Source organism: Streptomyces rubellomurinus, assembly GCF_000961885.1.
GTDB classification, from domain to species: domain Bacteria; phylum Actinomycetota; class Actinomycetes; order Streptomycetales; family Streptomycetaceae; genus Kitasatospora; species Kitasatospora rubellomurina.
In genome coordinates, this window is the sequence record NZ_JZKH01000030.1 from 1 (window position 1) to 86,572 (window position 86,572).

Sequence of the window (86,572 nt, forward strand, 5' to 3'; positions counted from 1 at the left end):
GAACCACACGACCCGGAGCACCGCACCCGAGAGGAGCCGCCCCGAAACCAAACTCTTGACGAACTCCCGACAAAACTGGTGGGCGGCCCTCCGCTGCAGGGGGCTCGCCGGTCGAGAAATGGGTCATTTAGGCTGGTGGGGTGCTCATCCTTGTTCGTCGCCGCCACGTGGACCTGCTCCGCGTGACGAGCATGTCCTGTCGACGCTCCAGCTGAACCTCGCGCCACACCCTCAACGGCGGCCCCCACCCGGCCGCCACCACCACCCGGCTCCCGGGGCACCCGCCGCACCAGGCGCCGCCCCGGCCGCCCCCGGTCGACCACCGGGACCAGCCGGGACGAGACCCAGCGGATGTCACCAATGACGCAGCAGCACACGCCCATACCCTCGACCGGCACCGACCCGGCCCCGGCCCCCACACCCGCGCCCGCCGCCAGCGCCACGCCCACGGCCGGGGAGCACCCCGAGGCCCTTCCGGTGATCGACCTCTCGCTCGCCGACGGCAGCCCGGAGGACCGGCTCCGCCTCCACGACGAGCTCCGCACCGCGGCCACCGGGGTCGGGTTCTTCCAGCTCGTCGGCCACGGCGTCACCCCGGCCGAGACGGCCGCGCTCACCGGCGCCATGCGGGCCTTCTTCGACCTGCCCGAGGCCGAGCGGCTGTCCGTGAGCAACCTCAACTCCCCGCACTACCGCGGCTACACCCGCACCGGCGACGAACGCACCGGCGGCAGCCAGGACTGGCGCGACCAGCTGGACATCGGGGCCGAGCTGCCCGCGCACGTCCCCGGCGCCGGCGAGCCGCCGTACTGGTGGCTGGAGGGCCCCAACCAGTGGCCGTCGACGCTGCCCGAGCTGCGCACCGCCGCGCTCGGCTGGATCGACCGCCTGGGCGAGGTCGCCGGCCGCCTCCTCCACGAGCTGCTCGCCTCGATCGGCGCCCGCCCCGACTTCTACGACGCGGCCTTCGCGGGCCACCCCCACCTGCGCCTGAAGCTGGTCCGCTACCCCGGCACGGCCCCGGACGGCGCCGGGCAGGGCGTCGGCGCCCACAAGGACTACGGCTTCATCACGCTGCTGCTGCAGGACACCGTCGGCGGGCTCCAGGTGGAGCGGCCGGACGGCAGCTTCCTGGAGGTCCCGCCGATGGAGGGCGCCTTCGTCGTCAACCTCGGCGAACTGCTGGAGGTCGCCACGGACGGCTACCTCAAGGCCACCAGCCACCGCGTGGTGAGCCCGCCCGGCGCCCGCGAGCGCTTCTCCGTCCCGTTCTTCTACAACCCCCGGCTCGACGCGCACATCGAACCGCTGGACTTCCCGCTCGCCCACCACGCCCCCGGCGCCACCGCCGACCCGGAGAACCCGCTCTTCGCCGACTTCGGCCTGAACGAGTGGAAGGGCTACACCCGCGCCCACCCCGAGGTCACCCGCCGCCACCACGCCGACCTCATCGGCCCCGCCGCCCGCTGACCCCGCACTGACCACGCCCTGACCCCGCCCGCGGCCGAGCCGAGTTCGGCCTGAACGAGCGGAGGGGCTACCCCGGGGCCCACCCGGACGGACCCGCGTCCCCGTCCCGCGCCCCTGTCCCGCCCGCCGACTCCGGCCGCAGGACAGGGGCGTCGGCCGTCCGGAGCGCCGCCCCCGCCCGTCGCGGCGGCGCCCGATCCCGGTGGACCGCGAGGGCGGGCACTGTCACACTGCTGCTGTCACAGCGGGAATGTGCCACAGCGGAATGGGCCAGCGCGGGAGGCAGCAGATGGGGGAGCACGGCGCCGGGGCGGGCGAGGTGCGGCTGACGGTGGACGAGTTGGCGGCGCGGGCCGGGATGACGGTGCGGACGGTGCGGTTCTACGGAACGAAGGGGCTGCTGCCGCCGCCCGAGCTGGGGCCGCGCCGGGTGGGCCTGTACGGGGCGGCGCACCTGGACCGGCTGGAGCTGATCGAGGAGTTGCAGCGCCAGGGCCTGACGCTGGCCGCGATCGAGCGGTACCTGGCCCGGCTGCCGGAGGACAGTTCGCCGCTGGACCTGGCGATCCACCGGGCCCTGGTGGCGTCCTGGACGCCCGGGACGGCCGAGGAGGTGAGCCGCGCCCAGTTGGAACGGCGGGCCGGGCGCGGGCTGTCGGAGGAACAGGTCGAACGGCTGGCGGCGATGGGGGCGCTGGAGCGGACGGACGACCCGGAGCTGTTCCGGGTGGACCCCGGGCTGCTGCCGCTGGGCGTGCGCGTGTTGGACGTGCCGATCCCGCTGGAGACCCTGCTGGCCGCCCGCGCGGTGGTGGTGGAGCACAGCCGGGCGACGGCACGGGAGTTGCAGCGGCTGTTCCGGGAGACGGTGTGGAAGCCGTACCGGGAGAGCGAGCCCGCGCCGGAGGAGCTGGCCCGGATGAAGGCGCTGACCGACCACATCCAGCCGATGGTGGCGCAGGCGCTGGTCACCGCGTTCCAGCGCTCGCTCCGGGAGGAACTCGGCGAGGAACTGACGGGCGAGCCCCGCTGACGAACCGGGTGGGGCCGTGCCGAACACGACCCCACCCACCACCGCGGCAACCCGCCGAGCTCGCTGAGCCCGCTTAGCCCGCCGGATCAGTCGGTGAACGTCCGCCCCTCCGCCGCGATCCGCTCCAGCAGCGCCGGCGGCGCGAACCGCTCGCCGTACGTGGCCGCGAGCTCGCGGGCCCGGGCCGCGAAGCCGGCCGGGCCGCCCTCGTACCCGTTGATGTACTGGAACACGCCGCCGGTCCAGGCCGGGAAGCCGATCCCGAGGATCGAGCCGACGTTGGCGTCGGCGACCGAGGTCAGCACGCCCTCCTCCAGGCAGCGCACCGAGTCCAGCGCCTCGCTGAAGAGCATCCGCTCCTTCAGGTCCTCGAAGGGCACCTCGGCCCTGGCCGCGCCCGTGTCCGCGCCCGCGTCCGTGCCCGCGCCCGCGTCCGGACCGGAGAAGTGCTCGACCAGCCCCGGCCAGAGCCGGCCGCGCCGGCCGTCCTCGCCGTACTCGTAGAAGCCCGCGCCGCCGCTGCGCCCGGGCCGGCCGAACTCGTCGACCATCCGGTCGACGACGGCGTCCGCCGGGTGCGGCGTCCAGGTGCCGCCGGCGGCCTCGACCGAGCGCCGGTGCTCGTCGCGGATCTTGCGCGGCAGGGTGAGGGTGAGCTCGTCCATCAGCGAGAGCACCTTGGCGGGGTAGCCGGCCTGGCCGGCGGCCTGCTCGACGGAGGCCGGGTGGACGCCCTCGCCGACCATGGCGACGCCCTCGTTGATGAACTGGCCGATGACCCGGGAGGTGAAGAAGCCGCGCGAGTCGTTGACCACGATCGGGGTCCGGTCGATCTGCCGGACCAGGTCGAAGGCGCGGGCGAGCGCCTCGTCACCGGTCTGCGGGCCGCGGATGATCTCGACCAGGCGCATCTTGTCGACCGGCGAGAAGAAGTGCAGCCCGATGAAGTCGGCCGTGCGCCGGACGCCTTCGGCGAGCAGGCCGATCGGCAGGGTGGAGGTGTTGGAGCAGAGCAGCGCGTCGGGGGCGACGACGCCCTCGATCTCCTGGAACACCTTGTGCTTGAGCTCGGTGTTCTCGAAGACGGCCTCGATCACCGCGTCGCAGTCGGCCAGGTCGGCGGCCTCGGCGGTGGGGGTGATCCGGGCGAGCAGGGCGTCGCGCTTGGCCTCGGTGGAGCGGCCCCGGGCGACGGCCTTGTCCAGGAGCCCCGCGCTGTAGGCCTTTCCGCGCTCGGCGGCCTCGACGGTGACGTCCTTGAGGACGACGTCGATGCCGGCCTTGGCGCAGGCGTAGGCGATGCCGGCGCCCATCATCCCGGCGCCGAGCACGGCGACCTTGCGGACGAGCCGCTTCTCGACGTCCTTGGGGCGCCCGGCGCCGGAGTTGACGGCCTGCATGTCGAAGAGCAGCGCCTGGATCATGTTCTTGCTGGTCTGCCCGCAGGCCAGCTCGGTGAAGTAGCGGGCCTCGATCACCATCGCGGTGTCGACGTCGACCTGGGAGCCCTCGACCGCCGCGGCCAGGATGTTGCGCGGGGCCGGGTAGGGCGCGCCGTTCAGCTGCTTGCGCAGGTTGGCCGGGAAGGCCGGCAGGTTGGCGGCGAAGGCGGGGGTGGCCGGGGTGCCGCCGGGGATCCGGTGGCCCTTGACGTCGTACGGCTGGACGGCGGTCGGGTTGGCCTCGATCCAGGCCTTCGCCCGGGCGGTCGACTCCTCGGCGGTGTCCACGAGTTCGTGCACCAGCCCGTGCTCCAGCGCCTGCGCCGGGCGGTACTGCTGCCCCTGCAGCAGGAACTTCAGCAGGGCGTCGGTGATGCCGAACAGCCGCACGGTGCGGACCACTCCGCCGCCGCCCGGCAGCAGGCCGAGGGTGACCTCGGGGAAGCCGATCCGGCTGGCGGGGGTGTCCACGGCGATCCGGTGGTGGCAGGCGAGGGCCAGCTCCAGGCCGCCGCCGAGCGCGCTGCCGTTGAGCGCGGCGACGACGGGCTTGCCGAGGGTCTCCAGGGTGCGCAGCGCGCGCTTGATCCGCATGGACTTCTCGAAGACGGCCGCGGCGTCCCCGGGGCCGGCGGCGGAGAGCATCCGCAGGTCTCCCCCGGCGAAGAAGGTCTTCTTGGCGGAGGTGATCACCACGCCGCGCAGCTCGTCGGCGGCGGCGAGCGCGGCCAGCCGGCCGACGACGGCCTCGAAGTCGGCGGTGAACGCCTCGTTCATGGTGTTGACGGACTGGGTGGGGTCGTCGAGGACGAGGGTGACCACGCCGTCCTGGTCCTGCTCCCAGCGGATGGTGGTGGTGTCGCTCATCAGGTAACTCCAGGTCTGGGAGGGGAGGTCAGACGCGCTCGACGACGGTGGCGATGCCCATGCCGCCGCCCACGCAGAGGGTGATCAGGCCGTACCGCAGGTCGCGCCGCTCCAGCTCGTCGACGACGGTGCCGACCAGCATCGCGCCGGTGGCGCCGAGCGGGTGGCCGAGGGCGATCGCGCCGCCGTTGACGTTCACCTGGTCGTGGCGGAAGCCCATCTCGCGGATGAAGCGGAGCGCGACCGCCGCGAAGGCCTCGTTGATCTCGACCAGGTCGATGTCGGCGGCGGTGAGGCCGGCCTTGGCGAGCGCCTTGCGGGTGGCCGGGGCGGGGCCGGTGAGCATGATGGTCGGCTCGGAGCCGGAGACGGCGGCGGAGACGATCCGAGCGCGCGGGCGCAGCCCGTACCGCTCGCCGACCTCGCGGCTGCCGATGGCGACCAGGGCGGCGCCGTCCACGATGCCGGAGGAGTTGCCGGCGTGGTGGACGTGGTCGATGGCCTCCACCCAGTGGTACTTCTGCAGGGCGACGGCGTCGAAGCCGCCGGCCTCGCCGATCGCGGCGAAGGAGGGCTTGAGGCCGGCCAGGGTCTCGACGGTGGTGCCGGGGCGGATGAACTCGTCGCGCTCCAGCACGACCAGGCCGTTGCGGTCGCGGACCGGGACGACCGAGCGGTCGAACAGGCCGTCCGCCTGGGCCTTGGCGGCGCGGGCCTGGGACTCGGCTGCGAAGGCGTCCACGTCGGTGCGGGAGAAGCCCTCGATGGTGGCGATGAGGTCGGCGCCGATGCCCTGCGGCGCGAAGTTGGTCTCGTACGCCGTCATCGGGTCGGCGAACCAGGCGCCGCCGTCCGAGGCCATCTTGACCCGGGACATGGACTCCACGCCGCCGGCCAGGATCAGGTCCTCCCAGCCCGAACGGACCTTGGCGGCGGCCAGGTTGACGGCTTCCAGGCCGGAGGCGCAGAAGCGGTTCTCCTGGACGCCGGCGACGGTGTCGGGCAGGCCGGCCGCGATGGCGGCGATCCGGGCGATGTCGGAGCCCTGGTCGCCGATCGGGCTGACCACGCCGAGCACGATGTCGTCGATCGCGGCCGGGTCCAACTCGGGGTAGCGGTGGCGCAGTTCGTGGATCAGTCCGACGACCAGGTCGATCGGCTTGGTGCCGTGGAGCGAGCCGTTGGCCTTGCCCCGGCCGCGCGGGGTGCGGATCGCGTCGTAGACGTACGCTTCGGTGGTCACGATGGAAGTGCCTTTCGGGGGGCGGGGGCTGGGCGAAGGGGGGCGTTCAGCCGAGGATGGAGCGGCCGACGATCTCCTTCATGATCTCGGTGGTGCCGCCGTAGATCGTCTGGATGCGCCCGTCGACGAACGCCCGGGCGACCGGGAACTCGCTCATGTAGCCGTAGCCGCCGTGCAGTTGGAGGCAGCGGTCGGCGGTGCGCTTCTGCAGTTCGGTGGCCCACCACTTCGCCATCGAGGCGTCGGCCGGGGTGAGCGCGTAGCGGTTGTGCTCGGTGATGCAGCGGTCGACGAAGGCCCGGGTGACGGCGCACTCGGTGGCCAGTTCGGCGATCTCGAAGCGGACGTGCTGGAGCTTGGCCAGCGGGCGGCCGAAGGCCTGGCGCTGCTTGACGTAGTCGGTGGTGATCTCGACCAGGTGCTCGGCGCCGGCGATCGCGGCGACCGCGATGGCGAGCCGTTCCTGGGCGAGGTTCTGCATCAGGTGGATGAAGCCGCCGTTCAGCTCGCCGAGCAGGTTCTCCTTCGGCACCCGGACGTCCTGGAAGAACAACTCGGCGGTGTCCTGGGCCTTCTGGCCGATCTTGTCGAGGTTGCGGCCGCGCTCGAAGCCGGGCATGCCGCGCTCCACGACCAGCAGGCTGAGCCCGTGCGAGCCGCCGTCGGGGGTGGTGCGGGCGGCCACGACGACGAGGTCGGCGAGGATGCCGTTGGAGATGAAGGTCTTGGCGCCGTTGAGCAGGAAGTGGTCGCCCTGGTCGACCGCCTGGGTGCGGATGCCCTGCAGGTCGGAGCCGGTGCCGGGCTCGGTCATCGCGATCGCGGCGATCAGCTCGCCGGAGCAGAAGCCGGGCAGCCAGCGGCGCTTCTGCTCCTCGGTGGAGAGCGAGATGAGGTAGGGGCCGATGATGTCGTTGTGCAGGCCGATCGCCAGCCCGGGGGCGCCGGCCCGGGCGAACTCCTCGGCCAGCACGGCGGCGTAGCGGAAGTCGGAGGTCCCGCCGCCGCCGTACTCCTCGGGGACGGCGAGGCCCAGCAGGCCCTGTCGGCCGGCCGCGAGCCAGACCTCGCGGTCGACGGCGCCCTCCCGCTCCCAGCGGTCGTAGTGCGGCAGCACCTCCTTGGCCAGGAAGGCCCGGACGGTGGCCCGGAAGTCCTCGTGCTGCTCGGTCATGATGTCCCGCTGCAACGCTACTCTCCTTGTTCCGGAGCGGAGTTGGGGTGAAGGCCCGGGACGCCCCAGTCCCGGGCCACCTCGGCGGTGTCCGCGCCGGGCCGGGCCGGCGGGCGGCGCAGGGTTCCGGGGGTGGCGGAGAAGCGCGGGGCGGGGGCGGGCTGGGTGACGCCGCCCGCCTCGACGTAGGTGCCGCGTGCCGACAGGTGTCCGTCCGCCGCGGCCTGGCGCATCGTCAGCACCGGTTCCACGCAGGCGTCGGAGCCCGCGAAGACGGCCTCCCACTCGGCCCTGGTCCGGGTGGCGAAGCGGGCGGCGATCAGGGCGCGCAGCTCGGGCCAGCGGGCGAGCTCGTACTGGCCGGGCGCGTCCGGGCCGAGGTCCAGCAGGCGGGCGAACTCGGCGTAGAAGCGCGGCTCCAGCGCGCCCACGGCCAGGTGCCCGCCGTCCGCCGTCCGGTAGATCGCGTAGAACGGCGCGCCGCCGTCCAGCAGGTTGGCGCCCCGGCGGTCCTGCCAGTGGCCGGCCGCGAGCAGGCCCCACAGGATGCTGCCGAGGTGGGCGGCGCCGTCGACGATCGCGGCGTCGACCACCTGGCCGGCGCCGGTGGCGCGGGAGTGGTGCAGGGCGGCGAGCAGCCCGACGACCAGGTAGAGCGAGCCGCCGGCGTAGTCGCCGAGCAGGTTGGCGGGGATGCCGGGCGGCTCGTCCGCGCCGCCGGCGCCGGCGACCAGCCCGAGCACCCCGGCGACCGCCGTGTACCCGAGGTCGTGCCCGGCGGTGGCGGCCCGCGGGCCGCTCTGGCCCCAGCCGGTCATCCGCCCGTACACCAGGGCCGGGTTGCGGGCCAGGCAGTCCTGCGGGCCGACGCCCAGCCGCTCGGCGACGCCGGGCCGGTAGCCCTCGATCAGCAGGTCGGCGCGCTCGACCAGGTCGAGCACCAGCCCCGGGCCGTCCGGCGCCTTCAGGTCGATCAGCACCGAGCGCTTGTTGCGGTTGGTGAGGTCGTACGCCGGGTCCGGCCCGACCGCCGGCGGTTCCGGCCGGTCGACCCGCACCACGTCGGCGCCGAGGTCGCCCAGCAGCATCGCCGCGAACGGGCCCGGCCCGATCCCGGCGAGCTCCACCACCCGCACCCCGGCCAGCGGGCCCGGGGCCGCCGTTCCCGGCCGCCCGCCCGGCTCCGGTGCACTGCTCGTGTCACGCACTGGCTGCTGAACCCTTCCGATGGGTTTGACAGTAAAGCTGTAACACTCGTGATGATAGGGAAGCGACCGGCCGGTAACAAGCCCTCGCGCCGCGCCCGTTCGGGGCGCCGGGCCTCCCTTGACGAACCCTTGACGAAGACCGCCGATCATGGCGCAACCGGTCACATGGAGGGGGCGTCAGTACACCGACAGAGGCGGCCTGTACGGTCGTCGTGCCACGGGGGGATCGACCCCTCTTCATGAATGAGGAGGACTGCACACGCATGGTTAATGCCCAGTTCACCACGGGACCGGTCGCCCCGGCCCCGGCGTCGGGACCGGTGGCGGGACCGGCGTCGGGACCGGTGGCGGCCCCGGTGCCGGCCGCCGCCGCGGCGGAGCCGCCCGCCCGGCTCGTCCTGGCGAGCGCCGGAAGCCCGTCCGGGCCCTCCGCCGGCGCCACCACCCAGCTCGACACCCCGCACGAGCTCGCCGCCTCGGCCGGGATAGCCCGGCAGATCGGCACCGACCTCAACAGCGCCAACGGCAAGGCCGGCCCCGGCGCGCACAGCCTCACCGAGTACGCGAGCACCGCGTCCACCAAGATCCGCGGCTTCTCCTTCGGCGGCGCGCTCACCGGCAGCACCGAGCGGTGGATGCAGCAGTGCCAGGCGCTGCACGACCGGCTCGACGCCGCCGCCGGCAGCCTCGACACGACCCAGCAGAACTACCAGAACAACGAAACCCGCACCGCCGCCGATCTCCGCGCGCGCCAGTAACAGGGGGAACAGACGGATGGTGTCCTTCAAGGACCTGCACGAGGCCGACTTCGCCGCCATCAACGACGCCGCCGAGGCGTGGTCCGGCGTCGCCAAGGCCCTCACCTCGCTGGACGGCCGGGTCACCAAGGACCTCACCAGCACCGCACAGCGGGCCGGCTGGAAGGGCAAGGCCGCCGACGAGGCGACCAAGGCCCTGCAGGGCATCGACAGCGACTTCAAGCAGGCCTCGACCGTCGCCACGTCGCTGGCCTCGATCATGAAGGCCGCCGCCGAGGACTTCGCCGCGGCACGCCGCGATCTGGACAAGGCGCTGCTCGACGCCACCGGCGACATCACCGTCGCCGCGGACGGCACCGTCAAATGGACCGTGCCGAAGGAGTCGAGGAACGACCCCGACGCCGAACCCACGATCCGGGCCAAGGCCCAGACGATCGCGGACAGCATCAAGAAGGCCGTCGAGAAGGCCACGGCTGCCGACCAGAAGGCCACGACGGCCCTCCAGGCCGACATCGGCACCAGCACCACGTCCTTCAACCCCAACCCGCACGGCGGCGGCGCCGTCGCGGCCGCCAACCAGGCCAAGGACCTGATGTCCAAGGGCGGCAGCCTCAGCGATCCCGAGCTGAAGCAGCTGCAGGACCTCATGGCCGCCAACGCGGGCAACAAGGACTTCGCGACCACCCTCCTCAACGGCCTGAACTTCGGTGGCAAGACCGGTCCGGACGCCCTGCTGGAGTACTCCAAGGTCTACGGCGACCTCGCCCACGGCAACCACAACGCCAAGGGCTACCAGGACGTCTACGGCAACCTGTCGACGGTCTTCGCCACGGCCACCCGCGACGGCGGCATGGGCAAGGACTGGGAGGACGGCCTCCTGAAGGCCGCCCGCCGCCCCGGAGGCTCGGCGGCGGGCTGGAACGACAACTACCCGGCGCTCACCTCGCTGATGGGTGCGGGCGGGAAGTTCGACAAGGCGTTCCTGGTGAAGGTCGGCGACGACCTGGTCGACTTCGAGCGCACCAGCAAGACCAAGGGCGAGGACCTGTGGGGTCCGAACTGGTCCCTCAACGCCGGGGCGGGGGATCCGTTGGGCCCTCTGATGAAGCAGATGAGGAGCGACCCGGCGGCGGCCGCGGAGTTCCTCGACCCGAGCCGCAACGGCAACCTCGGCTACCTGCTCAAGGACCGTGCTTGGCCCAACGCGGACCTGGAGGGCACGTGGTCCCCGGACGAACTGCGCGACAGCTCCCACGGACTGTTCAGCCAGGTGCTGGAAGCCGGCGCGACCGGCCGCGACCCCAACGGCTCGCAGCCGCCCGTACGACCGCACGACGCCACGATGAACCGGATCATGGACAGCGCGCTCTCGACGCTCGGCGGCGACACCGCGGGCAACGAGAACAGCCTGGCCGCCCCCCTCCGCCGCCCGCTGGCCAACATGATCGCCGAGTACGCCGCGGACACCCATGACCTCCTCGGCAAGGACCTGCCCGGTCCCTCCCACCCGGGCGGACTGAACGCCACCCGCGAGCAGCTGCTCCGGGTGATCCGCGGCACCGCGGAGGACCCCGAGGCCTACGCCCTGATCCACATGGCCGAGAGCCAGGAGGTGGCCCGGCGGACGGCCGAGTTCGGGCCGGAGGCCTTCCGGGCGCAGTACGGACGCCCCGACCCGAAGCTCGAGGGCTTCGCCCTGGAGGCCAGCAAGGCGCTCGGGGCACTCGACGCGGTCCAGGCGGACACGATCATGGACCACAAGGCGGACCAGCAGTTCAGGAACAACTGGAAAGCCAAGATGGACTACCACTACTGGGGCACCGCCGCGAACATGCTCAAGGTGCCCGGGGCGGACTGGATCCCGCTGGGGGACGTCGCCCAGCGCATCGTCGACGTCGCCACCTCGGACTGGGCGAACAAGGCCAACTCCGCGCTCGACACCCAGGCTCAGGTCAACATCAGCAAGCTCTACAGCATGGGTGAGCCGCAGGTGGCCGTCATGCTCCAGGAGCGGGCCAAGCAACTGGGCATCCCCGATGCCGAGATCACGGCGGACGGCAGTGTCGTCAAGCAGCTCGCCTCCAGGACGACCGACCACTACCAGACGTCGATCGCCAGCGCGTACCACGCAGCCCTCGGAAACGGGTGACCGGCATGACGAAGCCACAGCACGACCCGACCGACAGCGCGGCCGGGCGCATCGACGCCGCACCGGACCGGCGCGGGTTCACCAGCCGGCCGTTGCGGGTGCGGGCGGCGGTGGGGGTGGTGGCTACGGCAGCCCTCGTGGCCGGGGTGGGGGCGTTCCTCGTCGACAACCTGACCAACGCCTTCGGGCCGGACAGCGTGTGCGACGGCGCGGTCAGCGCGGCCGCGCTGACCGACGCGCTCGGTCCGGGCCAGGTCAGCAGCAGCGAGAACGGCGCCTGGCAGTCGCCCAGTGGCGGAGCGCTCTGCACGGCGAAGGTGACGTACGGCATCTTCGGCGACAGCCGGTCCGTCTTCGTCCGCGTCGCTCAGGCCGACGACCTCGGCCCCTACCCGGCCGGCTCGGACAGTCAGCTGTTCGCCGCCTCGGCGAACGGCGGCGCGAGCGGCGCGGCTCGCAGCAAGGGGGCGTGGGCGCTGCTTCCCGGGGAGTGCGGGACCGGGCTGCGCGTGGAGGTCGAGTCGGACGGCGACGGCCCCGGCGCCGGGAAGCTCGCGCGCCTCGCCGTCTCGGCGGCGAACGGCGTCGCGGCGGACAAGGGGTGCGGGAAGTCGCCGCTCCCCGCACCGCACGAGCTGTCGGCGGTGGGCCAGGAGCACGACCTGAACAGCGGCTCGGTCTGCGGTCTGCCGGGGTTCACCGCGGCCGACGCAGGAAGCAAGGGCTACCGGGAGCGTGTGACCACCGCGTTCGACCCGGTGTGGGTGTGTCGGATCGCCACGGGCCAGAACCCCTTCGCCTGGTCGTTCAGCATCGGAACCGAGCCCCGTGTTCGGGGTCCGCTGGCCGAGAAGGACGCCACTCCCGCGTTCGGCCGGTCCCGTTGGGCGGGCTCCCCCCTCCGGGAGCGGGAGGTGGTGGCGACCTGTCAGGGCAAGCCCACCTACTTCCGGATGGACACCGACATCCTCCAGGGCCTGTTCCCCAGCACCGACGAGGCCTGGAAGCAGTTCCTCATCGCCGGTGGCAAGGCGATCGGCTGCGAGCCGATCCTGTAGGAAAACCCACGTGCGCGGGTCGTGCGTAATGGTCTACCGTACACCGGGACCATTACGCACGACATGGGGGAAGCACCATGACCGCCACCGAGCAGCAGAGCCGCCGCACCGTCGTCACCGTCTCCGAGCGGCTGGTGCTGACCCGGCCCCAGGAGGACGATCTGGAGGCCGTGTTCGCGATCCACGGGGATCCGGAGACCAACCGGTACAACCCGCACGGCCCGCACCGGGACCGGGCGCAGAGCCGGGAGATGCTGGCCGGCTTCGTCGCCGACTGGGAGCGGGACGGCGTCGGGTACTGCGCCGTCTCCACCCGGGCGGAACCGGCGGAGATCATCGGGTTCACCGGCCTGTACCTGCACACCCTGGACGGCGAGCGGGTGTTCAACCTCTACTACCGCTACCGCCCGTCCGCCTGGGGCCTGGGGTACGCGGCGGAGGCGTCCCGGGCGGCGATGGCCGAGGCGCTGCCGCGCTTCCCGGACGTGCCGGTGACGGCCCTGATCCACGCCGACAACCTGCCCTCCCGGCGGCTCGCCGAACGGCTCGGCCTGGTGCCCGATCCGGACGGCCGGACCGACCCGCAGGAAGGACGGCTGATCCACCGCAAGGCCTAGTCCGGGACGGCCGGATCCCCCGCCGGGGGGAGGGCGATCGCGCCGCCGGGGCGAGACAACTGCGGTGCGCGGACGGGACGATGGCGGTATGAGAATCAACGAGCGCACGGTCCGGACCGGCGCTGCCTGGACGGCGGTGGCCGCGACCCTGCCGTACCTGATGCTCAAACTGCTCTGGCTGGTCGGGTTCTCGGTGGGGGCGGACAACGCCGAGGCACTGGACAAGCTCTGGGTGCCGAACCTGCTGAGCTTCGGGATGGACGCGATCGCCTTCGCCCTGGCGCTCGTCTTCGTCCGGCCGTGGGGACGGCGGGTCCCGGCCGGGCTGCTGGCGTTCCCGATGTGGGCGGCGACCGGACTGCTCGGGACCATCCTGATCGGGGTGCCGGTCTCCCTGATCGCCGACCTGGTGCTCGGCCCGCAGCACATCGCCGCGCACCAGCCGGACCCGGGCTTCTCCGGGCTCGCCGGCTGGGTCACGCCGCTGGTGTACGGGGGGTTCAGCGTCCAGGGGCTCGCGCTGATCACCGCCTTCCTGCTGTACGCCCGGCGGCGCTGGGGCGCGCTGGTGCGCGAGCGGATCGGCGACCTGCCCGACTCGCCGAGCATCCCGGTGCAGCGCTGCCTGGCCTGCGCCGCCGCCCTGCTCGCCGTGGGCGTGGCGGCGGCCCGCTGCTACTGGGCGGCGGGCGGCGACGCCGGACTGCCGCCGTCCCTGCGCGACAACGGCACCCGGGGCCCGGCCGTGCTGGACGCCGTGACCGCGATGATGGCGATCGCCGCACCGCTGGCCCTGCTGGTGCTGGTCTTCCGGTTCCGCCCGCAGCGGCGGCTGATCTGGCCGGCGCTGGTGGCCTGGACCGCCTCCGGCTCGCTGGTCGGCTGGGGCGCCTGGCTGATGATCATGTACGGCACGACCGGGACCAAGGTCCAGGACCTGCACCACGCGGTGCCCGGACTGCTGCCGCTGGTGCAGTGCGCCCAGGTGGTGACCGGGCTGCTGGTCCTCGTCGCGGGCGCGCTGGCCCTGACCGAACGCGGAGCCCTGGCCTCCGGAAGGACCGCGCCGGCGACCGCCGTTGACGTAGAGTCACCCGAGTGACCACGGGGGAGAGCAGCCGGCTTCGGCGCGCGACAGCGGCACTGGTCGGGCACAAGGCACTGCTGCGCTGGGTGCACCTGGTGCTGGGCGGCGCCCTGCTGATGCCGTACTGGATGCTCTCCGTGGTGCTCCTCGGCGGGTTCGGCCAGGGCGACGGGCTGCTGTACCAAGTGGTCGTCCTGCTGGGCTCGCTGTTCACCTCGCTGCCGATGGCCGGGATCACCGCGCTGGTACCGATCGTCCGGGGCCTGGAAGGAGCGGCCGCCCGGGCGCTGTGCGCGGTCGAGCGGCCCGAGGAACTGGCCGGCGGGCCTTCGCAGTCCTGGGCCGCGCGCCGGCGCACCGCGCTCTGGTACATGCTGCACGTGTTCCTCGGCGGGGTGGTCGCCGGACTGACGCTGGGCGGCGGGACCGGGGCGATCGCACTGATCATCTCCGAGGCGGACGACACCACGCCCTGGGCGGGCAGCTCCACCGGCCGGCTGCTCGCCGGCCCGGCGGTCGGGCTCGGCCTCATCCTGCTGATCGTCCTCATCAGCGCCGGGTCCGGCGCCCTGCTGGCCCGCTGCGCTCCCGTCCTGCTCGGGCCGACCCCGGAGGAGCGGCTGGCCGCCGCCGAACGCCGGGCCACCGTGCTCGCCCAGCGCAACCGGCTGGCCCGCGAACTGCACGACTCGGTCGGGCACGCGCTCAGCGCGGTCGGCATCCAGGCCTCGGCCGCCGCCCGGGTGCTGCGCAGCGACCCGGACTTCGCCGCCGAGGCGCTGCACGCGATCGAGGAGACCGCCCGGGCCGCCGTCGCCGAACTGGACACCGTGCTCGGGCTGTTGCGCGAGGAGAGCCCGGAGACCGCCGAACCGGCCGGGCCCACCCTCGCCGGGCTGGACGACCTGCTGCGCCAACTCGCCCGCACCGGGGTGACGGTGGACGCCGACCTCTCCCCCGGCCTCAGGGCCCTGCCCGCCGAAGTCTCCCGCGAGGCCTACCGGATCGTGCAGGAGGGCCTCACCAACGTGCTGCGGCACGCCGGCCCGGCACCGGCCGGGCTGCGGGTCGCGGTCACCGGGAGCCGGCTGGAGATCGAACTGACCAACCCGCTGGGCCCGACCCGCCCCAGCCGCCCCGGCGGCGGGCGGGGGCTGCGCGGGATCGATGAACGCGCGACGGCCCTGCGCGGCGGCAGCGCCGCCGGGCCGGACGACGACGGTACGACGTGGCGGCTGGCCGTCTGGCTGCCGGTGGGAGGAACCGCATGAACGACCAGAGCCAGGCAGTCGACCGGATCCGCGTGGTGATCGCGGACGACGAGCGACTGGTCCGGATGGGCCTGCGCGTGGTGATCGACGCCGAACCCGACCTCACCGTGGTCGGCGAGGCCGCGGACGGCGCCGAAGTGGTGCCCCTGGTGCGCGAACTGCGGCCCGACGTGGTGCTGATGGACGTCCGGATGCCCGGGATCGACGGCATCCGGGCCACCGAGCAGCTGATCGGCGGGATGGCCGAGCCGCCGCGCATCCTGGTGGTCACCACCTTCGAGCACGACGACCACGTGTACGACGCGCTGCGCGCGGGCGCGGCCGGGTTCCTGCTGAAGCGGGCGCGGGCCGAGGAGATGGTCCAAGCGGTGCGGCTGGTCGCGCGCGGGGACTCGCTGCTGTTCCCGGCCGCGGTGCGCGAGCTCGCGCTGCGGCACGGCGCGGCGGACGGCGGACGGGAGGCGCCGGCGGCCGCGGCCGCGGACCGGGGGCCGATCGGGCGGCTGACCGAGCGGGAGGGGCAGGTCCTGCGGCTGATGGCCTCCGGGCTCAACAACGGCGAGATCGCCAAGGAGCTGGTGGTCAGCCAGGAGACGGTCAAGACGCACGTCGGCAGCGTGCTGGCCAAGCTCGGCGCGCGCGACCGCACCCAGGCGGTGATCGCGGCGTACGAGTCGGGCTTCGTCCTGCCGGGGTGAACACCCCCGGGCGACGCGAGTGACCAGGGGGTGAACGCGGGATGACGCCGGGTCGGCCACCCCGAGGTTCCGCCCGGCCGGAGCCGCGGGTAGAGTGCGACGCTCCCCCGTGAACCGCCCGATACCTCCCGTATCGCCTGGAACGAACTGGTGGCCGCATGAGTGTCCGGACCCGCCCCGCGCTGTGGTGGCGCGCGGCCATCGTGCTGTCGGCGGGCCTCGGCCTGACGCTCGGCACCGCGCCGCTGGTGTACTTCACCGTGCAGAGCAACGTGATCGTGCTCGGCTACTTCATCGGCGCGGTGTACTGGATGCTCAAGCGCGACACCGTGGACGCGCCCGCGCCCCGGCTGCGCGGCGCGGCCACGCTGTACATCCTGATCACCGGGCTGGTCTCGCACATCCTGCTGCAGCACGGCGCCAACCCGCTGCCCGGGCTGGTCAGCGGGCCGGACCGGCTCGCGCACTGGTCCTCCTTCTTCCTGCACTACGTCACGCCGGTGCTGGTGATCGCCGACTGGCTGGTGCTGAAGCCGCGCAACGCGGCCGCCTGGAAGGACATCCCGCTCTGGCTGGCCTTCCCGCTCGGCTACGCCGCGATCGTGCTCACCCGCAACGCGCTGTTCGACGACTACCCGACGCCCTACCCGTACTTCTTCTTCGACCCGACCACCAAGGGCTACGGCTACGTGTGGGGCCAGATCGCCCTGCTGACCGTCGAATTCACCGTGCTCGCCGCCGCCGTGGTCGGGCTGGACCGGCTCGGCACGCTGGTCGCCGGCCGGCTGCGGCCCGCCCGGACGTAGGGCCGCCCGGACGTAGGGCCGCCCGGGCGGGCCGACCGCGGGCGCTACATCGGATCCACCCCCCGCAGCTCGCCGTCCAGCTCCAGCCACCTGGTCAGGCCCAGCCCACGCAGGAAGGGCAGGTCGTGGCTAGCCACGACCAGCGCCCCCTGGTAGGCGGCGAGCGCCTGGGTGAGCTGGCGGACGCTGGCCAGGTCGAGGTTGTTGGTCGGCTCGTCGAGCAGCAGCAGCTGGGGCGGCGGGTCGGCCAGCAGCAGCGCGGCCAGGGTGGCCCGGAACCGCTCGCCGCCGGACAGCGTGCCGGCCTCCTGCTCGGCCCGCGCGCCGCGGAACAGGAAGCGGGCGAGCCGGGCCCGGATGGCGTTGTCCCCGGCGGCGGGGGCGAACTGCTTGACGTTCTGCACGACGCTGAGCCCGTCGTCCAGCAGGTCGAGCCGCTGCGGCAGGTGGCGCAGCGGCACCGGGGTGGTCACCTCGCCCTCCAGTGGGGAGAGTTCGCCCGCGATGGTGCGCAGCAGGGTGGTCTTCCCCGCGCCGTTGCCGCCGACCAGGGCGATCCGCTCGGGGCCGCGCAGGTCGAGGTCGGCGGTGGCGCCGTTCGGCAGCCGGACCTTCTGAAGGGTGAGCACGGTGCGCCCGGCCGGCACCGCGGTGCGCGGCAGGTCGATCCGGATCTCCGCGTCGTCGCGCACCGCCTCCTCGGCGGCGGCGAGGCGCTGCTTGGCCTCCTCCAGCCGTTCGGTGTGCATGCCCTGGAGCCGCCCGGCGGTCTCCTGGCCCTTGCGTTTGAGCATGCCGGCGAAGATGTGCGGGTCGTTGCGGGTGACCGAGCGCTTCTTGCCGTACGACGCGCTGCGCTCCAGCCGGCTGCGGGCCTCGACCAAGTCCCGCTTCTGGCGCTGGACGTCGGCCTCGGCGTTGCGCAGCAGGCGCTCGGCCGTCTCCTGCTGGGCCGCGAGGGTGTGCTCGTAGGCGTCGAAGTTGCCGCCGTACCAGGTGACGTCGCCGTCCCGCAGATCGGCGATCTGGTCCACGTGCGCGAGCAGTTCGCGGTCGTGGCTGACGATCAGCAGGACGCCGTGCCAGCCGGCCACCGTCTCGTACAGCCGCTCGCGGGCGGCGCGGTCGAGGTTGTTAGTCGGCTCGTCCAGCAGCAGGACGTCGGGGCGGCGCAGCAGCAGGGCGGCCAGGCGCAGCAGCACGGCCTCGCCGCCGGAGAGTTCGCCGGTGGTGCGGTCCAGGCCGAGGCGGCGCAGGCCGAGCCGGTCGAGGGTGGCGCGGGCGCGCTCCTCGACGTCCCAGTCGTCGCCGACCGCGTCGAAGTGGCGCTGGTCGGTGTCGCCGGACTCGATGGCGTGCAGGGCCTCGCGGGCGGCCCGGATGCCGAGCGCCTCGTCGACCCGCAGGCCGGTGTCGAGCGTCAACCCCTGGGGCAGGTAGCCGAGTTCACCGGCCACCCGGATGGCGCCGCGGGTGGGGGCGAGGTCTCCGGCGATGAGCCGCAGCAGGGTGGACTTGCCGGCGCCGTTGAGCCCGATCAGGCCGGTGCGGCCGGGGCCGACCGCGAGGTTGAAGCCGTCGAGGACGGGCTTGCCGTCCGGCCATTCGAAGGCCAGGTCGGTGCAGAGGACGGCGGTGGTGGGTTGTGCCATGGGGGCCTCCCGGGTGGTTGCCGATGGGGTGATGAGCAACACGGGAAGACACCGCGGGTGCGGAACCGGGACGGCCGGGGGGGGGAAGGGGTGGCGCGGATCAGGGGCGCCACGGGCCGTGACTGAGGTCGCACACTTCGCGCACCGCGCGGCGGCAGGGGCCTGCGCGGCGGGGCGGTGTCTCAGGACCTCAGTAGAGCAACGGCCTTCTCCTTGTCTGGCGGATGACGTCGGCAACGCTAGGCGGCCCGGCGGACACGGGCAACCGATTTTCCGCGCGCCCCGGTTCCGGCCGGCGGGGGGAGGTCCCGCGCGCCCCGGTTCCGGCCGGCCGGCGGAGGTCCCGCGCGCCCGTGGCGGAGGCACCGTGCCGATCCGGTGCCGATCCGGTGACAGCCCGGCACCGGACGGGGGTGGCCGCCGGTGGCCGCCCGTCCGCATGGCAGACTCCTGACCTGCCATGCCTGCGGCTCCCACGGGGCCGTACCCGCGGAAGGGGACGCATGGCGGTAGTCAACAGGGGGATTTGAAACCATGTCACCGATAACCCGGTCGAGCCGTGCCGTCCTGGGTGCCTCCGTCGCCGCGCTGACCGTGCTGGCCGCCACCGCCTGCGGCCCCGACAACAGCGACCCGGCCGTCGCCCAGACCACGGCGCCGACCGTCGCGGGCAGCGCCACCGGCAAGCCGGCGCCGTTCAAGCTGCCGACCGCCGAAGAGCTGAAGACCTGGAAGTTCGAGGACTGGGACAAGTGGGCCCAGGCGAACGTCATCACTCCGGCCGTCAAGGGCTACTGGAACCTGCAGAAGCTGCTGAACGCGAAGCCGAAGCCGATGCCGCAGCCGCCGGCGGACCCGACCCAGCCGCCCGCGCAGCCCACCAGCGCCGCGCCGGCCCAGCCGACCGCCACCCAGCCGCCGGCCGTCCCCGGGCAGGCGCCGAGCGTCGTCCCGGCGAAGCCCGTGGCGCACCCGTTCGCGAAGAACCTGCACGTCAACGGCAAGATCTTCTTCAAGGACGGCAACGAGGACTACGTGTGCTCCGGCACCGTCGTCTCCGACCCGGCCAACCCCGGCAAGAGCAACCTGGTGTGGACCGCCAGCCACTGCCTGCACGGCGGCAAGGGCGGCAAGTACTACACCAACATCACCTTCGCCCCGGCCTACAACAGCAACGGCCTGCTGAGCGGCGGCAAGCAGGGCGACGAGGCCGCCGCCGAGCCGTACGGGGAGTGGGACGCCACCGCCGGCATGGTCTCGCCGCAGTGGACGGCCGAGGCCGACCCGGAGAAGGGCGGCCCGTGGAGCCAGTACGACTTCGGCATCATCAAGGTGGCCAACCCCACCGGCGGCAAGTCGCTGGAGGAGACCGTCGGCGGCTCGGTGCCGCTGTGGTTCAACGCCCCGCGTGAGCAGCTGTCCGTGACCAGCTACGGCTACCCGGCCGGCAAGCCCTTCGACGGCGTGGAGCTGGAGCACTGCGACGGCGGCAAGCCGGCCGCGAAGCCCGGCGAGCCGAGCCGCCCGGCGATGCTGGCGATCGGCTGCAACATGACCGGCGGCAGCAGCGGCGGCGGCTGGTACGCCACCAAGGACGGCAAGCCGGCCCTGGTCAGCGACACCTCCATCGGCAACAACGCCAACACCTACGAGGCGGGCCCGTACCTGGAGGACGTGGCGGCGCACATGTTCGACTACTTCACGAAGAAGTCGAAGTGAGCCGCCGGGCCGACCGAGCCCGCTGAGTGACCGGCCCGGGGGCCGTGGCGAGCACCGCCGCGGCCCCCGGGCTTTTCCGTCGCCCGGCCCGCTCCTCCTACAATCGGGCTCATCATGAGCGCCACACTCGTAGTCAAGGACCTCAGCGCCGGCCACGGCGAACGCACCCTCTTCTCCGGCCTGGACCTGGTGGTCGCCCCCGGTGACGTGATCGGCCTGGTCGGGGTGAACGGCGCCGGCAAGTCGACCCTGCTGCGGCTGCTGGCCGGCCTGGACACGCCCGAGGGCGGCTCGCTGCGGCTCAGCCCGGCGAGCGCCAACGTCGGCCACCTCCCGCAGGAGCCGGAGCGGCGCGAGGGCGAGTCGGTGCGCGCCTTCCTGGCCCGGCGCACCGGCGTGGCGGCCGCCCAGGCCGCGCTGGACGAGGCCACCGAGGGCCTGGTCGAGGGCCGCCCGGGCGCCGACGACGCCTACGCGGCGAGCCTGGACCGCTGGCTCGACCTCGGCGGCGCCGACCTGGACGAGCGGGCCGAGGAGGTCGCCGACTCGCTCGGCCTGAAGGTCTCCCTCGACCTGCCGATGACGGCGCTGTCCGGCGGCCAGGCCGCCCGGGCCGGCCTGGCCTCGCTGCTGCTGTCCCGCTACGACGTCTTCCTGCTCGACGAGCCCACCAACGACCTCGACCTGGACGGCCTGGACCGGCTGGAGGCCTTCGTCAAGGGCCTGCGCGCCGGCACCGTGGTGATCAGCCACGACCGCGAGTTCCTGGCCCGCACCGTGACCAAGGTGCTGGAGCTCGACCTGCACCAGCAGCAGGTCAACCTCTACGGCGGCGGCTACGAGTCGTACCTGGAGGAGCGCGCGGTGGCCCGCCGGCACGCCCGCGAGGCGTACGAGGACTACGCGGACACCAAGTCCTCGCTGGAGGCCCGGGCGCAGATGCAGCGCAACTGGATGGAGCACGGCGTCCGCAACGCCCGCCGCAAGGGCGGCGACAACGACAAGAACGCCAAGGCCAAGCGCACCGAGTCCACCGAGAAGCAGGCCTCCAAGGCCCGGCAGACCCAGCGCATGATCGAGCGGCTGGACGTGGTCGAGGAGCCGCGCAAGGAGTGGGAGCTGCGGATGGAGATCGCGGCGGCGCCGCGCTCCGGCGCGGTGGTCGCCACCCTGCGCGCGGCGGTCGCCCGGCGCGGCGACTTCACCCTCGGCCCGGTGGACCTGCAGCTCGACTGGGCGGACCGGGTCGCCATCACCGGCGCCAACGGCGCGGGCAAGTCCACGCTGCTGGCCGCCCTGCTGGGCCGGCTCGAACTCGACGGCGGCAGCGCCGCGTTGGGCTCGGGCGTGGTGGTCGGCGAGGTCGACCAGGCGCGCGGGCTGTTCCTCGGCGAGGAGAAGCTGATCGACGCCTTCGCCGCCGCCGTCCCGGAGTCCAGCCCGGAGGACGTGCGCACCCTGCTGGCCAAGTTTGGCCTGAAGGCGGTGCACGTGCTGCGCCCGGCCGACACCCTCTCCCCCGGTGAGCGCACCCGGGCCGCGCTCGCGCTGCTGCAGGCCCGCGGGGTGAACCTGCTGGTGCTGGACGAGCCCACCAACCACCTGGACCTGCCGGCGATCGAGCAGCTGGAGTCCGCCCTGGCCACGTACACCGGCACCCTGCTGCTGGTCACCCACGACCGGCGGATGCTGGACGCCGTCTCGGTGAACCGGCGGATCGAGGTCCGGGACGGGCTGGTGCACGAGCTCTGACGGCCCCGCCGCCCGGCGCCCGGGAATTGGTCTCTACCTCTTCCCGGGCGGGCCGCCATGTGCTGTGCTGTCGCCCATGGTTGAGAACGTTGAGAGCGTTGAGAGCCCGGCGGCGGCGTCGTACCCGACCGTCCCGCTCACCCCGATGACGGTGCCCGCCCACGAGGCCGAGGCCCGCGGCAGGGCGTTCCACGACGTGATGGCGCAGCGCCGGACCGTCCGCGACTACTCCACCCGCCCGATCCCCGAGGGGGCGGTCGAGTGGGCGGTGCGCACCGCGAACACCGCGCCCAGCGGCGCGCACGTCCAGCCCTGGCGGTTCGTGGTGATCACCGACCCGGACCGCAAGCGGCGGCTGCGCGAGGCCGCCGAGGCCGAGGAGCGCGAGTTCTACGCCCACCGGGCCTCGGAGGAGTGGCTGACCGCGCTGGCGCCGATCGGCACCGACTGGCACAAGCCGTTCCTGGAGGACGCGCCCGCGGTGATCGTGGTGTTCGAGGTGCACAAGGGCCCGCGGTCGCCGCGCCCGTACTACACCAAGGAGTCGGTGGGGATCGCGGTCGGGCTGCTGCTGGCCTCGCTGCACCAGGCCGGGCTGGCCACGCTGACCCACACGCCGAGCCCGATGAGGTTCCTGAACGAGGTGTGCGACCGCCCGGCGGAGGAGCGCGCCGCGTACGTGATCCCGGTCGGCTACCCGGCCGAGGGGGCGCGGGTGCCGGACCTGAGGCGCAAGGAGCTCGACGAGGTGCTGGTCCGGCTCTGACCGGCCGGGCGCGCCCCGTACCCGGGGGCCGCGCCCTGCACCCGGGGGCCGCGCGTGGCGGCCGGTTCCGGCCGGGACCATAATCCCGGCCATGAGCCACGCACAGCCACGCTCCTGCGACCCCGCCCCGGCCCGGGCGCGCGAGGCGACCCCCGGGCGGCCGCCCGAGCTGCTGCGGCTGCCCGGCGGGCTCCGGCTGCGCCGGCGCCGCAGCTGCCACGCGGCGGCGCTGCACCGGGCGCTGCGGGCGAACCTGGAGCACCTGCGGCCGTGGCTGGAGTGGGCGGCCGAGGCGCCGAGCCCGGCCCGCACGGTCGAGCTGACCCGGGCCGGCGCGGCCGCCTGGGAGGCCGGCACCGACTTCCTGTACCTGGCCTGGCTGGACGCCGAGCCGGGCGGCGTGGTCGGCGCGTTCGGCCTGCACGGGCGGGTCGGCCCGGGGGCGCTGGAGATCGGCTACTGGGTGGCCGAGCGGCACGTCGGCCGCGGCATCGCGACCACCGCGGCCGGGGCGCTGACCGAGGCCGCGCTGGCGCTGCCCGGGATCGCGCGGGTGGAGATCCGCTGCGACCGGGCGAACGCGGCCAGCGCGGCCGTCCCGCGCAAGCTCGGCTACCGGCTGGACCGGGTGGCCGAGGCCGCCGTCCGGGCCCCGGCGGAGACCGGACGGCAGCTGGTCTGGATCAGGGAGCGGTAGGCAGCGGCCTCAGTAGCGCTCGCCGGTGGGCACCGGCAGCGCGTCCAGCTCGGCGAGGTCGGCCGCGGACAGCTCGATGTCGGCCGCGCCCACGTTGTCCGCCAGGTAGCGCGGCGTCTTGGTGCCCGGGATCGGGAAGACGTACCGGCCCTGCGCGAGCACCCAGGCCAGCGCGACCCGCGCGGGGGTGGTGCCGATCCGCTCGGCGATCTCCCGGACCCGCCCGACCAGCGCCAGGTTCGCCTTCAGCGCGTCCTGCTGGAAGCGCGGCAGCCGGCGGCGGAAGTCGTCGGCGGGCAGCTCGTCGAAGGAGGAGATGCTGCCGGTCAGGAAGCCCCGGCCGAGCGGGGAGAACGGCAGGAAGGCGATGCCCTGCGCCTCGGTGTACGGCAGCACCTCGGCCAGCGCGTCCCGGGTCCACAGCGACAGCTCGGACTGCACGGAGGCGACGGGGTGCACCGCCTGCGCCCGCCTGATCTCCTCGACGCCCACCTCGGAGAGCCCGATCCGCAGGGCCTTGCCCGCCCGGACGGCCTCGGCGAACGCGCCCCAGGTCTCCTCGATCGGGACGTCCGGGTCGACCCGGTGCAGCTGGTAGAGGTCGACGTGGTCGGTCCCGAGCCGGCGCAGGCTCTCGTCGATCGAGCGCCGCACGTGCTCGGGCCGGCCGTTGCGCTCCAGCTGGCCCGCGCCGCCGGGGACGATGCCCACCTTGGTGGCCAGGAACGCGCGCTCCCGGTACGGGCCGGCCAGCGCGGCGCCGACCACCTCCTCGTTGGTGTACGGGCCGTACATGTCGGCGGTGTCGAACAGGGTGACGCCGAGGTCCAGGGCCTGCCGGATCACCGCGACGGAGGTGTCGTCGTCGCGGTTGCCGACGTCGTAGGCCCAGGTCATCCCCATGCAGCCGAGGCCGAGGACGCCGACCTCGGGTCCGTTGCTGCCGAACGCGGCCTTGCGCATGACGGGTGCTCCGATCTGGTGGTGACGGGTGGTGCGGTGGATCGACGCGGCCAGCTTGCCGGTTGGAGTGCACTCGAGGTCAAGTGCGCTCGAACTCGAACTCGAACTCGAACCCGGCACCGCATCGCATCACCTGGCGTTCGTATGGTCATCGACCCACCACGGGGTGCGAGCGGGGCGCGCGCCCGGAGCTTCACCACCGGCTGCGGCACTCCGGACGTCCGGCACGGGAGTTCGCCCCCGGACGACCCCGCCCGGCTCCCCCGCTCCCCCACGGGCGAACACCCGGCAAACCGGCGCGTACGGGCATATGCCACGGCCGGTCGCACCACCGGGCGCCGCCGCCCCGATCTTGGCAGGGCCGTCCGGGGCGGTCGACCCTCTGTGTGCGGCCGACCAGGCCCCTCGCGTCCGAGTTGGGGAGGAAACCCATGTCCGTCTCGCGCCTGCGCATCACCGCCGTCGCCCTGCTGGTGGCCGGCGCCACCGTGCTCGCCACCCCGGCCCAGGCCGCCGGCGGGCACCGCGCCGCCAGCCGCTTCGACGACGGCAGCTTCGAGTCGCCCAAGGCCCCCGCGAACAACTTCACCGAGTTCGCCGCCGGCCAGAGCATCGGCCCGTGGCGGATCACCGCCGGCAGCGTCGACCTGATCGGCGCCGGCTTCTGGCAGGCCGCCGAGGGCGACCAGTCGCTCGACCTCAACGGCGCCGGCGCCGGCACCATCGCCCAGACCTTCGCCACCACCCCCGGCGCCACCTACTCGGTGACGTACGCACTGGCCGGCAACCCCGCGGGCGGGCCCGCCCTGCGCACCGGCCGGGCCGAGATCGACGGCCAGGACTTCCAGGACTTCACCTTCGACATCACCGGCAAGACCAGGGCCGACATGGGATACGTGGGGCGGCAGTTCAGCTTCGTCGCGCGCAACTCCTCCACCACGCTGACCTTCGCCAGCACCGTGGCGGGCCCGTACGGGCCGGTGCTCGACGACATCCAGGTGAAGGAGTGCAAGGCCTGCTGCGGCAACTGAGCAGCCGTCGGCTCGCATCGCCCGGCCTCACCCCGGCGCCTTAACCCAGCCTGAAGAACGCCTCCGGTGGACCTCCGGGAGCGGGGAGATGCTTGACGTGCACACCTGGTCTAGTCCAGTTTGATGCTCAGCACCGCGCTCCTCCCCGCACCGGACCAGCCCCCGTGCTGCCGCCCGCCCCGTGTCCCCCCTCACGGCGCGGGCGGCCCACCGTTCCCGAGAGGCACCCCCATGCCCAGCGCGCCCCACACCGCCCCCGCCCACCGCCGCCCCGCCGGCCGCACCAAGCTGCTCAGCCTCGCCGCCGCCACCGCGCTCGCCGCGGGCGGCCTCGCCGCCCTCGCCGGGAACGCCGGCGCCGCGGACGGCAACCTGCTCGCCAACGGCGGCCTGGAGAGCGGCACGCTCAGCCCGTGGAGCTGTTCCGCCGGCACCGGCGGCATCGTCAACTCCGGTGCCCACAGCGGGACGTACGCCCTGAAGGGGGCCGCGAGCGCGAGCGACACCGCACAGTGCGGCCAGACCGTCGCCGTCCGGCCCAACACCACGTACACCCTCAGCGCCTGGGTGCGCGGGCAGTACGTCTACCTCGGCGCCACCGGCAGCGGCGTCACCGACCCGGCGGTGTGGACCCCGGGCGGCGCCGACTGGCAGCAGCTGTCCACCAGCCTCACCACCGGGCCGACGACCACCAGCGTCACCGTGTACCTGCACGGCTGGTACGGGCAGGGCGCCTACCTCGCCGACGACATCGCGCTCACCGGCCCCGGCGGCACCCCGTCCACGCCGCCCTCCACCCCGCCGACCGGCCCGGGCACCCCCACCGGCACGCCCACCGGCGGCCCCTCCACCCCGCCGCCGAACGTCGCCCTCCCGGTCGCGCCCTACATCGACATGGGCGCCTGGCCCACCCCGTCGATGCCGGACATGGCCAAGGCCGGCAACCTCAAGGGCTACACCATGGGCTTCGTCACCGGCGTCGGCTGCAAGGCCAGCTGGTTCAACGCCTACGACCCGCGCACCGGCTGGGCCAAGGAGCAGATCGACGCGCTGCGCGCCGCCGGCGGCGACGTCAAGCTCTCCTTCGGCGGCGCCAGCGGCACCGAACTCGCCGCCGCCTGCGGCACGGTGGACTCGCTGTTCAACGAGTACGACGCCGTGGTCAACGCCTACGGCCTGCGCTACGTCGACTTCGACATCGAGGGCGCGGCGATCGCCGACACCGCCGCCAACGACCGCCGCTCGGCCGCGCTCGCCAAGCTGCAGCAGGCCCACCCCGGGCTGAAGGTCTCGTTCACCCTGCCCGTGCTGCCCGAGGGGCTGACCGCCGAGGGCGTCGCCATCGTCAAGTCCGCCCGGGACGCGGGCGTGAACACCGACCTGGTGAACATCATGGCGATGGACTACTACCGGGCGGGCACCGACTACGGCAACGCCGCCGTCCAGGCCGCGCAGTCGCTGTTCGGCCAGCTCAAGGCGCTGTACCCGGCGAAGGGCGACGCCCAGCTGTGGGCCATGGTCGGCGTCACCCCGATGCTCGGCGAGAACGACGACCACCAGGTCTACGACCAGGCCGCCGCCCAGCAGCTGGTGACCTTCGCCACGCAGAACCACCTGGGCCTGCTGGCCTTCTGGGACGCCACCCGCGACGCCAACGCCTGCACCGGCGGCTCGCTGGCCAAGTGCACCAACATCCCGCAGCAGCCGTACGAGTTCGCCAGGATCTTCGCCCGGTACGCGGGCTGACCGGACCGAGCCGGGCACCGGGCCCGATTAATTGGCATTTCATCGTCCCGGACCGTTGACTACAGTCCGTTCCACCTGAACCACACCGAGGGGGCGGACATGACGGTCCGGGACGACCACCAGCAGCTCGACACGCCATTCCCGACCAGCGACGCCGCCTGCGCGGCGGGCCTCACCCCCGAGGAACTCGCAGCGTTCAGCCACACCCTCGGCCGCCTGCGCGCCCTGCCGTTCCACGACCGCACCCGCCTGCACGCCGAGCAGCAGCTCACCGCCTTCGTCCGCGCCAGCCGCAAGTACCGCCGGCAGGAGGCCAAGGACACCGCCCGGCGGACCGACGCCGGGCTGCTCGCCGCCACCGCGACCGGCGACCGGCAGCGCCGGGAGGACGCCCCGCTCGCCGCCGTCGCCACCGGGCCGGTCGGCGACCTGCTGACCCCGCGCCGGTGCTACGTCTGCAAGCACAAGTACCGCCAGGTCGACGGCTTCTACCACATGCTCTGCCCGGACTGCGCGGCCGACAACACCGCCCGCCGCGGCCTCGGCACCGACCTGCGCGGACGCCGGGCGCTGCTCACCGGCGGCCGGGTGAAGATCGGCTTCCAGCTCGCCCTGATGCTGCTGCGCGACGGCGCCGAGCTCACCGTCACCAGCCGCTTCCCGCACGACACCGTGCGCCGCTTCCGGGCCGTCGAGGGCAGCGCGCAGTGGTGGGAGCGGCTCACCGTGGTCGGCATCGACCTCCGCGACCCGCGCCAGGTCCTCGGCCTCACCGAGCAGTTGCGCGCCGAGGGCCGGCCGCTCGACATCCTGGTCAACAACGCCGCGCAGACGCTGCGCCGCCCGCCGGAGTCGTACGCGCTGCTGACGGCCGGCGAGCAGGGGGCGCTGTCCGCCGCCGACCGCCGGGCGATCACCCACGCACCGGGGTTCCGGCCGGCGACCGGAACCGCCCAACTCGCCGCGGGAGCGGGCTCCTTGCTCGACCTCGCCGACGAGGCGGGCCTGCTGCCCGACCTCGCCCCCGCCAACTCGTGGTCCGCCACGCTCGGTTCGCTCGACCCGGCCGAGGTGCTGGAGGTCCAGCTGGTCAACGCCCTCGCCCCGGCGCTGCTCTGCGACCGGCTGCTGCCGCTGCTGCTCGCCTCCCCGCACCCGGCCCGCTACATCGTCAACGTCACCGCCGTCGAGGGCCGGTTCGCCGTCCGCAACAAGACCGCGCGCCACCCGCACACCAACATGGCCAAGGCCGCGCTCAACATGCTCACCCGCACCAGCGCCGCCGAGCTCGCCGCCCGCGGCGTGCACATGTGCGCCGTCGACACCGGGTGGATCACCGACGAGAACCCGGCCCCCAAGAAGGCCCACCTCGCCGACCAGGGCTTCCGCACCCCGCTCGACATCGTCGACGGCGCGGCCCGGGTCTACGACCCGATCGTCCGCGGCGAGGCCGGGCACCCGGTGTCGGGGGTGTTCCTCAAGGACTACCTGGTCGCCGAGTGGTGACGGCGCGGGCGCAGCGCTGACGGCGGCCCGCCCCGGGCGCGTTCCGGGGCGGGCCGCGGCCGTCTCAGCGGCCGGTGGCGAGGTTCGTCCCGCCGTTGACGTCGAGCACCACGCCGGTGACGAAGGTGTTGGCGGCGAGCAGGTGGATCGCCCGGGCGACGTCCTCCGGCCGGCCGACCCGGCCGACCGGCGTGGTGGCGGCCAGCCCGTCGAACAGCGCGGTGCGCTGCTCGGCCGGGACGCGGTCCCACCACGGGGTGTCGATGACGCCCGGCGAGACGGCGTTGACCCGCAGCGGGGCGAGCTCGACGGCCAGCGGCGGGACCATCGCGTCCAGCGCGCCGTTGATGGCGGCCAGTCCGGCGGTACCCGGGAAGGCGGCGCGGGAGGAGCCGGCGGTGATCAGGGTGACCGAGCCGTCCTTGCGCAGGTGCGGCAGCGCCGCCTGCAGGACGCGCACCTGCGGCCAGAACTTGGCGTCGAAGCCGCGGGCCAGCTCGGCGAGGTCGAGCTGGGCGAAGGGGCCGCCGCCGGCCGAGCCGCTGACCGAGACGACCAGGTGGTCGACGGTCCCGGCCCCGGCGAAGAAGGCGGCGAGTGCGGCCGGGTCGGCGGCGTCCACCTGCTGCCCGGTGGTCTTTCCGCCGATCCTGGCGACGGCGGCGTCCAGCCGGTCGCGGTCGCGGCCGGTGACGACGACCTCGGCACCGTCCGCCGCGAAGGCGGTGGCGGCGGCCTCGCCGATGCCGGAGCTGCCGCCCATGACGACGACGCGCTGTCCGGCGAACAGAGTTGACGCAGTGCTCATGACGGTGGGTCCTTCCGGCGGGGCGATAGCTTGTCGAGACCGTTCGTTCCGGCAATGATGTTTGTCGAGACTGCTAGTCTTGTCAAGTGAGGGCAGTACGGGAAGGAACCCAGATGAGCGAGACCGCCGAGAGCGCCGGAACCACGGACGCCGCCGCGCCCCAGCCCGCGCGCCCGCACACCGGACGGCGCCGCAACGAGGCCGCCCACCGCGCGATCCTGGACGCCGCCCTGACCCTGCTCGCCACCGCCGACGGCACCCCCGTCACCATCGACGCCATCGCCCGCACCGCCGGCGTCGGCAAGCAGACCGTCTACCGCTGGTGGCCGTCCAAGGGCGCCGTCCTGCTCGACGCCCTGACCGACCGCGCCGACCAGGACGTGACCGGCCCCGACACCGGCGACCTCCGCGCCGACCTGCGCACCTTCGTCGCCACCACCTTCGACGCCGCCCAGCGGGACACCACCGCCTCTGCCCTGCGCGCCGTCGCCCGCGAGGCCGCCCGCGACCCCCACCTCGCCGAGCTCATGCGCAGCTTCACCGCCGCCCGCCGCGACGCCCTGCGCGAACTCCTCGCCCGCGGCCGCGCACGCGGCGAACTCGGGCCGGACGCCGACCTCGACCTGATCGCGGACCAGGTCTACGGCGTCTTCTGGTACCGCTTCCTGCTCGGCCACGCCCCCCTGGACGCCGCCACCGCGGACCGCCTCGCCACCACCCTGCTGACCGGCAACGCCTGACGGCTACCCGGCCCGCCCGCGCCGCCGCACCAGCGGCAGGTACACCTCGTCGACGATCTCCACCAGCACGTCGTCCGGCGCGGTCGGCACCCCGCGCGCCACGAACTCGTTGCGCAGCAGCACCACCGCCACGGTCGCGACCCTCGGGTGCAGCGCCTCGGGCGCCACCTCGCCGCGGGCGACCGCGCGGCCGAGGACGGTGAGCCAGGGCGCGGCCGCCGCGTCCCCGGACTGGTCCTGCAGCTGCGCCAGGAACTCCGCCGCGCCGCCGGCCGCGGCCAGCAGTTCGCGCAGCACCGCCCCGGCCGGAGAGCTCCAGTTGCGGTTCACCAGGCGCAGCAACTCCAGCACGTCGCCGCGCAGTTCGCCGGTGTCGGGGAGCGGCGCGGCCTTGCCGAGCTGCTTGTACGCGGCGATGCCGAGGGCCAGCCGGTTGGGCCAGCGCCGGTAGATGGCGTTCTTGTTGGTGCCCGCCCGCGCGGCCACCTTGTCCATGGTCAGCCCGGCGTACCCGGACTCGGTCAGCTCCGCCACCGCCGCCCGCAGGATGGCCTCCTCCAGCGCCGCTCCGCGCCGCCGCGTCTGCCCGGCCATGCTCCCGCTCCGCCCTCGATGCCGCCCGTACCGCCTGCCCTTGCCCGCCCCATCCTTACTTGCCCTCCCGGGAGGACGGCAACTACGGTACTCGCCGTACCGTAAGTTTCCGATCCTCCAGAAGGCAGGAGACCATGCGCGCCAAGGGCATCAGCTACGACACCGGCTTCGTCAAGAACGGCGAGTACTCCCGCAAGCTGTTCGACCCCGAGACCGTCGCCGAGGAGCTGCGGATCATCCGGGACGACCTGCACTGCAGCGCGGTCCGGATCATGGGCGGCGACCCCGACCGGATCGACCTCGCCGCCGGGTACGCCGCCGACCTCGGACTGGAGGTCTGGTACTCGCCGTACCCACTGGAGCGGACCGGCGAGGAGATGCTGCGGCTGTTCACCGACTGCGCCGAGCGCGCCGAACGGCTGCGGCGGCGCGGGGCCGAGGTGGTGTTCGTCACCGGCGCCGAACTCAGCCTCATGAACCCGGGGTTCCTGCCCGGCGACAGCACGGAGGAGCGCGTCGCGCTGCTCGCCCGGCCCGAAGCGCTGCGCGCCCACCTCGGCGCGGTGAGCGCCCGGGTCAACGCCTTCCTCGCCGAGGCGGTCACCGCCGTCCGGGCCCGCTTCGGCGGGCGGGTCACCTACGCCGCCGTGCCGTTGGAGCAGGTCGACTGGGCGCCCTTCGACGTGATCTCGCTCGACCTCTACCGCTCCGCCGAGATCGCCGACCGCTTCGCCGCCGGCGTCCACGAGCTGACCTCCCGGGGCAAGCCCGTCGCCATCACCGAGTTCGGCTCCGCCACCTACCGGGGCGCGGGCGACCGGGGCGCGCGCGGCCTGGAGATCGTCGAGTACGGCCCGGCCGGCCCGGTCCGGCTGAACGGCGCGTACGAGCGCGACGAGGAGGGCCAGGCCGGGTACCTGCGCGAACTGCTGGAGGCCTTCGACGCGGGCGGTGTCGACGCCGCCTTCGTCTTCACCTTCGCCCTCCCCGACCACGTCCACCGCCCGGACGGCGACCCGCGCGACGACCTCGACCTCGCCAGCTACGGCCTGGTCAAGGTCTACGAGGACCGCCTGGGCGCCGTCTACCCCGGGCTGCCCTGGGACCCGAAGGCCGCCTTCGGGGCGGTCGGCGCGTACTACCGGGCGCACTGAACCGGGACGGGCGGGCGCAGGAAGTCGGCCGGTCCGACTTCCTGCGCACGGGACGCCTGCGGGCTCACGCGGCGAGGGCGAGCGGGCGGGTGCGGCGGCGGTGGTAGGCGACGGCGAGGGCGAGGGTGATCGGGCCCCAGAGCATGGCGGGGGTGATGCAGATCCGGGCCAGCACCATCCACCACACGCTGCCCCATCGCTCGGGGGCGAAGATGTCGACCCCCTGGATGAACCCCAGGAGGTCGAACAGGAAGGTGACGACCGCGCCCCCCAGCAGCGCCGGGACGGTCGCCACCAGCGGCGGCACCCGGCGGCCCCGCAGGAACGGCACCCAGCGCGGGAACACCTCGCCCCAGCCGCTGACCAGCCCGAGGGTCAGCAGCGTCACCGACTCGGTGACCAGGCTCAGGCCGAACACGTACGGGACGGCCCACCACTCCCAGGGCCCGCGCTTCTCGTCGATCAGGCCCATGCAGAAGTCGAACGCGAACGGCAGCCGCCACAGGCACTGCGGCAGCACGATGAACGGGAGGGCCTTCGCCAGGCGCAACGCCCAGCCGGGGACGGGGCGTTCGGTGTCGCCCACCGGGATGTTCTTCAGCATGCGTCCACCCTCGCCGAGCACCCCGGCCCGCCGCCTCACCCGCGCGAGGGGGCCCGCTCCCCCGGCCGGGCCAGCTCGGCGGCCGGCCGGCGGACCGGCACATCCCCCGCCGGGGTGACCCGCGCGGGCGCGGCCACCGGCCCGGCCAGGACACCGGCCCGATCAGGACGCCGGCCCGGCCAGGACACCGGCCCCGTCAGGACGCCGGCGCGTCCAGTCGGCGGCAGCGGCAGGAGAGGTCGCAACCGGCCACCGTTCCGGTCCGGTCCAGCCGCCCGGCCGCCTCGGCGCGCTGCGCGAACACCCGCTCCCGGCGCTCCTCGACCTGCCGCAGCACGTCCTTGCGGTCGCGCCGGCCGAGCCGGTCCACGTACAGCCGCCCCTCCAGGTGGTCGGCCTCGTGCTGGAGGCAGCGGGCGAAGTAGCCGGTGCCCTCGACCGTGACCGGGGTGCCGTGCTGGTCGAAGCCGCGCGCCACCACCCGTGCCGGGCGGGCGAGTTCGGCGTTCGCGCCGGGCACGGAGAGGCAGCCCTCGACCTCCTCGATGAGCCGCCGCCCGGGGGTCAGCGGCTCGATCACCGGGTTGAGCAGGTGGCCGGTGTGGCGCACGCCGTCGTCGTCGGGGCAGTCGTAGACGAACAGCCGCAGGTCGACGTCCACCTGGTTGGCGGCGAGCCCGGCGCCGTCCGCGACGTACATGGTGGCGAACATCGCGTCGATCAGCCGGGCCAACTCCGGGCTGCCGAAGTCCTGTTCGGTGGCCGGGCGGCAGGGGCCGTGCAGGATCGGCTCACCGATCTCGGTGACACGCAGCACGGACGGACGGTCGGTCATCGACGGACTCCTCGCAAGGGTTCACAGCATGACGGCTTGTCATCGACTTTGCAAAGTAGCAGACTTTGCAAAGTGACCGAAGACCTCACCACCGCGGCGGAAGCCGCCGGCGCGCTCCCCGAACACGCCGTCCGCACCGCGCTGCTGGCCCTGCTCGCCGAACGCGGCACCCTCACCTCCACCGAGGCCGCCGCCGCGCTCGGCCACAGCTCCGGGCTGTGCTCCTTCCACCTGCGGCAACTCGCCCGGCACGGACTGATCGAGGAGGCCCCGCCGGTCGACGGCCGGGCCCGCCCCTGGCGCCTCCCCCAGCAGGCCCCCGCCGGACACCCCGAACCGGCCGAACACCCCGAGCCGGCCGGCGCCTTCGACGAACTGGCACGCGGCCTGGAGGACGAGAGCTACCGGCGCTGGCTCGCCCACCGCGCCGACGCCCCCGCCGAATGGCAGCACGACGAGGCGTTCAGCGCCGTCGTCCACCTGACGCCCGCCGAACTGGCCGCCGTGGCCGACGCCGTCCGCCACCTGCTCGCCCGCTACCGCGACCGCGACACCGACCCGGCCGCCCGCCCCGCCGGCGCCCGCCCGGTCGCCGCCGTCACCCGCCTCTTCCCGCTGCTCCCGGACGGCCGCTGAGCGCCGCCGGCCCCCTCACACCGAGTGCGACCGGGCCCGCGCCCGCCCCGCCACCGCCCGCAGGACCGGCCCGGCCAGCAGCCCGAGCACGGCGCCCAGCACGACCCCCTGCACACCGTCCCACGCGTCCTGCACGTCGCACGGCCGCCCGATCGCGGGCACCGCGTACCGCACCGCCGCGACCGCGAACGGCACCGCCGCCGCGCCCAGCAGGGCCAGCCCGGCCCGCCACCGGCTGCCCGCCAGCGCGGCGGCCACGCCCAGCGAGGCGTAGGCCGCCAGCTTGAACCCGAGGTGCGGCACGGTCAGCAGCTCGTGCGGACGGCGCGGCCGCACGCCCGCCACCGCGCAGTGCCGCACCGCGCTCTCCGACCACCGGAACGCGTCCGGCAGCAGGGTCGCGGTGAGCACGCCGCCGAGCCCGAGCAGCAGCAGGAAGCCGACCGCCCAGTGCGCCCGCAGCAGCCGCCCCACCGGCCGGTTCAGCAGAGCCGCCGGCACCAGCGAGAGCAACAGCCCGGGCCAGAACATCGGCATCCCGCCGAGTAGCCCAGTGATCACGCCTCAACGGACGCCCCGAACACCCGGCCGGTTCTCCGCCCGGGCCACCGGTTCGGATCGGCGCACGGAACCGTCCCCCGCTACCGCGCGATCAGGTACCGCTGCTCGCTCGGCGCGCTCAGGCAGGAGGTCTTCCCGCAGTCACCGGTCCCCTGGGCGTACACCACCCACTGGTACACGCCCGCGATCGGCGGCGTGAAGGTGTACGACCGGTCGCGCTTCCACGGCATCCGCTGCCAGTCCCGGGCGTCCGGGAGCAGGATGTTCACGCTGGACGTCGGCCCGGGGGTGGTCCAGCTCAGCTCGACCGGCTGCCCGACCCGGACCTCCTTCCGGTCGTCCGGCGCCACCTGCTCCGGGGCGGCCGGCGTGCCCTTGATCGGATTGCCGTAGATCGAGCTGCCCGACGCCACCACGTTCAGGTAGCGGACGGTGCTCCAGCCGCTGCTGACCGTGCTCGCGGACGCGATGTTCGCACTCGCCACGGCCCACTGGTACACGCCCGTGCCGGTGGGCCGGAAGGTGCAGTCGGCGGTCGTCAGCCAGCCGGAGGCCTGCCACCGCGTGTCGCCGAACCTGCTGGTGAAGACCTTGGTCACCGCGCCGGTCTTGGACCAGCGGAGCACCAGCGAACCGCCCGTCGTCAGGATGTCCTGGTCGGCCGGGCTGCTGAGCGCGGGCGGGTGCGGCGTGTCGGCGGGGACGGCCGGGGGCGGGCCCAGCGTGGAGTCCACGCTGCCGCTGGTGCCGGCCGGCCCGCCGGTGACGCAGTCGGGCGGGCCGCCGCTGGTGGCGGTGACGAAGCCGTCGTTGCTCAGCCCGGACGAGTCCTGGTCGCCGTGCCGCAGGTACCCGGGCACCAGCACGGCCGCGGCGACCAGCGCGAGCACACTCGGCACCAGCACCCACAGCCACCGCGACCGCCGCCGGCCGCCGCCGGCCTCGACGGGACGGATCGGCCCCGAGGGTGTGGCCGGAACGGGCCCCAGCAGCGGCGGCGGTACGGGCAGGAGCGCCGTCTGCCGCGGCGTCTCCGGCACCGCCGGCGGCTGGGCGTCCGGTACCGCCGGCCCGCCCCGCAGTCCCGCCGGCAGCCACGAGCCGGTCGGCCCGTCGTACGCGGGCGCCCCGAGCCGGGCGATCACCTCCGCCGGAGTGGGCCGGTCCTGCGGGCGGCGAGCCAGGCAGGCCGCGACGACCGGCCGCAGCGCGTCCGGCACTCCGCCGAGGTCCGGCTCGGTGTGCAGCATCCGGTAGAGCAGCACCTGCGCGTTGCCGCCGCTCCCCTCACCGCTGCCGCCGAACGGGTCGGACCCGGCCGCGTGGCAGAGCACCCGGCCGAGGCTGAACAGGTCGCAGGCCGGGCTGATCGGCTCGCCGGCGATCTGTTCGGGGGCCATGTAGGCGGGGGTGCCGATGACGGTCTGGGTGCGGGTGATCGAGGCGCCGTCGAGGGCACGGGCGATGCCGAAGTCGATGACCCGGGGCCCGTCGTCGCCGAGCAGGACGTTGGACGGCTTCAGGTCGCGGTGGACCAGCCCGGCCGCGTGGATCGCCTCCAGCGCCTCGGCGAGCCCGGCACCCAGCACCCGCAGCACCGGCTCGGGCAGCGGGCCGTGGGTGCTCACGGCCTGGTCCAGCGACGGGCCCGGGATGTACGCGGTGACCAGCCAGGGCGGGTCACCGTCCGGATCGGCGTCGACCACCTGGGCGGTGTGGAAGCCGCCGACCCGCCGGACGGCCTCCAGCTCCTGGGTGAAACGCCGCCGGAACAGCGGGTCGGTGGCGAGGTCCCAGTGCACGCACTTGACCGCCACCAGCCGCCCGCCCGGCGAGCGGCCGAGGTACACGACGCCCATCCCGCCGCGGCCGAGCCGAGCCAGCAGCCGGTAGCGGCCGCCGATCGTCGTCGGATCGGTCGGCCTCAACGGATCCACGTCAAACCCCCCGGTGCGCCCGTTCCCTCGTCCCCGATGCCACGTCAGCCGTCCTGCCGCGCAACCGGAATCATGTCAGCAGCGGGCACGACGGAACAGCTCGGGCGGGCGGAACCGGGCCGGGCCTCAGTGCGGGATGGCCGAGATCAGCTCCTGCGCGCCCTGCCGCTTGAGCGCCAGGGCCACCGAGGTGCCGAGGTCCTCCGGGTCGAGGGCGCCGGCCCACTCGTGGGCGTCCAGCACCCGCTTGCCGTCCGGGCTGAAGACCCGGCCGCGCAGCGAGAGCCGGCCGTCCGCCTCGGCCTTGGCGTAGCCGGCGATCGGGCTGTTGCAGTGGCCCTGCAGGGCGTGCAGGAACATCCGCTCGGCCGCCGCCTCGCGCCAGGTGTCGTGGTGGCCGAGGCCGGTGACGGCCCCGATGGTGGCGGTGTCGTCCTCGCGGCACTGCAGGACGAGGATGCCGGCGCCGATCGGCGGGCACATCGCGTCGACGCCGAGGACCTGGGTGATCCGGTCCTGCTCGCCGATCCGCTCCAGCCCGGAGACGGCGAGCAGCAGCGCGTCGGCGTCCCCGGCCGCCAGCTTGGCGAGCCGGCTGTTGGCGTTGCCGCGGATCGGCACGCACTCCAGGTGCGGGTGGGTGGCGGCGAGTTGGGCGACCCGGCGGACGGAGGAGGTGCCGATCCGGGTGCCGGCCGGCAGTTCGTCGAGGGTGAGCCCGCCGGGGTGGACGAGGGCGTCGCGGATGTCGTCGCGGCGCAGGTACGCGGCGAAGACGGTGCCGGCCGGCAGCGGGCGGTCGGCGGGCACGTCCTTGAGGCAGTGCACGGCGACGTCGGCCTCGCCGGCGAGCAGCGCCGCGTCGACCTCCTTGGTGAACGCGCCCTTGCCGCCGAGCTGGGCGAGGTCCCCCGTCCACCGGTCGCCGGAGGTGGTCACCGGCACCACCTCGGTGCGCAGGGCCGGGTACAGCGCGGCGAGTTCGGCTCGGACCCGGTCGACCTGGGCGAGCGCCATGGGCGAGGAACGGGAGACGATGCGAATCAGCTCAGCGGTGGTCATGGCGAGATGATAGGCCTCCGAACACCGCGACCTGACGCACCCTCGGACAACTGACGCACCGGCGCGGCCGTGCCCTCCGCCGCGCGTCCTCCCCCGCCCGCCCGGCCGCCCCGGTCGCGACCAGCGGACTCGGGCCGCCGCGCGGGGCACCGGTCACCGCCGCCGGACGCACCGGACGGCCGGGCGCTCCCCCGCCCGGCCGTCCGCACTTGCACGGCGGCCGGGCGGCCGCCCCGCGCTCACTCGTTGCGCAGCACCTCGGCGATGGTCAACCGGGAGGCCGACCGGGCCGGGACGAGCGCGCCGAGGACGGCGATCGCGACGCCCGCGCAGGCGAGCCCGGCGAGCAGTGGCGCGCCCCAGACGTCGATCATCGACTCCGGGAAGGCCATGATCCGGACGTTCTCGGTGATCAGCCGGTGCGCCAGGATGCCGGCCGGGATGCCGATGATCCCGCTGAGCACGCCCAGCCAGGCCACCGAGGTGACGGTCATCGCGACGACCTGCCGGGGCGTCATCCCGATCGACTTCAGCATGCCGAGGTCGCGGCGGCGTTCGCGGATGTTGAGCAGCACGGTGTTGAAGACGCCGAGCGCGGCGACGATCGACAGCAGGATGGTGAAGACGGTGCTGAAGGCGATGATCGACACGACCGGCGCGGTCATGTCGACCGTGGCCACGTCGGCGACGAGGCTCGGGTCGGCGTCCTTGACCGCCTTGATGTACGCGTCCGCGTCCGCGCCCGCCGCGAGCCGGACGTAGTACTCGACGACGTGCCGGTCCTGGGTGAACAGCGCCCGGGTGGCGTCGCTGGTGGTGATCGCCCGGACGTTGCCCTCGAGTTCCTCACCGACGATGGTGAGGCTCTGCTGCCTGCCCTCCAGGTCGACGGTGATCCGGTCGCCGAGCTTGAGCCCGTGCTGGTCGAGGAAGGCCGGACCGACCTGGGCCTCGCCCGGCCCGGTGGCACCCCGGCCCTGGACGACGTGGAGCTTCTGCGTCGCCTCGTCGCCGCCGTAGAAGTCGATGTACACCGGCTGGTTGAAGCCGGCCACGTTGGCCTCGGCGAGCCCGCGGGTGCTGACCCGCTCGGCACCGGGGGTGGCGTGCAGCATCGCCTCGGTCTGCTCCGGGGTCAGTTTGGGAGCGGCGACCTTGTTGCCCGCGAAGTGGCCGGTCTGGACATGGACGTAAGTCGCGCTGCCGGTGCCGCCGTTCGGACCGACGGCCCGGACCAGGGTGCTGCTCAGCCCGGTGGTGACGGTGACGGTGACCACGCCGAGGACGATCGCCGACATGGTGAGCGCGCTGCGGGCCGGGCGGGCGAAGGGCTGGCCGAGACCGAGGCTGACGGCGCGCGGCAGCCGGGTGCCGCTGAGCCAGCGCTGGACCTTGAGCCCGCGCCCGGCACGCGGCGCGCTCCCGGCGGAGATCGCCTCGGTGGCGGAGAGCCGGTGGGCGCGCGAGGCCGGGACGAACGCGGCGAGGGCGACCAGCAGCGGCACGGCGAGCAGGGTGGCGGCGGGCAGCCAGCCGGCCGGCTCGATCACGGCGGTGCCGGTCATGATGCCGCTGAACGCCATCTTGAGGATCGGGCCGGCCAGCGCCCAGCCGGCCGCCGTACCGAGGACGGTGCCGATCACGGCGGGCACCGAGACCATGGTCAGGTAGACCACGACGACCTGGCGCGGGGTGAAGCCGATCGACTTGAGCACGCCGATGTGCCGGTAGCCGGAGACCACCGCGCCGCTGACCACGTTGCCGACGATCAGCACGGCGACGAGCAGGCCGAGCGTGCCGAAGACCGTCATGATCGGCAGGAAGGCGTCGGCGCCGGCCGAGAAGGCCTGCTTGAGCTTGAGGTACGACTGCCCGCTGGTGAGCGCGTCCTTGGGCAGGCCCTCGGTGGCGGCGTCGAGGCCGGCGGTGAGCCGCTGCTCGCTGTCGGCGTCGGTGAAGCGGTAGAGCATCTGCAGGCCGCCGGGGTGCAGGGCCCGGGCCTCGTCGGGCGTGACCCAGCCGCCGGCCGATTCGCTCATGGTGCTGGCGAAGCCGACGACGGTGAGTCCGGGCACGCCGGGGAGCGGCTTGCCGAGGGCGTTGTCCGGGTAGCCCTTGAACGGCTGGTTGATCACGACCTCGCCGGGCCCGGTGGCCCAGTGTCCGGCGAGCAGTTCGGGCCGGTCGACCGGACCGCCGGCCAGGTCGGTGCGGCCGACCAGGGTGAGCGGGCCGGGCGGGCGGCCCAGCCAGTCGACCGGCATCCGGACGACGGCCTGGGGGAACGGCCCGTCCGCCGCCTCGACGCCCGGCCGGTGGGCGGTGGCGGCGAGTTGCTCCGCCGTGGCCTTGGCCGGGTCGAACGCGGCGACCACATGGGCGCCGCGCTGGGCGTCGAAGGCCTGGTCGAAGGGCGCCCGGGCGGCGCTGATCACCGCGAGGGCGAGCAGCACGGTGGTGGTGGAGCAGAGCACCACCAGCCCGATCACGAAGGTCTGCAGCTTGCGCCGCTTCACAGCGGCCCGCGACGCGCGCCACACTGCCCCACCGCTCATGACCGCGGCTCCAGCGCCCGCTCGCGCGCGACCTTGCCGTCCGCCATCTCGACCAGCCTGCTGGCGCAGCGGGTGGCCAGGTCGGGGTCGTGGGTGACGATCAGCAGGGTCTGCCCGATCTGGTTGAGGTCGATGAGCAGGTCCATCACCTGCTCGCCGGAGCGGCTGTCCAGCGCGCCGGTGGGTTCGTCGGCGAGCAGCAGGGCCGGGCGGTTCATCAGGGCGCGCGCCACCGCGACGCGTTGGCGCTCGCCGCCGCTGAGCGCGGCCGGGTAGACGTCCTTGCGGTGGGCGACGCCGAGTTCGTCGAGCAGTTCGAGGGCTCGGCGGCGGGCCTGACGGGCGGTGGTGCCGGTGAGCTGGGCGGCGAGGGCGACGTTGTCGAGCGCCGGGAGGTCGTCGATCAGGTTGAAGAACTGGAAGATCATGCCGACGCTGCGGCGGCGGAACAGGGCCAGCCCGGTCTCGTTCAGGCCCCCGAGGTCCTGTCCCTGGACCCGGACGGTGCCGGCGGTGGGGCGGTCCAGCCCGGCCACCATGTTCAGCAGGGTGGACTTGCCGCAGCCGGAGGGGCCCATCACGGCGACCGCCTCGCCGGCGTGGATGCGCAGGTCGATGCCGTCGAGCGCCTTGGCGTCGCCGAACTCCTTGTGGACACCGGTCAGCTCGACGACGGCCTGCGCGCCGTCCGGCCGGGTGGTCCCGTCGTGGTCGTTGCTCATGGTCGACGACGGTAGGCGCGGCGCTCCCGGTGGGTCGTCCCACCCCGGGTGTAACCCCGGGCGGCCGTAGTACCCGGGATGTACCCGGGCGGCACCCCCGGATGATGTGGATCATGCCGTGCCCTGCGAAGCTGTCGCCGTGCGGGGAACGGACGTGGACTGGGCCACGATGACGGCAGCGGTGGTGGCGGGGGCGGCGAGCGCGGTCGCGCTCTGGCTGGCGGTGACGCTGGCGCGCACCCGGCGGCGCCACCGGGCGGCGGTCGGCGAGCGCGGCTGGCTGCTGGAACGGGAGCGGGAGAGCGCCGCCAGTGCCGCGGTGGACGCCGAACGGGCGCGCATCGCCGCCGAGTTGCACGACATCGTCAGCCACAACGTGAGCCTGATGGTGGTCCAGGCCGGGGCCGCGCGCGAGGTGCTGGCGACGATGCCGCAGGAGGCGGCGGCCGCGATGGCCGCGGTCGAGGCGGCCGGGCGGGACGCGATGACGGAGCTGCGGCACCTGCTGGGCCTGCTCGCCCCGGCCGCGGACGGCTCCGAGGAGGCCGGGGGCGGGGGCGACTTCGCACCGCAGCCGTCGCTGAGCCGGCTGAGCCCGCTGATCGACCGCTTCGCCTTCGCCGGGCTGCCGGTGGAGGTGCGGATCTCCGGCGAGCCGCGACCGCTGCCGGGCGGCATCGACGTGACGGCGTACCGGATCGTCCAGGAGGCGCTGACCAACGCGCTCAAGCACGGCGACGGCGTGACGGCGGAGGTGACGGTGCGCTACGCCGACCACTACCTGCGGGTCGAGGTGCTCAACAGCGGCCCGAGCGTGCTCGCCGGCGAGTCGGCCCGCCCGGACCGGGACCGGCCGAAGCCGGACGGCGCCGGGCGCGGCCTGCTCGGCCTGCGCGAGCGCGTCGCCGTGTACGGCGGGGACCTCGACGCCCGGCGCCGGCTCGGCGGCGGCTACCGGGTCCGCGCCCGCATCCCGCTGGACCGGCCGTGACCGAGGGAACCCGGGAGGGAACCATGGAGAACACCGAGAACGAGGAACAGCGCCGCCCGAGGGTGGTGATCGCCGACGACCAGGAGCTGGTCCGCACCGGCTTCCGGATGATCCTCACCGCGCGCGGCATCGACGTGGTCGCCGAGGCCGGGGACGGCGCCGAGGCGGTGTCGGCGGTGCTCGCGCACCGGCCGGACGTCGCCCTGCTGGACATCCGGATGCCCGTCATGGACGGCCTGGAGGCGGCCCGCCGCATCCTGGCCCGGGCGCCGGAGTGCCGGGTGATCATGCTGACCACCTTCGACCTCGACCAGTACGTCTACGCCGCGCTGTCCGCCGGGGCCAGCGGCTTCCTGCTGAAGGACGTCACCTCGGCGCACCTGGCGGCCGCCGTCCGCCTGGTCGACACCGGCGACGCGCTGCTCGCGCCCTCGATCACCCGGCGGCTGGTCGAGCGCTTCGCCGCGGGTGTCCCCGATCCGGCGGCGGGCGCGGGGAACCCGCCGCTGCACCGGGACCTGGCGGCGCTCACCCCGCGCGAGGCGGAGGTGCTGGCGCTGCTCGGGCGCGGCCTGTCGAACGCCGAGCTGGCGGCCGAACTCACCCTCAGCGAGTCGACGGTGAAGACCCACGTGGCCCGGATCTTCGCCAAGCTCGACCTGCGCGACCGGGCGCAGGCCGTCGTCCTCGCGTACGAGACCGGGCTGGTCGCTCCCGGCTCCCCGGCCTGAACGCCAACACCCCTACGCGCTGCGGTAATTCGCATGACAATCATCCATCTCACTCATTAGGGGGAACAGTTCGCCGCATCCACTTTTTTGCCGGTCCTTAGGAGAACATCGACACGTCCTCCGCGCCCGGACCGTGACGAACCGTTCGGGCGGCATCACCTCCGGCCCTTGGATCGACCGTGACTACCTCCGCCCCCGTGTGGGACTGCCCCTTCCACCACACCGACGGCCTGGAGTTCGACCCCCTCCTCAAGCGACTGCTCACCGAGGCGCCGATCGCCCGCATCCGGCTGCCGCACGGCGAGGGCGAGGCCTGGCTGGCCACCCGCTACGAGGACGTCAAACTGGTCACCACCGACCGCCGGTTCAGCCGGGCCGCCGGCATCGGGCGCGACCTGCCCCGGATGACGCCCGCCCCGATCGCCCAGGCCGAGGCGATCAACCTGATGGACCCGCCCGAGCACAACCGGCTGCGCCGCCTCGTCGCCCAGGGCTTCACCAACCGCCAGGTCGAGCGGCTGCGGCCCACGACGCAGGAGACCGTCGACGGCTACCTCGACGAGATGGCGGAGCACGGCTCCCCCGCCGACCTCGCCCACTTCCTCTCCGCCCGGCTCCCGCTCACCACCATCTGCGAGCTGCTGGAGATCCCGCCGGCGGACCGCGCCCGGCTCCGGCACTGGGCCGTCGCGATGATGCGGATGGGCCCGGGCAGCCGGGAGGGCCAGGAGGAGGCCAAGGCCGCCCTGCGCGCCTACTTCACCGCGCTCACGGCCGAGCGCCGCGCCGACCCCGGCGAGGACCTGATCAGCGCACTCGCCACCGCCCGGATCGGCGAGGACCTGCTCGACCCGGACGAGCTGGCCGTCATGGCGATGGTCCTGCTGGTCACCGGCCACGACACCACCACCTACGACCTCAGCAACATCGCCTACACCCTGCTCACCCACCCCGAGCAGCTCGCCCTGCTCCGCGCCCGGCCCGAGCTGCTGCCGCGCGCCCTGGAGGAGCTGCTGCGCTTCATCCCGTTCCGCCAGGGCCCCGGCATCGCCCGGGTCGCCACCGAGGACGTCGAGCTGGGCGGGGTGCTGATCCGGGCCGGCGAGGCCGTGCACGTCTCGTACCTGACCGCCAACCGGGACCCTGCGGTGTACGAGCGCCCCGACGAGCTGGACCTCGAACGCGACGCCGGGCCCGTCAACATGGCCTTCGGCCACGGCCAGCACCGCTGCCTCGGCTCGCACCTGGCGCTGATGGAGCTGGAGGTCGCCATCGGCACCCTGCTGCGGCGCTTCCCCGACCTGCGCCTCGCCGTCGACCCGGCCGAACTCGACTGGGACTCCGGCTCGATCTGGCGCTTCCCGCGCACCCTGCCGGTCGCCTGGTAGCACCCCTCTCCCCCCCACCACACCGTTCCTGCCCCGGGGAGACCCGCACCATGGCCACACTGTGCCGACCCGCCATCGCCGTGCCCGAGCACGTCATCACCCTCGACCAGACCCTCGACCTGGCCCGCACCCTGCACGCCGGCCACCCCCAACTCCCGCTCGCCCTGCGGCTGATCGAGAACACCGGGGTCCGGACCAGGCACCTGGTCCAGCCGATCGAGCGGACCCTCACCCACCCGGGCTTCACCGCCCGCAACGAGGTGTACGAGCGGGAGGCCAAGCTCCGCGTCCCCGAGGTGGTCGAACGCGCCCTCGGGTACGCCGAGTTGACCGCCCGGGACATCGACCTGATCGTCTACGTGTCGTGCACCGGCTTCATGATGCCCTCGATGACCGCCTGGCTGATCAACCGCATGGGCTTCCGCTCCGACACCCGCCAGGTGCCGATCGCCCAGCTCGGCTGCGCGGCCGGCGGCGCCGCCGTCAACCGGGCGCACGACTTCTGCCGCGCCTACCCGGGCGCCAACGTCCTCATCGTCGCCTGCGAGTTCTGCTCGCTCTGCTACCAGCCGACCGACCTGGAGGTCGGCTCGCTGCTCTCCAACGGCCTGTTCGGGGACGCGGTCGCCGCCGTGGTGATGCGCGGCCACGGCGGGCACGGCGTGCACGTCGAGCGCAACGGCTCGCACCTGGTGCCGGACACCGAGGGCTGGATCTCGTACGGCGTGCGGGACACCGGCTTCCACTTCCAGCTGGACAAACGGGTGCCCGGCACGATGGCGATGCTCGCCCCCGCGCTGCGCGGCCTTGCCGACCAACACGGCTGGGACGTCTCCGGGTTGGGCTTCTACATCGTGCACGCCGGCGGCCCGCGCATCCTGGACGACCTGTGCCGCTTCCTCGGCCTGGAGCCGGCCGCCTTCCGGCACAGCCGGGCCACCCTCACCGAGCGCGGCAACATCGCCAGCGCCGTCGTCTTCGACGCGCTCGCCCGGCTGTTCGCGGAGGGCGCGGTGCCGGACGGCGCCCCCGGGCTGATCGCCGGCTTCGGCCCCGGCATCACCGCCGAGATCTCGCTGGGCAGTTGGACCACCGTGCCGAGCGAGCCCGCCCGCCGGCGGCCGCGCGCCATCTCCGCCGCAGAGGTGACTCTCGTCCATCCGGCCGCCCCCCGCCGTTTCCCGGCCGGCACTACGATCACCGAATGACCGACACCACACACCGGACGGGTGCCGCCACCGACACCGACACCGAATCCGACGGCTCCGCCAGAGCGGCCGAACTCGCGGGGTTGTTCCCCGCGTTGCACGCGCCGCAGTACTGGGCCTGGGGCCGCTACGACGCCCAGTTCTCCACCGCGCTGCCGCCGGACGAGCTGGTGACCAACATCCACCTGGTCGGCTTCCAGGGCGACGCGGTGGTGCTCTGCCGGGACGACCGCGACCACTGGTTCCTGCCCGGCGGCACCCGGGAGCAGGACGAGAGCATCGCCTCCTGCCTGACCCGCGAGCTGCGCGAGGAGGCGGGCGCCCGGCTGCTCGGCGAGCCGGGCTGGCTGGGCGCGCACCGCTGCCGCACCGACGACCCGGTGCCGTACCGGCCGTGGCAGCCGCACCCGGAGAAGGCCTGGCTGTGGGGCTGGGCGGAGGTCGCGGTGGACTCCGAGCCGACCAACCCGGCGGACGGCGAGCAGGTGGTGGAGGTCCGCGCGGTGCCGGCGGCGGAGGCGCAGCGGCTGCTGCTGACCGGGCACGAGGAGTGGTGGGCCGAGCTGATCGGGCTGGCCGTGGAACTGCGGCGGCGGTCCGGCCGCGACTGAGGATCACCCGAACGGCCGAGCAGTGCGGAGCGACGTCCGTTTTGGGGTGATATCTCTCGGCCATGGGCACCTATCACCTGGCCGCGGACTACCCGCTGCTGAACGTCTTCTGGACGATGCTGGAGCTGTTCCTCTGGATTCTCTGGATCTTCCTGCTGTTCAAGATCATCACGGACATCTTCCGCAGCCACGACCTGAGCGGCTGGGGCAAGGCGGGCTGGCTGGTCCTGGTGATCCTCCTGCCGCTGATCGGCGTGCTCGCCTACCTGATCGCCCGCGGTGACTCGATGCACCGGCGGGACCTCTCCCAGGCCCAGCAGACCGAGGCCGCCGTCCAGGCGTACATCCGGGAGGCGGCCGGGACGTCGCCCGCCGGGGCCTCGGCCTCCGGGACGTCGACCTCCGGGCCCTCGGCGAACGGCGGCGGACGCAGCCACGTGGAGGACCTGGCGACGCTGGCGGACCTGCACACCAGGGGCCTGATCTCGACCGAGGAGTACCAGCGCGCCAAGGACAAGCTGCTGGTGTGACCCGGGACGGCGGAACGGCCGGGGCCGGCGGGCGCGCTGCCCGCCGGCCCCGGCCGTTCCGCGGTGCGCTCAGCGCCGCCCGGAGCGGCGGTCCTTGGCGCCCTCGCCGCCGCCGGTCAGACCGGCCCGGCGCAGCGCGTCCGCCATGGCGCTGTTCGCCGGGGCACCGCCGGCTGCACCGGCACCGCCGCGGTCGCGGTCACGACCGCCCTGGCCGCCGCCGCGGCGCTCCTGGCGCGGCGGGCGGGCCTGCCGGTCGCCGCCCCGGTCGCCACCGCGCTCGCGGCCGACCTCGTCGTCCAGCCGCAGGGTGAGCCCGATCCGCTTGCGCGGCACGTCCACCGACAGCACCCGGACCTTGACGATGTCGCCGGGCTTGACCACCTCGCGCGGGTCCTTGACGAAGGTCCGCGACAGCGCCGAGACGTGCACCAGCCCGTCCTGGTGGACGCCCACGTCGACGAAGGCGCCGAACGCCGCGACGTTGGTGACCACGCCCTCCAGCACCATGCCGACCTCCAGGTCGCCGATCTTGTCGACGCCCTCCTTGAAGGTCGCGGTGCGGAAGGCCGGGCGCGGGTCGCGGCCCGGCTTGTCCAGCTCGCCGAGGATGTCGGTGACGGTCGGGACGCCGAAGGTGTCGTCGGCGAAGTCGGCCGGGCGCAGCGCGCGCAGCCGCTCGCTGTTGCCGATCAGCTCGCGCAGCTCGCCGCCGGTGGAGGCGAGGATGCGGCGCACCACCGGGTAGGCCTCGGGGTGCACGCCGGAGCCGTCCAGCGGGTCCTCGCCACCGGGGATGCGCAGGAAGCCGGCGCACTGCTCGAAGGCCTTGGGGCCGAGCCGGGCGACGTCCTTGAGCTGGCGGCGGGTGCGGAACGGGCCGTTGGCGTCGCGGTGCGCGACGATGTTGTCGGCGAGCGTGCCGGTGATCCCGGAGACCCGGGTGAGCAGCGGCGCCGAGGCGGTGTTGACGTCCACGCCGACCGCGTTGACGCAGTCCTCGACCACGGCGTCCAGCGAGCGGGAGAGCTTCACCTCGCTGAGGTCGTGCTGGTACTGGCCGACGCCGATCGACTTGGGGTCGATCTTGACCAGTTCGGCCAGCGGGTCCTGCAGGCGGCGGGCGATCGAGACCGCGCCGCGGATCGACACGTCCAGGTCGGGCAGCTCCTGCGAGGCGAACGCGGAGGCCGAGTAGACCGAGGCGCCGGCCTCGCTGACCATCGCCTTGGTGAGCTTCAGCTCCGGGTGGCGCTTGAGCAGGTCCTCGGCGAGCTTGTCGGTCTCCCGGGAGGCGGTGCCGTTGCCGATCGCCACCAGGTCGACGTCGTGCTTCTTCGCCAGCGCGGCCAGCGTCGCGATCGAGGCGTCCCACTTGTTGGCGGGCTGGTGCGGGTAGATCGTCTCGAACGCGACGACCTTGCCGGTGGCGTCCACCACGGCGACCTTCACACCGGTGCGGAAGCCCGGGTCCAGGCCCATGGTGGCGCGGGTGCCGGCCGGGGCGGCGAGCAGCAGGTCGCGCAGGTTGGCGGCGAACACCCGCACCGCCTCGTCCTCGGCCTCGGCGCGCAGCCGGGCACGCAGGTCGATGCCCAGGCGCACGAGGATGCGGGTGCGCCAGGCCCAACGGACCGTGTCGCCGAGCCACTTGTCGGCCGGGCGGCCGCGGTCGGCGATGCCGAAGCGGGCCGCGATGCGCTGCTCGTAGTCGTTCCCGCCGGGCAGGTCGCCCTCGGACTCGCCGTCGTAGGGGGAGAGTTCGAGGTCCAGCACCTCCTCCTTCTCGCCGCGCAGCATCGCCAGGATGCGGTGCGAGGGGAGCTTGGTGTACGGCTCGGCGAAGTCGAAGTAGTCGGCGAACTTGGCGCCGTCGCCCTCCTTGCCGTCACGGACCTTCGCGACGATCCGGCCGCGGGTCCACATCCGCTCGCGCAGCGAGCCGACCAGGTCGGCGTCCTCGCCGAAGCGCTCGACCAGGATCGCCCGGGCGCCCTCCAGGGCGGCGGGGCCGTCCGCCACCGACGCATCGACGCTGCCGCTCCCGACGAGGGCGGCGGCGAGCGCAGCCGGGTCCTGCGTCGGGTCGGCGAGCAGGGTGTCGGCCAGCGGCTCCAGCCCGGCCTCGCGGGCGATCTGCGCCTTGGTGCGCCGCTTGGGCTTGAACGGCAGGTAGATGTCCTCCAGCCGGGCCTTGGAGTCGGCGGCGAGCACCTGGGCGCGCAGCGCGTCGTCCAGCTTGCCCTGGGCCTCGATCGACTCCAGCACCGCCGCCCGGCGGTCCTCCAGCTCGCGCAGGTAGCGCAGCCGCTCCTCCAGGGTGCGCAGCTGGGTGTCGTCCAGCGAGCCAGTGGCCTCCTTGCGGTAGCGGGCCACGAAGGGGACGGTCGCGCCGCCGTCGAGCAGGTCGACGGCCGCCTTCACCTGCCCCTCGCGGACGGCCAGTTCCTCCGCGATCTTCCGCTCGATCGCCTGCTGGGCCTGCCGGGCCGCCTGTTCGACTGGCGTGGTCACGAAGCCGGTCACCTTCTCCTGAAGTGCTGTCGCCGTACGCCCTGCATTCTGGCAGGTGCCGGTGACGGCTCCCGGCCGCGCCGGGGGCGGCCGGGCGTGGCGCACGCCGTTCGCGGCGCCAAGCGGGCCCGGGCGGCGCGCAGTTGGGGGGCACGGATCAGCGGACGGTGAGCGACCCGCTGGGGCGGCCGTCCGCAGTGAGGTCGATCACCTCCGTCCGGCCGCCGCGGCTCGGTGAAGAGCACCACGAGCGTCGACCTATCACCATCTCTTCACCTTGTACGGCACGGCAGTTCCGCATTCCGGCTGAACGGCGGCGACCGGCGCTGTACGCTGCCGGGCATGTGCGCTGCCGCCCGGATGCACCTCGACGAACCGGTCATCGACGCGGCCCTGGTGCGGCGGTTGATCTCCGCCCAGTTCCCGCAGTGGGTCGGCCTCCCGGTCACCCCGGCGGGCCCCACGGGCGCGGACAACGCGATGTTCCGGCTCGGGCCCGAACTCGCCGTCCGGCTGCCCCGGGTGGAGTGGGCCGCCGGGGACGTCCGCAGGGAGCACCAGTGGCTGCCCCGGCTGGCACCGCACCTGCCACTGCCCGTACCCGTCCCGCTCGCCCTCGGCCGGCCCGCCGCCGGCTACCCGTGGGAGTGGTCGGTGCTGCACTGGATCGACGGGATCAACCCGGCCGCCGCCGTCCCCGCAGCGCCCGAGGACCTGGCCCGCGACCTGGCCGGCTTCGTCAACGCGCTGCGCGCCGTCGACCCCGCCGGCGCCCCGGCCGGGCCCCGCAGCGTCCCGCTCGCCTCCCGCGACGGCGCCACCCGTGCGGCCATCGCCCAACTGGCCGGCTCCATCGACACGGCGGCCGCGACGGCCCTGTGGGACAAGGCACTTCGGCTGCCCGAGCACGCCGGCCCGCCGGTCTGGATGCACGGCGACCTCACCCCGGGCAACCTGCTGGTCGCCACCACCGGCCGGCTGACCGCCGTCCTCGACTTCGCGCTGATGGGCGTCGGCGACCCGACCGCCGACCTGATCGTCGCCTGGAACCTGCTGCCCGCCGCCGCCCGTCCGGCCTTCCGCGCCGCGCTCGCCGCCGACGACGACGCCTGGGCGCGCGGCCGCGCCTGGGCCTTCTCCATCGCGGCGGTGAGCGTCCCCTACTACCGGCACACCGACCAGGCCCGCACCTCCGCCGCCCGCCGGGTGCTGCGCGAAGTCCTCGCCGACCGCAGCGTGTAGACGATCCATCGGCTCCCGTCTCGCCGTCCGCCGGCGTTGCTATGGTTCTCCCCGCTACTACGGGCATGGGGGACGGACTTGGCACGGAGCGTCGTCGATATCAGCGTGAGCCGGCGGGTGCTGTGGGTGGGCGGCGACGCCTACCAGCTCACCCACATCGCCCGGGCGCGGCAGCTGGCGTGGTACCCGCCCAAGCGCACCAGGGTGGTGATCAGGTTCGTCCGGCAGGTGTTCGGGCTCGCGGCCGCCGCCACGATCCTCGGCGCCGTCACCGCGAACTCCTCGAACCAGGGCGCGGCGGCCGCCGTCCCGGGCGTGCTGCTGGTCGCGGGCCTCGCGTACTTCGTCTACCGGCTGGTCACCCAGCTGCGGCAACGCCCGCTCTACCGGCTGGTCCTGGAGATGTCCAACGCCTCCACCACCGCCGTGGTGAGCCACGACGCCCGGCAGATCGGCGCCCTGATCCGGATGATCATGGAGGCGATCGACAACCCGGCGGCCGAGTTCGCGGTCCAGATCGAGAACGTGCACGTCGGCGACACCATCAACCAGTACGGCGACCACAACATCGGAAAGCAGGTCGGCGCATGAGCAGCGGCGGTATCCACTTCGGCGACTCCGTCACCCAGCACGGGGACCACAACATCGGCATCATCAAGCAGCAGGGCCCGGCCGATCCGCAGGCCGCGATGCGCGAACTGATCGCCGCCGTACGGCAGTTGCGCGAACACGTGCCGGCCGAGGACCGCGAGGTGCTGGACGAGTCGCTGGAGGCCATCGGCGACGGCCGCAGCGCCTCGCCGTCCGTCCTGCGGCGCGCCCTGCGCAACATCTCCGGCGTCGCCGCCCTGGTCACGGCGGGCGCGCCGGTGGTGGAGTCGATCCGGCGGATCCTGGACTCGGCCGGCTCCTGAGGCCCGGGCCGCCGACACCCACCGCGTGACCGGGTCAGAAACCTGTCCCGGTCAAAGGCTGCTGCTAACGTGGGCGCATGAGTGGTCTGCGGGAGAGGAAGAAGGAGCGGACGCGGCGGGCGATCTCCGAGGCCGCGATCGCGCTCTTCCTGGAGCACGGCTTCGACCAGGTGTCGGTGGCCGACGTCGCCGCGGCGGCCGAGGTGTCGAAACCGACCCTGTTCAGCTACTTCCCCACCAAGGAGGACCTGGTCGTCCACCGCTTCGCCGACCACCAGGACCAGGCGGCGGACGTGGTCCGCCACCGGCCCGCCGGCGAGTCCGTGCTCGACGCCCTGCACCGGGACTTCCTCGACGGGCTCGCCCGGCACGACCCGATCACCGGCCTCAACGACCACCCGGCCGTCCTCGCCTTCGGCGAGCTGGCCCGCAGCACCCCGAGCCTGACCGCCCGGGCCGCCGAGTACCTGGCCCGCGCCGAACGCTCGCTCGCCGACGCCCTGTTCGAGGCCCCCGACCTCGCCCCGCCGCGCGCCCTCACCGCGCCGCTGCTCGCCGCCCAGCTCACCGCCACCCAGCGGGTCCTGGCCGAGCACAACTGGCACCGCATCCGGGACGACGGGCAGACCGCCGACGAGCTCCACTTCGAGGCGGTCACCAACGCCGACCACGCCTTCGAGCTGCTGGCACGGGGCTACGCGGCCGACGTCTCCGGGGCGCCCTGGCCGTCCTGAGCCGCCGGGCAGTTCCCCAGGAGCTCGTCGAAGGCCTCCTGGCCCGCGTCGTACGGGAAGATCCGCAGCGCCCTCCGCTCGCCCGCCGGAGCGATCACGTAGTACTCGGCGAGGTAGGAGAGGTCGTCCCAGTCCTCCCAGCGGTGGGCGCGCAGCAGGCCCCGGCCGCAGCGGGTGCAGCCGATCCACGGCACCAGCACCAGCCCGGCGAGCTCGGGCTCGCTCCAGCCGGTCTGCACCTCGGCCTCCTCGCCCTCCCCGTCGCCGTCCAGCAGCTGCACCGGCTCCGGCCCGCCGTCGCCCAGGCAGCGCACGAGGCCGGGCGTGAGGGCGTGGCGCATGCCCCAGCCGTCCAGGAGCACCGAGATCTGCGCCCGGTCCGCCGCGCCGATCGGCACCTGGCGGGCGAGCAGGCCCTCGACCAGCACGGTGAGCCCGCCCTCCTGCTCGCCGATCTGCCAGGCGTCCTTGACCTCCTGCGCGGCGGGCTCCGGCAGGAGATCGGCGATGCGGTCCCAGCGGGCGGTGTCCACGTCCTTCACGTCCATGGGTCGGACTCTAACCTCCCGGGCGGACACTCATGACAGGGGCCTCGGACGCAGGTGAACCCGGTCAAAAGTTTTCTCTGGCCAAGAACATGCCCCGGTCATGGAAAGCCCCCGGCGCCCGCTACAGTTCGCCCCATGACAACGCGTCACCACGCCTTCGAGAAGCTGCACAACTTCCGCGACCTGGGCGGGTATTCGGCCGCCGAGGGCCGGTCCGTCCGGTGGGGCCTGCTCTACCGGACGGACTCCCTCGGCAAGCTCGCCGGCTCCCCCGCCGACCTCGACCGGTTCCACGCCCTCGGCGTCCGCACCGTGATCGACCTCCGCTACCCCTGGGAGATCGCCGCCAAGGGCCGGATACCGGACTTCGACGGCCTCGACTACCACAACCTCTCCATCGAGCACCGCCCCTACGACCAGGCCGAGATCTCCCCGGACGTCGACCCCTGGCGCTACCTCGCGGACCGCTTCGGCGAGGTAGCCGAGGACGGCGTGCAGGAGATCCGCCAGGCCCTCGACGTGATCACCTTCGCCGAGGGGCCGGTGGCCTTCCACTGCGCGGCCGGCAAGGACCGCACCGGCCTGATCGCCGCCCTGCTGCTCACCCTGCTCGGCGTCCGCGAGGACGACATCGCCGCCGACTTCGCCCTCACCGAGCGCGCCACCGAGCGCTTCGTCGCCGACTGGCACGCCGCCCACCCCGGCCGCACCCTCACCTGGCCCGGCTACGGCCGCGCCCCCGAGGCGGTCATCCGCCTCACCCTCGCCGACCTCGCCGCCCGCCACGGCTCCGTCGAGGCCTACCTCACCGGCCCCCTCGGCATCACCCGCCCCCAGATCGACGCCCTGCGCGCCCGCCTCCTGACCGACTGAGGCGCCCTCTCCCCGCAGGAAGTCGGACCGGCCGACTTCCTGCGCCGGCGCCGACGGGTACGACAGAATCACCCCGTGGGAACAACCATTCGGGGATCCGTGGAGTGCCGCACCTGGGGTCCGGGCCTGGCCGTCGAGGAGTCGGCGTGGTACCGGGCCGTCGACCTGTCCATGCTCGGCATGACCAGGGACTACGCGGCCTTCGCCTGCCTCTTCGGCGTCCGCGACCTCAGCGGCCACTGGCAGCCCGTCGCCGCCGACCGCGGCCTGCCCCCGGACACCTCGGAGCACGTCCGGGCCGCGCACGCCTCCTGGGGCGAGGTGGCGTTCGGCGCCACCTGGCTCGACTGGACCGAGATCCTCGCCATCGACTGGGACGAGCCGGCGATCCCCCGCGCCACCGGCATCACCCGGTACCGCCGGCTGCCGGACGGCACGCTGCAGTTGAGGCACCGGGGGGACTGGAGCCGGGGGTTCGCGCGGGCCAGCGGCGTCGACACCAGGAGCGCCGACCCCACCCGGATCGGTGAACTGTGGGCCGAGGGCACCGAATGGGACGTCGGCACCACCGTCTTCCGCGCCGAACGCGACCGGCGCCGCGACGCCGTCCCCGCGGACGGCTCGTGGCAGCCGGTGTGGACCGTCATGCGGGCCCTCGCCGGCGTCCACGGCGACCAGAACGTCCGGCTGGTCGCCTGGTTCGAGGAGTAGCCGGGTCAGCCGAGCACGGGCCGGACGGAGAACTCCCCGTACAGGTCCTCGCCCTCCTCCCCGTACACGAACGCGGCGTACTCGGGGTGGCCCCGGTGGGCGGTGGCCAGCGGCAGCCAGCCCAGCAGCGCACCGTAGCCGCCGCAGGCGGACTCACCGCCGTCGCCGCCGTGGACGGCGGTCCGGTCGCCGCTCAGCTCGCTGCGGTAGGTGTCGTAGGCGATGCGCAGGCCCAGGGCGTTCAACTCCCGCTGCGGACCGGCGGGGTGGTCGTAGGGGATGCGGTCGAGGGGGCACTCGTCGCCCCAGCGGAACAGGGTGTCCGCGCCGGCCCCGCAGGCGTGCTCCCACTCGTCGGGGCCGGGCATCCGCAGGCCGCGCGCGGCGAGCAGGGCGGGCACGGCGGCGGGCGGTTCGGTCAGCCGCTCGTCCTCGACCGCCATGAGCACCGCCCCCAGGGTGACGGTCCGGCGCGGGCTGAGCAGGAGCGCCAGGTGCGAGCGCAGGTCGGGGCCGTGGCCGAAGCCCTGCTCCAGGCTCTCCCGGTAGTCGGCCTCCTGCTCGGGCGCCGGCCGCCACCGCTCGGGGTCGAACCCGAGCGTCACCGTACCGCCGGGCACCAGGGCGAACTCCTGCCCACCCCGCTCGACCCGGGCGCGGTGCAGCGGGGCGCCGAGGTGCTCGACGGTCTCCACCGCGACCAACCGGCCGCCGGTCGACTCGGCCACCCGCCGGGCGAACCGCCGGGCGGCGGGCAGGTCGAAGGACCGCCACTGATCGAAGGTCAGGTCGGCAAGGGACATGCGCCGCAGTCTTCCACGGGCACCCGACAGCCGAGGAGCCGTCGCCGCACAGGAAGTCGACCGGCCCGACTTCCTGCGCAAGAGGCGCCACCGGCGAGGGGCTTTCAGGGCGGCCGGGAGGCGAGCGGCGGCGTAGCCGCGCAGGAAGTCGGCCGGCCCGACTTCCTGCGCGCGAGTCGCTACCGGCGAGGGGCTTCCAGGGCGGGCGGCGGCGTAGCCGCGCAGGGCGTCGACCAGTCCGACTTCCCACGCACAAGACGCTACCGGCGGGCGATTTCCAGGGCGGCCCGGAGCAGGGCAGCGGCGTAGCCGCGCGGGAAGTCGGCCGGCCCGACTTCCTGCGCGCGGGACGCTATCGGCGGCGGGGCTTGCCCGGGCGGCGGCCGCCGCTCCGCGGCTTGTTGCCGGGGCCTGTGGCCGGGGTGGCCGTGGTGGGCCAGTGGGTGGGGCGGGTCAGGGTGGCGGGGAGGCGGGTGGTGGCGTCGCCGCGGGCGGCGTTGAGCTGGGCCTGGGTGAGGAAGAGGGCGGTGGTGAGGTCGGCGCCGGAGACGTCGGCGTCGCGCAGGTCGGCGCCGATGAGGTCGGCGAGGCGCAGGTCGGCGCCGGAGAGGTCGGCGGCGACGAGCAGGGCGCCGCGCAGGTTGGCTCCGCGCAGGTCGGCGCCGCGCAGGCGGGCGCCGAAGAGGTCGGCGCCGCGGTGCTCGCGGCGGCGGGGGACGGCGGCGCGGACGAGTTCGCTCGCGCGCAGCAGCAGGTCGGCGACCTGCTGGCGGTGCGCGGGGACGTCGACGGCGAGGACCTGTTCGGGGGTGCCGCCGGCGAGCCGGTCGGTCTCGTCCAGGGCGGCCCGCAGTTCGGTGTGGAGCGCGCGGGCGGGCTCGAAGGTGAGCGCTTCGGTGAGGTACCAGAGGAGTTCGTGCAGCTGGCGCACGATCGGGAACACGTCGAACATCGGTGCCGCGGTGGCCGGTTCGGCCCGCCAGCTGGTGCCGCCGAAGGTCTCCTGGGAGACCCGCTGCCCGGCGCCGAAGCAGTCGTAGACGGTGCAGCCCTGGAAGCCTTCGCCGCGCAGCCGGGCGTGGATGCCGCAGCTGAAGTCGGTCTGCAGGTTGCGGCAGGGGGTGCCGGCGGACTTGTTCATCGCGAAGTCGGTGCCGGCCGCGAACGGCAGGGCGACGCAGCAGAGCCCGAAGCAGCTGCCGCAGTCCGACTGCAGCACGGTCAGCGGGTGCTCGGTGTCGCTCACGTTCCGGGGTCCTTCCACCAGCTGGGCGCCGGTGCGGCGCCAGGGGACCCGGAAATCCTACTGGGCACGCCCACCCCCTCGCGAGTAATGTGCCCACCGCAAGTGTGACCATTACCACGGGGGTATCGCCATGCAGCAGCAGCCGGCCGTCGCCGAGCTGGTCCGGATGTGGGTCAGCGGCTGGGCCGTGTCCCGGATCGCCGCCGATCCGGTGGAGCGGCCCTGGGGCTGGAGCATCGACGTCGCCGACTCGCGCGGGGAGCTGGCCCGGCACGTGCTGCCGGAGCCGACCGAGCACGAGGTGCGCCGGCTCGCCGGCACCGTCACCGCGCCGAACACCTGGCTGAAGCTGTTCGCCGAGGACGACACCGTCCGCCCGTGGCTGGGCCCGCAGTGGCGGCTGGACGTGCCGGGCTTCCTGATGTCCGCCCCGCTGGCGCCCGCCGGGGCCGCGGCGCTCCCGCCCGGCTACACCCTGACCACCTGGAGCCGCGGCGGCATCCTCCGCGCCCTGGTGCGCACCCGGGACGGGCACCTGGCCGCGCGCGGCCAGGCGGGCCTGGCCGGCCCGGTGGCCGTCCCCGACAAGATCGTCACCGCCCCCGAGCACCGCCGCCGAGGGCTGGGCGCCGTGGTGATGCGGACGCTGCAGTCCGCCGCGTACGAGGCCGGGGCCCGTACCGGCGTGCTGGTCGCCACCATGGAGGGCCAGGCGCTCTACCGCACGCTCGGCTGGACGACGTACGCCCCGATGGCGAGCCTGGTGCTCGAAGCGGCGGCCGAGGAACTGCCCCGGTGACGGGCTACATCGTGACGGTCGGCGACAGCTCCTCCTGCGTGGCCCCGGACGGGCCCGAGGCCCGCTGACCCGGTGCGGGGGCGGCGCCGGGCCGGGGCCACGGCCCCGGGCGGTCGGCGGTGTTCAGGAGCACCGAGACGGTGTCGTCCTGGGCGTTGGTCACCGCCAGGTCGAGCCCGCCGCCGACGGTGAACCGGCCGGCCGCGACGCGGTCCGGGGTCGAGTGGTCGCCGGACCCGGTGGGGTAGGACTGCGGCGCCCGGAAGGTGCCGTCGCGGTTGCCGAGCAGCAGCGTCGCGGAGTTCCCGCCGGTGGCGAGGGCCAGGTCGGCCGCGCCGCTGCGGGTGAAGTCGCCCACGACGACCGAGACGGGCGCGCTGCCGGCCGGGTAGGACCGTACGGGCCGGAAGGTGCGGTCGCCGTTGCCGAGCAGGACGCGGGCGGAGTTCTCCGAGTCGGCGAGCACGAGGTCGAGCCGGCCGTCGCCGCGCAGGTCGCCGACGGCCAGCGAGACGGGGATGCCGCCGACCCGGTAGCCGGTCGGGGCGCCGAGGGTGCCGTCGCCGTTGCCCGGGAAGACCGCGACCTCGCCGACGCCGTCGAGGGCGACGGCCAGGTCGAGGTTGCCGCTGCCGCCGAGGTCGGCGAGGGCGATCGAGGCGGGGTTGGAGTTGTCGCCGGTCGGGTAGCTGCGCGCCGGCTGGAAGGTGCCGTCGCCGTTGCCCAGCAGCAGCGAGACGCTGCCGTCGCCGAAGTCGCCCAGGTTGGCGACGGCCAGGTCCAGCGTCCCGGTGCCGCGGAAGTCGCCGAGGGCGACGGCGTCCGGGTGCGGGCCGGTGGCGAGCCGGCGGGGCGGTCGGAAGGTGCCGTCGCCGTTGCCGAGCAGCACCGAGACTCCGTCGCCGTCCTGGTCGGCGACCACCAGGTCCGACACCCCGATGCCCCGGAGGTCGCCCACGGCGACGGAGCTGGGGCCGGGCCCGGCGGGGTAGGTGCGGCGCGGGGCGAAGGTGCCGTCGCCGTTGTTCAGCAGGATCGACACGGTGCCGTCCGCGGCGTCGGCCACCACGAGGTCGGTGCGGCCGCTGCCGGTGAGGTCGCCCGTCGCGACCGCGCGCGGGTTGTGCCCCACCGGGTAGTCGGTCTTCGGGGCGAACACCCCGGAGGCCCTGGGCACCTCGGACGCCCCGGCGGCCGAGGCGCCGCCAGGCAGCACTGCCAACAGCCCTGCTGCCAGGGCGGCTTGGGCCGACCTCAGTCTGCGCATGGTCCCGTCACTCCCGTCCGGGCGCCGCCCGGCGCCCCTCTCGGGGCCGATGGTCGCCCGGCGGGCGCGGCGGTGGACGCAGCGACACCCCGAAGGGGCCGCGGCAATCCCGGCGGCGTCAGCGGTACGGCAGCAGCTCGGCCCGCTTCGGCGGCCGGCCGTCGCCGGAGGAGCGCCCGGTGAGGCGGCGGCCGATCCAGGGGCCGAGGTGGGTGCGCAGCCAGCGGGCGTCGGCGCGCAGCCGTTCGGCGCGCCCGGGCGGGGCGGCGGCGGGCAGCGGGGCGCGCCAGTCGAAGTCGACGGGGCGGCCGAGGGCTTCCAGCACGCCGGCGGCGACCCGGCGGTGGCCTTCGGGCGACAGGTGCAGGCGGTCCTCGGCCCACAGCCGGCGGTCGTCGAAGCAGGGCGCGGAGAAGAGGTCGACGACGGCGAAGCCGTCCTGCTGGCCGAGCTCCTGCACGAAGGCCTTCATCCGCAGGATGGCGGGCAGTATCCGGGTGCTGCCGGCCATCCGCCGGGTGGGGTCGGTGCTGGTGAACAGGACGACGGTGGCGCCGGTGGCGCGCAGTTCGGCGGCGCAGTGGCCGAGCAGCCGCTCGACGCGGTCGATGTCGCAGCCGGGGCGGAGCACGTCGTTGAGGCCGCCGGCGAGGGTGACGAGGTCGGCGCCCATCCCCACCGCGGTGGCGAGCTGCTCGTCGTGGATCTGGCCGATGAGCTTGCCCCGGACGGCGAGGTTGGCGTACCGGAAGCCGTCGCCCTCGCGCTCGCCGGCGCCCGCACGCCCCTCGGCGCCCGCACGCTCCTCGGCGAGCGCGGCGGCGACCCGGTCCGCCCAGCCGCGGTAGTTGCCGTCCGGCAGCAGGTCGTCGCACATGCCTTCGGTGAACGAGTCACCGAGGGCGACGTAACGTGCGTAGCTGCGCTGGGTGGTGGGCACGGGGGGCCTCCGCTCTCCTGGGACGGCTCTGCGGTCCGACGATCGTACGTGCACGGCGACGGGCGGAACCGCCGGGGGCCCGGCCGCTCGTTCCGCTCCTTCCGCTCATTCCGCGCCGACTGTTCGTTTATCGGTCCGCGCCATCCTGAGGACACGGGGCGTCGGCCGGCGACGGGGGCCTTGCCGCCGCCCCGGCCAGGCCGGCCGGAGCGCTGCCGTCAGCCGATGACGGCGGCGCTCCGGGCCGTGTACCAGTGCTCGCGCACCGCGTCGGTGGGCCGCTGCTCGCCCAGGGCACCCAGCCCCCACGCGCCCAACGCCTCGATCACCGGCCGCAGTTCGGCCCCGCGCTCGGTCAGCTCGTACACCGTGGCACTGGCCGGCCGCTCCAGCTTGCGCCGGACGGCGAGCCCCTCGCCCTCCAGCTGCTTGAGCCGGGCGGCGAGGATGTCGGTGGAGACACCGGGCAGGTCGGCGTGCAGGTCGGTGTAGCGGCGCGGGCCGCCGAGGAGTTCACGGACGATCAGGAGGCTCCAGCGTTCCCCCACCGCGTCCAGGGCGCGGGCGACGGCGCAGTACTGGTCGTAGCTTCGGCGTGACATGTGGATCAGCATAGCCAAGAAGTTGGACTTTCCAAGTGCCGACTTGGTAGAACAAAGCAGAAGCAACGGAGCGGTGGTGACGGTCGGGAGGCCGCAGATGGAGTTTCGGCAGTCCAGCAAGCTGAACGGCGTGTGCTACGAGATCCGCGGCCCGGTGGTCGACCAGGCCAACGCCCTGGAGGAGGCCGGGCACAGCGTGCTGCGGCTGAACACCGGCAACCCGGCGCCGTTCGGCTTCGAGGCGCCGGAGGAGATCATCCAGGACATCATCCGCAACCTGCCCTCGGCGCACGGCTACAGCGACTCGCGCGGCATCCTGCCGGCCCGCCGCGCGGTGGTGCAGTACTACCAGCAGCGCGGCGTCCAGGGCGTCACCGTCAACGACGTCTACCTCGGCAACGGCGTCTCCGAGCTGATCCAGATGGCCGTCACCGCGCTGGTCGACGACGGCGACGAGGTGCTCGTGCCGGCCCCGGACTACCCGCTGTGGACGGCGTCCGTCCGGCTGGCCGGCGGCAAGGCGGTGCACTACCTGTGCGACGAGGAGGCCGACTGGTACCCGGACCTCGACGACATCGCCGCCAAGATCACCGCCCGCACCAAGGCCATCGTCGTCATCAACCCCAACAACCCCACCGGCGCGGTCTACCCGAAGGAGCTGCTGGAGGGCATCCTCGACCTGGCCCGCCGCCACCAGCTGATGGTGCTGGCCGACGAGATCTACGACAAGATCCTCTACGACGACACCGTGCACCACTGCCTGGGCGCGCTCGCCGACGACGTGCTCACCCTCACCTTCAACGGCCTGTCCAAGGCCTACCGGGTGGCCGGCTTCCGCAGCGGCTGGCTGGTCGTCTCCGGGCCCAAGCAGCACGCCGCCGACTACCTGGAGGGCCTGACCATGCTCTCCGGCATGCGGCTGTGTCCCAACGTGCCCGCCCAGTACGCCGTGCAGGCCGCGCTCGGCGGCCACCAGTCCATCAACGACCTGGTGCTGCCCGGCGGGCGGCTGACCGAGCAGCGCGACATCGCGGTCAAGGCGCTGAACGAGATCCCCGGCGTCAGCTGCGTCAAGCCCAAGGGCGCGCTGTACGCCTTCGCCCGGCTCGACCCGGCGGTGCACCGGATCGTCGACGACGAGCGGTTCGTGCTGGACCTGCTGCTGCGCGAGAAGATCCACGTCGTCCAGGGCACCGGCTTCAACTGGCCCCGCCCGGACCACTTCCGCTTCGTCACCCTCCCCCGGGCCGACGACCTGGAGACGGCGATCAACCGGATCGGCCGCTTCCTCGCGACGTACCGGCAGGTCTGAGCCGTACGCTCGGACACCATGACCGTCCTGCGCTCCATCGCCCTGTTCGTGCTCGCCGCGCTCGCCGAGATCGGCGGCTGCTGGCTGGTCTGGCAGAGCGTGCGCGAGCAACGGCCGTGGTGGCTGGCCGGGTTGGGCGTGGTGGCGCTCGGCGCGTACGGCTTCGTCGCGGCGCTGCAGCCGGACGCGGACTTCGGCCGGGTGCTGGCCGCGTACGGCGGGGTGTTCGTGGCCGGCTCGCTGCTGTGGGGCATGGCGGTGGACGGCTTCCGGCCGACCCGGTACGACGTGCTGGGCGCGCTGGTCTGCCTGGCCGGGGTCGCCGTGATCATGTACGGGCCCCGGCGCTGAGGTCGTCCCTCAGCACCGGGGCCCGCATCATCGGACGTGACGGGAGGGCTTACCAGCCCCAGCCGCCGCCCTCGCCGTCGTCGTCGCGGCCGGAGTCCCAGCCCTCGCCGACCTTGCGCTGGATCGTGTAGTTGTCGATCTGCTTGCCGTCCTCGGTCAGCGCGGTGACCTTCATCGAGGACTTCTGGCCCAGGTGCGCCGGGGTGACGTCGACCTTGATGAACGAGTAGCCGGTGTAGCGCACCCGCGACCACTGGATGGTCTCGGGGGTCTTCACCCGGCCCTTGCTCCAGTAGTAGGTCTTGACCTCGTCCTGGTGGTTCTCGTGGCCCTCGTAGGTGTCGGGCACGTCGAACTTGTACAGGCTGCGGCCGGCGGCGCCCGCGGTCACGTAGACCACGCCGTCCTTCTCGGGCTCGATGGTGGCGCCGCTCGGCACCTGCTTCGAGACCTTGTTGCCGAGGATGGCGTCGGTGCGCTCGTAGATGTGGTTGTGGCCGTTGATGACCAGGTCCACGCGGTACTTCTCGAACAGCGGCACCCACGCCTCGCGGACGCCGCCCTCGGAGGCGTGCGCCACCGTGGTCGAGAAGGCGCAGTGGTGGAAGAAGACCACGATGAAGTCGATGGTCTCGTCGCTGCGCAGGTCCTTGAGGGTGCGGTCCAGCCACTTGGTCTGCTTGCCCGCCGAGATGCCCAGGTTGGCCGGGATCTCGTAGGAGATGTCGTTGGCGTCGAGGGAGATGACGCCGACGTTCTTGTAGCGGAAGGTGTAGACGCCGGGGACGGTGCGCGGGTCCGGGCCGTTGTCCGGCAGGTAGAAGCGGGTGTTCTCGCCGCCGTAGCCGTTGGGCGAGTACCAGGCTTCGATGTCGTGGTTGCCGTAGGCGACCATCCACGGGATCTCGGCGGCGACCGTCTCGGTCTGGACCAGGAAGTCGTCCCAGGTCTTCGCGTTGAAGACGGACTTGTCCGGGTCGGTGCCGGAACCGGCCGGGTCGGCGTAGCAGATGTCGCCGGCGTGCAGGTGGAAGGCCGGCTTCTGGGCCTTGATGATGTGGTCGTTGCCGGCCGCGTGGGAGCTGACGCCCTGGTCGCCGAAGGCCGTGAAGGTGAACGGCTCGTACACCTTGCCCCAGCGGTGGTCGCGGGAGGGCGCGGTGCGGAAGGTGTGCAGGGTGGAGATCTGCTGCTGGGAGGCCGGGTCGAAGCCCTCGTGGCCGACGCCGTAGTAGTAGGTGGTGTCGGGGTGCAGGTCCTCGAGCGCGACGTGCAGGTAGTACTGGTCCACCGGCTGGCTGTTCGGGGCCAGCGCCGGGGTGTGCAGGGCGCGGACCTCGGCCTCGACCTTGTGGCTCAGGTCCCACGGGTGCTTGCCGAAGCGCAGGAACGGCTTCTTGACCGGCGCCGGGACCTGCCAGGAGACGCGGAACTGGGTGTCCGGCTCGGGGCCGAACTGGAGGTGACGGCCGATCGGCGCGACCAGCGAGCCGTCGATCCCGTCCGCCGTGCCGCCGGTCAGCAGCTGCGGGCTCGCCGGGGCGGCGAACGCCGGGGCGCTGCCCAGCGCACCGCCGACGGCGATGGCGCCCACGGTCACGGCGCCGGCGCGCAGCATCCGGCGGCGGGAGAAGCGGGCCCGCAGGTACTCGTGCTGCTCGGCCATGCTCATGCGGTCGGCGAGCCGCGCCGGCACGCCCATGTTGGGGATATCCATGCGCGGGACTCTGTCAGCGGCGCGTTGACCGCACGCGGACGTCCGGTGAACGGGTGTCAGCGCGTCGCCCACTCGAACGTCAATGTTCGACCATGAATAGGTAAAGAGCATGTTCGTACCGGACCGACGCCGGATCATGGCCTCCGCGCGATCGGTGCCCTGATGCGGTGTCGGGCACCGGGGAGGACTCAGCCCGCGGGTTCGTCCCAGTGCCCGGCGGCCCGGTTGCCGGTGCCGTCGCAGGTGCGGCAGACCTCGTCCCGGTAGGCGTGCTTGGCGCCCGTCGCGTCCACCCGGTAGCGGACGTACACGCCGGTGCCGTCGCAGAGGAAGCAGTTGCCGCCCCCGCCGCCCATCTCGGTGGTGCCGGTGCCCTGGCAGGTCCGGCAGCTGAGGCCGGCGGTCCGCCCGGTGCCCGCGCAGATGCGGCAGACCAGCGTCATCCTCGTCCTCCCTGCCCCGGAACCGTTCGCTGCCACCGGTCATGGTAGTGGCGCCGCTCCCGCACCCGCCCCGGGACGTTGATATGACCGGCCGTCAGTCCGCCAGGGACTCGCGGACCCGGCGGGAGACCGAGATCAGCTGGAGGTCGAGCAGGCCGGGCGGGTCGGCGAGGCCGGGGCCGCCCGCGTGCACCCACGCGGCGATGTCGTCGATCATCTCGTCCATCAGCACGAAGCCGAGCCAGACCGGGCGCCCGCCCGCCGCCCGGCCCTCGCTGGAGGGGCCGACCACCACCACGTTGGACTGGGTGCAGACGTCCAGGCAGTTCACCGCGCGGACCCGGCCCGCCGAGCCGACCGCCGTGCGCAGCCGCTCGTACTGGCCGGCGTGGTCCACGCCCGGGTGCTTCGCCTGGGTGCCGCAGCAGCAGCCCCGGCAGACGGTGACGGTCACCGGGGACGCGGCGGCGGAGCCGGCACCCGTCCGGCGGTCTCGGCGGCTCATCGGTTCCCCGGTCCCCTCGTGGTCAGTGTGCGTCCGGCACCGGCACTGTACCCGCCGCCCCCCGCCCGCCCCACGGCGGGACCGCCCCACCCGACCGCGCGGGCCGCCGCCCGGGCCGACCGCGCGGGCCGACCGCCTTATCCGACCGCGCGGGCCGCCGCCCGGCCCGCCGTGCGGCCGGAGAACAGGCAGCCGCCGAGGAACGTCCCCTCCAGCGAGCGGTAGCCGTGCACGCCCCCGCCGCCGAAGCCGGCCGCCTCGCCGGCCGCGTAGACGCCGGGCAGCGGCTCGCCGTCCGGGCGCAGCACGCGGGAGGAGAGGTCGGTCTCCAGGCCGCCGAGCGACTTGCGGGTGAGGATGTTCAGCCGGACGGCGATCAGCGGGGCCGCGGCCGGGTCGAGGATGCGGTGCGGGGCGGCGGTGCGGATCAGCTTGTCGCCGAGGTAGCGGCGGGCGCCGTGGATGGCGGTGATCTGGAGGTCCTTGGCGAAGGGGTTGGCGACCTGCCGGTCGCGGTCCTCGACGGTGCGGCGCAGTTCGCCGGGGTCGATCAGCGCCTCGCGGGTCTTGGCGTTCATGCCCCGGGCGAGGTCGCCGAGGTTGCTCGCGACGACGAAGTCGGGCCCGTGCCGCAGGTGCCCCTCGACGGGGCCGGGGGCGCCGGGCAAGGCGCGGCCGAGCACGCCGCGCAGCGACCGTCCGGTCAGGTCGGGGTTCTGTTCGGAGCCGGAGAGGGTGAACTCCTTCTCGATGATGCGCTGGTTGAGCACGAACCAGGTGTGCTCGTGCCCGGTGGCCATGATGTGTTCGAGGGTGCCGAGGGTGTCGAAGCCGGGGAAGAGCGGGACGGGCAGCCGCCTGCCGCGGGCGTCGAGCCAGAGCGAGGACGGGCCGGGCAGGATGCGGATGCCGTGCCGGGCCCAGATCGGGTCCCAGTTCTCGATGCCCTCGGTGTAGTGCCACATCCGGTCGCCGTTGATCAGGCTGGCGCCGGCCCGGCCGGCGACCTCCAGCATCAGGCCGTCGACGTGCGCGGGGACGCCGGAGAGCAGCCTGGCGGGCGGGGTGCCGAGCCGGGCGGGCCAGGCCTTGCGGACCAGGTCGTGGTTGCCGCCGATGCCGCCGGAGGTCACGATCACGGCCTGGGCGCGCAGTTCGAAGCCGCCGACGCTCTCCCGCGAGCTGGCCTCGCCGCGGGCGGCGGGGCTGGGCACCAGCACCTCACCGGTGACGGTGTCGACGGCGCCGGCGGTGGCGGCGAGGCCGGTGACCCGGTGCCGGAAGCGCAGGTCGACGAGCCCGCGCGCGGCGGCGGCGCGGACCCGGCGGACGAAGGGTTCGAGCAGTCCGGGCCCGGTGCCCCAGGTGATGTGGAAGCGCGGCACGGAATTGCCGGGCCCGTCCGCGAGGAATCCGCCGCGCTCGGCCCAGCCGACGACGGGGAAGAACCGCACGCCCTGGCCGTGCAGCCAGGCGCGCTTCTCGCCGGCGGCGAAGTCGACGTAGGCCTCGGCCCAGCGGCGCGGCCAGGCGTCCTCGGGCCGGTCGAAGCCGGCGGTGCCGAGCCAGTCCTGCCAGGCGAGGGCGTGCGAGTCGCGGATGCGCATCCGGCGCTGCTCGGGCGAGTCGACCAGGAAGAGGCCGCCGAAGGACCAGTGCGCCTGGCCGCCGAAGGAGGCCGCGGGCTCCTGGTCGAGCAGGATCACCTTCCGTCCGGCGTCGGCGAGTTCGGCGGTGGCGGCGAGGCCGGCGAGTCCCGCTCCGATGACGATGACGTCGGCGTCCAGGGCCATGCGCAGTCCTCCGTCGCGGCTCGCGGGGCGGGCGCTCCGGGGTGGGCGCCGTCGCCGGTACGGCGGCGCCGGGTGCGGCCGCCGTCGCCGTGCGCCCGATACTGCGGCCTGCGGTGACGTCCGGTCAACCGGCCGGTAACAAGCAGTCGCACGAATTCCGCTCCACGGCGTTTCGGAAATACCTTCGATACGCGGTGGAGCGGAATTCGAAATGTTACCCGGTAACATCTGACGCGTTTTTCGGAATTCCGCCGAAAACATGGACGCACGCGAAACCTGGCGGTAACTTACCTGCCAGTAGCTGAGGCCCGGCACCGCACGACCCCCACCCGTCGTTTCTCTCCCCCAGGAGGAACCGTGCTCCGTCCTGCCCGGAAACCCCGGCGACTCCGCAATTCCACCGCGCTCGCCGCGATCGCCCTCGGCGCCGCGCTCGCGCTCACCTCCACCAGCGCGCAGGCCGCCGCGCCCGCCCCGAAGCACTACGTGGCGCTCGGCGACTCCTACGCCGCCGGCGCGGGCGTGCCCGGCCAGTCGGCCGGCCTGTGCCTGCGCTCGGACCGCAACTACGGCCACCTCGTCGCCGCCGCGCTCGGCGCGAACGCGTACACCGACGTCACCTGCGCCGCCGCCAAGGTCAGCGCGATGACCCAGCCGCAGTACGACGCCTTCCTCAAGGTCAACGACCCGCAGCTGAACGCGGTGACCGCCGACACCGACCTGGTCACCCTCGGGATCGGCGGCAACAACCTGGGCACCAGCGACCTGGGCGTCGGCGACGTGATCGCCACCTGCGTCGCCGGCGCCGTCGTCAACCCGCTCGGCACGCCCTGCCAGGACGTCTACAACAACGGCCACTGGGACTGGAGCAGTTGGTCCTGGCAGTACGGCGAGGACAAGCTCGCCGACCGGATCGAGGCCGCCCGCCCGCAGGTCGCCGACACGCTGCAGCGCATCCACGCCAAGGCGCCGAACGCCAAGGTGCTGCTGGTCGGCTACCCCTCGGTGCTCCCGGCGGACGGCTCCTCGTGCGTGCTGCGCCAGCCGCTGGCGCCGCGCGACGTCCCGTACCTGCACCGCACGCTGGAGGCGCTCAACTCGATGCTCGCCGACACCGCGGCGGCCAACGGCGCGGTCTACGTGGACACCCAGACCCCGACCGCCGGGCACGACGCCTGCTCGGACGACCGCTGGGTCGAGGGCGCGCTGCCCGGCTCGCCCGCCGTGCCGTTCCACCCGAACGCCACCGGCGAGAAGGTGATGGCGGACGCGGTGCTCGCCGCGCTGCGGTAGCCGTACGAACCCGAGGGGCCGGTGACCGGGGTCCGGTCACCGGCCCCTCGGCCCGTTCGTCGCGCGCTACTCGGAGCGCAGCGGCGCGGCGGCCAGGCCCGCCGACCACTTCTCCTCGACCCGGCCGAACTTCCAGAAGGCGAGCGCCCCGGCCCAGGTGAGCACGAACAGGCCGACGACCGCGTAGCCGACGAAGTTGAGGTCCAGGGCGCCGATCCAGGCGATCGGGCCGCTGGTGACGTCCAGCTTCTCGCCGAGCAGGCCGATCAGCTCGACCAGGCCGATCACCAGGGCGACCAGCACCGACAGGCCGGTGACGGTCAGGTTGTAGTAGATCTTGCGGACCGGCCGGGAGAACGCCCACTCGTAGGCGAAGTTCATGAACGAGCCGTCGATGGTGTCCAGCAGGCTCATCCCGGCCGCGAACAGGATCGGCAGCGTCAGCAGCGCGTACCAGGGCAGCGAGAAGGCCGCCGCGCCGCCGGCCAGCACCAGCAGGGACACCTCGGTGGCGGTGTCGAAACCGAGGCCGAACAGCAGGCCCACCGGGTACATGTGCCAGGGCTTGGTGACCGCCCGGGTGACCCGGCCGAGGATCCGGTTCATCAGCCCGCGCTTCTCCAACTGCCGCTCCAGCTCGGCCTCGTCGTACTCACCGTGACGCATCCGGCGGAACACCTTGAGGATGCCGTTGAAGGCGCCCAGGTTGATCAGGCCGAGCAGCAGCAGGAAGGTGCCGGAGACGGTGGTGCCGATCAGGCCGGTCCACCGGTGCAGGGTCGAGTCGTCCGCCTCGACCTCGTCCGCGAGCGAGCGGATGCCGAAGGCGAGCAGCGCGCAGAGGCCGAAGACCACCGAGGAGTGCCCGAGCGAGAACCAGAAGCCGACCGACAGCGGCCGCTTGCCCTGGCCCATCAGCTTGCGGGTGGTGTTGTCGATCGCGGCGATGTGGTCGGCGTCGAAGGCGTGCCGCATGCCGAGGGTGTAGGCGGTCATGCCCATCCCGGCCCCGAAGACCTGGCCGCCGACGTCGTAGTGCTCGGGCGCGACCAGCGCGAGCAGGGTGAACCAGCCGACGACGTGCAGCGCGAGGATGAAGCCGCCCATCCCGGCCAGGCGCATCCACTCCTCCCGGGTGAGCCGGTCGCGCCAACGGGGGGCGGTGGTCATCGTGGTCCTTTCGGCGGAGCGGTCGAAGCCGGGCCATCTTTCCGCCTTGAGCAGCGCAGTTGCAAGTCATGCGCAATTACAGCTCGGTCTCCGACCGTCCACCGGTGAACCTGGTCAGGAATCTGACCAGGTTCACATACTGCCCCGCCTCGGGTGACTCGTCAGGAAATCGGACGGTTCCTCCCCTAGGGTCGAGATGCCGACGCCGCTCCGGCACGCCACCGTGCGGGCCGCGGGCCGCCCGGCACACACCGGCCCGGGACCCGATGGGAGCGGCCACATGCCGTCCTACCCCTTCCACACCACCCGCGAGGACGTCCGCGTCCCGCTGCCCGACGGCACCGTCCTCGCCGCCCGGGTGTGGCGCCCGGTCACCGACGAGCCCGTCCCCGCCGTCCTGGAGTACTCCGGGGCCCGCCTCAGCGACCGCACCGCGGCCGAGGACTCCCGCCGCCACCCCTGGTACGCCGGCCACGGCTACGCCGCCGTCCGGGTCGACACCCGCGGCCACGGCAACTCCGGCGGCCGCCCGGGCGAACCCGGCGACGAACAGGAGCTCGCGGACGGCGCCGCCGCGATCGACTGGCTCGCCCGCCGCCCGTGGTGCGGCGGCCGCCTCGGCCTGCTCGGCGTCGGCGCCGCCGGCACCACCGCACTGCGGCTCGCCGCCCTCACCCCCGACACCGTGGCCGCCGTGGTCACCGCCTGCCCCGAGGGCGGCCACCGCCTCGGCGGCGCCGTGCTCGCCGCCGACCTGCACACCCGGCTCACCGCCCTGATCGCCGACGCCGCGCTCCCGCCCGACCCCCGGCACGCCGGCGACGCCTGGCGCGCCCAGTGGCTGGCCCGCCTGGAGGCACTGGAACCGCCGGTCGACAGCTGGCTCGCCGAGGGCGACACCACCGTCCCGGTGCCCGCGCCCGTCCTCGCCGTCGCCGGCTGGGGCGACCCGTCCTGCTCCTTCGTGCTGCGCCTGCTCGCCGGCTCCCCCACCGCCCGCGCCCTGATCGGCAGTTGGCCGCACGGCCTGCCCGAGGCCGCCCTGCCCGAGACCCTGCGGTGGTGGGACCACTGGCTGCGCGGCACCGACACCGGCGTCCTGCGGGAACCCGCCCTGCGCAGCGTGCTCGGCGACCGCTGGCGCGGCGAGGAGACCTGGCCGTCCCCCGACGTCCGGGAGGTCCACTACGGCCTGGACGGGCCGCTGCGCACCGCCGGCACCGCCGCCGAGGACCGCTGGGTGCCCGTCCGCTCCCCGCAGCACACCGGCCTCAACGCCGGCGCCTACGTCCCGCACGGCCGCCCCGCCGACCAGCCGCCGGACCAGCGCGAGGAGGACGGCCGCTCGGTCTGCTTCGACTCCCAGCCGCTGCCCGAGCCGGTCGAGCTGCTCGGCGCGCCGGCCCTGCGGCTGCGGCTGCGGGAGGGCGGCGGGCCGGCCCAGATCACCGCCCGGCTCTGCGCGGTCGGCCCGGACGGCACCTCGCGGCTGCTGACCCGGGGCGTGCTGGTCGCGGACGGCCCGGAGGCGGAGGTCGAACTCGCCGCCTGCGCGGCCGCCGTCCCGACCGGGCACCGGCTGCGGCTCGCCCTGTCCTCGGTCTACTGGCCGTGGGTGTGGCCGCCCGCCGACGACTCCGGGTACGCGCTCGACCCGTCCCGCTCGGTCCTGGGCCTGCCGGTGCGCCACCTGGCCGCCGATGTGGGCGCCGCCCCGATCTCCTTCGAGGCTCCGGTGCTGCCCGATCCGCTCGACGTCCGGGTCACCGAACCGCTCACCGCGCGGCCCGAGCACGTCACCGTGCACGACATCGGCCGCCACGAGTGGCGCACCGAGCTGTCACCGGCCTCGGACGCCACCCTGACCCACCCGGACGGGCTGGTCCGCGACGAGCACACCGTGACCGCGTACCGGATCCTCACCGGCACCCCGCTCAGCGCCCAGGCCCGCACCGACCGCACCGTGCGGCTGGAGCGTCCGGACATCGGCTGGGACGTCACCGTCCAGACCCGCACCCAACTGCGCTGCGACGCCGGGCACTTCCTCAGCATCGTGCAGCTGCGGGCGCTGGAGGCCGGCTCGGTGGTGTTCACCCGGGAGTGGCAGCACCGGGTGCCCCGGGAGGACCGGGTGCCCCGGGAGGGGTGAGCGGATCGGGCGTGCCGTACTGCCGATGGAGGTCCTCGGAGCCGTACCGCACCAGTTTGCCGCTGGACGTCCGCGGCAGGCGCCCCTTCCGCAGCAGGACCACCTCGTGGGGTGTCACCCCCAGGGCGCCCGACACCGCCTGGCGAACCTGGCCGACGAGGTGCTCGCGCGCCTCGGCGGCGGTCGCGGCGGTCTCGACGAACAGGACCAGCCGCTCCCCCTCCGGGGAGGGGACGGCGGCGGCGAGGACACCGCCGCCGGCCACCTCGGGCACCGCGGCGGCGATCGACTCGATGTCGCCGGCGTAGTGGTTGCGGCCGAAGACGATCACCATCTCCTTGGTGCGGCCGACGATGTAGAGCTCCCCGTCGTGCCGGAAGCCCAGGTCGCCGGTGGAGACCCAGCCGCCCTCGTGCACCACCGCGCGGGTGGCCGCCTCGTGGTGCTCGTAGCCGGCCGTGACGGAGTCCCCGCGGATCTGGATCTCGCCCAGGGCGGGCCGCTCGGCGGGCACCGGCCCGTCCGCGCCGACCAGGCGCACCTCGGTGCCCGCGACCGGGAAGCCGACCGAGGCCACCTCCCGGGCGCCCTCCGCCGCGGCCGACTCGTCGAGCAGCGAGACGACGCCCTCGCCGAGGAGGTCCCGCCGCACCCGGACGGTCCGCACCGGCCGGTCGAGCGGCGGGAAGGTGACCGCCAGCGTGCCCTCGGCCAGCCCGTAGACCGGCAGGAACGCGGTGGGCCGGAACCCCGCGGGCGCGAAGTGCGCCGAGAACCGCCGCAGCAGGCCCGGGTCGACGGCCTCCGCCCCGTTCAGCGCCAGGCGCCAGGCGGAGAGGTCGAGTTCGCGCACCCGCTCGGCCGGGGTCCGGCGCAGGGCGTGCAGGTAGCCGGAGTTGGGCGCGCTGGTGATGGTGACCCGCTGGCCGGCGATGATGCCCAGCCAGCGGCCCGGGTCGCGCAGGAAGTCCTCGGGCGGCTGCAGGATCGTGTCGATGCCGCTGAACACCGCGCTGAGGAAGGTGCCGATCAGCCCCATGTCGTGGAACAGCGGCAGCCAGCTGCAGCACACGTCGGCGTCGGTGACGCCCAGGCCCTTGCCGATCGCCGCCGTGTTGGCCAGCAGGTTGGCGTGGCTGAGCAGCACGCCCCGCGGGTCCGAGCCGGTGCCCGAGGTGTACTGGACGAGGGCCGGGTCGTCCCCGGCCGCCTCGGTGTAGACCGGCGAGGCGGCCGAGCAGCACGCGACGTCGAGGACGGTGAACTCCCCGCCGGCGTCCGCCAGGAGCGGTTCGAGCACCCCGGTGAGCGCCCGGTCGGCGAGGATCCGGGTGATCCGCGACTGACGCAGCGCCAGCGCCGTCCGCCGCACGTACACGTCCAGCGGCGCGAACCGCTGCGGCGCGGGCAGCGGCACCGGGACGGCCCCTGCGGCGAGGACGCCGAAGAAGGCGCGGGCGAAGTCGGTGGAGGTCGGCAGCGTGATCGCGACGCGCTCCCCCGCGGTGACCCCGCGTTCCAGCAGCCCGCAGGCCAACCGCCCAGCGTCGAGGTGGAGTTCGTCGAAGGGAAGGCGCTCGGCCTCCGCGCCGCCGCGGAACAGGCGGATGCCCCGGCCGGTTCCGCGGGCGGCGACGGCGGCGAGCGCGCCGACCAGGTTCACGCCGCCGGGGTGCGCCGCCGGCACAGTTCGCGGACGGTGTCCTCGAACTGGCCCACGGTGGCGACCTGGAAGGTGACGGCGGCGTCGATCTCGATGTCGAACGCGTTCTCCGTCCTGAGGATGATCTCCAGGGCGCGCATCGAGTCGAAGCCCGGCAGCGTCCGGAGGTGGACGTCGGCCGTGATCTGCTCCTGCGGTACCTTCAGCTCCTCCGCGATGATCGTACGGATCTGCTGCTGAACGTCCATGATCGTCGTTCCCCCGTCTCTGCGGTCCGGTCGGCTGTCCGGTCGCCCGGACTTCACGGTCTGTTGGAGGCGCGCAGCGCCTGGACGAGGCTGTCGGGCAGGCGGTCGCCGGCCTGGTCGAGCACCTCGTCGGTGAGCAGGTGGAACACGCCGTCCGCGACGGCGACCAGGCCGCCGTCCGGCGTGCGGATCCGGCCGGCGGCCCGCACCGACGACTCGTCGCGCCGGGTCACCTCGGCCCGGGCGGTGTAGGCGGTGCCGGTGCGCATCGGCTGGGCGTAGCGCACCCGCAGCTCGCTGGTGAAGGCCGAGGTCCGCCCGGAGCGGTAGACCGCCTGGGCCAGGAGCTCGTCCAGGACCGAGGCGACGACGCCGCCGTGGACGACGCCGGGGAACGACTCGTAGTCGGCTCCCAGCTCGAACTCGGCGGTGCAGCCGGTGCCGTCCTCGTCGATGACCAGCCGCAGCCCGATCGGGTTCCTCGGGGCGCAGCCGAAGCAGTTGGAGACCGTCTCGGTGTTCACGGACTCGGGCAAGGTTCGCACTCCCTCTGTGGGCCGGGGCGTGGTCAGACGAGGGAGCGCAGCTTGCGCTTGATGTCCCGGTGGGACTCGATCGAGTCGTCGTCGGCGAGCCGGCGCACCATGGCGAGCACCTTGCGGTCGGCGGCGTCCGTCGCGCCCGCCTGGATGGTCTCGATCCGCCGCACGCCCTTCGCGGAGGTGGAGTGCGGGTAGAAGTGGCCGGCCGGGTGCTTGAGGCCCTCGCTGCGGTCCGCGAGCCAGACGTAGGCCATCTTCAGGGCCTCGACCCGGTTCTCGACGCGCTCGTCGCACAGCTCCTGGCCGAACACGTAGAACGCGCGGGCGTGCCGGGACTCGTCGCGGCCCAGCAGCTTCCAGATCTGCTTGATCACCGGCTCCCTGGTCTCCGCGGCGAGCCGGTGGTACAGCTCGGAGGCGCGGGCCTCGGAGATGATGTTCATCATCAGCGTGCCCGCCCGGCTGCTGCCCATCGGGTACGGCTCGCGCTTGTAGAGCGCGTGCTTGGAGCGGATCCGGACGCCGATGTTCTCCAGGTAGCGGGCCTGGACGAGCGAGTGCCGGGCCTCCTCGGCGCCCCACATCAGCGCCCAGGAGGAGAAGCTGGTCTCGCCCTCCCACTCGCGCAGGAAGTTGTGCGCGCCCGGCAGGGTGCCGAACTCGATGATGGCGGCCTCGGTGAGGTAGTCGACCTCGTCCTCGCCGAGCAGTTCGGCGTCGATGTTCCGGAAGTCGATCTCCTTCCAGTCCCAGCGCGTGGTCTCGAACCAGTCGAAGATCTTGTTGTACGTCATGTCCAGGTAGAAGTCGGTGTAGAGCTGGTCCTGGACGAGCGAGCGGTTGGCGCGCATGCCGATGTCGATCCGGTCGGTCAGGCCGAAGCCCTCGAACGCGGACTCGGCGACGACGTCCTCCACGTCCAGCGCCTCCGCCCAGGGCGGGACGGGGCCGGCCGGGCCGGTGCCGACGACGTACACCCGGGTCTTGCCGAACTCCGCGTGCGCGCGCAGTCTTCGGACCAGGTCCGGCGCCGAGGGACCGCGGCTGCCGGCGAAGAGCACCGCCAGCTCGGCGTCCGGCGCCAAGTCGCCCAGGTACTGCTCGAAGGCGTCCGACTCGACCCGGTCGACGGCGATCTCGCCGAACCGGGGCAGCGTCAGGTTCTCGGGGAGTGCGGTGCCGGGCAGACAGTCGGCCACGGCGACGCGTACGGTACCGGTACCCATGGGAATTCCTTTCCAGGTGGTTCGCCGGGGATTTCGGCGGCGCCCGGGGGAATCCGGGCGTGGTGGAATTTCCTGCAGGATGGAACGGCCGAGCGGTGGATCGACGGGAAAGCCGACGGTGCGCGAGGGTGCACGTCAGCCCCGTCCGGGGTCCGGGGAATGCGACCCGCACGTTCCGGGCCTTTTCGGGATCGGGCCTTTCGGGATCGGCCTTTCGGGTTCAGGACTCTCGGGGTCGGCCTTTTCGGGTTCAGGCCATTCCGCTGTCAGGCCCTGGCGTCGGATTCCGGGGCGGCCACCGGGAGTTCTCCGGCCGGCCCGGCCGCACCGGCCACCGGCGGGAGGTGCCCCATGCCGAGGGAGGTGGCCGCACCGACGAGCATGAAGAGCCCGATGGCGACGCAGCTGCGCACGAACGCGTCGTGGTCGTCCGAGTAGGTGCGCGGGGTGCCCATGATGGCGACCAGGATGCTGATGCCGAGGACGCTGCCGATCTGGCGGCTCATGTTGACGACCGCGCTGCCGGTGGAGAAGCGGTGCGGGGGCAGCCCCGCGGTGGCGGTGGACAGGATCGTCGGCAGGGCCAGCCCGACGCCGATGCCGCCCATCAGCCAGCCGGGCAGCAGCGCGCCGGCGTAGTCCGGGGCGGCGTCGACCATCGAGGCCATGGCGAGCACGCTGGCGACGCAGAGCAGGCAGCCGAGCGCGGCGATCCGCCCGACCGGGATGCCGCGCCCGGCGAGCTTGGCGGCGGCGATCGCCGCCAGCGGCACCATCAGCGGCCCGGGGGCGACCCCGAGGCCGGTGCGCAGCGCCGAGTACTGCCAGACGTTCTGCATCCACAGGATGACGCTGAGCAGGTTCGCGGCGAAGCCGACGCTGAAGACCAGCACCGCCGCGTTGGACCAGGCGAACTCCCGCAGCCGCAGCAGCTCGGGCTCGATCACCGGGTGGGCGTGGCGCCGCGAGCGGATCCAGAAGCCGACCGCGCCCAGTGCGGCCGCGGCCAGGACCAGCCCGGTGCGCAGGCCCGGCCAGTCGTCGACCTTCACCAGGCCGAGCGCCAGCAGGCCGATCGCCGCCGTCAGTACGACGGCGCCGAGCAGGTCGGGCATCCGGGTGACCGCCCGGTCGCGGGAGTCGGGGACCAGGCGGAGCGCCGCGACCAGCGCGACGACGCCGATCGGCAGGTTGACCAGGAAGACCCAGCGCCAGGAGAGGCTGACCAGCAGCCCGCCGAAGACCGGACCGGCCGCCGCGGCCAGGGCCGCGGCGGCGGACCAGACCCGCACCGCGCCCGCGCGCTTCGCGGGTTCGAACACGGAGAGCAGCAGACCGAGGCTGGCCGGGGTGAGGGCCGCGGCGCCGACCGCCTGCAGGACGCGGAACAGGACCAGCTGCCACAGCGTCGTCGAGGCGGCGCAGGCTCCGGAGGCCGCCGTGAACAGCGCGACCCCCAGCAGGAACCCGGCCTTGCGGCCGAAGCGGTCGGCCAGCCGGCCCAGCGGCACCAGCAGCGCGGCGAACACGATCGCGTACCCGTTGAGGATCCACGACATGTTCGACAGCGCCGAATCCTTGAATTCGTGGCCGATGTCGGTGAAAGCGACATTCACGATGAACAAATCGAGACCGGCCATGAAGGCCGCCAGCGAAAGAATCGCCAGGACGATTCCATCCCCACCCCGTGTCTGCATGGCCGTCACCGTATCCACAGCTCCCGCACACAAGCAAGGGGCGTCAGGAAAAAGAACATGATCGTCGGCGCCCGCCGGAAAACGATCACGGCGGCGCACGATCCGGACGGAATGCTTTTATCCGCGTTTCGCACACCTTCGCGGGTTCATCGCGATGCGGCCCGCTCCATTGTGTCGAATTCCGGCGGGGCGGCGCGTTCGCATTCCGGACGCCCGGTGGCGCGGACACCCGGGCCGACCCCCACCGGAACTCGGCCGCCGCGCGCATCGCCCGGGAGGCCGGCCCTGGTTTTTGACACATCCGACAAGAACTGGCACGCTACTCGCATGGCACGCCCGAGGAAGTTCGACACCGACGCCGCGATCGACGCGGCCATGGACACCTTCTGGTCCAAGGGGTACACCGCGACCTCCACCGACGACCTCGCCGCGAGCACCGGCATGCTGCGCGGCAGCCTGTACAACGCGTTCGGCGGCAAGCGGCAGCTGTTCGAGCTGGCGCTGCGCCGCTACCGGGAGCGCGGCGCGGCCGGCGTCAACGCCATGCTGGACGGCGAGCGGCCGCTGGAGCGCATCCGCGGGATGATGCGCGCCGGCGTGGACCGCACGACGCTCGACCGACGCGGCTGCCTGGCGGTCAACACCGTCACCGAACTGGCCGGCACCGAGCCGGAGTTGGCCCAGCTGGCCCGGGAGGTCTTCGTACCGCTGGAGGCCTCGCTGACCGCCGCGATCGAGGACGGCCGGCTCCGCGGCGAGATCCGTACGGACCGCGCGCCGCGCCTGCTGGCCCGGCAGACGATGGCCGCCTTCCACGGCCTGATCCTGCAGGCCAAGGCCGGCTTCGAGGCCGAGTCCCTGCACGCGACCATCGACGCCGTGATCGACGACCTGCGCGCCTGAGACACCCCCGCCCCGCCGCGGGGACTTCTGCTGCCCAAGTTTTTGGCACATTGACCAATAACCATCGCCACCGGAGGCCCGACCCCATGCCCCTCCTGCCCGTCATCCTGGCGGCCTTCTTCATGTACGGCTTCGACGGCAACGTCGTCAACGTCGCCCTGCCCGCCATCCGCGGCGACCTCGGCGCCGGCCAGGCCGCCCTCGAACTCGTCGTCGCCGGCTACGTGTTCAGCTACGCCACCGGCCTCGTCATCGGCGGACGCCTGGGCGACATCCTCGGCCACCGGCGGATGTTCCTGACCGGCATGGCCGCCTTCACCGCCGCCTCCGTCCTGTGCGGACTCGCCCAGTCCCCCACCCAGCTGGTGCTCGCCCGCCTCGTCCAGGGCCTCAGCGCCGCCGCCATGGTCCCCCAGGTGCTCGCCCTCATCACCACCGCGCTCCCCGCGGCGGACCGGCCGCGCGCCCTCGCCTGGTTCGGCGTCACCGGCGGCCTCAGCGGCGTCTGCGGCCAACTGCTCGGCGGCGTCCTGCTCGACGGCGACCTGTTCGGCCTCGGCTGGCGCGCCGTCTTCCTGGTCAACCTGCCGGTCGGCCTCGCCGTCCTCGCCGTCGCCGCCGCCGTCCTGCCCCGCACCGACACCGGCCGCCGCCCCGCCCTGGACGGCATCGGCGCCCTCGCCGTCTCCGGCTCGCTCGCCCTGGCCCTCGTCCCGCTCGTCCTCGGCCGCGAGGCCGGCTGGCCGCTCTGGGCCTGGGCCATGCTCGCCGCCGCCGTCCCCGCCTTCCTCGCCGCCCTGCGCCGGGAGCGCCGGCTCGCCGCCCGCGGCGGCCAGCCGCTGCTCGACCCGCAGCTGCTGCGCGGGCCCGTCTTCCGCACCGGACTCGCCGTCAACGCCGCCTTCATGGCCTACTTCGCCGGCTTCGTCTTCGTCCTCGCCCTCACCCTGCAGACCGGCTTCGGCTACAGCCCGCTCCGCTCCGGCCTGGTCTTCACCCCGATGGCCGTCCTCGCCATGGCCGGCTCGCTGACCGGCAAGCGGCTGCTCCCCAGGTACGGGCTGCGCGTCCCGGTCGCCGGCGGGGCGGTCACCGCGCTCAGCCTGCTCGTGACCACCCTCGGCCTGCGGACCACCGGCGCCGACCACGCCCTCCCGTGGCTGCTCACCGCCCTCGCCCTGATGGGCGTCGGCAACGGGCTCGTGCTGCCGTCCCTGATCGGCGCCCCGATGGCCGGCATCACCCCCGAGCGCGCCGGGACCGCCTCCGGCACCCTCTCCACCACCCAGCAGTTCGCCGCCGTCACCGGCGTCGCCGCCCTCGGCGGCACCTACTTCACCGTCCTCGACGGCCACGGGTACGCCACCGCGGCGGCCGCGGCCACCTGGCTGGCGCTCGGCGCCGTCCTCGTGATGATCGGCCTGACCGTCCGGCTCGGCCGGGTCACCGCCGCGGCAGTGAGGAACGAGCGGTAGGAGGGCGGGAGTTCGAGACCGTGCCGGCGCTCGAAAGCGGCCACCTCCGACGCCGGGAGCGGCGGGTCCAGCCGGTAGCGGTGGCGCCGGGCGGTGAGGTCCCGCACCTCGGGGTGGGCCTTCGCCGACTCCCGCAGCCGCACCCGGATCCGCTCCACGTCCCCCATGGCCGTCATCCTCGCGCGGCACCGGCGCCATGGCGCGGGCCCCGGTCGGCGGTGAGTACCGCCGACCGGGGCCCGGGTCGTGGGGAAGTCCGTGGGGTCGGGTCAGGCGCGCGCGGCCGCCTCGGTGTCGAGCTCGGCGAAGAACTCGTCGGCGATCGCCCGGGTGCGCGGGAGGGTGTCGACCGGCTCGCCGATGATCCGGCCGGCCAGCTCACCGGCGAGGCGGATCACGTCCTCGCGCAGCTCGGCCTCGGCCAGCACCCGGTCGGCCGCCAGCTGGACGGCGGCCTCCGCCACCAGGCGGTCCCGCACCTCCAGGCCCTCGGCCCGCAGCTGCGCGAGCAGCGCCGCGCCCTCCTCGGTGGCGCTCTGGCGGATCGCGGCCGCCTCGTGACGGGCGGCGGAGAGCTCCGCCTGGAACTCCTCGTAGACCCGCTGCGCCTCGGCGCGCGCCGCCTCGGCCCGCTCGATGCCACCCTCGGTGGCGTCCTGGCGCTCGGCCAGGGTCTTTTCGATCCGGGGAAGCACCAGCTTCCCGAGGAATCCGAAGATCAGGAAGAAGACGACGAGTCCGACAACGAGTTCAGCGGCATCCGGCTGCAAGGGTCCCATAGTCCGATGGTATTTGAACTACCGTCACCGACCTCCGTCGGCCCCGGCTCCACCGGCCCGCCCCGGGCGGCGGGGCACGGCGCGTACACGTACCGCCTGCCCACCCACGCACCCGGCCGGTCAAAGTAATCCTTATAGCTTTGCCGCAACCCTTCTGTCTGCTTTATAAATGCCCCATGAAGACCCTCGGCCTGATCGGCGGCATGAGCTGGGAATCCACCGCCGAGTACTACCGCCTGCTCAACGGGCTCACCCGCGACCGCCTCGGCGGCCTGCACTCCGCCCGCCTCGTGCTGTACTCGGTCGACTTCGCCGAGATCGAGCAGTTGCAGACGGCGGGGCGCTGGCAGGAGGCCGGGTCCGTCCTCGCCGATGCGGCGCGATCACTGGAGGCGGCGGGCGCCGACCTGCTGCTGATCTGCACCAACACCATGCACAAGGTCGCCGACCAGGTCGCGGCAGCGGTCTCCGTCCCCCTGCTGCACCTCGCCGACGCCACCGCACGGGCCGTACGGGCGGCGGGAGTGCGCCGGGTCGGGCTGCTGGGAACGGCGTTCACCATGGAACAGGACTTCTACCGGGGCCGGTTGGCCGCGCACGGCCTCGACGTCCTCGTCCCGGAAGCCGCCTCGCGAGCCCTCGTCCACCGGGTGATCTACGAGGAGCTGTGCGTCGGGGTGGTCCGCGAGGAATCCCGGGCGGACTACCGGCAGGTGATCGGGGACCTGGTCGCCGCCGGGGCGGAAGGGATCATCCTCGGCTGCACCGAGATCGAACTGCTCATCGGCCCCGAGGACAGCCCCGTCCCGGTGTTCCCCACCACCCGCCTCCACGCCGAGGCCGCGGTCACCGCCGCCCTCGGCGACCAGTACTGACCAGCTCTCGCACTCAGACCTGCTCCGGGACCTCCAGGATCAGCAGCGTGCCCCGGCTGCCCGCCCGCACCCCGTGCGGCACCCCGGCGGGGACCCGGCACAGCTCACCGGGCCGCACCGACACGCCCTCACCGCCCACGGCCAGTTCGAGGACGCCCTCGGCCACGTACAACACCTCCGCCGTCCCGTGCACCTCCTCGGGCAGCGCACGACCGTCCATCCGCAGCACCTTGACCGCCGCCGTCCCGACCGTCCCCACGACCACGGACCGCCAGGCCTCCGGCAGTCGGGCCGCACACTCGTTCACGTCCACCAGGCTCATGACCGGCGACGCTACCCGCGCCGGGCCGGCAGTTGGTCGACCGGAAGGTAAAACCTGCCAGGATCGGCCCGGTGAACGCCCGCACCCTGTACGAGGCCCTGCTCGACGCCGACCGCCCCCACCGGGACGTCGTCGACGCCTGGCTCCGCCCGTCCGCCACCGCCGACTACCGCGCCCGGCTGCGCACCGCCGCCGTCCACCGCACCCGCTGGTGGGGCACCGAGGACGGCCGGGGCCTGCTGGAGGAGCTGTACGCGCTCGGCCGGGTCGCCGACCTCCTCCTGCTGGAGCCGCAACTCCCGCCCTACCTCGCCCTGTTCACCGCCCTCGGAATGGCACCCTGCACGGCCGCCGACACCGCCTTCGACCCCTTCCGCCACGAGATCGCCGAGGTCGAGCAGGCCGAGGACCCGGACGCCCCGATCGAACTGCTGGACGTCCGCACGCCCGGCCTCATGCTCGGCGAGCTGCTGTTCACCCGTGCCCGCGTCCGCGTCCGGGCCGGGGCCGCGCACGCCGAACGCGGCGTCGCCGACCGCTCGGTGCTCTACTGGACGCACCGCCGCGCCCACCGCCCCACCCGCGACCTCTCCCAGGGCTGGGGCGGCAACTCCCAGTGGCGCACGGACTTCCGGCTCGACTACCGCACCCCGCACGGCGACCTGCTCAACGTCGCCGAGGACCGCCCCATCGACGGCCGCCCCGACCTCCACCCGGACGACCCGGCGAACCTCGGCCCCGAGGAGCGCCGACTCACCCCCGCGGAGCGCCGCGAACTGCTGCGCCACCGCTGCCTGTTGCGCACCCCGGCGGCCGCCCGCCCCGGCGGCTTCCCGGCCTGGGCGGAGGACCTGTGGGTCTACGGGTGGCGGCTGCCCGCGGCGGAGGAGCCGTCCGCGGGGGCCTGACCGGCCGGGACGTGACCCGCTGAGGCGCGAGCCGCCGCGGTGCGCTCGGCCAGCACCTCGCCGATCACGTACCGGGCGGTCCGCGCCATGCGCGGGTTGGTCTCCCGGTAGTAGCTCAGCTCCATCAGCGCGACGGACAGCGCCCAGCCCCTCCCCCGCGCCCAGGCGGCCTCGTCGGCGCCGACCGCCGCCCGGAAGGCGTCCCGGGCCGTGGCCGGGAGCACGTACCAGGCGGCGAGCAGGTCCACCGCCGGGTCGCCGAGGCCCAGGCAGCCGAAGTCGATGACGGCGCTCAACCGGCCGTCCGCGGACACCAGCAGGTTGCCCGGCTGCAGGTCGGCGTGGATCCAGACCGGCGCCCCGCCGTGCGCGGGTGCGCGAAGTGCGGCCTCCCACGCCGACGTCACCTCCCCGGCGGGGACGACACCCGCCAGCGCCGCGATCGCCGCCCTGGTACCGCCGTCACGCGCCGCCAGCGTCTCACTGCGGTAGGAGGCCGGGCCGCCGGTCGGGTCGACCCGCTGCAGGGCGGTGGTGAAGGCCGCCAAGTCCCGTGCCAGCAGCTCCGGTTCGTCCGGCCGCCCGGGCACCGGGTTGGCGCCGTCCAGCCAGCCGAGGACGGACCACGGCAGCGGGTACCCGGCGACCGGCCCGCCCACCCCCAGCGGCGCCGGCACCGCGACGGGCAGCTCCGGCGCCAGCCGGGGCAGCCACCGCTGCTCCTTGGCGACGTCCTCCGCCGCCGCGGCGATCCGGGGCAGCCGCACCACCAGCTCGGCGCCCAGCCGGAACATCGCGTTGCTCGTCCCGGACGAGACGACCGACTCCACCGGCAGGCCGGCCCACTGCGGGAACCGGGCAGCCACCATCCGCCGCACCAGGGCGGCGTCGATGTCCACTTCGTCGGCGTGCATCTTTCCCTCGGAGGACGTCATGCCGACCGAACCTGCCAGCGGCGGGCCGGCCCGGCAAGCGAATTACCAGGGCACGGTCCGCCCCAGGTGGTCGACGAAGTGGAGGCCGCCCTTCCCCCGGTGCCGCTCGATCGTCCCCGCCACCCCGGGAAGGTCGGAGGACATGACGCCCGCACCCTGCGCGCGTCCGGCATCAAGGTCAGCGCGCTGGAGCCGGGCTACTGCGCCACCGACCTCAACCAGCACTCCGGGCACTCCGGCGCCGAGGAGGGCGGCCGCTACCCCTGGTAGGCGGCGATCAGCCCGGGCAGGTCGCGCATGTCGTCGAAGACCACCGTGCCCGGCCCGGCCAGCCGCTGCGCCGCGGTGACGCCGCCCGCGTAGCCGAGCGCGCGCATCCCCGCGGCGCGGGCGGCCGTGACACCGGGCCCGCTGTCCTCGACGACGACGCAGGCCGCCGGGTCGACGCCCATGCTCCGCGCGGCGTGCAGGAACAGGTCGGGCGCGGGCTTGCCGCGCCCGACCTCGGTCGCGCTGAAGATCCGCCCCTCGAACCGCTCGTAGAGGCCGGTACGGCCCAGGGTGTGCCGCATCTTCTCGTGCGTGCCGCTGGACGCCACACAGGTCGGCAGCGTGATCGCGTCCAGCGCCTGCGGCAGCCCGTCCACCGGCGTCAACTCCGCGTCCACGGCCAGCGCGTGCAGCTCGCGGAACCGCTTGTCGAACACCGTCGCGGCCTCCTCCCCCAACCGCTCGGCGACCATCGCGTGGTTGGCCGCCTCCGACCGCCCGACGAACTTCTCGATCACCTCGGCCTCGGTCAACGGCCACCCCAACTCCGCCACCAGCCGCCCCACCACCCGGACGGCGATCACCTCGCTGTCCACCAGGACCCCGTCGCAGTCGAATATCACCAGCTCTACCGGCTCGTTGATCATCCGATGAGCATAGAACGAGGCCGCGAGCGGTCATGGGCCCGGCGGCGGGAAGTTCGTCGCCGACGCGGGGACACCGTCCGGCAACCGCACCGGGTTCGCACACGGGAAGTCCGCCACGACGGCCTTGGTGACCTTCAGCAGGATGTCGAGGATCGCCCGGTGCTTCCCGTCCGGTACCGGATGGGTGAAGCGCGTGCTGACCTCGACCCCCACGTACGGCGCTTCCATACGCATGCTCTCCGGATTGTCACACCGGAACCCGAGGCCCACCTTGTCCTGCCCGACCCACCCTTGCACGTCCGCACCGAAGTCGAGCCGACTGTAGGTCGCCTGCGAGCCCGGGCCGTAGAGGGCCGTCATGGCGGACTCGTTCACGGACCGTACGGCGACCCGCACGATGGCGTCCGCCGGGCTTCGACGGACCTCGCAGCTCTGCTCGTACCGGGTCGGGGACGGGCGGAGCCGCTTCCCGTCGTCGTCCAGCCAGTAGGACGCGGCGAACGTCCCCTGCTCGTCCTCCGCCAGCGGCTTGAGGTCGGCCCTGGTGAGCACCGACCAGCAGGCGCCGGCGGGCAGCTCCGCCGGTGCGTGGGCCGACCGCCACCACCACCCGGCCCCGGCGAGCACCACCACCGCGACCACGGCGGCGAGCCACTGCCGCCGGCGCCGGCCGCCCTCAGCCATTGACGGCCCGGATGAAGAGCCCGGCCCCGCCGGTCACGCCGTCCCACGACTGGTTCGCGGCTCCCGTGGACAGGTCCTCGACCTGCAGCGGAGTGAGCCCGGTCCCCTGTGCGGCGTTCTCCACCGCCGTCTTGGCGGCGCCGGTTGCTCCGGCGAGGCCCGCGATGTCCGCCTTCGTGGCCGGATCCGCGGTGTTCAGGCTGATGTGGTAGCTCGACGCCTCGTGGTCGATGAAGTAGTTCACCGGCAGCGACAGGCCCGGGCCGACCACGGGAACCGCCCCGAGCAGCTTGCCGCCGGTCATGCTCCAGAGCGACTTCCCCCACATGGCGTTGCGGTCGATGGAGTCGTTGTAGGCCTTCTCCTGCCCCTTCAGCTCGCCGACCAGGGTGTCGGTCCGAGCCGCGGTGAGGATCCCGGCCACCGCGCCGCCGGAGTGTGCGGCGTTGTTCACGGCTTGGCCGAACTGGGCGCCGTGGGCTTCCCGGTTCAGCATGATGTCCTGGATGTGTGCCGTCGTGTAGGCCTGTTGAGCCTGGGCGACGGCACCGAAGGCCTCGGGGTTCCGGCCCAACGCCCCCAGCAGCTTCGCCGTGCTGTCGGGCTCCAGGCCCGCCGGGGATCCGTAGGTCGTCAGCAGCTTGTCGTACTGAGTCACCGCCTTCTGGACGTCACCCATGTAGCCGGCGGTCAGGTGGCCGAGGCTGGGTGCGAGCTCCGCGAAGGCGCCGTCCTTGCGGAGCAGCGAGGGACCGTCCGTGTTCCCGAAGCGGTCGACCACCTCCTTCATCAGCTTCGACATCTCAGGCGTGTGCTGGGGCAGCGGGGTGTCCTGGGGTGCGTCGAAGGCACGTCCGGTGGCGGCCGACTCGAGTGCGTGGCCGAAGGCGAGCGCCCCGGACGGCTCCGCGTGGCCACCGGGGAAGTAGTGCCCCTTCCAGACGTCCTGGAGCGGCGAGTCGTCGCCCCCCTTGGCCAGCACGTCGAAATAGGTGTTCTTCTGGTTGAGGGCCTTGACCGACCCGTCGAGGTCGTAGGCCGTCGCCGGGTCGTGGAAGTACTGGAGCGCGGCCTGCGGATTGTGCGCGAGCGCCTCCAGCACCCCCGACATCGGATTGAATCCGCCCTGGCGGGAACCGCCCGGGTGGCCCAGGAACTTCAGCTGGTCGAAGTCCCCGTCGATCCACGGCGCCGAGGTCCAGAAGCCCTTCATCTGGCTGAGCTGGGTGACGTGCTCGGCGATCGGATTGAGGAAGTGCGCGTCGTACGTCCCGGTTCGCAGGATGTTGGTCAGGATCTGGTAGCCGAACGGCTGGGCACTGACGTTGCCCCGCTTGCCGGGCAGGAAGACGTCTGCCCTGGCGGATCCGGCCCGACGCAGGCCTGCCTCCCACTCGTCGGACAGGCGGGGGTAGTTGCGGGTGTTGGTGGCGGTGGCCAGCGCCGTGCCGAGGTTCTTCTGGAGGTCCTCGATGGCCTGCGGCCGCCTGCCGCCCTTGTCCGCCGAGGCGAGGGCCAGCTGACCGTAGTACTTGAGGAAGCCGTCCGGTCCGAGGTTCTGGTAGAACGCCGTGGTGAACCGCGGGTCGTTGGCGTGTTCCTTCAAAGCCTTGTTGAGCTGGTCCAGTTGGCCGTCCGTGAGGTTCCCGGCCAGCTTCAGGAGGTCGGCCGCCTGCTTGGCCTGCTCCTCGGGGTTGTTCGGCGCGGGCTTGAAGGCGGTCTTGTCCTTCCCGGTGACGGCGGAGAGCGCCGCCACCGCCGCGGCGTCGGCCGTCGCAGCCCTCTTCAGGGCCTTCGCGATGTCGCCGGCCACCTCCTCCGCCAACTTCTTGAAGGTCGCGTGGTACTGCTCCGGATCGCTCTTGTCCACGGCGCTCTTCGGCGCCGGCCAACTGATCCTGCCGGTCGAGTGGTCCACCGTCATGGACTGGTCGGTGGCCTTCTTGACCGCCGCGTCCAGGTCCGCCCGGGCGGCGGTGAATTCGGTGTGGGCGCTGCGCAGGGCCTTCGCGATGCCGCTCGCCTCCTCGAAGGCCGCGTCGATCTCGTTCCGGACCTTGACGATCGTGACGGAGGCCCGTTCGGCCGCGTCGCCCCGCCAGCCCGACGCCTGCAGCGGCGTGATGATGTCCCCGGTGAGCTCGGAGGAGAGCCCCCACGTGCGGACCAGCGACTCGAAGCCTTCGGCCAGGCTCCCGATGCCGCTGAACTTCTCTCGCGCCAGGTCGTTGAAGGTCACCATGTCGAAGGCCTCAGTTCTTCGTCAGGTTCTGGGCGTTCACCTGTTCGGCGCGCGCATACTGTTCGGCGTTGCTGGACAGCGCCCCGGCCACCTCAGCGATCATCCCGCTGGTGGTCTTGCACTGGCCGCTCCAGACGTCGAACGCGTCCCAGACGGCCTGGACGATCTTCCAGGCGGACCTGTCCATGTCCTGCGTGTCGGCGACGATGTCCTTCCACGCGTCCCCACAGGCCTTGTCGAACTTGGTGTGCAGGGTGCCCGCATTGGTCCCCGCCCGCCGCAGCGCCTCCGGGCTGACCTTCACCGTCCGGCCGCCGCCCGCCCCCGTCACCGGCTCCGGCGACCACCCCTGCGGCTGGGCGCCGGCCGCGGCGGCGGCGAGGTCCGGGAACTGCTTCTTCGCCGCCTCCGTCAGGTTTCCGGAGCTGTCGAAGAGCCACGGATTCACTTTCCGCTCGAAATCCAGGTCAGTCATTCGTCCCCGCCCCCCAAACTCGTGGCTCCGCGTGGCCGTCGGCCGGATCACGTGGTTCCGGCGCACGACAGGAGAACGTGGACGGACCACCCGCCCGGTCCACGTCAATTGGGAGCCTAACCAACAAGCTGTGTGATGTACGGGAGTTGAGCGAAACCTGAGCGTGGGGTGGCGGGCACCAGGAAGGCCGGCAGGGCCCGGCGGTGGTTGCCGCCGGGCCCTGCCTGCTGAACCAAGCTGGGGTCAGCCGACCTGGATGGAGGTGTCGTCGATCAGGAAGCTCGTCTGCAGCGAGGAGTCCTCGACGCCGTTGAACTTCAGGGTGACCGTCTGGCCCGCGTAGGCCGACAGGTCGAAGGTGCGCTGCTGGTAGCC

Annotated in this window: 81 protein-coding genes and 1 pseudogene; 42 read left to right on the top strand and 40 right to left on the bottom strand. The window is 73.7% G+C overall.

The genetic code is table 11. From position 1 onward, the window contains the following. Positions 1 to 360 precede the first annotated feature (360 nt). Both VM95_RS16385 and VM95_RS16390 read left to right on the top strand, forming a co-directional pair. Complete coding sequence (locus tag VM95_RS16385; RefSeq protein WP_078860001.1) at positions 361 to 1,470, top strand: isopenicillin N synthase family dioxygenase; 1,110 nt, start codon at positions 361 to 363, stop codon at positions 1,468 to 1,470. Positions 1,471 to 1,759: 289 nt separating this feature from the next. Next, positions 1,760 to 2,503 (top strand): MerR family transcriptional regulator, encoded by a 744-nt coding sequence (locus VM95_RS16390; protein WP_045697312.1) that lies wholly within the window; start codon positions 1,760 to 1,762, stop codon positions 2,501 to 2,503. Between the two features lie 86 nt (positions 2,504 to 2,589). Here VM95_RS16390 and VM95_RS16395 read toward each other — a convergent pair whose 3' ends face one another. The 4 genes from VM95_RS16395 to VM95_RS16410 are packed head-to-tail and all read right to left on the bottom strand — an operon-like array spanning position 2,590 to position 8,437. Further along, entirely contained in the window at positions 2,590 to 4,812 is a 2,223-nt protein-coding gene (locus VM95_RS16395; RefSeq protein WP_045697314.1) for a 3-hydroxyacyl-CoA dehydrogenase NAD-binding domain-containing protein, read from the bottom strand. A gap of 28 nt (positions 4,813 to 4,840) precedes the next feature. Further along, complete coding sequence (locus tag VM95_RS16400; RefSeq protein ID WP_045697317.1) at positions 4,841 to 6,055, bottom strand: acetyl-CoA C-acetyltransferase; 1,215 nt, start codon at positions 6,053 to 6,055, stop codon at positions 4,841 to 4,843. A gap of 46 nt (positions 6,056 to 6,101) precedes the next feature. After that, the gene (locus VM95_RS16405) at positions 6,102 to 7,244 is read right to left on the bottom strand and encodes an acyl-CoA dehydrogenase family protein (protein ID WP_045697319.1); all 1,143 of its coding nucleotides are present in this window, start codon (positions 7,242 to 7,244) and stop codon (positions 6,102 to 6,104) included. A 2-nt stretch (positions 7,245 to 7,246) separates the two neighbouring features. After that, entirely contained in the window at positions 7,247 to 8,437 is a 1,191-nt protein-coding gene (locus VM95_RS16410) for a CaiB/BaiF CoA transferase family protein (RefSeq protein ID WP_244178804.1), read from the bottom strand. Positions 8,438 to 8,700: 263 nt separating this feature from the next. On the opposite strand from VM95_RS16410, the gene VM95_RS16415 reads away from it, so the two are divergent. From VM95_RS16415 to VM95_RS16450, 8 genes are all read left to right on the top strand, one after another. After that, positions 8,701 to 9,195 carry a hypothetical protein gene (locus VM95_RS16415; RefSeq protein WP_157882122.1) on the top strand — a complete coding sequence of 165 codons (495 nt, stop codon included), beginning with the start codon at positions 8,701 to 8,703 and terminating at the stop codon, positions 9,193 to 9,195. Positions 9,196 to 9,211: 16 nt separating this feature from the next. Further along, a complete protein-coding gene (locus VM95_RS16420; protein WP_045697324.1) occupies positions 9,212 to 11,344 on the top strand; it encodes a hypothetical protein in 2,133 nt (710 codons plus the stop codon). Positions 11,345 to 11,349: 5 nt separating this feature from the next. Further along, positions 11,350 to 12,402: a hypothetical protein gene (locus VM95_RS16425; RefSeq protein ID WP_157882123.1), complete on the top strand. Its 1,053-nt coding sequence runs from the start codon at positions 11,350 to 11,352 to the stop codon at positions 12,400 to 12,402. A gap of 77 nt (positions 12,403 to 12,479) precedes the next feature. After that, the gene (locus VM95_RS16430) at positions 12,480 to 13,019 is read left to right on the top strand and encodes a GNAT family N-acetyltransferase (RefSeq protein WP_045697328.1); all 540 of its coding nucleotides are present in this window, start codon (positions 12,480 to 12,482) and stop codon (positions 13,017 to 13,019) included. Between the two features lie 88 nt (positions 13,020 to 13,107). Continuing rightward, complete coding sequence (locus tag VM95_RS16435) at positions 13,108 to 14,121, top strand: hypothetical protein (protein WP_045697330.1); 1,014 nt, start codon at positions 13,108 to 13,110, stop codon at positions 14,119 to 14,121. Continuing rightward, positions 14,118 to 15,377, top strand: coding sequence for a sensor histidine kinase (locus VM95_RS16440; RefSeq protein WP_045697331.1), 1,260 nt, complete (start codon positions 14,118 to 14,120; stop codon positions 15,375 to 15,377). The genes VM95_RS16435 and VM95_RS16440 overlap by 4 nt, the downstream gene beginning before the upstream one ends. Further along, positions 15,374 to 16,075, top strand: a complete 702-nt coding sequence (locus VM95_RS16445; RefSeq protein WP_045697332.1) for a response regulator transcription factor — start codon at positions 15,374 to 15,376, stop codon at positions 16,073 to 16,075. Before VM95_RS16440 ends, VM95_RS16445 begins: the two co-directional genes overlap by 4 nt. A gap of 158 nt (positions 16,076 to 16,233) precedes the next feature. Continuing rightward, the gene (locus VM95_RS16450) at positions 16,234 to 16,881 is read left to right on the top strand and encodes a Pr6Pr family membrane protein (protein ID WP_045697334.1); all 648 of its coding nucleotides are present in this window, start codon (positions 16,234 to 16,236) and stop codon (positions 16,879 to 16,881) included. Between the two features lie 44 nt (positions 16,882 to 16,925). Here VM95_RS16450 and VM95_RS16455 read toward each other — a convergent pair whose 3' ends face one another. Continuing rightward, positions 16,926 to 18,533 (bottom strand): ABC-F family ATP-binding cassette domain-containing protein, encoded by a 1,608-nt coding sequence (locus tag VM95_RS16455; RefSeq protein WP_045697336.1) that lies wholly within the window; start codon positions 18,531 to 18,533, stop codon positions 16,926 to 16,928. 534 nt (positions 18,534 to 19,067) lie between these two features. Here VM95_RS16455 and VM95_RS16460 point away from each other — a divergent pair. From VM95_RS16460 to VM95_RS16475, 4 genes are all read left to right on the top strand, one after another. After that, positions 19,068 to 20,252 carry a trypsin-like serine peptidase gene (locus tag VM95_RS16460; RefSeq protein WP_045697338.1) on the top strand — a complete coding sequence of 395 codons (1,185 nt, stop codon included), beginning with the start codon at positions 19,068 to 19,070 and terminating at the stop codon, positions 20,250 to 20,252. Between the two features lie 114 nt (positions 20,253 to 20,366). Next, complete coding sequence (locus VM95_RS16465; RefSeq protein ID WP_045697340.1) at positions 20,367 to 22,004, top strand: ABC-F family ATP-binding cassette domain-containing protein; 1,638 nt, start codon at positions 20,367 to 20,369, stop codon at positions 22,002 to 22,004. A 76-nt stretch (positions 22,005 to 22,080) separates the two neighbouring features. After that, the gene (locus VM95_RS16470) at positions 22,081 to 22,770 is read left to right on the top strand and encodes a nitroreductase family protein (RefSeq protein ID WP_045697342.1); all 690 of its coding nucleotides are present in this window, start codon (positions 22,081 to 22,083) and stop codon (positions 22,768 to 22,770) included. A gap of 91 nt (positions 22,771 to 22,861) precedes the next feature. Next, entirely contained in the window at positions 22,862 to 23,467 is a 606-nt protein-coding gene (locus tag VM95_RS16475; RefSeq protein WP_052706287.1) for a GNAT family N-acetyltransferase, read from the top strand. 9 nt (positions 23,468 to 23,476) lie between these two features. Here VM95_RS16475 and VM95_RS16480 read toward each other — a convergent pair whose 3' ends face one another. After that, on the bottom strand, positions 23,477 to 24,430 hold the full coding sequence (locus tag VM95_RS16480) for an aldo/keto reductase (protein WP_045697344.1): 954 nt from the start codon (positions 24,428 to 24,430) through the stop codon (positions 23,477 to 23,479). Positions 24,431 to 24,861: 431 nt separating this feature from the next. Between VM95_RS16480 and VM95_RS16485 the strand changes: the two genes are divergently transcribed. The 3 genes from VM95_RS16485 (at position 24,862) to VM95_RS16495 (ending at position 28,713) form a co-directional block, all read left to right on the top strand. Further along, on the top strand, positions 24,862 to 25,461 hold the full coding sequence (locus VM95_RS16485) for a choice-of-anchor C family protein (protein ID WP_045697346.1): 600 nt from the start codon (positions 24,862 to 24,864) through the stop codon (positions 25,459 to 25,461). Between the two features lie 231 nt (positions 25,462 to 25,692). Further along, the gene (locus VM95_RS40380; protein ID WP_078860003.1) at positions 25,693 to 27,207 is read left to right on the top strand and encodes a carbohydrate binding domain-containing protein; all 1,515 of its coding nucleotides are present in this window, start codon (positions 25,693 to 25,695) and stop codon (positions 27,205 to 27,207) included. A gap of 99 nt (positions 27,208 to 27,306) precedes the next feature. Next, complete coding sequence (locus VM95_RS16495; protein WP_078860005.1) at positions 27,307 to 28,713, top strand: SDR family NAD(P)-dependent oxidoreductase; 1,407 nt, start codon at positions 27,307 to 27,309, stop codon at positions 28,711 to 28,713. 64 nt (positions 28,714 to 28,777) lie between these two features. Here VM95_RS16495 and VM95_RS16500 read toward each other — a convergent pair whose 3' ends face one another. Next, positions 28,778 to 29,521, bottom strand: a complete 744-nt coding sequence (locus VM95_RS16500) for an SDR family oxidoreductase (RefSeq protein ID WP_045697348.1) — start codon at positions 29,519 to 29,521, stop codon at positions 28,778 to 28,780. A gap of 113 nt (positions 29,522 to 29,634) precedes the next feature. Here VM95_RS16500 and VM95_RS16505 point away from each other — a divergent pair, with 113 nt between their 5' ends. Continuing rightward, on the top strand, positions 29,635 to 30,261 hold the full coding sequence (locus VM95_RS16505) for a TetR/AcrR family transcriptional regulator (protein ID WP_052706412.1): 627 nt from the start codon (positions 29,635 to 29,637) through the stop codon (positions 30,259 to 30,261). Between the two features lie 3 nt (positions 30,262 to 30,264). On the opposite strand, the gene VM95_RS16510 is transcribed toward VM95_RS16505, so the two are convergent. Beyond that, positions 30,265 to 30,855, bottom strand: a complete 591-nt coding sequence (locus VM95_RS16510; RefSeq protein WP_045697350.1) for a TetR/AcrR family transcriptional regulator — start codon at positions 30,853 to 30,855, stop codon at positions 30,265 to 30,267. A 134-nt stretch (positions 30,856 to 30,989) separates the two neighbouring features. Between VM95_RS16510 and VM95_RS16515 the strand changes: the two genes are divergently transcribed. Continuing rightward, on the top strand, positions 30,990 to 32,009 hold the full coding sequence (locus VM95_RS16515; RefSeq protein ID WP_045697352.1) for a hypothetical protein: 1,020 nt from the start codon (positions 30,990 to 30,992) through the stop codon (positions 32,007 to 32,009). Positions 32,010 to 32,073: 64 nt separating this feature from the next. Here VM95_RS16515 and VM95_RS16520 read toward each other — a convergent pair whose 3' ends face one another. Further along, the gene (locus VM95_RS16520) at positions 32,074 to 32,613 is read right to left on the bottom strand and encodes a hypothetical protein (RefSeq protein WP_045697354.1); all 540 of its coding nucleotides are present in this window, start codon (positions 32,611 to 32,613) and stop codon (positions 32,074 to 32,076) included. Positions 32,614 to 32,809: 196 nt separating this feature from the next. Next, entirely contained in the window at positions 32,810 to 33,448 is a 639-nt protein-coding gene (def, locus tag VM95_RS16525) for a peptide deformylase (protein ID WP_063773510.1), read from the bottom strand. A gap of 72 nt (positions 33,449 to 33,520) precedes the next feature. On the opposite strand from def, the gene VM95_RS16530 reads away from it, so the two are divergent. Further along, entirely contained in the window at positions 33,521 to 34,084 is a 564-nt protein-coding gene (locus VM95_RS16530; protein WP_045697356.1) for an ArsR/SmtB family transcription factor, read from the top strand. Positions 34,085 to 34,099: 15 nt separating this feature from the next. On the opposite strand, the gene VM95_RS16535 is transcribed toward VM95_RS16530, so the two are convergent. From VM95_RS16535 to VM95_RS16555, 5 genes are all read right to left on the bottom strand, one after another. Continuing rightward, complete coding sequence (locus VM95_RS16535; protein ID WP_045697358.1) at positions 34,100 to 34,621, bottom strand: hypothetical protein; 522 nt, start codon at positions 34,619 to 34,621, stop codon at positions 34,100 to 34,102. A gap of 104 nt (positions 34,622 to 34,725) precedes the next feature. Then, positions 34,726 to 36,582 carry a serine/threonine-protein kinase gene (locus VM95_RS43745; protein ID WP_244178805.1) on the bottom strand — a complete coding sequence of 619 codons (1,857 nt, stop codon included), beginning with the start codon at positions 36,580 to 36,582 and terminating at the stop codon, positions 34,726 to 34,728. Positions 36,583 to 36,708: 126 nt separating this feature from the next. After that, complete coding sequence (gene hemC / locus VM95_RS16545) at positions 36,709 to 37,644, bottom strand: hydroxymethylbilane synthase (protein ID WP_045697361.1); 936 nt, start codon at positions 37,642 to 37,644, stop codon at positions 36,709 to 36,711. Positions 37,645 to 37,883: 239 nt separating this feature from the next. Continuing rightward, positions 37,884 to 40,199: an ABC transporter permease gene (locus VM95_RS16550; protein WP_052707403.1), complete on the bottom strand. Its 2,316-nt coding sequence runs from the start codon at positions 40,197 to 40,199 to the stop codon at positions 37,884 to 37,886. Further along, positions 40,196 to 40,921: an ABC transporter ATP-binding protein gene (locus VM95_RS16555; RefSeq protein ID WP_045697363.1), complete on the bottom strand. Its 726-nt coding sequence runs from the start codon at positions 40,919 to 40,921 to the stop codon at positions 40,196 to 40,198. The genes VM95_RS16550 and VM95_RS16555 overlap by 4 nt, the downstream gene beginning before the upstream one ends. A 154-nt stretch (positions 40,922 to 41,075) precedes the next feature. Here VM95_RS16555 and VM95_RS16560 point away from each other — a divergent pair, with 154 nt between their 5' ends. The 6 genes from VM95_RS16560 (at position 41,076) to VM95_RS16585 (ending at position 46,380) form a co-directional block, all read left to right on the top strand. Next, complete coding sequence (locus VM95_RS16560) at positions 41,076 to 41,912, top strand: sensor histidine kinase (protein WP_244178806.1); 837 nt, start codon at positions 41,076 to 41,078, stop codon at positions 41,910 to 41,912. A gap of 23 nt (positions 41,913 to 41,935) precedes the next feature. Then, a complete protein-coding gene (locus VM95_RS16565; protein ID WP_045697365.1) occupies positions 41,936 to 42,643 on the top strand; it encodes a response regulator in 708 nt (235 codons plus the stop codon). 179 nt (positions 42,644 to 42,822) lie between these two features. After that, the gene (locus tag VM95_RS16570) at positions 42,823 to 44,031 is read left to right on the top strand and encodes a cytochrome P450 (RefSeq protein ID WP_045697367.1); all 1,209 of its coding nucleotides are present in this window, start codon (positions 42,823 to 42,825) and stop codon (positions 44,029 to 44,031) included. A 50-nt stretch (positions 44,032 to 44,081) separates the two neighbouring features. Continuing rightward, a complete protein-coding gene (locus VM95_RS16575; protein WP_045697370.1) occupies positions 44,082 to 45,239 on the top strand; it encodes a type III polyketide synthase in 1,158 nt (385 codons plus the stop codon). Then, the gene (locus VM95_RS16580; protein ID WP_078860009.1) at positions 45,236 to 45,850 is read left to right on the top strand and encodes an NUDIX domain-containing protein; all 615 of its coding nucleotides are present in this window, start codon (positions 45,236 to 45,238) and stop codon (positions 45,848 to 45,850) included. Before VM95_RS16575 ends, VM95_RS16580 begins: the two co-directional genes overlap by 4 nt. Positions 45,851 to 45,912: 62 nt before the next feature. After that, positions 45,913 to 46,380: an SHOCT domain-containing protein gene (locus tag VM95_RS16585; RefSeq protein WP_045697372.1), complete on the top strand. Its 468-nt coding sequence runs from the start codon at positions 45,913 to 45,915 to the stop codon at positions 46,378 to 46,380. Positions 46,381 to 46,449: 69 nt separating this feature from the next. Here VM95_RS16585 and VM95_RS16590 read toward each other — a convergent pair whose 3' ends face one another. Beyond that, positions 46,450 to 48,894 carry a Tex family protein gene (locus tag VM95_RS16590; RefSeq protein ID WP_045697458.1) on the bottom strand — a complete coding sequence of 815 codons (2,445 nt, stop codon included), beginning with the start codon at positions 48,892 to 48,894 and terminating at the stop codon, positions 46,450 to 46,452. A 342-nt stretch (positions 48,895 to 49,236) separates the two neighbouring features. Here VM95_RS16590 and VM95_RS16595 point away from each other — a divergent pair, with 342 nt between their 5' ends. The 4 genes from VM95_RS16595 (at position 49,237) to VM95_RS16610 (ending at position 51,784) form a co-directional block, all read left to right on the top strand. Beyond that, positions 49,237 to 50,136: an aminoglycoside phosphotransferase family protein gene (locus VM95_RS16595; protein WP_244178807.1), complete on the top strand. Its 900-nt coding sequence runs from the start codon at positions 49,237 to 49,239 to the stop codon at positions 50,134 to 50,136. Between the two features lie 78 nt (positions 50,137 to 50,214). Then, complete coding sequence (locus VM95_RS16600) at positions 50,215 to 50,727, top strand: DUF6232 family protein (protein WP_157882125.1); 513 nt, start codon at positions 50,215 to 50,217, stop codon at positions 50,725 to 50,727. Further along, on the top strand, positions 50,724 to 51,050 hold the full coding sequence (locus VM95_RS16605) for a hypothetical protein (protein WP_045697379.1): 327 nt from the start codon (positions 50,724 to 50,726) through the stop codon (positions 51,048 to 51,050). The genes VM95_RS16600 and VM95_RS16605 overlap by 4 nt, the downstream gene beginning before the upstream one ends. Positions 51,051 to 51,127: 77 nt before the next feature. Beyond that, a complete protein-coding gene (locus VM95_RS16610; protein WP_045697382.1) occupies positions 51,128 to 51,784 on the top strand; it encodes a TetR family transcriptional regulator in 657 nt (218 codons plus the stop codon). Here the strand turns inward: VM95_RS16610 and VM95_RS16615 are convergent. Then, the gene (locus tag VM95_RS16615; RefSeq protein ID WP_045697384.1) at positions 51,745 to 52,332 is read right to left on the bottom strand and encodes a hypothetical protein; all 588 of its coding nucleotides are present in this window, start codon (positions 52,330 to 52,332) and stop codon (positions 51,745 to 51,747) included. The genes VM95_RS16610 and VM95_RS16615 overlap by 40 nt on opposite strands. Positions 52,333 to 52,467: 135 nt before the next feature. Between VM95_RS16615 and VM95_RS16620 the strand changes: the two genes are divergently transcribed. Continuing rightward, positions 52,468 to 53,205 (top strand): tyrosine-protein phosphatase, encoded by a 738-nt coding sequence (locus VM95_RS16620; RefSeq protein ID WP_045697386.1) that lies wholly within the window; start codon positions 52,468 to 52,470, stop codon positions 53,203 to 53,205. A gap of 75 nt (positions 53,206 to 53,280) precedes the next feature. Then, positions 53,281 to 53,916, top strand: a complete 636-nt coding sequence (locus VM95_RS16625) for a hypothetical protein (protein ID WP_045697388.1) — start codon at positions 53,281 to 53,283, stop codon at positions 53,914 to 53,916. Positions 53,917 to 53,921: 5 nt separating this feature from the next. On the opposite strand, the gene VM95_RS16630 is transcribed toward VM95_RS16625, so the two are convergent. Together VM95_RS16630 and VM95_RS16635 are read right to left on the bottom strand one after the other, a co-directional pair. Further along, complete coding sequence (locus VM95_RS16630; RefSeq protein WP_045697390.1) at positions 53,922 to 54,719, bottom strand: hypothetical protein; 798 nt, start codon at positions 54,717 to 54,719, stop codon at positions 53,922 to 53,924. 352 nt (positions 54,720 to 55,071) lie between these two features. Next, positions 55,072 to 55,965, bottom strand: coding sequence for a pentapeptide repeat-containing protein (locus tag VM95_RS16635; RefSeq protein ID WP_244178808.1), 894 nt, complete (start codon positions 55,963 to 55,965; stop codon positions 55,072 to 55,074). 130 nt (positions 55,966 to 56,095) lie between these two features. On the opposite strand from VM95_RS16635, the gene VM95_RS16640 reads away from it, so the two are divergent. Next, complete coding sequence (locus VM95_RS16640; RefSeq protein WP_045697395.1) at positions 56,096 to 56,764, top strand: GNAT family N-acetyltransferase; 669 nt, start codon at positions 56,096 to 56,098, stop codon at positions 56,762 to 56,764. Between the two features lie 4 nt (positions 56,765 to 56,768). Here the strand turns inward: VM95_RS16640 and VM95_RS16645 are convergent, their stop codons facing one another. From VM95_RS16645 to VM95_RS16655, 3 genes and pseudogenes are all read right to left on the bottom strand, one after another. Beyond that, complete coding sequence (locus tag VM95_RS16645; RefSeq protein ID WP_244178811.1) at positions 56,769 to 57,980, bottom strand: FG-GAP repeat domain-containing protein; 1,212 nt, start codon at positions 57,978 to 57,980, stop codon at positions 56,769 to 56,771. Positions 57,981 to 58,149: 169 nt separating this feature from the next. Then, positions 58,150 to 58,971, bottom strand: a complete 822-nt coding sequence (locus VM95_RS16650; RefSeq protein WP_045697397.1) for an SGNH/GDSL hydrolase family protein — start codon at positions 58,969 to 58,971, stop codon at positions 58,150 to 58,152. Positions 58,972 to 59,219: 248 nt separating this feature from the next. Next, positions 59,220 to 59,573, bottom strand: a pseudogene (locus VM95_RS16655) (winged helix-turn-helix transcriptional regulator); the annotation flags it as partial. Between the two features lie 97 nt (positions 59,574 to 59,670). Here VM95_RS16655 and VM95_RS16660 point away from each other — a divergent pair. Both VM95_RS16660 and VM95_RS16665 read left to right on the top strand, forming a co-directional pair. After that, positions 59,671 to 60,885 (top strand): pyridoxal phosphate-dependent aminotransferase, encoded by a 1,215-nt coding sequence (locus tag VM95_RS16660; protein WP_045697399.1) that lies wholly within the window; start codon positions 59,671 to 59,673, stop codon positions 60,883 to 60,885. Between the two features lie 18 nt (positions 60,886 to 60,903). Then, positions 60,904 to 61,236, top strand: coding sequence for a YnfA family protein (locus tag VM95_RS16665; protein WP_045697401.1), 333 nt, complete (start codon positions 60,904 to 60,906; stop codon positions 61,234 to 61,236). Between the two features lie 49 nt (positions 61,237 to 61,285). Here the strand turns inward: VM95_RS16665 and VM95_RS16670 are convergent, their stop codons facing one another. The 4 genes from VM95_RS16670 to VM95_RS16685 form a co-directional block, all read right to left on the bottom strand. After that, a complete protein-coding gene (locus VM95_RS16670) occupies positions 61,286 to 62,953 on the bottom strand; it encodes a purple acid phosphatase family protein (RefSeq protein WP_078860013.1) in 1,668 nt (555 codons plus the stop codon). 188 nt (positions 62,954 to 63,141) lie between these two features. Further along, complete coding sequence (locus VM95_RS16675) at positions 63,142 to 63,396, bottom strand: hypothetical protein (RefSeq protein ID WP_045697403.1); 255 nt, start codon at positions 63,394 to 63,396, stop codon at positions 63,142 to 63,144. Positions 63,397 to 63,490: 94 nt separating this feature from the next. Then, positions 63,491 to 63,901, bottom strand: a complete 411-nt coding sequence (locus tag VM95_RS16680) for a hypothetical protein (protein ID WP_045697405.1) — start codon at positions 63,899 to 63,901, stop codon at positions 63,491 to 63,493. A gap of 137 nt (positions 63,902 to 64,038) precedes the next feature. Then, entirely contained in the window at positions 64,039 to 65,694 is a 1,656-nt protein-coding gene (locus VM95_RS16685) for an FAD-binding dehydrogenase (protein ID WP_045697408.1), read from the bottom strand. A 357-nt stretch (positions 65,695 to 66,051) separates the two neighbouring features. On the opposite strand from VM95_RS16685, the gene VM95_RS16690 reads away from it, so the two are divergent. Next, positions 66,052 to 66,987, top strand: coding sequence for an SGNH/GDSL hydrolase family protein (locus tag VM95_RS16690; RefSeq protein WP_045697410.1), 936 nt, complete (start codon positions 66,052 to 66,054; stop codon positions 66,985 to 66,987). A gap of 66 nt (positions 66,988 to 67,053) precedes the next feature. On the opposite strand, the gene nicT is transcribed toward VM95_RS16690, so the two are convergent. After that, positions 67,054 to 68,157 (bottom strand): Nickel transporter NicT, encoded by a 1,104-nt coding sequence (gene nicT, locus VM95_RS16695; RefSeq protein ID WP_045697412.1) that lies wholly within the window; start codon positions 68,155 to 68,157, stop codon positions 67,054 to 67,056. A 280-nt stretch (positions 68,158 to 68,437) separates the two neighbouring features. Between nicT and VM95_RS16700 the strand changes: the two genes are divergently transcribed. After that, on the top strand, positions 68,438 to 70,306 hold the full coding sequence (locus VM95_RS16700; protein WP_045697467.1) for a CocE/NonD family hydrolase: 1,869 nt from the start codon (positions 68,438 to 68,440) through the stop codon (positions 70,304 to 70,306). On the opposite strand, the gene VM95_RS16705 is transcribed toward VM95_RS16700, so the two are convergent. The 5 genes from VM95_RS16705 to VM95_RS16725 form a co-directional block, all read right to left on the bottom strand. After that, entirely contained in the window at positions 70,248 to 71,969 is a 1,722-nt protein-coding gene (locus tag VM95_RS16705) for an AMP-binding protein (RefSeq protein WP_078860027.1), read from the bottom strand. The two genes, VM95_RS16700 and VM95_RS16705, sit on opposite strands and share 59 nt — an antisense overlap. Next, a complete protein-coding gene (locus VM95_RS16710; RefSeq protein ID WP_045697414.1) occupies positions 71,966 to 72,217 on the bottom strand; it encodes an acyl carrier protein in 252 nt (83 codons plus the stop codon). Before VM95_RS16710 ends, VM95_RS16705 begins: the two co-directional genes overlap by 4 nt. 53 nt (positions 72,218 to 72,270) lie before the next feature. Further along, positions 72,271 to 72,753, bottom strand: a complete 483-nt coding sequence (locus tag VM95_RS42610) for a PaaI family thioesterase (RefSeq protein WP_052707406.1) — start codon at positions 72,751 to 72,753, stop codon at positions 72,271 to 72,273. Between the two features lie 32 nt (positions 72,754 to 72,785). Then, positions 72,786 to 73,985 (bottom strand): ferritin-like domain-containing protein, encoded by a 1,200-nt coding sequence (locus tag VM95_RS16720; RefSeq protein ID WP_107072984.1) that lies wholly within the window; start codon positions 73,983 to 73,985, stop codon positions 72,786 to 72,788. A 266-nt stretch (positions 73,986 to 74,251) separates the two neighbouring features. Continuing rightward, positions 74,252 to 75,682, bottom strand: coding sequence for an MFS transporter (locus tag VM95_RS16725; RefSeq protein ID WP_045697416.1), 1,431 nt, complete (start codon positions 75,680 to 75,682; stop codon positions 74,252 to 74,254). 327 nt (positions 75,683 to 76,009) lie between these two features. Between VM95_RS16725 and VM95_RS16730 the strand changes: the two genes are divergently transcribed. After that, on the top strand, positions 76,010 to 76,585 hold the full coding sequence (locus tag VM95_RS16730) for a TetR/AcrR family transcriptional regulator (RefSeq protein WP_045697418.1): 576 nt from the start codon (positions 76,010 to 76,012) through the stop codon (positions 76,583 to 76,585). A gap of 86 nt (positions 76,586 to 76,671) precedes the next feature. Further along, positions 76,672 to 78,060 carry an MFS transporter gene (locus VM95_RS16735; RefSeq protein WP_052707407.1) on the top strand — a complete coding sequence of 463 codons (1,389 nt, stop codon included), beginning with the start codon at positions 76,672 to 76,674 and terminating at the stop codon, positions 78,058 to 78,060. A gap of 269 nt (positions 78,061 to 78,329) precedes the next feature. Here the strand turns inward: VM95_RS16735 and atpF are convergent, their stop codons facing one another. Further along, positions 78,330 to 78,839, bottom strand: coding sequence for a F0F1 ATP synthase subunit B (gene atpF, locus VM95_RS16740; RefSeq protein ID WP_045697422.1), 510 nt, complete (start codon positions 78,837 to 78,839; stop codon positions 78,330 to 78,332). Between the two features lie 176 nt (positions 78,840 to 79,015). On the opposite strand from atpF, the gene VM95_RS16745 reads away from it, so the two are divergent. Next, complete coding sequence (locus VM95_RS16745) at positions 79,016 to 79,714, top strand: aspartate/glutamate racemase family protein (protein WP_045697424.1); 699 nt, start codon at positions 79,016 to 79,018, stop codon at positions 79,712 to 79,714. Positions 79,715 to 79,727: 13 nt separating this feature from the next. Here VM95_RS16745 and VM95_RS16750 read toward each other — a convergent pair whose 3' ends face one another. Continuing rightward, positions 79,728 to 80,036, bottom strand: coding sequence for a cupin domain-containing protein (locus tag VM95_RS16750; RefSeq protein ID WP_045697426.1), 309 nt, complete (start codon positions 80,034 to 80,036; stop codon positions 79,728 to 79,730). Between the two features lie 71 nt (positions 80,037 to 80,107). Between VM95_RS16750 and VM95_RS38890 the strand changes: the two genes are divergently transcribed. Further along, complete coding sequence (locus VM95_RS38890; RefSeq protein WP_052707408.1) at positions 80,108 to 80,944, top strand: hypothetical protein; 837 nt, start codon at positions 80,108 to 80,110, stop codon at positions 80,942 to 80,944. Here the strand turns inward: VM95_RS38890 and VM95_RS16760 are convergent. After that, positions 80,896 to 81,879 (bottom strand): aminoglycoside phosphotransferase family protein, encoded by a 984-nt coding sequence (locus VM95_RS16760; RefSeq protein WP_244178810.1) that lies wholly within the window; start codon positions 81,877 to 81,879, stop codon positions 80,896 to 80,898. The genes VM95_RS38890 and VM95_RS16760 overlap by 49 nt on opposite strands. A 66-nt stretch (positions 81,880 to 81,945) precedes the next feature. Between VM95_RS16760 and VM95_RS16765 the strand changes: the two genes are divergently transcribed. Then, the gene (locus VM95_RS16765; protein ID WP_157882127.1) at positions 81,946 to 82,149 is read left to right on the top strand and encodes a hypothetical protein; all 204 of its coding nucleotides are present in this window, start codon (positions 81,946 to 81,948) and stop codon (positions 82,147 to 82,149) included. Here VM95_RS16765 and VM95_RS16770 read toward each other — a convergent pair. The 5 genes from VM95_RS16770 to VM95_RS44425 all read right to left on the bottom strand — a co-directional run. Then, positions 82,137 to 82,796, bottom strand: a complete 660-nt coding sequence (locus tag VM95_RS16770; protein ID WP_045697431.1) for an HAD family hydrolase — start codon at positions 82,794 to 82,796, stop codon at positions 82,137 to 82,139. The two genes, VM95_RS16765 and VM95_RS16770, sit on opposite strands and share 13 nt — an antisense overlap. A 30-nt stretch (positions 82,797 to 82,826) precedes the next feature. Then, positions 82,827 to 83,480, bottom strand: a complete 654-nt coding sequence (locus VM95_RS16775) for a hypothetical protein (RefSeq protein ID WP_045697432.1) — start codon at positions 83,478 to 83,480, stop codon at positions 82,827 to 82,829. Next, positions 83,473 to 85,722 carry a DUF6571 family protein gene (locus tag VM95_RS16780; RefSeq protein WP_045697433.1) on the bottom strand — a complete coding sequence of 750 codons (2,250 nt, stop codon included), beginning with the start codon at positions 85,720 to 85,722 and terminating at the stop codon, positions 83,473 to 83,475. The genes VM95_RS16775 and VM95_RS16780 overlap by 8 nt, the downstream gene beginning before the upstream one ends. Positions 85,723 to 85,732: 10 nt before the next feature. Further along, entirely contained in the window at positions 85,733 to 86,197 is a 465-nt protein-coding gene (locus VM95_RS41615) for a hypothetical protein (protein ID WP_157882128.1), read from the bottom strand. 243 nt (positions 86,198 to 86,440) lie between these two features. Beyond that, on the bottom strand, positions 86,441 to 86,572 hold a 132-nt coding region (locus VM95_RS44425), incomplete at its 5' end, for an immune inhibitor A (RefSeq protein ID WP_244178812.1).

Bases quoted from the DNA above. Each gene is read 5' to 3' on its own strand.
- VM95_RS16385 (WP_078860001.1), top strand. From the start codon at position 361: ATGACGCAGCAGCACACGCCCATACCCTCGACCGGCACCGACCCGGCC.
- VM95_RS16390 (WP_045697312.1), top strand. From the start codon at position 1,760: ATGGGGGAGCACGGCGCCGGGGCGGGCGAGGTGCGGCTGACGGTGGAC.
- VM95_RS16395 (WP_045697314.1), bottom strand. From the start codon at position 4,812: ATGAGCGACACCACCACCATCCGCTGGGAGCAGGACCAGGACGGCGTG.
- VM95_RS16415 (WP_157882122.1), top strand. From the start codon at position 8,701: ATGGTTAATGCCCAGTTCACCACGGGACCGGTCGCCCCGGCCCCGGCG.
- VM95_RS16420 (WP_045697324.1), top strand. From the start codon at position 9,212: ATGGTGTCCTTCAAGGACCTGCACGAGGCCGACTTCGCCGCCATCAAC.
- VM95_RS16425 (WP_157882123.1), top strand. From the start codon at position 11,350: ATGACGAAGCCACAGCACGACCCGACCGACAGCGCGGCCGGGCGCATC.
- VM95_RS16430 (WP_045697328.1), top strand. From the start codon at position 12,480: ATGACCGCCACCGAGCAGCAGAGCCGCCGCACCGTCGTCACCGTCTCC.
- VM95_RS16435 (WP_045697330.1), top strand. From the start codon at position 13,108: ATGAGAATCAACGAGCGCACGGTCCGGACCGGCGCTGCCTGGACGGCG.
- VM95_RS16445 (WP_045697332.1), top strand. From the start codon at position 15,374: ATGAACGACCAGAGCCAGGCAGTCGACCGGATCCGCGTGGTGATCGCG.
- VM95_RS16450 (WP_045697334.1), top strand. From the start codon at position 16,234: ATGAGTGTCCGGACCCGCCCCGCGCTGTGGTGGCGCGCGGCCATCGTG.
- VM95_RS16455 (WP_045697336.1), bottom strand. From the start codon at position 18,533: ATGGCACAACCCACCACCGCCGTCCTCTGCACCGACCTGGCCTTCGAA.
- VM95_RS16460 (WP_045697338.1), top strand. From the start codon at position 19,068: ATGTCACCGATAACCCGGTCGAGCCGTGCCGTCCTGGGTGCCTCCGTC.
- VM95_RS16465 (WP_045697340.1), top strand. From the start codon at position 20,367: ATGAGCGCCACACTCGTAGTCAAGGACCTCAGCGCCGGCCACGGCGAA.
- VM95_RS16470 (WP_045697342.1), top strand. From the start codon at position 22,081: ATGGTTGAGAACGTTGAGAGCGTTGAGAGCCCGGCGGCGGCGTCGTAC.
- VM95_RS16475 (WP_052706287.1), top strand. From the start codon at position 22,862: ATGAGCCACGCACAGCCACGCTCCTGCGACCCCGCCCCGGCCCGGGCG.
- VM95_RS16480 (WP_045697344.1), bottom strand. From the start codon at position 24,430: ATGCGCAAGGCCGCGTTCGGCAGCAACGGACCCGAGGTCGGCGTCCTC.
- VM95_RS16485 (WP_045697346.1), top strand. From the start codon at position 24,862: ATGTCCGTCTCGCGCCTGCGCATCACCGCCGTCGCCCTGCTGGTGGCC.
- VM95_RS40380 (WP_078860003.1), top strand. From the start codon at position 25,693: ATGCCCAGCGCGCCCCACACCGCCCCCGCCCACCGCCGCCCCGCCGGC.
- VM95_RS16495 (WP_078860005.1), top strand. From the start codon at position 27,307: ATGACGGTCCGGGACGACCACCAGCAGCTCGACACGCCATTCCCGACC.
- VM95_RS16500 (WP_045697348.1), bottom strand. From the start codon at position 29,521: ATGAGCACTGCGTCAACTCTGTTCGCCGGACAGCGCGTCGTCGTCATG.
- VM95_RS16505 (WP_052706412.1), top strand. From the start codon at position 29,635: ATGAGCGAGACCGCCGAGAGCGCCGGAACCACGGACGCCGCCGCGCCC.
- VM95_RS16510 (WP_045697350.1), bottom strand. From the start codon at position 30,855: ATGGCCGGGCAGACGCGGCGGCGCGGAGCGGCGCTGGAGGAGGCCATC.
- VM95_RS16515 (WP_045697352.1), top strand. From the start codon at position 30,990: ATGCGCGCCAAGGGCATCAGCTACGACACCGGCTTCGTCAAGAACGGC.
- VM95_RS16520 (WP_045697354.1), bottom strand. From the start codon at position 32,613: ATGCTGAAGAACATCCCGGTGGGCGACACCGAACGCCCCGTCCCCGGC.
- def (WP_063773510.1), bottom strand. From the start codon at position 33,448: ATGACCGACCGTCCGTCCGTGCTGCGTGTCACCGAGATCGGTGAGCCG.
- VM95_RS16535 (WP_045697358.1), bottom strand. From the start codon at position 34,621: ATGCCGATGTTCTGGCCCGGGCTGTTGCTCTCGCTGGTGCCGGCGGCT.
- hemC (WP_045697361.1), bottom strand. From the start codon at position 37,644: ATGACCACCGCTGAGCTGATTCGCATCGTCTCCCGTTCCTCGCCCATG.
- VM95_RS16550 (WP_052707403.1), bottom strand. From the start codon at position 40,199: ATGAGCGGTGGGGCAGTGTGGCGCGCGTCGCGGGCCGCTGTGAAGCGG.
- VM95_RS16555 (WP_045697363.1), bottom strand. From the start codon at position 40,921: ATGAGCAACGACCACGACGGGACCACCCGGCCGGACGGCGCGCAGGCC.
- VM95_RS16565 (WP_045697365.1), top strand. From the start codon at position 41,936: ATGGAGAACACCGAGAACGAGGAACAGCGCCGCCCGAGGGTGGTGATC.
- VM95_RS16575 (WP_045697370.1), top strand. From the start codon at position 44,082: ATGGCCACACTGTGCCGACCCGCCATCGCCGTGCCCGAGCACGTCATC.
- VM95_RS16580 (WP_078860009.1), top strand. From the start codon at position 45,236: ATGACCGACACCACACACCGGACGGGTGCCGCCACCGACACCGACACC.
- VM95_RS16585 (WP_045697372.1), top strand. From the start codon at position 45,913: ATGGGCACCTATCACCTGGCCGCGGACTACCCGCTGCTGAACGTCTTC.
- VM95_RS16595 (WP_244178807.1), top strand. From the start codon at position 49,237: ATGTGCGCTGCCGCCCGGATGCACCTCGACGAACCGGTCATCGACGCG.
- VM95_RS16605 (WP_045697379.1), top strand. From the start codon at position 50,724: ATGAGCAGCGGCGGTATCCACTTCGGCGACTCCGTCACCCAGCACGGG.
- VM95_RS16610 (WP_045697382.1), top strand. From the start codon at position 51,128: ATGAGTGGTCTGCGGGAGAGGAAGAAGGAGCGGACGCGGCGGGCGATC.
- VM95_RS16615 (WP_045697384.1), bottom strand. From the start codon at position 52,332: ATGGACGTGAAGGACGTGGACACCGCCCGCTGGGACCGCATCGCCGAT.
- VM95_RS16620 (WP_045697386.1), top strand. From the start codon at position 52,468: ATGACAACGCGTCACCACGCCTTCGAGAAGCTGCACAACTTCCGCGAC.
- VM95_RS16630 (WP_045697390.1), bottom strand. From the start codon at position 54,719: ATGTCCCTTGCCGACCTGACCTTCGATCAGTGGCGGTCCTTCGACCTG.
- VM95_RS16640 (WP_045697395.1), top strand. From the start codon at position 56,096: ATGCAGCAGCAGCCGGCCGTCGCCGAGCTGGTCCGGATGTGGGTCAGC.
- VM95_RS16660 (WP_045697399.1), top strand. From the start codon at position 59,671: ATGGAGTTTCGGCAGTCCAGCAAGCTGAACGGCGTGTGCTACGAGATC.
- VM95_RS16665 (WP_045697401.1), top strand. From the start codon at position 60,904: ATGACCGTCCTGCGCTCCATCGCCCTGTTCGTGCTCGCCGCGCTCGCC.
- VM95_RS16670 (WP_078860013.1), bottom strand. From the start codon at position 62,953: ATGGATATCCCCAACATGGGCGTGCCGGCGCGGCTCGCCGACCGCATG.
- VM95_RS16675 (WP_045697403.1), bottom strand. From the start codon at position 63,396: ATGACGCTGGTCTGCCGCATCTGCGCGGGCACCGGGCGGACCGCCGGC.
- VM95_RS16680 (WP_045697405.1), bottom strand. From the start codon at position 63,901: ATGAGCCGCCGAGACCGCCGGACGGGTGCCGGCTCCGCCGCCGCGTCC.
- VM95_RS16685 (WP_045697408.1), bottom strand. From the start codon at position 65,694: ATGGCCCTGGACGCCGACGTCATCGTCATCGGAGCGGGACTCGCCGGC.
- nicT (WP_045697412.1), bottom strand. From the start codon at position 68,157: ATGACCACCGCCCCCCGTTGGCGCGACCGGCTCACCCGGGAGGAGTGG.
- VM95_RS16700 (WP_045697467.1), top strand. From the start codon at position 68,438: ATGCCGTCCTACCCCTTCCACACCACCCGCGAGGACGTCCGCGTCCCG.
- VM95_RS16710 (WP_045697414.1), bottom strand. From the start codon at position 72,217: ATGGACGTTCAGCAGCAGATCCGTACGATCATCGCGGAGGAGCTGAAG.
- VM95_RS16720 (WP_107072984.1), bottom strand. From the start codon at position 73,985: ATGGGTACCGGTACCGTACGCGTCGCCGTGGCCGACTGTCTGCCCGGC.
- VM95_RS16725 (WP_045697416.1), bottom strand. From the start codon at position 75,682: ATGCAGACACGGGGTGGGGATGGAATCGTCCTGGCGATTCTTTCGCTG.
- VM95_RS16730 (WP_045697418.1), top strand. From the start codon at position 76,010: ATGGCACGCCCGAGGAAGTTCGACACCGACGCCGCGATCGACGCGGCC.
- VM95_RS16735 (WP_052707407.1), top strand. From the start codon at position 76,672: ATGCCCCTCCTGCCCGTCATCCTGGCGGCCTTCTTCATGTACGGCTTC.
- atpF (WP_045697422.1), bottom strand. From the start codon at position 78,839: ATGGGACCCTTGCAGCCGGATGCCGCTGAACTCGTTGTCGGACTCGTC.
- VM95_RS16745 (WP_045697424.1), top strand. From the start codon at position 79,016: ATGAAGACCCTCGGCCTGATCGGCGGCATGAGCTGGGAATCCACCGCC.
- VM95_RS16750 (WP_045697426.1), bottom strand. From the start codon at position 80,036: ATGAGCCTGGTGGACGTGAACGAGTGTGCGGCCCGACTGCCGGAGGCC.
- VM95_RS16760 (WP_244178810.1), bottom strand. From the start codon at position 81,879: ATGACGTCCTCCGAGGGAAAGATGCACGCCGACGAAGTGGACATCGAC.
- VM95_RS16770 (WP_045697431.1), bottom strand. From the start codon at position 82,796: ATGATCAACGAGCCGGTAGAGCTGGTGATATTCGACTGCGACGGGGTC.
- VM95_RS16775 (WP_045697432.1), bottom strand. From the start codon at position 83,480: ATGGCTGAGGGCGGCCGGCGCCGGCGGCAGTGGCTCGCCGCCGTGGTC.
- VM95_RS16780 (WP_045697433.1), bottom strand. From the start codon at position 85,722: ATGGTGACCTTCAACGACCTGGCGCGAGAGAAGTTCAGCGGCATCGGG.
- VM95_RS41615 (WP_157882128.1), bottom strand. From the start codon at position 86,197: ATGACTGACCTGGATTTCGAGCGGAAAGTGAATCCGTGGCTCTTCGAC.